The organism is Neorhizobium sp. LjRoot104, assembly GCF_964253725.1.
Lineage (GTDB): Bacteria > Pseudomonadota > Alphaproteobacteria > Rhizobiales > Rhizobiaceae > Neorhizobium.
In genome coordinates this window covers 564704-669779 of record NZ_CAXURS020000001.1, presented here as the reverse complement: position 1 = coordinate 669779, position 105076 = coordinate 564704, and the positions used below count along the sequence as shown (strand labels likewise).

Annotated in this window: 127 protein-coding genes and 1 tRNA gene (2 of these 128 cut by a window edge); 55 read left to right on the top strand and 73 right to left on the bottom strand. The window is 62.8% G+C overall.

Annotated features, from left to right (window positions below):
• The 3 genes from ACSQ8R_RS03355 to msrB all read left to right on the top strand — a co-directional run.
• On the top strand, positions 1-606 hold the 3' portion of the coding sequence (locus ACSQ8R_RS03355; RefSeq protein ID WP_436252086.1) for an SDR family NAD(P)-dependent oxidoreductase. Its footprint begins 120 nt before the window's first position; 606 of the gene's 726 nt are visible here — the last part of the coding sequence; its start codon lies off the left edge, out of view; the stop codon is at positions 604-606.
• A 130-nt stretch (positions 607-736) separates the two neighbouring features.
• Positions 737-1378: a DsbA family oxidoreductase gene (locus ACSQ8R_RS03350; RefSeq protein WP_436255362.1), complete on the top strand. Its 642-nt coding sequence runs from the start codon at positions 737-739 to the stop codon at positions 1376-1378.
• 134 nt (positions 1379-1512) lie between these two features.
• Positions 1513-1923, top strand: a complete 411-nt coding sequence (msrB, locus tag ACSQ8R_RS03345; RefSeq protein ID WP_436252085.1) for a peptide-methionine (R)-S-oxide reductase MsrB — start codon at positions 1513-1515, stop codon at positions 1921-1923.
• 36 nt (positions 1924-1959) lie between these two features.
• On the opposite strand, the gene ACSQ8R_RS03340 is transcribed toward msrB, so the two are convergent.
• The 3 genes from ACSQ8R_RS03340 to ACSQ8R_RS03330 all read right to left on the bottom strand — a co-directional run bounded on the left by ACSQ8R_RS03340 (position 1960) and on the right by ACSQ8R_RS03330 (position 3879).
• The gene (locus ACSQ8R_RS03340) at positions 1960-2346 is read right to left on the bottom strand and encodes a VOC family protein (protein ID WP_436252084.1); all 387 of its coding nucleotides are present in this window, start codon (positions 2344-2346) and stop codon (positions 1960-1962) included.
• Positions 2347-2489: 143 nt separating this feature from the next.
• Positions 2490-3362, bottom strand: a complete 873-nt coding sequence (locus tag ACSQ8R_RS03335) for an aldose 1-epimerase family protein (protein WP_436252083.1) — start codon at positions 3360-3362, stop codon at positions 2490-2492.
• Positions 3363-3471: 109 nt separating this feature from the next.
• The gene (locus tag ACSQ8R_RS03330; RefSeq protein ID WP_436255361.1) at positions 3472-3879 is read right to left on the bottom strand and encodes a (R)-mandelonitrile lyase; all 408 of its coding nucleotides are present in this window, start codon (positions 3877-3879) and stop codon (positions 3472-3474) included.
• A 401-nt stretch (positions 3880-4280) separates the two neighbouring features.
• Here ACSQ8R_RS03330 and ACSQ8R_RS03325 point away from each other — a divergent pair, with 401 nt between their 5' ends.
• Together ACSQ8R_RS03325 and ACSQ8R_RS03320 are read left to right on the top strand one after the other, a co-directional pair.
• A complete protein-coding gene (locus ACSQ8R_RS03325; RefSeq protein WP_436252082.1) occupies positions 4281-4916 on the top strand; it encodes a DUF1062 domain-containing protein in 636 nt (211 codons plus the stop codon).
• A gap of 245 nt (positions 4917-5161) precedes the next feature.
• Positions 5162-5728, top strand: coding sequence for a TetR/AcrR family transcriptional regulator (locus ACSQ8R_RS03320; protein WP_436252081.1), 567 nt, complete (start codon positions 5162-5164; stop codon positions 5726-5728).
• A 56-nt stretch (positions 5729-5784) separates the two neighbouring features.
• On the opposite strand, the gene ACSQ8R_RS03315 is transcribed toward ACSQ8R_RS03320, so the two are convergent.
• Entirely contained in the window at positions 5785-6747 is a 963-nt protein-coding gene (locus ACSQ8R_RS03315; RefSeq protein WP_436252080.1) for a DMT family transporter, read from the bottom strand.
• A 92-nt stretch (positions 6748-6839) separates the two neighbouring features.
• Between ACSQ8R_RS03315 and ACSQ8R_RS03310 the strand changes: the two genes are divergently transcribed.
• Positions 6840-7385, top strand: coding sequence for a MarR family winged helix-turn-helix transcriptional regulator (locus ACSQ8R_RS03310; RefSeq protein ID WP_436252079.1), 546 nt, complete (start codon positions 6840-6842; stop codon positions 7383-7385).
• An 11-nt stretch (positions 7386-7396) separates the two neighbouring features.
• Here ACSQ8R_RS03310 and ACSQ8R_RS03305 read toward each other — a convergent pair whose 3' ends face one another.
• Together ACSQ8R_RS03305 and bla are read right to left on the bottom strand one after the other, a co-directional pair.
• On the bottom strand, positions 7397-8299 hold the full coding sequence (locus ACSQ8R_RS03305; RefSeq protein ID WP_436252078.1) for a DMT family transporter: 903 nt from the start codon (positions 8297-8299) through the stop codon (positions 7397-7399).
• A gap of 285 nt (positions 8300-8584) precedes the next feature.
• Positions 8585-9457, bottom strand: a complete 873-nt coding sequence (gene bla / locus ACSQ8R_RS03300) for a subclass B3 metallo-beta-lactamase (protein WP_436252077.1) — start codon at positions 9455-9457, stop codon at positions 8585-8587.
• Between the two features lie 342 nt (positions 9458-9799).
• Between bla and ACSQ8R_RS03295 the strand changes: the two genes are divergently transcribed.
• Positions 9800-10432: a LysE family translocator gene (locus ACSQ8R_RS03295; protein WP_436252076.1), complete on the top strand. Its 633-nt coding sequence runs from the start codon at positions 9800-9802 to the stop codon at positions 10430-10432.
• Here ACSQ8R_RS03295 and ACSQ8R_RS03290 read toward each other — a convergent pair whose 3' ends face one another.
• Entirely contained in the window at positions 10433-10696 is a 264-nt protein-coding gene (locus tag ACSQ8R_RS03290) for a hypothetical protein (protein ID WP_436252075.1), read from the bottom strand.
• A gap of 9 nt (positions 10697-10705) precedes the next feature.
• Positions 10706-11209, bottom strand: coding sequence for an N-acetyltransferase family protein (locus tag ACSQ8R_RS03285; protein ID WP_436252074.1), 504 nt, complete (start codon positions 11207-11209; stop codon positions 10706-10708).
• Between the two features lie 120 nt (positions 11210-11329).
• Here ACSQ8R_RS03285 and ACSQ8R_RS03280 point away from each other — a divergent pair, with 120 nt between their 5' ends.
• On the top strand, positions 11330-11806 hold the full coding sequence (locus tag ACSQ8R_RS03280) for a hypothetical protein (protein WP_436252073.1): 477 nt from the start codon (positions 11330-11332) through the stop codon (positions 11804-11806).
• 18 nt (positions 11807-11824) lie between these two features.
• Here ACSQ8R_RS03280 and trhA read toward each other — a convergent pair whose 3' ends face one another.
• The 3 genes from trhA to ACSQ8R_RS03265 all read right to left on the bottom strand — a co-directional run bounded on the left by trhA (position 11825) and on the right by ACSQ8R_RS03265 (position 13334).
• On the bottom strand, positions 11825-12490 hold the full coding sequence (gene trhA, locus ACSQ8R_RS03275; RefSeq protein ID WP_436252072.1) for a PAQR family membrane homeostasis protein TrhA: 666 nt from the start codon (positions 12488-12490) through the stop codon (positions 11825-11827).
• Between the two features lie 86 nt (positions 12491-12576).
• Entirely contained in the window at positions 12577-12909 is a 333-nt protein-coding gene (locus tag ACSQ8R_RS03270) for a TraR/DksA family transcriptional regulator (protein WP_436252071.1), read from the bottom strand.
• A 14-nt stretch (positions 12910-12923) separates the two neighbouring features.
• Positions 12924-13334: a universal stress protein gene (locus ACSQ8R_RS03265; RefSeq protein WP_436252070.1), complete on the bottom strand. Its 411-nt coding sequence runs from the start codon at positions 13332-13334 to the stop codon at positions 12924-12926.
• Between the two features lie 197 nt (positions 13335-13531).
• Here ACSQ8R_RS03265 and ACSQ8R_RS03260 point away from each other — a divergent pair, with 197 nt between their 5' ends.
• Both ACSQ8R_RS03260 and ACSQ8R_RS03255 read left to right on the top strand, forming a co-directional pair.
• Complete coding sequence (locus tag ACSQ8R_RS03260; protein WP_436252069.1) at positions 13532-14395, top strand: VOC family protein; 864 nt, start codon at positions 13532-13534, stop codon at positions 14393-14395.
• Between the two features lie 143 nt (positions 14396-14538).
• Complete coding sequence (locus ACSQ8R_RS03255) at positions 14539-15645, top strand: AI-2E family transporter (RefSeq protein ID WP_436255360.1); 1107 nt, start codon at positions 14539-14541, stop codon at positions 15643-15645.
• Positions 15646-15647: 2 nt separating this feature from the next.
• On the opposite strand, the gene ACSQ8R_RS03250 is transcribed toward ACSQ8R_RS03255, so the two are convergent.
• On the bottom strand, positions 15648-16040 hold the full coding sequence (locus tag ACSQ8R_RS03250) for a DUF930 domain-containing protein (RefSeq protein WP_436252068.1): 393 nt from the start codon (positions 16038-16040) through the stop codon (positions 15648-15650).
• 116 nt (positions 16041-16156) lie between these two features.
• On the opposite strand from ACSQ8R_RS03250, the gene ACSQ8R_RS03245 reads away from it, so the two are divergent.
• The 6 genes from ACSQ8R_RS03245 to ACSQ8R_RS03220 all read left to right on the top strand — a co-directional run bounded on the left by ACSQ8R_RS03245 (position 16157) and on the right by ACSQ8R_RS03220 (position 20315).
• Positions 16157-16402 (top strand): hypothetical protein, encoded by a 246-nt coding sequence (locus tag ACSQ8R_RS03245; protein WP_436252067.1) that lies wholly within the window; start codon positions 16157-16159, stop codon positions 16400-16402.
• Complete coding sequence (locus ACSQ8R_RS03240; protein ID WP_436252066.1) at positions 16399-16524, top strand: hypothetical protein; 126 nt, start codon at positions 16399-16401, stop codon at positions 16522-16524. Before ACSQ8R_RS03245 ends, ACSQ8R_RS03240 begins: the two co-directional genes overlap by 4 nt.
• Before the next feature lie 82 nt (positions 16525-16606).
• Positions 16607-18715: a S9 family peptidase gene (locus tag ACSQ8R_RS03235; protein WP_436252065.1), complete on the top strand. Its 2109-nt coding sequence runs from the start codon at positions 16607-16609 to the stop codon at positions 18713-18715.
• A 126-nt stretch (positions 18716-18841) separates the two neighbouring features.
• Positions 18842-19357: a DUF1697 domain-containing protein gene (locus tag ACSQ8R_RS03230; RefSeq protein WP_436252064.1), complete on the top strand. Its 516-nt coding sequence runs from the start codon at positions 18842-18844 to the stop codon at positions 19355-19357.
• 7 nt (positions 19358-19364) lie between these two features.
• A complete protein-coding gene (locus ACSQ8R_RS03225) occupies positions 19365-19904 on the top strand; it encodes a hypothetical protein (RefSeq protein ID WP_436252063.1) in 540 nt (179 codons plus the stop codon).
• A gap of 135 nt (positions 19905-20039) precedes the next feature.
• On the top strand, positions 20040-20315 hold the full coding sequence (locus ACSQ8R_RS03220) for a hypothetical protein (protein ID WP_210011081.1): 276 nt from the start codon (positions 20040-20042) through the stop codon (positions 20313-20315).
• A 9-nt stretch (positions 20316-20324) separates the two neighbouring features.
• Here the strand turns inward: ACSQ8R_RS03220 and dmeF are convergent, their stop codons facing one another.
• Positions 20325-21293, bottom strand: coding sequence for a CDF family Co(II)/Ni(II) efflux transporter DmeF (gene dmeF, locus ACSQ8R_RS03215; RefSeq protein WP_436252062.1), 969 nt, complete (start codon positions 21291-21293; stop codon positions 20325-20327).
• A 20-nt stretch (positions 21294-21313) separates the two neighbouring features.
• Entirely contained in the window at positions 21314-21586 is a 273-nt protein-coding gene (gene dmeR / locus ACSQ8R_RS03210; protein ID WP_210011079.1) for a Ni(II)/Co(II)-sensing transcriptional repressor DmeR, read from the bottom strand.
• A 131-nt stretch (positions 21587-21717) separates the two neighbouring features.
• On the opposite strand from dmeR, the gene ACSQ8R_RS03205 reads away from it, so the two are divergent.
• Together ACSQ8R_RS03205 and ACSQ8R_RS03200 are read left to right on the top strand one after the other, a co-directional pair.
• Positions 21718-22272, top strand: a complete 555-nt coding sequence (locus ACSQ8R_RS03205) for a hypothetical protein (RefSeq protein WP_436252061.1) — start codon at positions 21718-21720, stop codon at positions 22270-22272.
• 406 nt (positions 22273-22678) lie between these two features.
• Complete coding sequence (locus ACSQ8R_RS03200) at positions 22679-23092, top strand: MerR family transcriptional regulator (RefSeq protein WP_436252060.1); 414 nt, start codon at positions 22679-22681, stop codon at positions 23090-23092.
• Between the two features lie 19 nt (positions 23093-23111).
• On the opposite strand, the gene ACSQ8R_RS03195 is transcribed toward ACSQ8R_RS03200, so the two are convergent.
• Both ACSQ8R_RS03195 and ACSQ8R_RS03190 read right to left on the bottom strand, forming a co-directional pair.
• Positions 23112-23474 carry an HVO_A0114 family putative DNA-binding protein gene (locus ACSQ8R_RS03195; protein ID WP_436252059.1) on the bottom strand — a complete coding sequence of 121 codons (363 nt, stop codon included), beginning with the start codon at positions 23472-23474 and terminating at the stop codon, positions 23112-23114.
• Positions 23461-23754: a toxin-antitoxin system TumE family protein gene (locus tag ACSQ8R_RS03190; RefSeq protein ID WP_046642123.1), complete on the bottom strand. Its 294-nt coding sequence runs from the start codon at positions 23752-23754 to the stop codon at positions 23461-23463. The genes ACSQ8R_RS03195 and ACSQ8R_RS03190 overlap by 14 nt, the downstream gene beginning before the upstream one ends.
• Before the next feature lie 320 nt (positions 23755-24074).
• Here ACSQ8R_RS03190 and ACSQ8R_RS03185 point away from each other — a divergent pair, with 320 nt between their 5' ends.
• Positions 24075-24575, top strand: coding sequence for an N-acetyltransferase family protein (locus ACSQ8R_RS03185; RefSeq protein ID WP_436252058.1), 501 nt, complete (start codon positions 24075-24077; stop codon positions 24573-24575).
• A 255-nt stretch (positions 24576-24830) separates the two neighbouring features.
• Here ACSQ8R_RS03185 and ACSQ8R_RS03180 read toward each other — a convergent pair whose 3' ends face one another.
• From ACSQ8R_RS03180 to ACSQ8R_RS03170, 3 genes are all read right to left on the bottom strand, one after another.
• Complete coding sequence (locus tag ACSQ8R_RS03180) at positions 24831-25745, bottom strand: c-type cytochrome (protein ID WP_436252057.1); 915 nt, start codon at positions 25743-25745, stop codon at positions 24831-24833.
• A gap of 86 nt (positions 25746-25831) precedes the next feature.
• A complete protein-coding gene (locus ACSQ8R_RS03175; protein WP_436252056.1) occupies positions 25832-26272 on the bottom strand; it encodes a c-type cytochrome in 441 nt (146 codons plus the stop codon).
• Between the two features lie 122 nt (positions 26273-26394).
• Positions 26395-27027 carry a LysE family translocator gene (locus ACSQ8R_RS03170; RefSeq protein WP_436252055.1) on the bottom strand — a complete coding sequence of 211 codons (633 nt, stop codon included), beginning with the start codon at positions 27025-27027 and terminating at the stop codon, positions 26395-26397.
• Positions 27028-27162: 135 nt separating this feature from the next.
• Between ACSQ8R_RS03170 and ACSQ8R_RS03165 the strand changes: the two genes are divergently transcribed.
• The gene (locus ACSQ8R_RS03165; protein WP_436252054.1) at positions 27163-27852 is read left to right on the top strand and encodes a helix-turn-helix transcriptional regulator; all 690 of its coding nucleotides are present in this window, start codon (positions 27163-27165) and stop codon (positions 27850-27852) included.
• Positions 27853-27953: 101 nt separating this feature from the next.
• Positions 27954-28598, top strand: coding sequence for a ThuA domain-containing protein (locus tag ACSQ8R_RS03160; RefSeq protein WP_436252053.1), 645 nt, complete (start codon positions 27954-27956; stop codon positions 28596-28598).
• A gap of 10 nt (positions 28599-28608) precedes the next feature.
• Here the strand turns inward: ACSQ8R_RS03160 and ACSQ8R_RS03155 are convergent, their stop codons facing one another.
• From ACSQ8R_RS03155 to ACSQ8R_RS03145, 3 genes are all read right to left on the bottom strand, one after another.
• Positions 28609-29451, bottom strand: coding sequence for a metallophosphoesterase (locus ACSQ8R_RS03155; RefSeq protein WP_436255359.1), 843 nt, complete (start codon positions 29449-29451; stop codon positions 28609-28611).
• Positions 29452-29510: 59 nt separating this feature from the next.
• Positions 29511-29885 (bottom strand): DUF4440 domain-containing protein, encoded by a 375-nt coding sequence (locus tag ACSQ8R_RS03150; RefSeq protein WP_436252052.1) that lies wholly within the window; start codon positions 29883-29885, stop codon positions 29511-29513.
• 90 nt (positions 29886-29975) lie between these two features.
• Entirely contained in the window at positions 29976-30578 is a 603-nt protein-coding gene (locus tag ACSQ8R_RS03145; RefSeq protein ID WP_436252051.1) for a superoxide dismutase, read from the bottom strand.
• Between the two features lie 174 nt (positions 30579-30752).
• Between ACSQ8R_RS03145 and ACSQ8R_RS03140 the strand changes: the two genes are divergently transcribed.
• The gene (locus ACSQ8R_RS03140; protein ID WP_436252050.1) at positions 30753-31067 is read left to right on the top strand and encodes a hypothetical protein; all 315 of its coding nucleotides are present in this window, start codon (positions 30753-30755) and stop codon (positions 31065-31067) included.
• 58 nt (positions 31068-31125) lie between these two features.
• Here the strand turns inward: ACSQ8R_RS03140 and ACSQ8R_RS03135 are convergent, their stop codons facing one another.
• Positions 31126-32010: a branched-chain amino acid aminotransferase gene (locus tag ACSQ8R_RS03135; protein ID WP_436252049.1), complete on the bottom strand. Its 885-nt coding sequence runs from the start codon at positions 32008-32010 to the stop codon at positions 31126-31128.
• A gap of 188 nt (positions 32011-32198) precedes the next feature.
• Here ACSQ8R_RS03135 and tam point away from each other — a divergent pair, with 188 nt between their 5' ends.
• Positions 32199-32969: a trans-aconitate 2-methyltransferase gene (tam, locus tag ACSQ8R_RS03130; RefSeq protein ID WP_436252048.1), complete on the top strand. Its 771-nt coding sequence runs from the start codon at positions 32199-32201 to the stop codon at positions 32967-32969.
• 12 nt (positions 32970-32981) lie between these two features.
• Here the strand turns inward: tam and ACSQ8R_RS03125 are convergent, their stop codons facing one another.
• Positions 32982-33128, bottom strand: a complete 147-nt coding sequence (locus tag ACSQ8R_RS03125) for a hypothetical protein (RefSeq protein WP_436252047.1) — start codon at positions 33126-33128, stop codon at positions 32982-32984.
• A gap of 261 nt (positions 33129-33389) precedes the next feature.
• Here ACSQ8R_RS03125 and ACSQ8R_RS03120 point away from each other — a divergent pair, with 261 nt between their 5' ends.
• Together ACSQ8R_RS03120 and ACSQ8R_RS03115 are read left to right on the top strand one after the other, a co-directional pair.
• Entirely contained in the window at positions 33390-34112 is a 723-nt protein-coding gene (locus tag ACSQ8R_RS03120) for a gamma-glutamylcyclotransferase (RefSeq protein WP_436252046.1), read from the top strand.
• A 175-nt stretch (positions 34113-34287) separates the two neighbouring features.
• Entirely contained in the window at positions 34288-34947 is a 660-nt protein-coding gene (locus ACSQ8R_RS03115; RefSeq protein WP_436252045.1) for a glutathione S-transferase family protein, read from the top strand.
• Between the two features lie 63 nt (positions 34948-35010).
• On the opposite strand, the gene ACSQ8R_RS03110 is transcribed toward ACSQ8R_RS03115, so the two are convergent.
• Both ACSQ8R_RS03110 and ACSQ8R_RS03105 read right to left on the bottom strand, forming a co-directional pair.
• Complete coding sequence (locus ACSQ8R_RS03110) at positions 35011-35346, bottom strand: hypothetical protein (RefSeq protein ID WP_436252044.1); 336 nt, start codon at positions 35344-35346, stop codon at positions 35011-35013.
• 110 nt (positions 35347-35456) lie between these two features.
• Positions 35457-36350, bottom strand: coding sequence for a LysR family transcriptional regulator (locus ACSQ8R_RS03105; RefSeq protein ID WP_436252043.1), 894 nt, complete (start codon positions 36348-36350; stop codon positions 35457-35459).
• A gap of 495 nt (positions 36351-36845) precedes the next feature.
• Between ACSQ8R_RS03105 and ACSQ8R_RS03100 the strand changes: the two genes are divergently transcribed.
• The 5 genes from ACSQ8R_RS03100 (at position 36846) to ACSQ8R_RS03080 (ending at position 40617) form a co-directional block, all read left to right on the top strand.
• Positions 36846-38042 (top strand): MFS transporter, encoded by a 1197-nt coding sequence (locus ACSQ8R_RS03100; RefSeq protein ID WP_436252042.1) that lies wholly within the window; start codon positions 36846-36848, stop codon positions 38040-38042.
• Between the two features lie 24 nt (positions 38043-38066).
• Positions 38067-39104: an aldo/keto reductase gene (locus ACSQ8R_RS03095; protein ID WP_436252041.1), complete on the top strand. Its 1038-nt coding sequence runs from the start codon at positions 38067-38069 to the stop codon at positions 39102-39104.
• Between the two features lie 101 nt (positions 39105-39205).
• Positions 39206-40033: an aldo/keto reductase gene (locus tag ACSQ8R_RS03090; RefSeq protein ID WP_436252040.1), complete on the top strand. Its 828-nt coding sequence runs from the start codon at positions 39206-39208 to the stop codon at positions 40031-40033.
• A 97-nt stretch (positions 40034-40130) separates the two neighbouring features.
• Positions 40131-40409, top strand: a complete 279-nt coding sequence (locus tag ACSQ8R_RS03085) for a BrnT family toxin (RefSeq protein ID WP_436252039.1) — start codon at positions 40131-40133, stop codon at positions 40407-40409.
• Entirely contained in the window at positions 40396-40617 is a 222-nt protein-coding gene (locus ACSQ8R_RS03080) for a BrnA antitoxin family protein (RefSeq protein ID WP_436252038.1), read from the top strand. The genes ACSQ8R_RS03085 and ACSQ8R_RS03080 overlap by 14 nt, the downstream gene beginning before the upstream one ends.
• 158 nt (positions 40618-40775) lie before the next feature.
• On the opposite strand, the gene corA is transcribed toward ACSQ8R_RS03080, so the two are convergent.
• The 4 genes from corA to ACSQ8R_RS03060 form a co-directional block, all read right to left on the bottom strand.
• Positions 40776-41819 carry a magnesium/cobalt transporter CorA gene (corA, locus tag ACSQ8R_RS03075; protein WP_436252037.1) on the bottom strand — a complete coding sequence of 348 codons (1044 nt, stop codon included), beginning with the start codon at positions 41817-41819 and terminating at the stop codon, positions 40776-40778.
• A 303-nt stretch (positions 41820-42122) separates the two neighbouring features.
• Complete coding sequence (locus ACSQ8R_RS03070; protein WP_436252036.1) at positions 42123-42407, bottom strand: acylphosphatase; 285 nt, start codon at positions 42405-42407, stop codon at positions 42123-42125.
• Positions 42408-42576: 169 nt separating this feature from the next.
• Entirely contained in the window at positions 42577-42966 is a 390-nt protein-coding gene (locus ACSQ8R_RS03065) for a hypothetical protein (RefSeq protein ID WP_436252035.1), read from the bottom strand.
• A 90-nt stretch (positions 42967-43056) separates the two neighbouring features.
• Positions 43057-44037, bottom strand: coding sequence for a YihY/virulence factor BrkB family protein (locus ACSQ8R_RS03060; protein ID WP_436252034.1), 981 nt, complete (start codon positions 44035-44037; stop codon positions 43057-43059).
• A gap of 118 nt (positions 44038-44155) precedes the next feature.
• Here ACSQ8R_RS03060 and ACSQ8R_RS03055 point away from each other — a divergent pair, with 118 nt between their 5' ends.
• Positions 44156-45727: a helicase HerA-like C-terminal domain-containing protein gene (locus tag ACSQ8R_RS03055; protein ID WP_436252033.1), complete on the top strand. Its 1572-nt coding sequence runs from the start codon at positions 44156-44158 to the stop codon at positions 45725-45727.
• 124 nt (positions 45728-45851) lie between these two features.
• Here the strand turns inward: ACSQ8R_RS03055 and ACSQ8R_RS03050 are convergent, their stop codons facing one another.
• Positions 45852-46154, bottom strand: coding sequence for an alkylphosphonate utilization protein (locus ACSQ8R_RS03050; protein WP_436252032.1), 303 nt, complete (start codon positions 46152-46154; stop codon positions 45852-45854).
• A 440-nt stretch (positions 46155-46594) separates the two neighbouring features.
• Here ACSQ8R_RS03050 and ACSQ8R_RS03045 point away from each other — a divergent pair, with 440 nt between their 5' ends.
• Complete coding sequence (locus ACSQ8R_RS03045; protein WP_436252031.1) at positions 46595-48115, top strand: ABC-F family ATP-binding cassette domain-containing protein; 1521 nt, start codon at positions 46595-46597, stop codon at positions 48113-48115.
• 10 nt (positions 48116-48125) lie between these two features.
• Here the strand turns inward: ACSQ8R_RS03045 and ACSQ8R_RS03040 are convergent, their stop codons facing one another.
• The 4 genes from ACSQ8R_RS03040 to ACSQ8R_RS03025 form a co-directional block, all read right to left on the bottom strand.
• Positions 48126-48656 carry a dihydrofolate reductase family protein gene (locus ACSQ8R_RS03040; protein ID WP_436252030.1) on the bottom strand — a complete coding sequence of 177 codons (531 nt, stop codon included), beginning with the start codon at positions 48654-48656 and terminating at the stop codon, positions 48126-48128.
• Between the two features lie 247 nt (positions 48657-48903).
• Entirely contained in the window at positions 48904-49716 is an 813-nt protein-coding gene (locus tag ACSQ8R_RS03035; RefSeq protein ID WP_436252029.1) for a VOC family protein, read from the bottom strand.
• Between the two features lie 59 nt (positions 49717-49775).
• Positions 49776-50249, bottom strand: coding sequence for a DUF1579 domain-containing protein (locus ACSQ8R_RS03030; protein WP_436255358.1), 474 nt, complete (start codon positions 50247-50249; stop codon positions 49776-49778).
• A 47-nt stretch (positions 50250-50296) separates the two neighbouring features.
• Complete coding sequence (locus tag ACSQ8R_RS03025; RefSeq protein WP_436252028.1) at positions 50297-51061, bottom strand: DUF899 domain-containing protein; 765 nt, start codon at positions 51059-51061, stop codon at positions 50297-50299.
• A gap of 54 nt (positions 51062-51115) precedes the next feature.
• Between ACSQ8R_RS03025 and ACSQ8R_RS03020 the strand changes: the two genes are divergently transcribed.
• Entirely contained in the window at positions 51116-51574 is a 459-nt protein-coding gene (locus ACSQ8R_RS03020; RefSeq protein WP_436252027.1) for a MarR family winged helix-turn-helix transcriptional regulator, read from the top strand.
• Positions 51575-51622: 48 nt separating this feature from the next.
• On the opposite strand, the gene ACSQ8R_RS03015 is transcribed toward ACSQ8R_RS03020, so the two are convergent.
• Complete coding sequence (locus tag ACSQ8R_RS03015; protein WP_436252026.1) at positions 51623-52045, bottom strand: organic hydroperoxide resistance protein; 423 nt, start codon at positions 52043-52045, stop codon at positions 51623-51625.
• A gap of 163 nt (positions 52046-52208) precedes the next feature.
• On the opposite strand from ACSQ8R_RS03015, the gene ACSQ8R_RS03010 reads away from it, so the two are divergent.
• On the top strand, positions 52209-52670 hold the full coding sequence (locus tag ACSQ8R_RS03010) for a MarR family winged helix-turn-helix transcriptional regulator (protein ID WP_436252025.1): 462 nt from the start codon (positions 52209-52211) through the stop codon (positions 52668-52670).
• Positions 52671-52674: 4 nt separating this feature from the next.
• Here ACSQ8R_RS03010 and ACSQ8R_RS03005 read toward each other — a convergent pair whose 3' ends face one another.
• The 4 genes from ACSQ8R_RS03005 to ACSQ8R_RS02990 all read right to left on the bottom strand — a co-directional run bounded on the left by ACSQ8R_RS03005 (position 52675) and on the right by ACSQ8R_RS02990 (position 55925).
• Entirely contained in the window at positions 52675-53568 is an 894-nt protein-coding gene (locus ACSQ8R_RS03005; protein ID WP_436252024.1) for an aminoglycoside phosphotransferase family protein, read from the bottom strand.
• A 68-nt stretch (positions 53569-53636) separates the two neighbouring features.
• Positions 53637-54338 carry a L,D-transpeptidase family protein gene (locus tag ACSQ8R_RS03000; protein WP_436252023.1) on the bottom strand — a complete coding sequence of 234 codons (702 nt, stop codon included), beginning with the start codon at positions 54336-54338 and terminating at the stop codon, positions 53637-53639.
• Positions 54339-54559: 221 nt separating this feature from the next.
• Positions 54560-55336 (bottom strand): L,D-transpeptidase, encoded by a 777-nt coding sequence (locus tag ACSQ8R_RS02995; RefSeq protein ID WP_436255357.1) that lies wholly within the window; start codon positions 55334-55336, stop codon positions 54560-54562.
• Positions 55337-55457: 121 nt separating this feature from the next.
• Positions 55458-55925, bottom strand: a complete 468-nt coding sequence (locus ACSQ8R_RS02990; RefSeq protein ID WP_436252022.1) for an Rrf2 family transcriptional regulator — start codon at positions 55923-55925, stop codon at positions 55458-55460.
• A 135-nt stretch (positions 55926-56060) separates the two neighbouring features.
• Between ACSQ8R_RS02990 and ACSQ8R_RS02985 the strand changes: the two genes are divergently transcribed.
• Positions 56061-56942, top strand: a complete 882-nt coding sequence (locus ACSQ8R_RS02985) for an NAD(P)/FAD-dependent oxidoreductase (RefSeq protein WP_436252021.1) — start codon at positions 56061-56063, stop codon at positions 56940-56942.
• A gap of 32 nt (positions 56943-56974) precedes the next feature.
• Here ACSQ8R_RS02985 and ACSQ8R_RS02980 read toward each other — a convergent pair whose 3' ends face one another.
• The 4 genes from ACSQ8R_RS02980 to ACSQ8R_RS02965 all read right to left on the bottom strand — a co-directional run bounded on the left by ACSQ8R_RS02980 (position 56975) and on the right by ACSQ8R_RS02965 (position 62513).
• Positions 56975-57928: an alpha/beta hydrolase family protein gene (locus ACSQ8R_RS02980; RefSeq protein ID WP_436255356.1), complete on the bottom strand. Its 954-nt coding sequence runs from the start codon at positions 57926-57928 to the stop codon at positions 56975-56977.
• A 110-nt stretch (positions 57929-58038) separates the two neighbouring features.
• A complete protein-coding gene (locus ACSQ8R_RS02975; RefSeq protein WP_436252020.1) occupies positions 58039-59664 on the bottom strand; it encodes a cisplatin damage response ATP-dependent DNA ligase in 1626 nt (541 codons plus the stop codon).
• Between the two features lie 268 nt (positions 59665-59932).
• Complete coding sequence (locus tag ACSQ8R_RS02970; protein ID WP_436252019.1) at positions 59933-60943, bottom strand: ligase-associated DNA damage response exonuclease; 1011 nt, start codon at positions 60941-60943, stop codon at positions 59933-59935.
• Positions 60944-60980: 37 nt separating this feature from the next.
• Positions 60981-62513 (bottom strand): MDR family MFS transporter, encoded by a 1533-nt coding sequence (locus ACSQ8R_RS02965; protein ID WP_436252018.1) that lies wholly within the window; start codon positions 62511-62513, stop codon positions 60981-60983.
• Between the two features lie 118 nt (positions 62514-62631).
• On the opposite strand from ACSQ8R_RS02965, the gene ACSQ8R_RS02960 reads away from it, so the two are divergent.
• Genes ACSQ8R_RS02960 through ACSQ8R_RS02950 form a run of 3 tightly spaced genes read left to right on the top strand, consistent with a single transcriptional unit; the run spans position 62632 to position 63812 of the window.
• Positions 62632-63183 carry a MarR family winged helix-turn-helix transcriptional regulator gene (locus tag ACSQ8R_RS02960; protein ID WP_436252017.1) on the top strand — a complete coding sequence of 184 codons (552 nt, stop codon included), beginning with the start codon at positions 62632-62634 and terminating at the stop codon, positions 63181-63183.
• Positions 63184-63239: 56 nt separating this feature from the next.
• Complete coding sequence (locus tag ACSQ8R_RS02955; RefSeq protein ID WP_436252016.1) at positions 63240-63485, top strand: type II toxin-antitoxin system ParD family antitoxin; 246 nt, start codon at positions 63240-63242, stop codon at positions 63483-63485.
• On the top strand, positions 63486-63812 hold the full coding sequence (locus tag ACSQ8R_RS02950; protein WP_436252015.1) for a type II toxin-antitoxin system RelE/ParE family toxin: 327 nt from the start codon (positions 63486-63488) through the stop codon (positions 63810-63812).
• Here the strand turns inward: ACSQ8R_RS02950 and ACSQ8R_RS02945 are convergent.
• Entirely contained in the window at positions 63809-65323 is a 1515-nt protein-coding gene (locus ACSQ8R_RS02945) for a diguanylate cyclase domain-containing protein (protein WP_436252014.1), read from the bottom strand. The two genes, ACSQ8R_RS02950 and ACSQ8R_RS02945, sit on opposite strands and share 4 nt — an antisense overlap.
• Before the next feature lie 229 nt (positions 65324-65552).
• Between ACSQ8R_RS02945 and ACSQ8R_RS02940 the strand changes: the two genes are divergently transcribed.
• Complete coding sequence (locus ACSQ8R_RS02940; RefSeq protein ID WP_436252013.1) at positions 65553-66926, top strand: TIGR03808 family TAT-translocated repetitive protein; 1374 nt, start codon at positions 65553-65555, stop codon at positions 66924-66926.
• On the opposite strand, the gene ACSQ8R_RS02935 is transcribed toward ACSQ8R_RS02940, so the two are convergent.
• Positions 66923-67201, bottom strand: coding sequence for a ribbon-helix-helix domain-containing protein (locus ACSQ8R_RS02935; RefSeq protein ID WP_436252012.1), 279 nt, complete (start codon positions 67199-67201; stop codon positions 66923-66925). The genes ACSQ8R_RS02940 and ACSQ8R_RS02935 overlap by 4 nt on opposite strands.
• Before the next feature lie 133 nt (positions 67202-67334).
• On the opposite strand from ACSQ8R_RS02935, the gene ACSQ8R_RS02930 reads away from it, so the two are divergent.
• Positions 67335-67994: a glutathione S-transferase family protein gene (locus tag ACSQ8R_RS02930; protein ID WP_436252011.1), complete on the top strand. Its 660-nt coding sequence runs from the start codon at positions 67335-67337 to the stop codon at positions 67992-67994.
• Positions 67995-67998: 4 nt separating this feature from the next.
• Here ACSQ8R_RS02930 and ACSQ8R_RS02925 read toward each other — a convergent pair whose 3' ends face one another.
• Entirely contained in the window at positions 67999-68895 is an 897-nt protein-coding gene (locus ACSQ8R_RS02925) for a LysR substrate-binding domain-containing protein (protein ID WP_436252010.1), read from the bottom strand.
• Positions 68896-68998: 103 nt separating this feature from the next.
• On the opposite strand from ACSQ8R_RS02925, the gene ACSQ8R_RS02920 reads away from it, so the two are divergent.
• The gene (locus ACSQ8R_RS02920) at positions 68999-69199 is read left to right on the top strand and encodes a hypothetical protein (protein ID WP_436252009.1); all 201 of its coding nucleotides are present in this window, start codon (positions 68999-69001) and stop codon (positions 69197-69199) included.
• A gap of 84 nt (positions 69200-69283) precedes the next feature.
• Here ACSQ8R_RS02920 and ACSQ8R_RS02915 read toward each other — a convergent pair whose 3' ends face one another.
• Together ACSQ8R_RS02915 and ACSQ8R_RS02910 are read right to left on the bottom strand one after the other, a co-directional pair.
• Positions 69284-69916 carry a glutathione S-transferase family protein gene (locus ACSQ8R_RS02915; protein WP_436252008.1) on the bottom strand — a complete coding sequence of 211 codons (633 nt, stop codon included), beginning with the start codon at positions 69914-69916 and terminating at the stop codon, positions 69284-69286.
• A 67-nt stretch (positions 69917-69983) separates the two neighbouring features.
• Positions 69984-70340 (bottom strand): DUF4406 domain-containing protein, encoded by a 357-nt coding sequence (locus tag ACSQ8R_RS02910; protein ID WP_436252007.1) that lies wholly within the window; start codon positions 70338-70340, stop codon positions 69984-69986.
• Positions 70341-70467: 127 nt separating this feature from the next.
• Here ACSQ8R_RS02910 and ACSQ8R_RS02905 point away from each other — a divergent pair, with 127 nt between their 5' ends.
• Complete coding sequence (locus ACSQ8R_RS02905) at positions 70468-71223, top strand: DeoR/GlpR family DNA-binding transcription regulator (RefSeq protein WP_436252006.1); 756 nt, start codon at positions 70468-70470, stop codon at positions 71221-71223.
• Positions 71224-71486: 263 nt separating this feature from the next.
• Here ACSQ8R_RS02905 and ACSQ8R_RS02900 read toward each other — a convergent pair whose 3' ends face one another.
• Positions 71487-72494, bottom strand: a complete 1008-nt coding sequence (locus ACSQ8R_RS02900) for an asparaginase (RefSeq protein WP_436252005.1) — start codon at positions 72492-72494, stop codon at positions 71487-71489.
• A gap of 96 nt (positions 72495-72590) precedes the next feature.
• Between ACSQ8R_RS02900 and ACSQ8R_RS02895 the strand changes: the two genes are divergently transcribed.
• A complete protein-coding gene (locus tag ACSQ8R_RS02895) occupies positions 72591-73328 on the top strand; it encodes a DUF3750 domain-containing protein (RefSeq protein ID WP_436252004.1) in 738 nt (245 codons plus the stop codon).
• 72 nt (positions 73329-73400) lie between these two features.
• Here ACSQ8R_RS02895 and ACSQ8R_RS02890 read toward each other — a convergent pair whose 3' ends face one another.
• The 6 genes from ACSQ8R_RS02890 to ACSQ8R_RS02865 form a co-directional block, all read right to left on the bottom strand.
• Positions 73401-73547: a DUF1127 domain-containing protein gene (locus ACSQ8R_RS02890; RefSeq protein ID WP_007751079.1), complete on the bottom strand. Its 147-nt coding sequence runs from the start codon at positions 73545-73547 to the stop codon at positions 73401-73403.
• 581 nt (positions 73548-74128) lie between these two features.
• Complete coding sequence (locus ACSQ8R_RS02885; RefSeq protein WP_436252003.1) at positions 74129-74410, bottom strand: helix-turn-helix domain-containing protein; 282 nt, start codon at positions 74408-74410, stop codon at positions 74129-74131.
• 13 nt (positions 74411-74423) lie between these two features.
• Complete coding sequence (locus tag ACSQ8R_RS02880) at positions 74424-74735, bottom strand: type II toxin-antitoxin system RelE/ParE family toxin (RefSeq protein ID WP_436255355.1); 312 nt, start codon at positions 74733-74735, stop codon at positions 74424-74426.
• 46 nt (positions 74736-74781) lie between these two features.
• Positions 74782-75783, bottom strand: coding sequence for an NAD(P)H-quinone oxidoreductase (locus tag ACSQ8R_RS02875; RefSeq protein WP_436252002.1), 1002 nt, complete (start codon positions 75781-75783; stop codon positions 74782-74784).
• Between the two features lie 102 nt (positions 75784-75885).
• Entirely contained in the window at positions 75886-77691 is a 1806-nt protein-coding gene (locus ACSQ8R_RS02870) for a bifunctional diguanylate cyclase/phosphodiesterase (protein WP_436252001.1), read from the bottom strand.
• Between the two features lie 173 nt (positions 77692-77864).
• Entirely contained in the window at positions 77865-78413 is a 549-nt protein-coding gene (locus tag ACSQ8R_RS02865; RefSeq protein WP_436252000.1) for an HdeD family acid-resistance protein, read from the bottom strand.
• Between the two features lie 491 nt (positions 78414-78904).
• On the opposite strand from ACSQ8R_RS02865, the gene betC reads away from it, so the two are divergent.
• Together betC and betB are read left to right on the top strand one after the other, a co-directional pair.
• Complete coding sequence (betC, locus tag ACSQ8R_RS02860; protein WP_436251999.1) at positions 78905-80428, top strand: choline-sulfatase; 1524 nt, start codon at positions 78905-78907, stop codon at positions 80426-80428.
• Position 80429: 1 nt separating this feature from the next.
• Positions 80430-81893: a betaine-aldehyde dehydrogenase gene (gene betB, locus ACSQ8R_RS02855; RefSeq protein ID WP_436251998.1), complete on the top strand. Its 1464-nt coding sequence runs from the start codon at positions 80430-80432 to the stop codon at positions 81891-81893.
• A gap of 7 nt (positions 81894-81900) precedes the next feature.
• On the opposite strand, the gene ACSQ8R_RS02850 is transcribed toward betB, so the two are convergent.
• Both ACSQ8R_RS02850 and ACSQ8R_RS02845 read right to left on the bottom strand, forming a co-directional pair.
• The gene (locus ACSQ8R_RS02850) at positions 81901-82254 is read right to left on the bottom strand and encodes a helix-turn-helix domain-containing protein (RefSeq protein ID WP_436251997.1); all 354 of its coding nucleotides are present in this window, start codon (positions 82252-82254) and stop codon (positions 81901-81903) included.
• Positions 82255-82257: 3 nt separating this feature from the next.
• Positions 82258-82455: a type II toxin-antitoxin system RelE family toxin gene (locus ACSQ8R_RS02845; protein ID WP_436251996.1), complete on the bottom strand. Its 198-nt coding sequence runs from the start codon at positions 82453-82455 to the stop codon at positions 82258-82260.
• 98 nt (positions 82456-82553) lie between these two features.
• Here ACSQ8R_RS02845 and betA point away from each other — a divergent pair, with 98 nt between their 5' ends.
• A complete protein-coding gene (betA, locus tag ACSQ8R_RS02840) occupies positions 82554-84203 on the top strand; it encodes a choline dehydrogenase (protein ID WP_436251995.1) in 1650 nt (549 codons plus the stop codon).
• A gap of 102 nt (positions 84204-84305) precedes the next feature.
• Here the strand turns inward: betA and ACSQ8R_RS02835 are convergent, their stop codons facing one another.
• From ACSQ8R_RS02835 to ACSQ8R_RS02800, 8 genes are all read right to left on the bottom strand, one after another.
• On the bottom strand, positions 84306-84776 hold the full coding sequence (locus tag ACSQ8R_RS02835) for a DUF6644 family protein (RefSeq protein WP_436251994.1): 471 nt from the start codon (positions 84774-84776) through the stop codon (positions 84306-84308).
• A 7-nt stretch (positions 84777-84783) separates the two neighbouring features.
• Positions 84784-85167, bottom strand: a complete 384-nt coding sequence (locus ACSQ8R_RS02830) for a DUF6152 family protein (protein WP_436251993.1) — start codon at positions 85165-85167, stop codon at positions 84784-84786.
• Positions 85168-85269: 102 nt separating this feature from the next.
• Positions 85270-86631, bottom strand: coding sequence for a virulence factor family protein (locus tag ACSQ8R_RS02825; protein WP_436251992.1), 1362 nt, complete (start codon positions 86629-86631; stop codon positions 85270-85272).
• Entirely contained in the window at positions 86628-87947 is a 1320-nt protein-coding gene (locus tag ACSQ8R_RS02820; RefSeq protein WP_436251991.1) for a phosphatidylglycerol lysyltransferase domain-containing protein, read from the bottom strand. The genes ACSQ8R_RS02825 and ACSQ8R_RS02820 overlap by 4 nt, the downstream gene beginning before the upstream one ends.
• 232 nt (positions 87948-88179) lie before the next feature.
• A complete protein-coding gene (locus tag ACSQ8R_RS02815; protein WP_436251990.1) occupies positions 88180-89217 on the bottom strand; it encodes a sulfate/molybdate ABC transporter ATP-binding protein in 1038 nt (345 codons plus the stop codon).
• 15 nt (positions 89218-89232) lie between these two features.
• Positions 89233-90111 carry a sulfate ABC transporter permease subunit CysW gene (gene cysW, locus ACSQ8R_RS02810; protein WP_436251989.1) on the bottom strand — a complete coding sequence of 293 codons (879 nt, stop codon included), beginning with the start codon at positions 90109-90111 and terminating at the stop codon, positions 89233-89235.
• A complete protein-coding gene (cysT, locus tag ACSQ8R_RS02805) occupies positions 90104-90961 on the bottom strand; it encodes a sulfate ABC transporter permease subunit CysT (RefSeq protein ID WP_436251988.1) in 858 nt (285 codons plus the stop codon). The genes cysW and cysT overlap by 8 nt, the downstream gene beginning before the upstream one ends.
• A gap of 14 nt (positions 90962-90975) precedes the next feature.
• Positions 90976-92022 (bottom strand): sulfate ABC transporter substrate-binding protein, encoded by a 1047-nt coding sequence (locus ACSQ8R_RS02800; RefSeq protein WP_436251987.1) that lies wholly within the window; start codon positions 92020-92022, stop codon positions 90976-90978.
• Between the two features lie 312 nt (positions 92023-92334).
• Between ACSQ8R_RS02800 and ACSQ8R_RS02795 the strand changes: the two genes are divergently transcribed.
• The gene (locus ACSQ8R_RS02795; protein ID WP_436251986.1) at positions 92335-93090 is read left to right on the top strand and encodes a carbon-nitrogen hydrolase family protein; all 756 of its coding nucleotides are present in this window, start codon (positions 92335-92337) and stop codon (positions 93088-93090) included.
• Positions 93091-93115: 25 nt separating this feature from the next.
• Here ACSQ8R_RS02795 and ACSQ8R_RS02790 read toward each other — a convergent pair whose 3' ends face one another.
• Positions 93116-93571, bottom strand: a complete 456-nt coding sequence (locus tag ACSQ8R_RS02790) for an RrF2 family transcriptional regulator (RefSeq protein ID WP_436251985.1) — start codon at positions 93569-93571, stop codon at positions 93116-93118.
• Positions 93572-93932: 361 nt separating this feature from the next.
• Here ACSQ8R_RS02790 and ACSQ8R_RS02785 point away from each other — a divergent pair, with 361 nt between their 5' ends.
• The 3 genes from ACSQ8R_RS02785 to cysN are packed head-to-tail and all read left to right on the top strand — an operon-like array spanning position 93933 to position 97187.
• A complete protein-coding gene (locus ACSQ8R_RS02785) occupies positions 93933-94703 on the top strand; it encodes a phosphoadenylyl-sulfate reductase (RefSeq protein ID WP_436251984.1) in 771 nt (256 codons plus the stop codon).
• 41 nt (positions 94704-94744) lie between these two features.
• Positions 94745-95698 (top strand): sulfate adenylyltransferase subunit CysD, encoded by a 954-nt coding sequence (gene cysD / locus ACSQ8R_RS02780; RefSeq protein ID WP_436251983.1) that lies wholly within the window; start codon positions 94745-94747, stop codon positions 95696-95698.
• 1 nt (position 95699) lies between these two features.
• Positions 95700-97187, top strand: a complete 1488-nt coding sequence (gene cysN / locus ACSQ8R_RS02775) for a sulfate adenylyltransferase subunit CysN (protein WP_436251982.1) — start codon at positions 95700-95702, stop codon at positions 97185-97187.
• A gap of 64 nt (positions 97188-97251) precedes the next feature.
• Here the strand turns inward: cysN and ACSQ8R_RS02770 are convergent, their stop codons facing one another.
• Together ACSQ8R_RS02770 and ACSQ8R_RS02765 are read right to left on the bottom strand one after the other, a co-directional pair.
• On the bottom strand, positions 97252-98277 hold the full coding sequence (locus ACSQ8R_RS02770; protein ID WP_436251981.1) for a LacI family DNA-binding transcriptional regulator: 1026 nt from the start codon (positions 98275-98277) through the stop codon (positions 97252-97254).
• A 280-nt stretch (positions 98278-98557) separates the two neighbouring features.
• A tRNA-Pro gene (locus ACSQ8R_RS02765) sits at positions 98558-98634 on the bottom strand.
• Positions 98635-98893: 259 nt separating this feature from the next.
• Between ACSQ8R_RS02765 and ACSQ8R_RS02760 the strand changes: the two genes are divergently transcribed.
• Together ACSQ8R_RS02760 and ACSQ8R_RS02755 are read left to right on the top strand one after the other, a co-directional pair.
• Positions 98894-99253 carry a hypothetical protein gene (locus tag ACSQ8R_RS02760; RefSeq protein WP_436251980.1) on the top strand — a complete coding sequence of 120 codons (360 nt, stop codon included), beginning with the start codon at positions 98894-98896 and terminating at the stop codon, positions 99251-99253.
• Positions 99254-99473: 220 nt separating this feature from the next.
• Positions 99474-100385 carry an MBL fold metallo-hydrolase gene (locus ACSQ8R_RS02755; RefSeq protein ID WP_436251979.1) on the top strand — a complete coding sequence of 304 codons (912 nt, stop codon included), beginning with the start codon at positions 99474-99476 and terminating at the stop codon, positions 100383-100385.
• On the opposite strand, the gene ACSQ8R_RS02750 is transcribed toward ACSQ8R_RS02755, so the two are convergent.
• Positions 100382-101275: a DUF1499 domain-containing protein gene (locus ACSQ8R_RS02750; protein ID WP_436251978.1), complete on the bottom strand. Its 894-nt coding sequence runs from the start codon at positions 101273-101275 to the stop codon at positions 100382-100384. The genes ACSQ8R_RS02755 and ACSQ8R_RS02750 overlap by 4 nt on opposite strands.
• A 110-nt stretch (positions 101276-101385) precedes the next feature.
• On the opposite strand from ACSQ8R_RS02750, the gene ACSQ8R_RS02745 reads away from it, so the two are divergent.
• Positions 101386-101652: a hypothetical protein gene (locus tag ACSQ8R_RS02745; RefSeq protein ID WP_436251977.1), complete on the top strand. Its 267-nt coding sequence runs from the start codon at positions 101386-101388 to the stop codon at positions 101650-101652.
• Between the two features lie 118 nt (positions 101653-101770).
• Here ACSQ8R_RS02745 and ACSQ8R_RS02740 read toward each other — a convergent pair whose 3' ends face one another.
• Both ACSQ8R_RS02740 and ACSQ8R_RS02735 read right to left on the bottom strand, forming a co-directional pair.
• Positions 101771-102130 (bottom strand): VOC family protein, encoded by a 360-nt coding sequence (locus ACSQ8R_RS02740; RefSeq protein ID WP_436251976.1) that lies wholly within the window; start codon positions 102128-102130, stop codon positions 101771-101773.
• Between the two features lie 75 nt (positions 102131-102205).
• Complete coding sequence (locus ACSQ8R_RS02735; protein WP_436251975.1) at positions 102206-102637, bottom strand: GNAT family N-acetyltransferase; 432 nt, start codon at positions 102635-102637, stop codon at positions 102206-102208.
• Between the two features lie 113 nt (positions 102638-102750).
• Here ACSQ8R_RS02735 and ACSQ8R_RS02730 point away from each other — a divergent pair, with 113 nt between their 5' ends.
• A complete protein-coding gene (locus tag ACSQ8R_RS02730) occupies positions 102751-102939 on the top strand; it encodes a hypothetical protein (protein ID WP_436251974.1) in 189 nt (62 codons plus the stop codon).
• Positions 102932-103219: a type II toxin-antitoxin system RelE/ParE family toxin gene (locus ACSQ8R_RS02725; RefSeq protein ID WP_436251973.1), complete on the top strand. Its 288-nt coding sequence runs from the start codon at positions 102932-102934 to the stop codon at positions 103217-103219. The genes ACSQ8R_RS02730 and ACSQ8R_RS02725 overlap by 8 nt, the downstream gene beginning before the upstream one ends.
• Positions 103220-103235: 16 nt before the next feature.
• Here ACSQ8R_RS02725 and ppdK read toward each other — a convergent pair whose 3' ends face one another.
• A protein-coding gene (ppdK, locus tag ACSQ8R_RS02720) for a pyruvate, phosphate dikinase (RefSeq protein WP_436251972.1) crosses the window boundary here: on the bottom strand, positions 103236-105076 show its 3' portion. The gene runs 832 nt beyond the window's last position; the window shows 1841 of its 2673 coding nt (coding positions 833-2673); its start codon lies off the right edge, out of view; its stop codon occupies positions 103236-103238.

The window sequence follows — 105076 nt, the reverse complement described above, 5'->3', positions numbered from 1 at the left end:
TTAGAAAAGCGAGTGGCCGAACTGGCCGAAGAAGGGATCGAAGCTGTCGCATTCCCTGCGGATCTGACAGATCTATCGGGGATTCCCGCGCTCATTCACTCGATTGAGGAGCGCTTCGGGACGATCGACGTTGCGATCTATTCGCCGGTACCTTCAAACGCCGGTTTCGTTTCGGCGGTCGATCTCGACAGCGCCAAGCTGCAGTCGATGACGCCGATCTTCACCTATGCGCCGGTCGAAGTGTCGCATGCGCTGCTGCCTGGCATGCTGGCCCGTGGGGATGGCGCGATTGTCCTCGTCACCGGCCTCACGGCCGTTGTCACCGTGCCCGGCGTAAGCGGCGTAGGCCCCGCGATGACGGCGGCGCGCAACTACATCCTCACGCTCAATGCCGAGGTGGCCGGTAAGGGCGTGTTCGCGGGGTCTGTGAGTATCGGCGCAATGATCGAGCGCTCGACCGGAATGCGCATTGCGACCGCCGGTGGCGCAACCCTCGATCCGAGGCTTCCGACGATCGATCCCGATGTCATTGCGGAGGAGATCCGGAACCTCGTCGTCAAACGCGACCGGGTCGAGGTGATCCTGCCCGCGCCGCCGCAGTCCTGACTGGTTCCTGGCATGGGCGTTTCTTCAGCATCGACCTGTTGAACCGGCCGTGCAGGAAGAACCTCAATTTGAAGAGCGTGCGCTCATAGTCGTGCCGGAGCTGCACGCTCAACGGACCGAAGGACAACAGATGCTGCAAATCGATCTTTACACCGAAATCACCTGTCCCTGGTGCATCATCGGACATCATCGCCTCGACAAGGTTCTGGCGGAACGTTTCTCTGAACTGGACGTGGATATCCGCCAACACCCGGTCCTTCTGCTTCCAGATGTGCCTGCAGAGGGCCTCTACATTCCCGATCTTCTCCTCAAGCGCTATGGTGTGACCGACCCGAAGGCGTCGTTCGCCCGGCCTGAAGCAGAGGCGCGGGCGTCGGGCCTTGATCTTGACCTGAGCCGCCAGCCCTGGACTTACAGGACGCAGGCAGCGCATGGGTTGATCCTCGCGGCGCAAGCACGCGGAACCCAGCATAAGCTCGCGGTCGCGATCACTGATGCCCACTTCCTGGAAGCGAAGAATATCTCGGATGCCGACGTCCTCGCGGATATTGCCGTGGCCCATGGGTTCGAACGAGAAGAAGCCAGGGCGGTAGCACTCGATCCTGAGCAACACAGACGTGTCGAGCAGGAGGCGGCCCGATCAATGGCTGCCGGGGTCAGCTCGGTTCCTCATTTCGTCTTCGGCGGGCGCATCGCCATCAACGGGGGACGCAGCGAAGACGAGATTGCATCGGCGATCCGTAAGGCCGCCAGTGTGGTCGCGTCCGGCTAACCAAAACAGTCGGCAACGACCGCTTCATCGTTCGCGACTGACCCATGCTTTATCAAATTCGTGCCTCTCCAATCGCGGACTTTTCCTTCGCCGCCTCAATGCCTATCTAAGGGGAAAACGAAAGGAACCTTGCGATGTCCGAAGTCGTCACCCCGAAAGTCCAGAAGACCGATGCGGAATGGCGCGCGCTCTTGACGCCCGAGCAGTACCGCATCCTGCGGCAGGCCGGCACCGAGCGTGCCTTTACCGGCCCTTTCTGGAACAGCCACGAAAAGGGTCTCTACAGCTGCGCCGCCTGCCACGAGCCGCTGTTCGTCTCCGACACCAAGTTCGATTCCGGCTGCGGCTGGCCGAGCTATTTCGAGGCTGTGAACCCGGAGGCAATCACCGAAATCCGCGACACCTCGCACGGGATGGTGCGCACCGAAGTCCGCTGCAGCAATTGCGGCGGCCATCTCGGCCACGTCTTTCCCGACGGCCCGCCGCCGACCGGCCTGCGCTACTGCATCAACGGCCATGCGATGGATTTCGAGGCGATGAAGTAGGCAGGGCGGAAGGCTGAGCCGTTCCGGTCCGCCGCCTCAATAATCGTCGCTGATCTCGAGCCAGTAGCCGTCCGGGTCCTGCAGGTAGACGGACCGCACGCCATCGGCACGCGTGTGGATCCTGCCCTCGTTTCTCGCCAGATCCCCGTATCTGGTGCCGGTTGCGGCGATATGGGCGATCGTGCCGTCGAGGTCGGTGACGGCGATGCAGAGATGGGTCGACATGGTGACGTAGGTCTTGCCGAAATCACCTTCGATCAGGTGGATCGACTGGTCGTCGCCGATGCCGAACCAGCGGATGTTGGGCTTGCGGGCCTTGCACTCGATTTCCGGCAGGCGAAGGACCTTCTGATAGAAGTCGGCGCTGCGGGTGAGGTCCCGGACCATGATGGACAGGTGGTTTATGCGAAGCGACGCGGCCATGCTCTCCCCCCAATCAGCTCTCGCGGGACCGCCTGACATAAGGTCTGGTCCTTGCTGTCCCGGGCGGCGATTGCGCCCGGGAATGCCGGCGGTAGTCATAGACCGAATGCGGGACGGCGGGAAGCCGGGATGGCTCCGGGGTGTCAGACCGGCAGTTCCACCGTGAAGGCGAAACGGGCCTTTTCGCCCGGCTGAAGAACCAGGCCATAGGGGCGCCTGGCAATGTCGTCCGAGCCGCCGAGTTCGGCCGCCGTGCCATACCAGGGTTCGATGCAGATGAACGGCGCGCCGGGTTTCTGCCAGAGCGCCAGGTTCGGCAGGTTCTCGAAGGAAAATTTCAGGGCGGGACCGCCCTCGGCGGCATAGGTCAGCCCCTCGCCCGCGCCTTCCGCAAAGATCATCGCATCGGCCTCGAACATCGAATGATCGAGCGTCAGTTTTCCGGCCTTGAAGGGAGAAGCGAGCTTTTCCGGCTTCACCAGCCCGCCTTCGAGCCGCGTCAGGGCCGGTTCGGCGCCGTTGTCGAGCGTGATGGTGTGGGCCGCGGTGGCAGCCGCGCCCGGGATCGGCCAGACGAAGGCCGGGTGGAAGCCAAGGCCGAAGGGCATCGGCTTCTGATCGCGGTTCTCGACTTCGGCGGCGACCGTCAGCGCGCGGCCGTTGAGCAAGTGCTCGACCGCCAGCAGGAATTCGAACGGATAGACGGCGCGCGTCGCATCCGAGGCTGCGAGCTCATAGCGGCACATGGTATCGCTCGACACGGCGAGGGTAAATTCGCTGCGGCGGGCGAAGCCGTGCTGGCCCATCTCATACGACTTGCCCTCGACGCTGATGCGGTTTTCCGGCGCCTTGCCGACCATCGGAAACAGAACCGGCGAGCGGCCGTTCCAGAAGGCGGCGTCGCCGTTCCACAGGAAGGAGCGGCCGTCGGACGCGGTCAGCGCCTGCATCTCGGAGCCGAGCGAGGAAATATCGACGGTCAGGTACGGGTTGGAAATGCGTGTCTGGCTGGGCATGGCGGTTCCTCTCGGCTGAATGATCCCAAGCTTCCGTCACAAGGATTGCCATTCGATGACCAAAGCGCGGTCCGGGTCCCCGAGGCCGACAATTTAAACCGCGCGAACCTCAGTCCTGCGCAATATCGCCCGAATATTGCTGGTCCGTCACCGGCCCCAGCCACTCGGCGGTGCTGCCGTTCAGCGCTTCCTGGATGGCGATATGGGTCATCGCGGTGGCGGCGGCGGCACCGTGCCAGTGTTTTTCGCCGGGCGGGAACCAGATCACGTCGCCGGGTCGGATGACCCGGACCGGCTCGCCCCAGACCTGGGCGAGGCCGGCGCCGGCCGTGACGATCAGCGTCTGGCCGAGCGGGTGGGTGTGCCAGTCGGTGCGGGCGCCCGGTTCGAAGGTGACGGAAAGGGCGCGGACCCGGGCCGGCTCCGGCGCCTCGACGATCGGATCGAGCCGGACGGTGCCGGTGAAATATTGTGGGGGAGCCTGCGAAGGCCGCGATCCGCTGCGCTTGATGTCCATGATTCGATCCTCGCTGAACGACTGGTCCGTCTTCATATAGGCCGCATATAGGCCGTAGTGGCCGCCACGCCCAAAAAACTTGACTTCCATCTTGGCATGATTATCCCTTTCCGTCGAAGAGCGTCGGCCTTTGAGGTTCAGTTTGCCCAAGTAATCCCCGGTCTCGACAGGTTCACCCTCCCATTCGGAAGAGCGATGGCGCTTGTCCGCGTGGGAACACTGTTCATCGGGGTGGCGGCTTGAGACCGGTTTGGCATTGATCGTGCCAGTGCGGCCTCCGTCGCCCTGCTTCCGACGCTCCCTTCCCACAGTCCGGACCTTCGCCACGCCGCGTGCGCCCCAAGAGGGCTTCTTGAGTGCCGTTTCCCGCATGAACTTCCTGACCGGAAGATCAAAACGGCATGTGCGACATCCTCCATCTCGAATGGACTGCAACCCCTAAAACTCCACCCCGGCCGATCCTTGCCTGCAGCGGCTGCAGGCTCTCGAAACCGTTCCGCTCCAGCGGCCGCATCCGCCTCAACGCCAATGGCAAGCGGCTCGATGCGTGGCTCATCTACAAATGCCTCGATTGCGACGGCACCTGGAACCGGCCGATCTTCGAGCGGCAGAACGTCCGGGCGATCGATCCTGGGGTGCTCGAAGCGATGCAGGCGAGCACCCCGGACTTCGTCTCCCGCATCGAGTTCGACGTGCAGGCGCTGAAGGCCCGGGCGAGCCGCGTCGAGGAAAGCGACGACATCGACATGCGCAGGACGGTCCTGCGCTACGATGCGGATTGGCGGCGGATCGTGATCGCGCTCGCCCTGCCCTACCCGACCGGCCTGCGGCTCGACCGGCTGCTGGCGGCGGAACTGCCGCTGTCGCGCAGCCGGCTGCAGGCGCTTTCCGACGCCGGCGAGCTTCGGATCGGGCCGGAACGGAAGGACGCGCTGAAACGTGGCATCCGCGACGGCACCCTGATCACGCTCGACCTGCGCGACGAAGCCGAGCGGCTTGCTATCGGGCGGGCGGCGATGGCGGCGGACCAGCGATAGCCGGTGGCGTCGGCCGGCTTGCCGCGCTCCTGGACCTCTTTCAGGTAGCGCCGGCATCCGGCCGCGAACCGCGCCGGGCTCCACCGCGATACCCCGCCCGCCACGAGCGCGATTTTCCCCTCCGGCGGTTTTTGTACACGTGTGACATGACGACTCCTTCCCTTCCGTTTCCGTATGGTTAGAAGTGGCTTTCCAAATCATGGCTAATATATAAACGTTTATTCGTTTATAATTTGAGAGACGAGATGGCGCGACCAAAAACCATGCCGGACAGCGACGTACTGGCGGCAGCGCTGAAGATGATGCACGAAAAAGGCCTGGAGGCGCTGACCTTCGCCTCGCTTGCGACCGCCTGCGGCCTTTCCGGCTCGACGCTGGTGCAGCGTTTCAGGAACAAGGAAGAACTTGCCCGCGCCGCCCTGCTGTTTGCCTGGGACGATCTCGATGCCAAGACCGAGGCGGCGATCGCGGCCGCGCCGAAGACGCCCCAAGGTGCCGTGGACATTCTCGCAACGCTTTCGGGAGACTATGGCAGCATCGAAGCCTATGCCGAAGGCCTGCTGATGCTGCGCGAGGATTTTCGCGATCCGCGCCTGCGTGCCCGGGGCGGCGCCTGGGGCGAGGTTATCTCCACTGCGATCACCGCCTGTTTTGCAGCGACGCCCGGCACGCCGGACGATATCGGCATGCTGATGGCCTCGCAGTGGCAGGGCTGCCTTCTCTGGTGGGGGTTCAACCCCATGGGGCCGATCGACGCGCATGTGCGCCGGAGCCTGGAAGGGTTTGTCGCAGCAGTGCTGCCGAGGCAATGAAAAAAGGCCCGGGATGCTGGGCCTTTCGTCGAACTCCTGGGCTCAGGCTCACAGGCTCAGGCAATCTTGCCGCTACGCCGCGGGCGAAGGACGGCGGCAAGCCTGCCGCTGGCGCCGACAAGAATTTCCGTCTTCAGCGACACGATTGCGACACCGGCAAGGACGATCGTGGTTGCGATGATCTCTCTGAGGCTGACCGGTTCGCCCAGCAGGACAAAACCGAGGACGATCGTCCAGGGCGGCAGGAAATAGCCGTTCATCGAACCGATCGTCGGACCTGCCTTCTTGAGGATGTTCATATAGAGAACGATCGGCAGGGCCGTGCCGAACACGCCGAGGACGAGAAGCAGCGGCAGATTTCCGAGCGCTGGTGAAAAGGCCGAAAAACCGCCGATATAGATCACCACGGCAAAGGTCGGCAGGCCGGAAAACAGCTGCTGCCCCAGCGCCAGCCGGACCGGTTGGGCACCTGGAATGCCACGCACATAAAGATTGCCGAGCGCATAGCTGACTGCGACGATGGCCACGGCGCCGACGCCGCGAAGACTGACGCTGTCTGCACCGAGCGCTGCCGGGCCGATCAGCAGGACCATGCCGCCGAACCCGGTCGCAAGCCCGAGCGCCACCTTTGGCGTCAGCCGTTCGCTCGCAAACAGCGCCTGCGCCAGAACCGCGACGACGAGCGGCGTGGCGGCCTGGATCATCGATGTCAGGCCCGCCGAAATTTCCGTCAGCGCGTAGGCCGTCAGGCTGTTCGGCACGACACCCTGCAGGAAACCGAGGACAATCCAGTCGCGTATCTCCCGGCCGCGCGGGAGAATGTTGTGGCCGGAGACGATCATCCAGACGGCGATCAGGCTGCCGCCCATCAGCCCTCTCACCGCCGTCAGGGCGAGCGGCGACAGCGCCGTGCCCGCCACCTTCAGCAGAATGAAGGCCGCTCCCCACAGGAAGGAACAGGCAAGCATCTGCACGATCAGCAGGATTTCAAATGGCTTTCTTGCGGCGATCGAAGGCATGGTCGGTTCCTCACCTATTTATCTTCACGTGAAGATATTTGCTCCTGATTTATCTTCATGTCAAGATAGTTTTGTCGAGACGGAGAATCGGAATGGCGGAAGAACGAAAGACGCAGGATCACATCGACCGGGCGCGAGGCCAGTGGGCCAAACAATTGCCGGATCTCGATACGGGGCCGATGGAGATTCTCGGCCGCATCTATCGCGTATCGCGGCTGGTGACGCCGTCGATCGAGGCGACATTCGCATCCTTCCAGCTCGACCGCGGAGAGTTCGACGTCGTGGCGACCCTATTGCGCTCCGGGCCGCCCCATCGGCTGACGCCGACGGAGCTCTACCGTTCGCTGATGATCGCCTCCGGCAGCCTCACCCACCGGCTGGGCCGGCTGGAAAAAGCCGGCCTGATCAAGCGCGTGCCTTCCGACAACGACGGCCGCAGCCTGGCGGTGCAGCTGACGGACGAAGGCGCCCGGCGGGCCGAGGCTGCGTTCCGGCAGGACATGGCGAGCGAGGCGGAAGCCATCGCGGGCTTCGATCCTGAAAAGAAAAGGCAGCTTGCCGGCCTGCTTCGGGAACTGAACCTCGCCGTCGAGGCCCATCTGTCCCGCCAGACGCCCGGCGAGCCATCGCAGGATTGACGGCCACGACATCACGCCGCCGCTAATTTTCGCCGCGCCGGCAGGGTCATGGCGATGACACCCGCGACGACACAGACGAGGCCGGCCCATGCGCTCGAATTCAGGCTTTCGCCAAGGAAAACGACGCCGATCGCCACCCCGACCGGCACGCGCAGATAGGCCTGCGCCGTCGCGCCGACCGAGCCGAGGGTCTGCATCAGCCGGAAATAGATGACGAAGGCGAGCGCGGTTGAGAAGACCGAAAGCGCGGCCAGCGCGAGGATCGACGCCAGCGAAGGCGCGAGCGTCCAGGGCTTGTCGATGATCAGGCTCGCCGGGATCAGCAGGGCTGCGCCACAGACGAGCGAGCCCGCCGCCGGCATGATCGGGTCGAGACCCTTGAAGTTCCTGCCGAAGATCGCCGCACCCGCATAACACACCGTCGCCAGCACGATCGCGAGTTGGGCAATCAACCCCTCGCCGAGGCCCGACAGCGCCTGCACGCCGATGACGAGGCAGATGCCGACAAGCCCGGCGCCGACGCCGAACAGTTTTCGCGCCGTCACCGGCTCGTGGCGGGTGATCAACGCGGTGATCAGGAAGGCGAAGATCGGCGTGGTGGAATTGAGGATCGCGGCAAGCCCGGCGTCGGTCGTCTGTTCCGCCCAGGCAATCAGCGTGAAGGGGATGGCGCTGTTCAGGCAGGCCTGGAACAGGAAACGCGCCCATGTACCCCTATCGCGCGGCAGCTTCAGGCCGCGCCAGCGGATGATGGCAAGCAGCACCGTTCCGGCAATGAGTGTGCGCAGCGCGATCAGCGTGACCGGCGGAATGGTCTCGACGCCGATCTTGATGAAGGTATAGGAGGCTCCCCAGAGCGTCGAAAGCGCCAGGAGCAGCGCGAGTTCTTTGGTGATATTCGGTGTGTTCGGCATGATCTCGCCTGGCCCGTTCGCGTTTCCGATGCGCCCGTTCTAGGTCAACGCGGCAGGGGGATGCTTCGGCGCGGATCGAAGTATTTCGATGCCGATCGGGATCGGCTGCGAAACGAGGCCAATAGCGAAGGCGAGATATGGCACTCGCGGCGGTCGGCTTGCGTGAAGCAGCCGATTGCGGACATGGGCTGGCGGGATGCAGCCGGCATTCCCTACCTCGCCCCGGAGATCCTGCTTTTCTAGCCATGGTCTGAGCGGGAAGGCCGTCCACCTTCACCCTGCTGCTTACTTGGTAATCTTCTCCGCGGCCTTCTCGACACCCATTTCGAGATCCACCTCGTCCTCGAAGGCGCGTTTCTTACCGGCTATGAACTGCCGGTAGCCCTCCGGATCGATCCAGGCATTGACGCCCTCGGTTTCTGCGCGTTTCCGTTTTCCAGCAAGGTCGTAATATTCGTTGTGCTGCGCCAGCCAGATATCGGGCTTGAGCATTTCGAGCTGGTGGTGGGTACGGCGGTAATCCTCGGTGATGCCGGGATAGGACGGGTTCCTGGCGACACGATAGCCGGGATTGAATCCCGCCCCATCCGGAAACGCCACCACGTAAGGCTTTCCATCGACGACGATGTCGGCGATCCAGGTGGTCGCGCCGCGCGTATGGCCGGGGGTGAGATAGGCCGTCAGCCGCATATCACCCATCCTGATCACGTCGCCATCACGCAGGATGCGATCGACCTTGGCGGCCGGGTAGACGAAGTCGTCAGCGTATTTGAAATCGTTCTTGTCGCCGCTCTCCATCGCCGCGACGTCCTCCCGCATCACCGCCAGCGGCGCGCCGAACTGTTCCTTGAAATAGGCAAACGCGCCGGCATGATCGATATGCGCGTGGCCGTTGATCATCAGCCTGATGTCCTCCGGCCTGAAGCCGAGCTTGTGGATGGAATCGGCAATCATCGGCCCGGAGGACGGCATGCCGGTATTCATCAGGATCAACCCCTCGGAGGTTGAGAACAGGAAGCAGCCGAGCCCCTTGGTGCCGACGAAATAGACGGGACCGACGATCCTGACGGGTTCGTCCGGCTCTTCCCATTTGAGCGCCTTCCTGGCCATCGCCAGAAACAGATTGTTGTCGTTGGCGAGCTGCTCCTGGGTCGGCATGGCCTGCGCCTCAGATCCGGTCTGGGACGGGGATTGAGTCTGGGATTGCGTGGAAAGGACCAGAAGGGATGCTGCTGTAATTGAAAGAAGCTTTACCGGGGTCATGGCATGCATGGCCGCCTCCTCAACAGGGCAAAAGCCGACACCGACCCGTGTTCATCCTCAGGACCTGCCCTTTGGTTCTTGAATTCCACGGGCGGCGGGATACTACTCCTGCTTTTGGCAAAAGACCACAACAACCGTTACTGCCGCCGCTCTCAGAGTTAACGAATTCGAGCTATTCACCGCTTGCAGGCGGATGAAAGCTCCTGCATTGATGGTTGCCCATTGACGGAGCCGCGCATGCCCTCGACCGAGCTGTTTATCGCCTTTCTCGCCACCACGGTGGTGTTTGCCTATATTCCCGGCCCGGCCATGCTCTATGCCGCGGCCCAGACGCTGGCGCGCGGGCGATGGTCGGGGTTGATGGCATCGCTCGGCATCCATATCGGCGGGTATGCGCATGTGTTTGCCGCCGCGGCGGGGCTTTCGGTGCTCTTCCACGCGGTGCCGATGCTCTACCTGGCGGTGAAGCTGGCGGGGGCGGCCTATCTCGTCTGGCTCGGCATCTCGCTCTTCCGCGCCAGGGCGGCGGGCGATGTCGAGCTTCCGGAGATCGCCCAGAAATCCGGCCGGCGGGCGTTTTTCGAAAGCATCACGGTGGAAGTACTGAACCCGAAGACGGCGATCTTCTTCCTCGCCTTCCTGCCGCAGTTCATCGACGCGTCCGCGGCCTTCCCCATCTGGCTGCAGTTCGTCATCCTCGGGACGATCGTCAACCTGATGTTCTCGTCGGCCGATATCGTCTGCGTGCTGCTGGCCGGCGCGGTGATCACCCGGCTGAAGCGCTCCAGCGGGGCGCAAAGGCTGATGCAGCGGGCGGGCGGCGCATTGCTGGTCGGGCTCGGCGCGCACCTGGCGCTGCAGCGGAGCTAGTCAGTCCATTTCCGACCGGCCGCTCTTGGCGCGTTCTTCCGACAGCTTCCGGTATTTGGCTTCGAAATAGGCGAGGACTTCTTCAGCCGGCTTAACACGACCTGCCTCGGCATCGGCAAGACCGCGAGCAAGCGCGGCGTCCAGCGCCGCCAAACGCTTCGCTCTCCCTTCCGGTGACCCTGCGCGGTCGAGCCAGGCTTCGAGCGGATCGTCATCATCGATGGGCTGATCCTCCGATGCCAAAACCACCATAGGCAGCAACACCGCGCCACCTCACCCCGTAACCTTCAGCTCCATGCAGGTCAGGTCCAGCCAGCGGCCGAACTTGGTGCCGACTTCGGAAAACGTGCCGGCTGTGCGGAAACCGAGTTTTTCGTGGAGGCCGATCGAGGCTGAATTTCCCGCCTCGATGCAGGCGACCATGACGTGGATGCCGTTCGAGGCAGCGCGGGTGATCAGTTCCTGCATCAGCAGCCGGCCAATGCCGCCGCCGCGGAAATCGCGATGGACGTAGACGGAGTGCTCGACCGTGTGGCGGAAACCGTCGAAGGCGCGCCAGTCGCCATAGGAGGCATATCCCGCGACTGCGCCGCCGACATCCGCCACCAGAACCGGAAAGCCGCGCGCCTTGCGGGCTGAAAACCATTCCTTGCGGTTCTGGAGATCGACCAAGACCTCGTTCCAGATCGCCGTCGTGTTGGCGACCGCGTCGTTGTAGATCTCCATGATGACAGGGAGATCGGTTTCGGCGGCGTCGCGGACAAGGGGTTCGGTCATGTCGTATCGTCCATCATGATGCTATTTCGTCTACTATAGCAGACGCCAGGCCGGCGAGTCCAGATTGTTGGCATGCGTCTCTTCTGATAGCCTCGCGGGGGCGAATGCGGGAGGGGCGGAATGCGGTATTTGCTGATGGTCATGGCATGGCTGATCGCCGTGCCCGCAATGTCCGCCGCCGAATGGCGGAGCTACAGCAATGCCCGATTCGGTTATCGCGTCGAGGTGCCGCCCGGCTTCAAGATGGGACGGGCGCCGGACAATGACGACGGGCGGACATTCACCGGTGCCAATGGCGACCGTATCCTCGTCTTCGGCACCAACCTTATCGACACCGCCTTCGAAGGCGAAGCCTCGAACCGCATCGTCCAGGCGATGGACGACGGCTGGCAGATTTCCTATTCGCGAGTCGAGGTGGATTGGACGAGCTATTCGGGGGCCAAGGGGAATCGTGTTCTATATGTGCGCGGCGTGCAGCTCTGCAACGAGGCGGCGGCCTTCGTGATGCTCGAATACCGCAGCCGAGACCTCAAGGCCTATGACGCGATCGTCAAGCGCATGGTCGCCAGCCTGAAACCGGTCGGCTGCGCCAGGTAGCCCCCTGGCAGGCAAGGGTCAAGAACCGCCGGAGAGGCTGAAGCAGGTCATCACCGCGCCGTAGTGGACGGCGGCGGCGGCGACCACGAAACCGTGCCAGATGGCGTTCTGGAAACGCAGCCGCTCCCAGACGTGGAAGATCACGCCGAGCGAATAGATCAGTCCGCCGATGACGATCAGCCAGATGGTGACGGCGGGCAGGTATTGCGAGATGGATCCGGCCACCATCACGCCGCTCCAGCCCATGGCGAGATAGAGCAGGATCGTCAGCTTGTCGTAACGACCGGGAAACAGGCATTTCAGCGTGATGCCGAAGATGGCGGTCGCCCAGATCGCCAGGAGCATGGCGAAGATCCAAGGGTCGTGCGCCCCGCGCTGCAGGAAGGGCGTATAGGTCGCCGCTATCAGGATGAAGATCGCCGAGTGATCGAGCCGCCGCAGCACCCATTTGGTGCGCGAGTGCGGCCAGATATTGTAGGTGAACGAGATCGACAGGCAGATGATCAGGCCGAGGCCGTAGATCCAGGCGGCGGCAATCTCGCCGTGGCTCGACCAGACGGTGGCGTAGAAGATCAGCGCGGTGGCGCCGACCAGCGCGAACACGATACCGATGCCGTGGATGATGCCATCCGCGACGATCTCGTGAAAATCGTATTTCCGCCCGAAGTTGAAGAACTCGCTCATCCGACCTTTCCATCTCCCTCACCCCAAGAATGAGCATGACAAGGACGGAAGGCAAGAGCGGGAGGATTCACATTCCGTTTCCCGCTTTAAACTTCGCCAGATACTTCGCTGGCGCAGGTCTGGCAAAGCGGCGTGTGGGGCACGACATCCAGGCGTTTCTCGGCGATCGGCTGGCCGCAGCGGGTGCAGATGCCGAACGTGCCCGCAGCGATGCGGCCCAGTGCCGCATCGATCGCCGCAAGCTCCCGCTCGCCGGTTTCGCCGAGCTCCTCCAGCACCTCGTCATTGTTGCGTTCGACGGCGCGGTCGTCGTCGTCCGGATTGCGGGGCGTGACGAAATCCTGTTCGATGCGGTTCAGGCGGTTTTCCAGCTCCGCCTTCCTCGCCCTCAGAATGCCGTCATATCTTGCGGTATCCATGGATCCGTTCCTTTTCAGCGGTCGATGAGGACCGAACAGGTGGCGTGGCGCACGACGCGGTCGGCGGTGGCGCCGATCAGATAGTTCGACAGGTCGGGAATATGCGAGGCGACGATGATGAGATCGGCGCCCTGCTCTTCCGAGGCTGCCAGGATTTCGCGGGCCGGGGAGCCCTGGCGGATCTCGATATCGGCCTCGATGCCGGCCTTCCGGCGAAGTTCGACGAGCTGCCGTTCGGCATCCTGACGGGCTGCGACGATCAGATCGACGGTCAGGTCGGAGACGAGATAAGCGGGCATGTCCTCGACCACGTTGACGATCAGGACCGTGCCGTCCCTGTCGAGCAGGTTCGATGCGGTGAGCAGGATGCGCTCGCCCTTTTCCAGGGCGGAGACATCCACCGCGACGATGATCTTCTTGTACATGCGATCTCCTTCATGCGTTTTGTTTATTGTAGCTCCGCATGTGCCGAACCGCCTTGACCAAGGTCAAGCGGCTTTCGATCGTCTACAATTTAGAGACAATCAATCGCCATTCTGCACTCTATCGTGAACGACGGGCATGGACCATATAGATGGCAACAGGGCGTTTCGAACGCCCACGCCAGATGAGGATTTTCGATATGTCCGATGTCACGTTACCCTTCGCCCTGAGCCGCCCGGCCTATGTCCGCGGTGCGCATCTGGTCGTCACTGACCTGCCGCTGGTGTCCGGCTTCTACCAGAACATCATCGGCCTCAAGGTTCTCGAAAAGAGCCCGAGCGGCGAAGTGCTGGGCGTCAACGGCCAGCCGCTGCTGACGCTGACGACCGGCCACAACGTTACCCGCGCGCCGCGCAATGCCGCCGGCCTGTTCCACACCGCCTTCCTGGTCCCCGACCGGCAGGAACTCGCCCATTGGCTTGCGCATGCGGCTCACAACAACATCAGGCTGGACGGCGCGTCCGACCACCTCGTCAGCGAGGCGATCTATCTCTCCGACCCCGAGGGCAACGGCATCGAGATCTATCGCGACCGCACGCCGCAGGAGTGGAGCTACCAGCCGGACGGCACGGTCGCCATGGCGACCGAACGCCTGAACCTGCAGGAACTCTACAACAGCGCGCCGAAGACGGCTTTCGACGGAATGGCGGACGGCACCGCCGTCGGCCACATCCACCTGCAGGTGGGCGACATCCCGCAGGCCGACGCCTTCTATCGTGACGTGCTCGGCCTGAAGATCATGGCGCGATATCCGGGCGCCAGCTTCTTTGCGACCGGCGACTACCACCACCATATCGCCGCCAATATCTGGAACAGCCGCGGCGCGCAGGCGCGCCAGGGCAACATGACGGGGCTCTCGGACTACACGGTCCGGTTCAACGAGAAGGCGGCGCTCGACAGGGCGCTGGCAGCGCTCGAGACCCAGGAGATTGCCACGACCAAAACCGCAGAAGGCTGGTCGCTGAAAGACCCGTGGGGCATAGGCCTGACGCTCGCCGCCTAAGCACCGCCCTGCCCGTTTTTGCGCGAAAGCGGCGCTCCGGAACCGGAGCGCCGCTTTCGCGTTGAGAGCGATCACGGGGACCTCTGGACATGACGATCATGAGTGCGCACGGCAACGGCAAGCTGAAGAAACACCTGACGGACATGTCGGCGCAACGCAAGGACGCGATCCTTCGCCCGGAAGATATCGAGGCGGCGGAGAACCTGCCGCTCGGGCGCGAGGCGCTCGACGTGGCCATGGCATGGGCGGTGATCGGCATTTTCGCGATCGTATTCTTCTCGCTCGTCCACTACATGTCGCTGATCCTGATCCCCGTCACGCTCGCCATCGTCGTCGGCCTGATCCTCGGTCTCGTCGCAGATCGCCTCGGCAAGGCCGGCGTGCCCCGTTTCGGCATTGCCTTCATCCTCTCGACGCTGGTCTTCGCGGTCATGTTCCTGATCATCAATTCGCTTGCCGAACCGGTCGCGACGCTGATCCAGGAAGGCCCGAGCTTCATCGAGCGGACCATCAACCGCATCAAGCCGTTCCTCGAAAGCCAGCATTGGCTGAACGTGTCCCCCGCGACATTCGAAACCGGGCCGATGTCGATGCAGTCGCTGATCGAGAATTCCGGCAACATTCTCGGCATCGTCACCGCCAACCTGACCCCGGCGATCATCCAGGGAATGATCTTCTTTGCGGCGCTGCTGCTCTTCCTCTATGGCCGGGTGCGGCTGCGGCGCACCATCATCCTCGCCTTTCCGACACGCCGGCAGCGGCTGATGGCGATCCGGGTGCTCAATTCGATCGACCAGGTGCTCGGTTATTATTTCGCGACCGCCAGCCTCCTGTATCTGGGGCTTGGCGTGGTGATGACGCTGATTGCCTATTTCGGCGGGCTTTCCATGCCGGTCCTGTGGGGGCTGTTCGCCTTCGTCTCAAGCTTCATCCCGTTCCTCGGCATCACGCTGATGACCGTTTCGGTGGCGATCGCCGGCATCCTCACCCACGACGCTCTGTTTCTCGGCCTGATCCCGGCAATTGTCTTCTTCACCGTTCATCTTGCCATGGAGAACCTGATCTTCCCGGCGATCATGGGCCGGCAATGGGAGATCAACCCCTTCATCGTCTTCATCGCCATCCTGTTCTGGACCTGGATGTGGGGCGCGGTCGGGGCGATGCTCGCCCTGCCGCTTTCCCTCATCATGATGACGGTGTTGAACGAACTTTTCCCCGACCGAAAGACCGTGCCGCACCTGCCGGGATGACCTCATTCGTAGAGGTAATACTTTTCCCACTCCTCGCGCGGGATCTTCGAGCCGATCTTGTAGTCGAAGGACATCACTTTCAGGCCCTCGTCGCCGGTCTCGCATTTGTATCTGAGCCGGTACCAGTCGCCGGCGCTGCGGAAAACCGCGCCCGGTGCGCGGATGGCATTTCCGGCCTCGATCGGATCGCCGAACGTGTAGGCAATCACCTTGTCGGGTTTGAACTCGCCCTTGTTATCCTGCTTGATGCGATCCATCGCCTCGATATCGCAGCGCTGTTCGCGCCGTTCGTCCGGGGCGAGTGCATCGAGCTGCCGGACGATGCGGGCATCGAGTGCATGCGCCGGCAGGGCCGAAAGAAGGGCCAGTGCAGCTAGTGACCAGGTTTTCATCATGTCATTTCCTATCCAATATGACTCGGACGGGCGGAAACTATGAGATGGTCACGCGATTGACCACCTACCAGAACGGGAAATAGGATGATGTGATCGGGTGGGAGTATTGGGGCTGGATGACGGACGGTGCGCTCTCGGATGCAAAGAAAGAGCAGATCAAGCTGCGGGCGACGTTTCTCAACAATATCGGGATCGGCGTCATCCTGATCGGCGTGTTCACGCCGATCGTTCGTGCGATGTACGAGCCAGCTGCCGTATCGAGGGATCTCGTTTCCATCGGCGGAACCATGGCGGTTTGCTTTTTATTCGGGGGAGCATTACATTTTGCGGGGAGTTGGATCTTACGAGGACTCAGCAAGTGACACGTGAGCAACTAATCCTGCTTCTGATGCCGGCGATTGGTTTGGCCTTCGTCGTTGCTTTCGTCTTCTGGCAGAGCTGGCGTGACGGCGTGCTTCCCAATCAGAAGCCCAGGAAGAAGTAAACTCCTCGTTCCTTCCCCGCTTGCCTCGCGCCCGGACGCCCCCTATCTCTGGCACTCCTCTTTTCCAATCCGGAGTGCTTCCTTGGCCACCTCCCGCCCATCGCCTTTCGCCAACCTTCCCGCCGCGCCCGTTGCGGCCAGGAAGCCGGTTTCCGATACCCGCCACGGCATTACCCGCACCGACGACTATGCCTGGTTCCGGGCTGACAACTGGCAGGCGATGTTCAAGGATCCGACGATCCTCGATCCGGAGATCCGCAAGCATCTCGAGGCCGAGAACGCCTATATGGAAGCGGCGATGGGCGATACGGCCAAGCTCCAGAAGGTGCTGTTTGCCGAAATGCGCGGCCGCATCAAGGAGGACGACAGTTCCGTGCCGATGAAGGACGGACCGTTCGCCTACGGCACGCTGTTCGTGACCGGCGGCGAGCAGCCGCATTATTTCCGCACCCCGCGCGACGGTGGCGAAAAGCACCTCCTGCTCGACGGGGACAAGGAAGCTGTCGGCAAGGACTATTTCCGCCTTTCCGGCATCGACCATGCGACCGACCATTCCCGCGGCATCTGGGGTTACGACGACAAGGGCTCGGAATATTTCACCCTGCGCATCCGCGACCTCGCGACGGGAGAAGATCTTGCCGACGTGATCGAGAATACCGGCGGCGGCGGGGTTTGGGCGCCCGACGGCCGGAGCTTCTTCTACACGCTGCAGGACGAGAACCATCGGCCCTCGAAAGTCTTCCACCACATCGTCGGCCAGCCGCAATCGGAAGACCGGCTGGTCTATGAGGAAGAGGATCCGGGCTTCTTCATGGGCGTCGGCGGTTCGCTGCTCGACGACTTCATCTATATCGACATTCACGACCACGAGACGTCGGAATACCGGCTGCTGTCGACCAGGGATCTCACCGCAGAGCCGGCGCTGGTCGCGGAACGCGAGGAAGGCATCGAATATTCGATGACGGAGGGCGGCGACGTCTTCTACATCCTCACCAATGACGGCGACGCGAAAGACTTCAAGATCATGCAGACGCCGGTTACGGCGCCGGGCAAAGCGAACTGGACCGAGGTCGTGCCCCACGAGCCTGGCCGGCTGATCATCAGCCACATGGCGTTCGCCCGCTATCTGCTCTGGCTGCAGCGCAAGGACGGATTGCCGCAGATCATCATCCGCGACCGGCAGACCGGCGAGGAACACGCGATCGCCTTTGCCGAAGAGGCCTATTCGCTCGGCCTGCAGGGTGCCGCCGAATATGACAGCGACGTCATCCGCTTTTCCTATTCCTCGATGACGACGCCGAGCCAGCTCTACGACTACGACATGAAGACCCGCGAGCGGGTTCTCCTGAAAACCCAGGAAGTGCCCTCCGGCCATAATCCCGACGACTACGTCACCCGCCGGGTGATGGCGCCGGCGCATGACGGCGAGCTGGTGCCGGTCTCGCTGCTCTACCGGAAGGATACGCCGCTCGACGGTTCGGCGCCCTGCCTGCTTTATGGCTATGGCGCTTATGGCATCACCATCCCGGCCGGGTTCTCGACCAACAACCTGTCGCTCGCCGATCGCGGCTTCGTTTATGCCATCGCCCATATCCGCGGCGGCAAGGACAAGGGTTTCGCCTGGTACGAAAACGGCAAGATGGAGATGAAGCAGAACACATTCAAAGACTTCATCGCCGCTGCTGACTATCTGAATCAGGAGAAGTTCACGTCCTACGCGAACATCATCGCCGAGGGCGGTTCGGCCGGCGGCATGCTGATGGGCGGCATCGCCAACATGGCGCCGGAAAAGTTCGCCGGGATCATCGCCGCCGTGCCCTTCGTCGATGTGTTGAACACCATGCTGGACGACACGCTGCCGCTCACCCCGCCGGAATGGCCGGAATGGGGCAACCCGATCGACAGCCTCGAAGAATACCAGTGGATCGCCGCCTACAGCCCTTACGACAATATCCAGGCGAAACCCTATCCGCCGATCCTCGCGATCTCCGGCCTCACCGATCCGCGCGTCACCTATTGGGAGCCGACCAAGTGGGTTGCGAAGCTCCGGGAGATGTCTCCCGAGGGCGGTCCCTACCTGCTCAAGACGAATATGGCGGCGGGCCATGGCGGCAAGTCGGGACGCTTCCAGCGGCTGGAGGAGATTGCCTTCGAATATGCGTTTGCGATCAAGGTGGCGGGGAAGATGTAAGGCGGCATGCGGAGAGGGCGTACCGTGCAGGCCCCCCTCTGGCCTGCGATGCCCTTCAATTCATGCCCGGAATGCACGTCCGGTGGAACCGGAGCATAAAATAGTGTGGCCTTTGGGAGGTGAGACATGACCGTTTACGTTGCCCTGCTCCGCGCGGTGAACGTCAGCGGCACCGCACTCCAGATGGCCGAACTGAAGTCGATCTGCGAAACCCTCGGCTTCTCGGACGTCAGGACCTATATCCAGAGCGGCAATGTGCTGTTCCGGTCAGACGAAGCGGAGGCGAAGGTCGCCGAGAAACTCGACGAGGCGCTGGGCCAAAAACTGGGCCGGAAGCCGGGCGTGATGGTGCGCTCGACCGGAGAGCTGGAGGCGATCGTCGAAAACGTCCCCTTCCCTGATGCCAAGCCGAATTTCCTGCTCGTGTATTTCCTGGCCGAGAAGCCCGCCAGGGATGCACTCGACACGATGGTGGCCCCGGATGGCGAGGAGGCCGTCGTCGCGGGACGCGAGATCTATGTCCATTATCCGATCGGCTCGGGAAAATCGAAGCTGAAGCTCGCGGCGCTGAAACCCGGCACGTCGCGCAACCTCAATACCGTGCGCAAGCTCGCCGAAATCGCCCGCGCCATGGAAGGCTGAGCGACCGATGGCGGGCATCATCATTCCGATCGTCTGCTACGCCGTGATCATCTACGTTTTAGGCGTGGCGGGCTGGTCCGTCTGGCGGCGGCGCAAGAGCAGGCAGCCCGCTTGGCCGCCCTACCCCCTGATCAATGCGAGCGAGGAGGAAATGGACCGGCGGCGGGCGGAGGTGCGCGACAGGCTCTCGCATAAGGCGCTCGGGGCCGAGCGGATGCGCCTCGTGTGGCAAAAGCTGCAGGAGGCCGGGATCGGCGAAGGGCTGATCCACGAATTCCACCGCGATTTCTGCGGCCACGGCCTGATCCGCACCGAGACCGGCGTCATCCTCTGCGACATCCAGGATGGCTTTCACCCGGGACCGGCCATTGCCACCTGGGCAAGCGAAGAAGAGTTCGCCGCATTCTTCTCCCGCCAGAGCGACTTTACCCTCAGCGGTTGGGACCCCGCCGAACCGGTCTTTTACACCCAAGACAGCTGGTACCGGCAGAACCAGCGGCTGACGCAGGCGATATTCGACCGTTTTCTCCGCGACCGGAACGGATAAGGAACGCACGAAACAGCCGTCCGCCGTCATATTTTTGTCAAGCCCCTGCCGTCAAACCGCAACATCGGCCGCAAGCCTCGCGTAAGCTTCGTGCGTTAACCATTTGTTAACCATTTTGAACGCGGGCGTTTCGCCATGAAGATCGATAGCGGCCTCAACGGCTATTATTATCCCAACCGGGCACAAGAGATGGACCGGAAAGTCGAGGAAGCGCCTCAGCGTGAAACTGTGGCATCCCAGCGGTCCCCCAATGCCTTGACGGGAAGCAGCACGCTTCTGTCGTCTTCGCTTGCCAATGCGCTCTGGGTCATGGAAATCGACGATGCAGGCTCTGCAAACGTCGACATGCAGGTCCGGTCCGCCCCGCAGGACTGGGTCGAAAACCGTTATCAGGAATTCGCCGAGTTCTAAGGCTTCCGGCTACCCCATCCTGGCGGGCGTGACTTCCACCGTGACATGCGACAGATCCCGGATGCCCCGGAGCTTATCCTTGTAGAAGGACGGCGCCTGGGGTTTTGGCGTGACCAGCGCGACGATCGCCGCATGGTGCCCCGGACCGACCTGCCAGACATGCAGGTCCGAAATCCTGTCCTCCTCCGTCTCGACGCTGCGGCGGATTTTGGCCGCCAGTTCCTCGTCATCCGGCTGCGCATCCAGCAAGACCGTCGCGGTCACGCGGATCAGCCCCCAGGACCAGCGGGCGATCACCAGGCCGCCGACCACGCCCATGACCGGATCCAGCCAGGCCCAGCCATAGGACCGGCCGAGAATGAGGGCGACGATCGCCAGGACCGAGGTCAGCGCGTCGGCCAGGACATGCAGGTAGGCGGCCCGCAGATTGTGGTCCTTGGCGGCAGCCCCGTGCGCGTGGGCCCCGTGATGGCCGTGATGATGACCACCGTCATGGGAATGGCCGCCGGCATGGGAATGATGATGATCCTCCCGGAGCAGCCAGGCGCTGAGCAGGTTGACGGCAAGCCCGACCGCGGCGACGAGGATCGCCTGGTCGAAATCGATCGCCACCGGGTTGGCGAGGCGGACAAGGCTCTCCCAGGCGATCAGCAGCGCTATCAATGCCAGCACGATGGCGCTGGCGAAACCGGCCAGATCGCCGAGCTTGCCGGTGCCGAACGTGTAACGCGGATTGCGGGCCTGGCGGCGGGCATAGAGATAGGCGAGCGCCGCGATCAGCATGGCGCCCGCATGGGTGGACATGTGCCAGCCGTCGGCGGTCAGTGCCATCGAACCGAAGAGCGAGCCGGCAATGATCTCCGCCACCATCATCGTCGCGGTCAGCGCGATCACCAGCCAGACCTTGCGCTCGTTGCGCTCGTGGTCGGCGCCCAGAAACACGTGCTCGTGCTTCAGCGCTTCGATGGGATCGGCCATGCTCTTCTCCTTCGTCTCGATCAGCGGATATAGGTGCGGAGCGCATCGGCAAGTTCATCGACCGCCTGCGCCCTCTGTTTCTCGTCATCCGCATGCAGCACGTGCTCGCGCAGATGATCCTCCATGACTTCACCGGTGAGCCCGGACAGTGCGCCACGGATCGAGGCGAGCAATTGCAGCACCTCGCCGCAGGGTGCCTCGGCCTCTAGCGCCCGCTCGACCGCCTCCATCTGCCCCTTCAGCCGGCGAACCCGCGCCAGGAGCTTTGCCTTTTCCCGAATGGTATGCGCCACCAGCGTCTCCAGGTAATATAGGGGGGTACCCTATATTGGTATTACCGACGATCCGACGCAAGTCAAATCCGAAAGCCCCATGCAGGTTTCGGGACCTAAGCCGCTAGTGGTCTCACACGGGGAGAGTCGCGATGACGACAATTGGAAGCACCAATCCTTATTATGCATCTCTTTACGGCATCCTTGGCAAGAACGGCGGCGACAAGAACGCATCGGGGGGCAATGCCAATGACTACGCGGCGCCGCGGCAGTCCGTCCCGGGCGGCATGACCGGCAGCGATACGGTGTTCGGCGCAAAGCTGGCGGACAGCCTCTGGTCCATGGAAAGCCAGGGCGTCGAGGTCGATCAGGGCGCCGGTGACACCTGGCTTGGCGAGGCGCCATCGACCAGATACGAGGACGAGTTCATGGATCTCGCCAAGAAGACCTTGGCCGAGCGTATCCGCGAACAGTATCTCAAGGACAAGGATCTTACCGAGGACGATCTCAAGGCCATGTCGGCAGAAGACCGCGAGGCGATCGAGGCGGATATCCGCAAGGCGATCCTCGAAGCCATGGGCGTCAACGGCCAGAAGCAGGAAGCCGCGATGGACATGGGCGGCAACCCCGCGGCACTGGCACAGGGCGACGCGCAGAAACGGCCATTGCAGGACGGCACCAAGGACGATCCGCTGTTCTCCCTGTAAAGGTCCTGCGAGTTCAGGAAGCCATCGGGCGGCTGCGGCCCTGTCAATCAGGACCGCGGCCGTTTGCATCAGGGCGATGGCCGACATTTTCGTCGGTGATCATCGCGGACAATTCCTCGTTCCCATGCGGTTCGGGCTCCCATTGCGGCCGTGACCGCTGCAACATCTCCATCGCCAGGATCAGCCACATGCCGGCCACCGTGGCGACCAACGCCCAGAATAATCGAAGGATATCCCGTAAAACTCCGTCGCACCTGGCGTGGCAATGGCTGCAGCATCCGTTCATGGCGTCACCTCTTCGTTTGCTCCGGCCCGCTTGTCGTTCGTCCGGCCCGACTTGTCTTCCTGCCGGTGACCGACTAGATAATTCCTCCAGTAACTAGAGCTTCAAGAGGAATTTTCAGCCATGCTGTCGATCGGCGATCTTTCGAAACGTACCGGCGTCAAGGTGCCGACCATCCGCTATTACGAGCAGATGGGCCTGATCGAAGCGGCCGAACGGTCTGAGGGCAACCAGCGGCGTTACGAGAGGCACGATCTCGAGCGGCTCGCCTTCGTCCGCCATGCCCGCGACCTCGGCCTCGACATCCCGGCAATCCGCGAACTGATCGCGCTCAGCCAGCATCCCGACCTACCTTGCGCCAATGCCGACAAGATAGCCGCCGACCATCTGATCGCCGTGCGTGAAAAGATCGAAAAGCTGAAAAAGCTGGAACACGAACTCGAACGGATCATCTCACACTGCGACGGCCATTCGATCGAGGATTGTTATGTGATCCGGGCGCTTTCGGACCACGGGCTGTGCGAGGGGGAGCATTGAGGGTGCCGGCCCGGTGGCTTCAGGCTGCGGCTTCGATGTCGAATTCGAAGTGGATGCGATCATAGGGAAATACGATCCCACCGCCCTCGGCCTTATCGATCACACCACTGACAAGCAACATGTCCACGTCGCCGTAAACACCTTTGAAATCCCGGCCCACCCGGCGGGCAACCTCGCGAATGCTCAAAGGCCCCTGCCCGGTCATCGCTTGCACAATTTCTAGACGTTTGGGCGCCAGAACACGATGAAGCATTTCCCAGGACGGGAAGGACAATACGCTTGTTGCAGACCGATGTTCACCGGCCTCTACCGCCTTAACGGCCTCTGAAACCGACCTCATGGACTGTTCGAGAGTCTCGATCTTCACTCTAAGCATTGTCATGCAGCCATCCTCTCACATCAGCGGTGAAATCGGCCAAAAGCTGGTCGATATCTTTGAAAAAATATGCCGTTTCCAATGCGCCGAAATGCCTGTGATCGCCTTTGCCGGCCTCGTTGTCATATCGCAACACGCACTCGCCTCCGGCCACCAGCGCCATGCTGTATTTGAACTTGTGAGCGCTTCCGCGTAGCGAAGCCGGCACCCGCCAGACCACGATTTCCACGAACACGCCTTCACGCAGATAGCTACGCGTCTTCTGAACCAGTGTCGCTTTGGCCATCGGCGGCCCCGTGATGCCTGATGTAATATACCCCATCACGAGCAATCGGCAAGATGGAAGGCGGTTGGCGGCCCCGGTTCGGGCATGGCGGAGGCGATCATTGCAGCCGCCACCGTTTCGCGGATGGTGCTTGACAAGGTTCGGGATCGGGAGCATCTAGGCGTCATGATCAACACGCGCACGACCACCGCCTGCTCGTATTTTTGGGCCTTCCTTTAAAGGGCGGCTCGACAGATCACCATGTCAACAAGCCGCCGTCAGGCGGCTTTGTTGTTTCAAACGGCACCTGACGGCAAGAATACCGAAAGAGGATGCCGGAAATGACCCCACAGACCATCGAGGATACCGATATCACCCTGCCCCGTCCGCCGGTCGTGACGATCCGCAACGCGAAATCGCGCGACCTGCCGGAGCTCAACGAGATGATCGCGCTGCTCGCCGCGCATCACAACGACCCCGCAGGCATCACCCCTGAAAAACTCGAGCGCGACCTGTTCGGCGCGATGCCGTGGATCAGCGCTCTGGTTGCCGATACCGGTTCGGACCTGATCGGCTACGCCATTCTCGTGCCGCTCTACCGGGCGCAGGAAGGCACGCGCGGCATGGACCTGCATCATCTCTTCGTGCGCGACGGGCATCGCGGCCACGGAATCGGCCAGCATCTGGTGTCCCGCGCCCGCGAAATCGCCAGAAGTGCTGGCTGCGACTATCTTTCGGTCAGCGCCGCCACCGGCAATTTCGCCGCCCACCGCTTCTACGAACACATGGATTTCAAGCCGCGCCCGGTCACCGGCATGCGCTACATGCAGGCGCTGGCGTAATATCTGCGGTCGAGGCCTATCCGGCGGCCTTGGCCAGGATTTTGAGATAGATATCTCGCGCCATACAACATCCCCTCACTTGCGGTTTCTAACACTTAGCCAAAGCTAAGATGTTGAAATCGCTTTCTCTCCGCAAGGGGAGAGATAAAGATGCCGCACTGCCACGAGTCTACCTCTCCCTTGGCGGGAGAGGTTGCAAAATCAGCATCTTAGCGTCAGCTAAGTGCTAGATTTTGTTGGTGAGGGGGAAAGCTTCTACCGCGCCGGCACCGCCTTCAGATAGGCCGCAATCGCCTCCAGATCACTTTTCGGCAGATGCGCGAGGTTCTGCTGCACCTCGACCATGGAGCCGCCGGCGGTGTCGAAATCCGGGGTGAAGCCGGTTTCGAGGTAGCCGGCAATGTCGCTCTCGCTCCAGGAGCCGATATCCTTCGATCCCGGCGTGATGTTGGGAATGGTCCCCTTGCCTTCCGGGTTCGGGCCGCCGGCAAGCCAGCGGTCCGGGAGGAAGCCGCCCGTCGCGTCACGCGGCGTGTGGCATTCGCCGCAATGGCCCGGTCCCTCGACCAGGAACTGGCCGCGCTTGACCTTGTCGTCGGCGGATGCGAGCTGCACCCGCGGCTGGTCACTGAAATAGAGGAACTTCCAGCCGCCGACCGCCAGCCGGATATTGTAGGGGAACGGCAGTTGGTGTGGCGGCGCGACGTTGGGGCTCGGCGGCAGGGTCTTCAGGTAACCGAAGAGATCGTTGACGTCCCTGGTCGAGAGCCGCGCATAGGAACCGTAGGGGAAGGACGGAAAAAGGTGTTCGCCGTTCGGCCCGACACCTCGGGTGGTCGCATTGCCGAACTCGGCCAAAGTCCAGTTGCCGATGCCGGCATTGGGGTCAGGCGAGATGTTGGGAATATGAAAAGTGCCGAACGGGCTCGGCAGCGCCCTGCCCCCGGAGAGAACCTTGAGTGCATCGCCGGTCGCACCGGTCGCGGCATGACAGCTTGCGCAGCCGCCGGCCCAGAAAAGCTGCTCTCCCTTGGCCAGATCCGGCGCGCCGAGATCGGCCCAATGCGAATCCGGATAAGGATCGGGATTGGCCAGCGCCCACGCCGTGGCAGCGCCGGCGGCGACCACCACGACGCCCGCCACCAGGATCTTGGACCATATCGAGGTCATCGTCTTTCTCCTCCAGCGTCACTCCGCAATGCAAGGACGGCCGCAGAAAGCTGCGGCCGTCCTCTATACCGGGACAGGGGCCGCGATCACTTCAGGCGAAAGTTCTGATGGCAGGTATTGCAGGTACCGCCGAGCGTCTGCAGGGCCTTGCCGACAGCGGCCTGGTCTGCCGGCATGGAAGCCAGAAGGGCCTCCGCATCGGAACCGAGCTTCTGTGCGTTGCCCCGGAATTCGGCGTTCTTTTCCCAGATGGCCGGCGCCGCCTTGGTCTTATCGCCGGTCTCGGAGCCTGCCGGGAACTGATCCGGGAAGGCCTTGATATTGGTGCTGATCGTGGTCAACGCCGTGCGGACGGCAGCCTGGTCATAGGGCTTTTCGCCCTTGGCGATGCCACCCAAGGCGCCAGCTGCGCCGCCGATACCCTTCATCAGGGCCTGGCGCTTGGCGATCGGGGTTTCCTGCGCGGTCACGGCCGTAAAGCCAAGACAGAGTACGGCAGCGGCAGCGGCAATCAGTTTAAACTTCATCCATTCCTCTCCTCATCGAGCCGGTCATGCCGGCGCAGTTTTGCGCGCGCATGATTGCCGGCTTATGCGTTTGAAAAAAGTAACGTTTCTGTCATGACTCCGCGAGCATGCCGCCTGCCCCCTCACGCCATCACCCCCTCCCAAAGCGTCAGCGTCGAAACCGCAAGCAGAAGGAAGCCCGCGATCCGCCCGACCCAGATCGTTGTGCCGCCGTTGCCGACCAGGAATTTTCGCGCGTGGCCGGCGGCTACGGCGAGACCGCCATAGATCGCCAGTTGGGTCGCGGCCGTCATCACCGCCATGATCGCCGCCTGCGGGGCGAGCGGCCCGAAATCCGGGCGCAGGAACTGCGGATAGACGGCGAGCATGAAGAGATAGGCCTTGGGATTGATGAGGCAGGTCACCGCGCCGCGCCGGAACGCTTCCCGGTTCGACCGCGTGTCCGCCGGGCCGACGTGATCGACGGTGATCGAACTGCGGATCAGGCTTACCCCGATCCAGGCCATGTAGAGCGCCCCTGCGATCAGCAGCGGCCGGAACAGAACCGGCATCAGGCTGGCGAGCAGCCCGACGCCGACCGCGCCGTAGAGGGAATGCACCAGCCCGCCGGCGATGATGCCGGCGGTGGCCGCAAGCCCTGCCGCGCGTCCGCGGGTCAGCGAATTGGCCAGCACAAAGATCATGTCCATGCCCGGCACCACGATGATGCCGAACAGGAGCGTGAAGAAGAGCCAGAGGTTTTCGGTATAGGTCATGTCAGTTTCCTGAGCCTCGCATAACCGGCTTCGGATGCCGAAGCCTTGTTTTTCAAATGGATATGCGGTCCTATACGGCAGCCCAACTGACAGCGTATTGTCAGTAGCAATGGTTTGGGACGAAGGAAAAACGGCATGCGCAAGGCCTCGCGGCTGTTCGAGATCATCCAGATCCTCCGGCTTGCCAGGAAGCCGGTGACGGCGGCGGAGATCGCCGTGCAGCTGGAAGTGACCGTGCGCTCCATCTACCGGGATATCGCGGCGCTGCAGGCGATGCGGGTGCCGATCGAAGGCGGGCGCGGCATCGGTTATATCCTGCGCCCCGGATTCACGCTGCCGCCGCTGATGCTGTCGATCGAGGAGACGGAGGCGATCGTGCTGGCCTTAGCGCTCTTGGAGCGCACCGGCGACACGGAACTGCGGCAGACGGCCAAGCAGGTGAACCGCAAGATCGCCGCCGTGGTGCCGGCGCCGCTTGCCGGCACGTTTTCCGCCAATGCGCTGCATGCCTGGGGCTCGGTCGCCCCCGTGCCGGATGCGCTCGACCTTGCCATGGTGCGCAGGGCTATCCGCGACGAGCAGAAACTGGCGCTCGACTACCGCGACGAACATGCCCGGGCCACGGAACGGACGATCCGGCCGGTGGCGCTGGTCTATTATTCGCAGACGGCCAATATCGTCGCCTGGTGCGAGCTTCGGCAGGCGATCCGCAATTTTCGCGCCGACCGGGTGGAGCATTGCGAGCTGGCCGACGGCTTCTTCCGCGGCGAAGGCGAGACGCTGCGGCAGCTCTGGGTTCAGGGCTGGAGCAATCCGCCGATGTGACCGGCATGCCGGGCTGACGAAGCCCGCGCCTGACAGGCCGCGGCTTTGCCCCTATGGTGCGCGCGCATCCTCGGGAATCAGCAGGGCATGGGAGTGGGTGAATGCGCAAGGCAATCATCGTCTGGGGCGGATCGAAAATCCATGAGCCGGAGGAATGCGCCGGCATTACCGGCGACATTCTTCGCGAGGACGGGTTTTCGGTCGAGATTACCGCCGATCTCGGCATATTCGGCTCAGGGAACATAGCCGCTGCCGATCTGCTGGTGCCGATCATTACCGGCGAAAAGCTGGAAAAGGCACATGCCCAGGCGCTGGTCGCCGCCGTGCGCGGCGGGCTGGGGCTCGGCGGCCATCACGGGGCGCTTGCGACCTCCTTCAAGGAAAGCGCCGCCTTCCGTTATCTGTCCGGCGTCACCTGGGTGGCGCATCCCGGCAATATCATCGACTTCCGCGTCAACGTCACCCGCCCCGACGATCCGCTGATGCGGGACATTGCGGATTTCGACTACAGGTCGGAACAGTATTACCTGCATTACGACCCGTCGGTGGAAATCCTAGCGACGACGACCTTTACCGGCGAATATGACGAGGCGGTGCGCGACGTGGTGATGCCCGTCGTCTTCAAGCGCCATTTTGGCGAGGGACGGATCTTCTATTCGGCACTCGGCCATGTGGCGGCCGAGTTCGAACATCCGCATATGCGCAGCATCCTGCGGCGCGGGCTCACCTGGGCGGCGCGTGGCTGACGCCCTTTACCTAGAGAGCGAGCGTGCGGCTTTCTTCGCGGCCGTGGCCGGTGATCTCGATTCGGTCGGCAAAAATTTCCACCACCGCGAAGGTGTTTTCCGTCTCGGTGTCGACCATGCCCTTGAAGTTGACATACCAGGTGTTCCCGGTGCGGCCGAGATTGCCGACGTGGTTGTGGCCGTTCAGATAGGCGATCACGTTGCCCGCCTGCTCGAACAGGCCAACCACCCTATCGGCATTCCAGAGATTGTGGTCGTTTTCCGGGTAGAGCGGATAGTGGCCCATGACGACGACCTTCTCGCCGGCGGCGCGGGCGCGCTCGAGCACGCCATCCAGCCAGGCGAACTGCTCGTCGCCGATGCCGCCGTTCCATTCCTTGGCGTTGATCGCGCCTTCGGCCAGCAATGTTTCCAGCCGCTGCCGCGCCAGAATGTGGCGCGCGTGGCCTTCCGGGGTGGAAAACAGGCTGATCTCGTTGCCGTCGATCACCACGAAGCGGAAACCGCCACGGGAAAAATCGTGCCAGGCGGCCGGCATGCCGAGCCGCGCATGGACATCGGCCAGATACCCCGGCGCAACCAGGAAATCGTGGTTGCCCGGTATCAGGACGCTCTCGTGGCGCAGGCCGTCATAGACGGCAAGCACCGGACCGTAGTGTTCCCAGCCGCGATCGATGAGATCGCCGAGCGTCACCACGAAGGCAAGATCCTCCCCGTTCAGCACGCCGATCGCCCGGCTCAGCTTGTCGAGACTGTTGGCATAATAGCGGTCCATCTCCAGCCATGGCGGCAGGTCGGCATATTGCGGATCGGCGATCACGCCAAAGCGGAGGAGAGGTTTTTCGTGGGGCATTTCGCCGAGGTAGTCGGTGGTTGTGACAGGCGTGTGACGAAGGATGCTACCCCTCTTCCTCACGCAATCACCGTTCCCTGATGAAAGACGATCTTCCAGCCGGTCGGGGTGCGTCTCCAGAAGGTAGACCGCCGGCTGCGGCGATCCGGCTCTTCCAGGATATACGACAGATGGTAGAGGTCGTCGGCGAGGCGGCTGATCGAGAAATCCCGGCAGGGCCAGCCATGCGGTTCCGGTTGGCGGCGGTAGCGTTCCAAGAGATTATCGATCACGAAGCCGCGCTCGTAGACCCGGCCGCTGGCGCCGATCTCCCAGAAGTCCTCCTCCGTCATGGCTTCCAGCGCCTCGCGGCTGGCGATCGATTCGCGGTAGTCGAAAATCGGCTCGCGCGCTGCTAGTTCGACAAGGATGGTGTCTAGCGGCTGTCTGCTCATTCCCCAACTCCAGTGATGGACCGAACAAAAAACACCCGGCGCCTTGCGACACCGGGTGTTCTCGAAAAGATCGCCTATCAAGCCGTTCGATTACTTCGTGGCGGCTTCGTAGCGTTCGAGCACGTAGTCCCAGTTGATCAGGCTGTCGACGAAGGCTTCGAGGTATTTCGGGCGGGAGTTGCGGTAGTCGATGTAATAGGAATGTTCCCAGACATCGACGCCGAGGATCGGGTCGGCACCGTGGACCAGCGGGTTTTCGCCGTTGGGGGTCTTGGAGATGACGAGCTTGCCGTCCTTGACGGAGAGCCAGGCCCAGCCGGAACCGAACTGGGTCGTGCCGGCAGCGATGAAATCGGCCTTGAACTTGTCGTAGCCGCCGAGGTCCGAGGTGATTGCAGCTTCGAGCTTGCCCGGCAGCTTGTTGCCGCCGCCGCCCTTCTTCATCCACTTCCAGAAATGGACGTGGTTATAGTGCTGGGCAGCGTTGTTGAAGAGACCCTGGTTGGTGCCGAAGGACTTCTTGACGACGTCTTCGACCGACAGATCGGCCAGGCCAGCCTCGGCAGCGAGCTTGTTGCCGTTGTCGACGTAAGCCTTGTGGTGCTTGTCGTGGTGGAATTCGAGCGTCTCTTTCGACATGAAGGGCGAAAGGGCTTCGTAATCGTAGGGGAGTTCGGGAAGTTCGAAAGCCATTGGTCTACTCCTTGTTCGGCACACACCGTAGGTAAAGCGTCGTGCGGGAACATAGGAGCGCGGGGGCCAAGAGGCAACGGTAACTTTGCCAAAAATCAAGCCAATCGCGTCAAGAACCTGCTGAAATTTCAAGATACAGGAAACGGGCCAGACCACCGATTCGGAGCCCGTTCGATGAAGACCACTTCTGCTCTTGCCGCAGCCGTCATTGCATCCAGCGCCACCGTCGCGCACGCCTCCTCGGACGACGCCTGGTCCAGTTTCCAGGCCGAAGTCGCCAAGGCTTGCGTCACCGCCGCCAGGGGGCTGATCGAGGACGGCAAGGCGCTGGTCGATCCGTTCGGCAGCCAGAGCTACGGGCTCGCCGTCGTCTCCGGCAGGGCGGCCGGCGCCAAGGTGACGATCAGCACGATCTGCGCCTTCGACAAGAAGACCCGCAAGGCGGAGATCGGCGGCGAGATTTCCGCCGACAAGCTGACGGTGAAATAACCCGCCGGATCTGGCAGCGCTGGTGCGCGACCAGACGGCGGATTTGGAACGCAGAGGTTCAGGCCTCGTCGCCCGGCGAGCGCGCCCAGTCCATGTAGAGTTCGAGCGCCTTGCGGGCGACCGGGCCTTCCTGGAGCTGGCGTTCCTCGAAACGGTTGACCGGCACGATCTTGGAATAGTTGCCGGAGGTGAAGATCTCGTCGGCGTCCATGAAGTTCTCGACGGTCAGCGTCGTCTCGCGCACGTCGAAACCGCCGCGGCGCAGAAGGCCGATGACGCGCGAGCGGGTGATGCCGGCGAGGAAGGTGCCGTTGGCGATCGGGGTCATGATCACCCCGTCCTTGACCATGAAGATGTTCGAGGAGGCGGTCTCGGCGACATTGCCGTTCATGTCGCGGGCCAGCGCATTGTCGAAGCCGCGGTTGCGGGCTTCCATGATCATGCGGCCGCTATTGGGATAAAGGCTGCCGGTCTTGGCGCCGGTCACCGCCACTTCCGGGTTCGGGCGGCGGTAAGGCGAGACGGTGAGCGACGAGGGTTTGGCGGTCTGCATCGGAGCCTCGAACAGGCAGAGCGCGAAACGGGTCGATTCCGGGTCGGCGGTGACGACGCTGTAGGGCATGCCGTGTTCCGACCAGTACATCGGCTTGATGTAGATCGCCGTCTTGCCGTCGAACTTCTTGACGCCTTCCCAGGCGAGCGCCTCGATCTCTTCCGCCTGCATCACCGGCTTCATGCCCATGTTCGTCGCGGAACGGTTGACGCGCTGGCAATGGAGGTCGATGTCCGGCGCGATGCCGTCGAACCAGCGGGCGCCGTCGAACACGGTGGAGCCGAGCCACATGGCATGCGAGGTCGGGCCGATCAGCTTCGGATTGCCCTCGAGCCATTCGCCATCCACGAAGGTCCAGGTGGTGGTGCGAGGGGCTGTGTTGACGGGCATGGCGATCTCCTTGGTCATGCGAAAGGGCGGGACGCTTCAAAATTGCGGGGTGAGTGAAGTCCGGCCCCGCCGCCGAGGTCAAGCGATAATATCAAATGGATCATCACAAAAATTGATATCCTTGACCATGGAGACCGGCATGCCGGAGTGCCATGTTGCATGGAAACGAACACCCGAGGAAGACGCGCATGGCATGGTCGGCGGAGCAATACGTGAAATTCGAGGACGAGCGGACACGCCCGGCGCGCGATCTTCTGGCGCAGGTGCCGCTTGCCTCGGTGACCAGCGCCTACGACCTTGGCTGCGGCCCGGGCAATTCCACCGAACTGATCGCCGAGCGTTTCGGGGCAGGCACCGTCATCGGATTGGACAGCGACGACAACATGCTGACGGCGGCGGCCAAGCGCCTGCCCGGCACGACTTTCCTGAAGGCGGATCTCAACAGCTGGGTGCCGGAAGAGCCGGCCGACCTGCTTTATGCCAATGCGGTCTTCCAGTGGGTGCCGGACCATATTTCCGTTCTCGCCCGGCTGATGGACCACCTGAGGCCCGGCGGCGTGCTGGCGGTGCAGATGCCGGACAACCTCGCGGAGCCGAGCCATACGCTGATGGGACAGACCGGGGCGGACGGCCCGTGGAAGGCTGCCTTCGAAGGCGGCCGGGTACGCCGCCCGGCCCTGCCGCCGCCGGCCGACTATTTCAACCGGCTGATGCCGAAATCCGCCCGCGTCGATGTCTGGCACACCGTCTATTACCACCCGCTCGCCGATGCGCCCGCGATCGTCGAATGGGTCCAGGCGACCGGGCTGCGGCCCTATCTCGATGCGGCGGGCCCTGAACATCGGCAAGCCTTCAAGGCGGACTATACCGCCCGCATCGCCAAAGCCTACCCGCCGATGGCCGACGGGCGGGTGCTGTTACGCTTCCCGCGGTTTTTCATCATCGCGGTGAAGGCCTGACGAAATCGACTGTCAAGGCGTACCCGGCGGCGGGGCCAGCGGGTTTTGCGGCTGAGGCTGCGTGACCTCCATGCGGCCGACGCCGGAATCGTTCATCCAGATGATGCTCAGAACACAACCGACCAGGATCAACAGCACCGCGATAAAAAGCCAACGCATCAGTTCAGTAACTCCACTCGTCAGTCATCGAGAAAATTTCCGGACGGAAACATTCCGTGATCCTTGGAGCAAAACATCTGGGCGTCGGTGCGGCAACGCAGCAAATCGGCGATTCCGGGACAGCAAAACGGAGAACCGGGCCGCCGAAATAGCCGGAAAACAGGCAGAACCGGGCCGGGAAACAGGTTGACTCGGCTCCGGTGCGCTTGCACTCTTCAGCCTTGCCATTTTCCTCGTCCTGCCGAAAAGCCGTTCGAAGCCATGCCGAAACCATCCACATTGTCGCTCACCCAGGATCTCGTCGATCTCTGCTTTCGTGAGGAGGCCGATCCCGGCCCGCCGGCCACATGGGAGCCGCTGACCGACGACGACTACGTACAGATCGCCGATCGGCTGTTTGCGGAAACCGGCGGGGAACCGCTGTGGATCTTCGCCTATGGCTCGCTGATCTGGAAACCGGGCTTCGATTCAATCGCCTGCCAGCGGGCGGCCGCCTATGGCTGGCATCGCTCCTTTTCGCTCCGGATCGAGCGCGGCCGGGGTTCGCCGGCACAGCCGGGGCTGATGATGATGCTGTCGCGCGGCGGCCGCTGCGACGGGGTGATCTATCAGGTTGCCGACGACGACAAGCGCGTCCAGATCGAAAAAGCCCTGCGCCGCGAGATCAGCCACCGCGACAGCCTGACCTCGTTCCGCTGGCTGCCGGTCCGTACCCCGGCCGGAGAGACCGTGCGGGCGCTGACCTTCTGGGTGGGCGGTACCAGCAAGCGTATCATCCGGCCGTTATTGCCGCTCGACGAGGTGGCAAGAGTTTTGGCGCGCGCCTGCGGGCATCGGGGATCGTGCGCCGAATATCTCTACAATACCGTCGTGCATCTGGCGGAATTCGGCATCCACGACCGCAATCTCTGGCGGCTGCAGGAGATGGTGGCGGAGGAAATCCGGGCGCTGCATGTGCGGCAGAAGCTTGCGGTCGGGGCCTGAGGCGGAGGTGCGGCCCTGGCATAAGTAAGAGGCGCTGTGCCGTGCCAGCCCCTCTGCCCTGCAGGGCGCCACGGAGAATAGAAGACCGCCTCGACGCAAAACCGATTGCAAAAAGCAATCAGGTAAGTTACCCAGTAAACCAGTTTCATTTCGCAATCGGTTATGGGAGGCCGTCATGCGTCCGATTCTGTATTCGCATCCATTCTCGTCCTACTGCCAGAAGGTGCTGACCGCGCTCTACGAGAACGGCACCGACTTCGACACGCGCATGCTCGGGCCGGAGGATCCTTCGGCCTACCAGGATCTCTGCAGCATGTGGCCGGTGAAGCGCTTTCCGATCCTGGTCGATGGGGAGAAACGGGTTTTCGAGGCGTCGATCGTCATCGAATATCTGGGCGTGCATTATCCCGGACCGGTGAAGCTGATCCCAGACGATGCCGATGCGGCGCTCGATGTACGGATGATGGACCGTTTCTTCGACAATTACATTTCCACCCCGCAGCAGAAGGTGGTGTTCAACGCCATCCGGCCGGAGGAGCACCGCGACCCGTACGGCGTGCAGGAAGCGCGCGGCATGCTGGATGCCGCCTACGGCTGGCTCGACGAGCGCATGGCGAACCGGCAATGGGCCGCCGGCACGGCGTTCAGCCTTGCGGACTGCGCCGCGGCGCCCGCCCTCTTTTATGCGGACTGGACGCACCCGATCGGCGATCAGTTCGGCCATCTGCGCGCCTATCGCAGCCGGCTGCTCGCGCGGCCGTCTTTTGCGCGTGCGGTGGACGAGGCTCGGCCCTATCGCTCGTTCTTCCCGCTCGGAGCGCCGGACAGGGACTAGGGCAGGTCAGGGATTAGGGCAGGTCGGGGACTAAGGAAGGTCGGGGGACGTCGCGACCGGCCTTTAGAACATGCTGTCATTGGCGATCGGCAGCCCACTCATGGCGGCATAGACCCGCCACACCTCGTGGCGCAGGACCGCGCTCGGGCGGACGCCGCCGCTGCCGTAGTTCTTGTACTTGTCGCGATAGGCCTCCATGAACACCGTCACCGCCTCGATGACATCGGCATGCAGTTCGGCCCTGCGGCGCAACTCGTCCCTCTCGGAGTGGAGGATTTCAAAGCTCTGAACAAGCAGCCGCAGGTCTTCCATCGACATGGCGACATGCGAGCGATCGGCCGGGCCGACAGTCACCTCCGACCGGATACGGGCGATGATTTCACTCAACTGTTCATTCATGGGATTAGATTCTCCTAATCCTTCGGATGTGGGTGGCAAAATCGACCAAAGCAAGGCTAAACTGTGGCCGGAAAGACACGTTTGCCGATCAACGTGATCGGGATAGTCGCCTAAAGTCGTGCCGCGAGGAAATCGATGTAGGTGCGGATGCGCAGGGCGAGGTGCTCGTGCCCGGCATAGACGGCATGGATTTCCTCGATGTCCTCCGGGTTGAAATCCTCCAGAACCGGTACCAGCCGGCCGGCTTCGATATCCGGCTCCACATGGAAACGCCCGACCCGGCCGATGCCGAGGTGATCCCGGCAGAACTGCCGGATGATCGAGCCGTTGCTCGCCTTCAGGCTTCCGGAAACCGGCAGCAGCTCCCGGCTGCCGGTTTCCGGATCACGAAAAGGCCAGCCTTCGACCGCTCGCCGGAAATTGAAATTGATACAGTTGTGATCGATGAGCTCGGCCGGCGTCCTCGGGACGCCGTGACGCGCCAGATAACCCGGCGATGCGATCACCACCTGGCGGCTCTCGCCGAGCTTTCGCGCCATCAGCGAGGAGTTGCGCATCGGCCCATGGCGGATGGCGATATCGACCCGCTCGCGGATGAGATCGACGATGTCGTCGGTGAGGGTGATATCGAGCTGCACATCCGGGAAAAGCCGCTGGAACTCGGACGTGAGCGGCAGGACATAACGCTCGCCGAAACCGACCGAAGCATTGATCGACAGCGGCCCGCGCGGTAGCGTCCGCCCGCCGCCGGAGACCATCTCTTCCGTATCGGCGATCTCGGCCAGGATTCGCTGGGCGCGGGCGAGATAGGTCTCGCCCTCCGGCGTCAGCTGCAGCATGCGGGTGGAGCGGACCACGAGGCGGGCGCCGAGCCGGCCCTCGAGGCGAGTGACCAGCTTGCTCACCGCCGAGGGCGAGAGTTTGAGCTTGCGGCCGGCGGCCGAGAAGCTCTTAAGCTCGGCGGCCAGGGCAAAGACTTCCATTTCTCCGGCGCGGTTGTCCATTCGGGTCTCGCTTTCGAATTCCGATCATCAATGTCGTTCTCGGGGCACCCTCGGCCTGCCGGCCATCTCCCCCACGACCAGTGCTTAGCACATGGCGCGAGGCGGTACGGCGGTCTTAACCCTTCCCCTTGTGGGGGTCCGGAGGACGGGACGGGGCAAGCGACCCGTCCCCGGCTGGTGGCCGGCAGGCGGGAGGGGTTTTGATACTGAACGAAGTCCCCTCCCCAACCCCTCCCCACAAGTCCCCTCCCCAACCCCTCCCCACAAGGGGGCGGGGCTCCACGCAGCCACTGGCCCTTTTGCGATTTCCTTGCCCCCACCCGTGGGGGAGATGGCCGGCAAGCCAGAGGGGGTGTCCCGAGTACGGCCTCCAATACCTGTGACTTCAGTTCACAAATGATTATCCGCTTATGCGGCTACACAGGCAAGTCCTCCGCGCCGATATTGCGGTGCGTCAAATGCAATCCCTTCCTCCCAAGGATCAGGAACACAACAATGCCTCTCGCTCTCTACGCCCTGACCGCCGGTGCCTTCGGCATCGGGGTTACCGAATTCGTCATCATGGGCCTGCTGATCGATGTCAGCGCCGATCTCGGCGTGTCGATCTCGGCAGCCGGCCTGCTGATTTCCGGCTACGCGCTCGGCGTCGTGGTCGGGGCTCCCATTCTGGGCGCGATCGCCGGCAAATGGTCGCGGAAAACCCTGCTGATGAGCCTGATGGTGGTGTTCACCATCGGCAATCTCGCCTGTGCCCTGGCGCCCGATTACTGGACGCTGATGGCAGCCCGGGTGCTGACCGCATTCGCGCATGCCTCGTTCTTCGGCGTCGGCTCGGTGGTCGCCACCAGCCTCGTCGCCCCGAATAAAAAGGCTTCCGCCATTGCCGTGATGTTTACCGGCCTCACCGTCGCCAATATTCTCGGTGTGCCCTTCGGTACCTGGCTCGGTCAGGCCTATGGCTGGCGCTCGACCTTTTTTGCCGTCACCCTGATCGGCATCGCCGCTCTCGCCGTGATCGCGCTCTTCGTTCCGAAGGACAAGGCCGCGGACAATCAGGAGGAAAATGCGCAGGGCGCGCTTGCCGTGCTCGGCCGCCGCCCGGTGCTTCTCGGCCTGCTGATCACCGTCTTGAGCTGGGTCGGCGTGTTTGCGGGCTTCACCTATATCGCGCCGATCCTGACCGAGATCACCGGTTTTTCCGAAGCCGCCGTGTCGCCGATCCTGCTCGTCTTCGGCGGCGGGTTGGTGATCGGCAACCTCGCCGGCGGCTGGCTGGCAGACCGGCATCTGGTGCCGACCATCATCGCCAGCCTGGTCGCGCTCTCGGTCGTGCTTTTGGGCCTGACCGCCGCGATCCACCAGCCGGTGCTTGCCGTCATCGCCATCGGCCTGTTCGGCGCCGCAGCCTTCGCCACCGTCTCGCCGCTGCAGATGTGGGTGCTGCAGAAGGCGGAAGGTGCCGGCCAGGGCCTTGCCTCGTCGTTCAACATCGCCGCCTTCAATCTCGGCAATGCGATCGGCGCCTGGCTTGGCGGCGTGGTCATCGACCATGGCCCGGGTCTCGGTTCGGTCACCCTGATCGCCGGCCTGGTGCCGCTTGCCGCACTTGCCGTCGCCCTCTTCGCCATCCGGCTGGACCGGCGCGAGACCGCCGTCAACGGCACGCCCGCCCTCTCCTGCCCGGCCGAATAATTTCCGCATCCAAGGAGTACGAGCATGGAATATCGCAATCTCGGACAATCCGGCCTCAAGGTGCCGGTGCTCAGCTTCGGAGCCGGCACGTTCGGCGGCTCCGGCCCGCTGTTCAGCCATTGGGGCACGACCGATGTCGAGGAGGCCCGCCGCCTCGTCGACATCTGCCTCGAAGCCGGCGTCAACCTGTTCGACACGGCCGACGTCTATTCGGCCGGCGCTTCGGAAGAGGTGCTGGGCCAGGCGATCAAGGGCCGGCGCAACGACGTGCTGATCTCCACCAAGGCCAGCCTGCCGACCGGCGACGGTCCGAACGACTGGGGCTCCTCCCGCTCGCGGCTGATCGGCTCCGTCGAGGCGGCGCTGAAGCGGCTCGGCACCGACCATATCGACATCTTCCAGCTGCATGCCTTCGATGCCTCCACGCCGGTCGAAGAGGTGGTCTCGACGCTCGACCAGCTCGTGAAGGACGGCAAGCTGCGCTATATCGGCGTTTCCAACTTCTCCGGCTGGCAGATCATGAAGTCGCTGGCGGCCGCCGACAGGAACGGCTGGACCCGTTATGTGGCGAACCAGGTCTATTATTCGCTGATCGGCCGCGATTACGAATGGGACCTGATGCCGCTCGGGAAGGACCAGGGGCTTGGCGCGCTGGTCTGGAGCCCGCTCGGCTGGGGGCGCCTCACCGGCAAGATCAGCCGCGGCAAGCCGCTTCCGGAAGGCAGCCGCCTGCATGAGACGGCGGATTTTGGGCCGCCCGTCGAGGAGGAACTGCTCTACCGGGTGGTCGATGCGCTGCAGATCCTGGCGGAAGAGACCGGCAAGACCGTGCCGCAGGTGGCGATCAACTGGCTCACCAGCCGGCCGACGGTTTCCTCGGTGATCATAGGCGCCCGCAACGAGGAGCAGCTTCGCCAGAATCTCGGGGCCGTCGGCTGGTCGCTGACCAGGGAGCAGATCGGCACGCTCGATGCGGCAAGTGCCGTGACAGCGCCCTACCCACACTTCCCATACCGGCGCCAGGAAGGCTTCGCCCGCCTCAATCCGCCCATCGCCGGCTGACACCCCGAAAACTCGGGTAGTTGATCCGTGACAGAATCGGTCCATGTAGTAGGGGCCTCATTCCGCCCGGCCGTTCGCCGGGCTTCCTTCAGGAGTTCAATATGTTCACAGTCAGCGCCAATGGCGCCAACATCCCTGCCCTCGGTTTCGGCACCTTCCGCATGCCCGACGAGGACGTCGCCCGCGTGCTGCCGGAAGCCCTCAAGCTCGGCTTCCGCCATGTCGATACCGCGCAGATCTACAAGAACGAGGCGGCCGTCGGCGACGTGCTCTCCAAGTCCGGCATTCCGCGCGCCGACATTTTCCTCACCACCAAGGTCTGGGTCGACCGCGTCGGCCATGACGCCTTCATCGCCTCGGTCGACGAGAGCCTGACGAAGCTGAAGACCGACTATGTCGACCTGCTTCTCCTCCACTGGCCGCAGAGCGAAATGCCGCTCGCCGACCGCATGGGCGCGCTGAACGCACTCAAAAAGGCCGGCAAGGTCAGGAATATCGGCGTTTCCAACTTCTCGACCGCGCTGATCGCCGAAGCGGTGAAACTTTCGGATGCCCCGCTTGCCACCAACCAGGTGGAGTACCATCCCTATCTCGACCAGACGAAGGTTCTTGGCGAGGTGCGCAAGCACGGCATGTCGCTGACCGCCTATTACCTGATGGCGAACGGCGCGGTGCCGGGTGACACGGTACTGAAGGACATCGGTTCCAGGCACGGCAAGACGGCCGCCCAGGTGACGCTGCGCTGGGCGATCCAGCAGAAGGACGTCATCGCACTCTCCAAGACCGCGACCGTTGCCCGCCTGCCGGAAAACTTCGACGTGTTCGATTTCGCATTGTCGGAAGAAGAGATGCAGGCGATCCACAAGCTCGCCAAGCCGACCGGCCGCATCGTCAATCCGGGGCATCTCGCACCGGAATGGGATGTTTGACCTTTATCGACAAAGCCGACAGGATGCGCCGGGATCTCCGGCGCATTTTTCGTTTTAGAAGCCGATTGGAAAGCCTCTATTTTTGTAGTAACAATAAATGGCTGTCATATTCGATCCGGCAAAACGCATTCTCACCCTTGAGCAACGAGGCCTCGATTTTGCCGATGCGGGCAAAGTCTTCGACGGTCCTCATCTGTCGATCGAGGATGACCGGATCGACTATGGAGAAACGCGCTATTTCACCGTCGGCTTTCTGGACGAACGCATGGTCGTTCTCGTCTGGACGCCGCGGGGAGACGACCAGCGCATCATCAGCATGAGGAAAGCCAATGACCGAGAGCAAAAAGCCTATGGCCCGAGACTTGCCGGACATTGAGGATGATGCGCCGGACCTGAGCGAAAGCCCGTGGGCGGAAAAACTCGCAGAAGCGCCGGTCGTCCGCGGCCGTCCCAAAAGCGAGCGAACCAAGGTTTCGACTACGATCAGGCTGGACGCGGATGTTCTGGAGCGATTCAGGAAAGACGGCCCGGGCTGGCAGTCCCGTATCAACGACGCCTTGCGGGAGTGGCTGACGAAGCACTGACAGGTGCAGGCTGCCCCTCACCCTAGCCCTCTCCCCGTGGAACGGGGAGAGGGGACGTGCCTCGTGAGACGCCCGATGGGGAGCAACACGGTGCGGCGCATGTCCTTCTCCCCGCAAGCGGGGAGAAGGTCCCGGCAGGGGGATGAGGGGCACCTTCCCTACAGCCAGCCCTTCCGCTTGAAATACATATACGGCAGGGCCATCGAGACGATCATCATGGCGATCGCCATGTGGTAGCCGTAGGTCCATTGCAGTTCCGGCTGGTAGGCGAAGTTCATGCCGTAGATCGAGGCGACCAGGGTCGGCGGCAGGAAGACGACCGAGGCGACCGAGAAGATCTTGATGATCTGGTTCTGTTCGAGATTGATCAGCCCGAGCGTCGCATCCAGCAGGAAATTGATCTTGCCGGACAGGAAGGCCGAGTGATCGCCGAGCGAGGTGGCGTCCCGCTGCAGCAGTTTCAGGCGCTGGCGCAGTTCCTTCGAAAGCTTGCGATCGACGCCGTCGAGCGCCGCGTAATAGGCGACGACGCGGGAGACGCTGACCAGGCTTTCGCGCACCACGGTGATGAACTCACCCTTCTGGCCGACCTCGCGGATGAGGTCCTGCAGGTCGCGGGTCTTCTTGTTGGCCTTGGCGGCCTTGGTCGAAAAGACTTCCTGGGAAATCTGGTCGATCTCGGTGCCGAGCCGTTCGAGCGTATCGGCCATGCGGTCGATGATCGCCTCGATCAGGCCGGTCATGATCAGCTCGCCGTAACCGCAATGCAGTCCCGTGCCGTTCGGCTTGCGGGCGCGGGCCATGAAGGCGTCGAAGGGACGCGGTTCGGCATAACGGACGGTCACAAGAACCTGGCCCTTGACGATGAAGGTGACGGGAACCTTGCGCGGCGTGCCGGCATCGGGCCGGGTCAGCACCGTCATGGTCATGAACTCGGCGCCATCCTCCTGGTAGAGGCGGGCGGAGAGTTCGATATCCTCCATCTCGTCCATGGTCGGCACGGTGATGCCGAGGCGTTCGCCGACGATGCGCTCCTCGTCGGGCGTGGGGCTGACGAGGTCGTACCAGACGACTGCAGGGGTGGCGGGGGCGGAGGTGACCGGTGCCGACGGATCGGAAGCGACCGGCGCTGCGGCAACGGCCGGCACATCGGAAGCGACGGAAACAAGGCGATCAAGATCGTAGGCATGGATGCGCAGCATGACGGCTCCTTTTTCGGACCATCGGTCCCTTCGGAGCGCGCATCCTTATCGATAAGGACTAGAGCCCCGGAGAAACGGGTCGGTATGATGACGTCGAACTTCGACTGTCGGGGTTCATCTCAATTGTCCTTTGAAAGAGTGGCGCCCGGTCGGGCGTCACTTCGCTTTGGAAATGTGCCTTAAAGGATGAAAAGTCAATGGCTTTTCTGTCGCAGCCGCCGCGGAAAAAAAACGCTGCCGCTTCGGGCCGGACAACCGCGGAAGATCGCCACCGGGAACCGCGAAACCGAGCGACCGGCCGGGTCATCTCGTGATCCGGAAACCGACCGGCTTTTCCGTGAGCTTCGCCGGCTGTCGCTCGGCGCCGGAGACCGACGCACCGGGCGGACCGTGCCGGAAACGCTCGAGCATTTGCGATATGCCGGCGGGTGATCCGGTTATCAAAGCAACCACCGAACCATCCGGCTCATTGCGGACCCAGCCCGTCAAACCCAGCTGTTCCGCCTCCCCGCAGGTCCAGGCACGGAAACCGACGCCCTGTACCCTTCCCGTTATCCGCACCATGGCGGCCTCTTCTCTATCGGGCATTGCGACCTCCCATCCTGGGCAACTCCATTGACATGGAGAGTGCTGATCGGAGGACAAGCCCGCAAGGGCAGACGACGCCGATTGGTGCCTTGCCGGTCTCATTGCCTTGGACTCGACAAAAAGCCGCCGGCCGCGCGGCCGGCGGCTTAGATCTTTCGAAGAGTGCCGATCACACGAACTGCGACAGGCCCGGCACCGAAGCGATGACCGTGTCGACGACCTCATCGCCGGCGTGTTCGCGGGCGACCGCCATGGTTTCCTTGGAAAGGCCGGTGATTTCGCCCATGCCGAGACCCTGGGACATCAGCTGCTGGCCGAGCGCCATGACGCCGCCGCCGAAGCTTGCCATCAGGCCGCCGAGCAGACCGCCGCCGCCGGCACCTTCGCCGTTGAACTTGGCGACCAGTTCGGAAGCCCCCGGGATCGCCTCGATCATCCTGGCAACCGCGCCGTCATCGGCCTCGCGCTGCAGGAAACCGAGCATCATGCCGATCGCCTTTTCGGCGACGTCAGGGGCAATGCCGACATTTTCGGCAACGCGGGAAACCAGTTCGTTCATCAATCTCTCCTGAAGGTTTTGACGTTCACGTCAAGGTAATACACACAGTCTTCGCCGAAGCCAACAGGGAGCGTCATGCATCTCAAGGCTTCATGCTTCGCCGGAACTCTCGCCCACCGTATCGGCCATGTAGGCGCCGCGAGCGCCCAAGGGCACGGGTGCGCCGGTGGTCGAATCGCGAGCCGTCTGGTGCTCGAGTTCCGCGTTGATCTCGGCACCGACGATGACGATGATGACCGATATCCATGTCCAGACCATGAACCCGATCAGTGCGCCGAGCGTGCCGTAGGTGGCGTTGTAATCGGCAATATTCCCCAGATAGAAGGAAACCGCAATCGAGGCGGCGAGCCAGGCGACGGTCGAGAATGCCGCACCCCAGGTGAGCCATCTCAGTTTGGCCGGTTCGCGGCTCGGACCGAAACGATAGAGCATCATGATGCCGCCCGCGACGAACAGCATCATCACCGGCCAGCGCACCAGCCGGATGATGATCTCCGTCCATCGGTCGAGCCAGAGATAACGCAGCACCGCCGGCACGACGCCCATGGCGAACAGGATGACGATCGCCAGAAGCAGCGCACCGAGGGTGAACAGCAGCGAGACGAAGTTGAGGCGGATGATGCTGCGCTTTTCCTCTTCGGCATAGGCGACGTTCATCGCCTCGAACAGCGCCTTCATGCCGTTATTGGCGCTCCACAGCGCCAGCGCCAGGCCGCCGACCAGGGCGATCGACAGCGTCGTATTGCGCTCCGTGGTCAGCGCCCGCAACTGGTCGAGAAAGATGTTCAGCGCATCCGCCGGCATGACCGAGCTCAGGAATGCGATGCGATCGACGATCGCCGCTGGGTCCGAGACGAAGCCGTAGATCGATACCAGCACGCTTGCGGCCGGAAACAGCGCCAGCAGGAGGTAGTAGGTGACGCCTGCGGCGATCAGCGTGATGCGGTCCTGGGTGACGCCTGCATAGACCCGCCAGAAGACGTCCTTCAAGCCGGGGGCCGGGATTTCCTCGGGAGAGCCGGCCTCGCGTCCCCTGTTGCTTTCCGATGCGCGAGCCGTTTCGACGCTCATCTATCCAACCAGCCTTCCCCTAGCGAACGAGCTTCAGGCCGCCTGGTTGCCGTTGCCCGGCGCCTCCGCACATCCTATAAGCAATGGCAGAGAACGCGGTCAGGGAGCGCATAGTTGCATGGACGATACGGGAAAGCTCTTCATCGGCGGCAGCCGCAAGCCGGACGATTCGCTCAACAAGGCTGAATACCTGGAACTGAAGTTCGGCAACCGCCACGGTCTCGTCACCGGCGCCACCGGCACCGGCAAGACGGTGACGCTGCAGGTGCTCGCCGAGGGTTTTTCCAAGGCCGGCGTGCCGGTCTTCGCCGCCGACATCAAGGGGGATCTCTCCGGCATCGCCATGAAGGGAGAGTCAAAGGATTTCCTCCTGAAGCGCGCCGAGCAGATCGGTTTCCAGGATTATGATTTCGAACAGTTCCCGGTGATCTTCTGGGATCTGTTCGGCGAAAAGGGCCACCGGGTGCGCACCACCATCGCCGAGATGGGGCCGCTGCTCTTGTCGCGCCTGATGGATGCGTCGGAGCCGCAGGAAGGCGTCATCAACATCGCCTTCAAGATCGCCGACAAGGCGAACCTGCCGCTGCTCGACCTCAAGGATTTCGCCTCGCTGCTGAACTACATGGCGGAGAATGCCAGCGAGCTTTCCAGCCAGTTCGGGCTGATCTCGAAGGCGTCCGTCGCCTCGATCCAGCGCGGGCTGCTGGTGCTGGAACAGCAGGGAGCCGAGCATTTCTTCGGCGAACCGGCGCTGAAGATCACCGACATCATGCGCACCAACCCCAATAACGGCTACGGGCAGATCTCGGTGCTTGCCGCCGACAAGCTGATGATGAACCCGCGTCTCTACGCCACCTTCCTTCTGTGGCTGCTCTCGGAACTGTTCGAGGAACTGCCGGAAGTGGGCGATCCGGCCCAGCCGAAACTGGTGTTCTTCTTCGACGAGGCGCATCTCTTGTTCAACGACGCGCCGAAAGTGCTGACCGAGCGCGTCGAACAGGTGGTGCGGCTGATCCGCTCCAAGGGCGTCGGCGTCTATTTCGTCACCCAGAACCCGCTCGACGTGCCGGAAACCGTGCTCGCCCAGCTCGGCAACCGGGTGCAGCATGCGCTGCGCGCCTATACGCCGCGCGAGCAGAAAGCGGTGAAGACCGCCGCCGACACGTTCCGCCCCAATCCGGATTTCGACTGCGCCACGGCGATCACCAATCTCGGCACCGGTGAGGCGCTGGTCTCGACGCTTGAGGGCAAGGGCGCGCCTTCCATCGTGGAACGCACGCTGGTGCGCCCGCCGTCCGGCCGCATCGGCCCGCTCAACGACCAGGAACGCCAGACGATCATGGACCGCAGCCCGGTGCTCGGCCTCTATGACGACGACCTCGACCGCGAATCCGCCTTCGAAATCCTCGCCGCCCGCGCCAGGCAGGCCGCAGATGCAGCCGCTGCGAAGAAGGCGCAGGACGAATTGCAGGCCGCCCCGCCGGCCGGCTCCGGCGAGACCAGCGGCTGGACCCTGCCGGGTTTCGGCGGCAAGGACGACGACGACGATCGCAGCCGCCCCCAGCCGCGCCGCTCCGGCTACCAGCGCGAGACGATCATCGAAGCGGCGATGAAGAGCGTGACGCGGACGGTTGCGACCCAGGTTGGCCGGGCGATCGTGCGGGGGATATTGGGGAGTTTGAAGCGGTAGGGTTTGGGGACTGGATTGTAGGGCGGCGGGATTTTTTGAGGTGTTGTGCCCCGTGCTACCCCCTCTGCCCGGAAGGGCAGAGGGGGTGCTGCGGCAACCACCGAGCGCCCTCAAATCAAACCCATCACCTTTTCCGCACAAACTCCGTCCTGAGCACCAGGCCCTTGATGGCCTCATGCCGGCAGTCGATTTCTTCCGGGTTATCGGTCAGTCTGATCGACTTGATGACCGTGCCCTGCTTCAGCGTCTGCCCTGCGCCCTTGACCTTGAGGTCCTTGATGAGGGTGACGGAATCGCCGTCCTTCAGGACGTTGCCGGATGCATCGAGCACCTCGACGGCACCCGCAGTGGCGGCGGCCATTTCCGAGGCCGGGCGCCATTCGCCCGTCACTTCGTCATAAACGTATTCATCGTCATCGCCTGCCATCGGCGTCTCTCCTGAAATCAACAATCGCCGGTCCGGCGGTTGCCGCTTATAACAGCCGGACCGCCCCGAGCAAGCATGCGGCACCATGGCGGAGCAGGCATCGTCCGGTTGCATTCGCCTGGACGCGGTGGTATCTCGCTCATGTGCTTTTCAAGAGAAAGGAGGGTCACGTGCACAATTTCTATTTCCGGTATTACCGGACACGTGGTCCCGTCGACGCCCTGCAAATACGTTTGCAGGGCTGACCAGAGGCCTTTCTCTCAAAGCATCCCCTTCCTGGTCTGCCCTTCGTGGCCCGCAGCGCCGAGTTTTCACTCGTGCCTGCTCGCGATTTTCACATGCTGCAAGCCGCTACGCATCGGCAAAGCCGAGCGATACATCGATCATGGCCCGAGCGCCATCGATGCCCTGCGCCTGCGAGCCAAGACCAGAGAACGACAATGAGCCTCATCAGCCTGCGCAATCTTGGAATTATCCTCTCCAGCCCGCTGTTTTCCGGGCTTAGCCTCACCGTCAATGCCGGCGACCGGATCGGCATCGTCGCCGCCAACGGACGCGGCAAATCCACGCTGCTGAAATGCATCACCGGCACCCTCGATGCCTCGGAGGGCGAGATCACCAGAAGCCGCGGGCTGACGGTCGGCACGGTGGAGCAGAACGTGCCCCCTGCCCTGATGCAGGCAACCTTCCGCGACGCCGTGCTGCAGGCACTGCCGGCGGACCAAATCGAGAGCGAAAGCTGGCGCGCCGACGTGGCGCTCGAAGGCATGGACGTGCCGGAGGAGCTGCGCGAACGGCCGCTTGTTGCTCTCAGCGGCGGCTGGCAGAGACTGGCGCTGATCGCGCGGGCCTCTGTGACGGAACCCGACGTGCTCCTGCTCGACGAGCCGACCAACCATCTCGATCTTGCCAAGATCGCGCTTCTGGAAGACTGGCTGAACGCCCTGCCCCGCGACATGCCGGTGATCCTGTCGAGCCACGACCGCGCCTTTCTCGACGCCGTCACCAATCGCACGCTTTTCCTGCGGCCGGAGAATTCCCAAACCTTCGCGCTCCCCTACAGCAGGGCGCGGATGGCGCTCGACGAGGCGGATGCGGCGGATGCGAAGCGTTACGAGCGGGATATGAAGACGGCCGACCAGTTGCGCCGACAGGCTGCCAGGCTCAAGAATATCGGCATCAATTCCGGCAGCGACCTGCTGGTGGTCAAGACGAAGCAGCTGAAGGAGCGGGCAGAAAAGCTGGAGGACGCGGCGAAGCCCGCGCATCTGGAGCGCTCGGCCGGCGCGATCCGGCTCGCCAGTCGCGGCACGCATGCCAAGGTTCTGGTGACGCTGGAGGATGCGGCGGTGACGACGCCGGATGGCACGCTTCTGTTCAGGACCGGCAGGCAGTTCATCTGCCAGGGCGACCGGATCGTGCTGCTCGGCCGCAACGGCACCGGCAAGACAAGGCTGGTGGCGATGCTGCGCCAGGCGATTTCCGATCCTTCCGCAACGGTCGCCGGCATCAGGGCGACGCCGACGCTGATCCTCGGCTACGGCGACCAGTCGCTCGCCGATCTCGACGACCGGCAGACGCCGCACGGCACGATCATCCACCGCTTCGACATCGGCGACCAGAAGGCCCGCTCGCTGCTCGCCGGCATCGGCATCACGGTGGAAATGCAGGCAAGGCCGGTCGGAGAACTTTCGGGCGGGCAGAAGGCGCGGCTCGGCCTGCTGGTGCTGCGGCTGCGGGAGCCGAATTTCTACCTGCTCGATGAGCCGACCAACCATCTCGACATCGACGGGCAGGAAGCGCTCGAGAGCGAGTTGATGGCGCATCAGGCAAGCTGCCTTCTCACCTCCCACGACCGCAGCTTCGTGCGGGCCGTCGGCACCCGCTTCTGGTTGGTCGAGAGAAAGAAGCTCATCGAAGTGGATGGCCCGGAGGAGTTTTTCGCGGCAAGCCGTAGCTGACGCGAAGCGATCAGGCGGGGACGTAGGTCAACCTGATGACGTCCTCGCCGACACGATCGGTGGAAACCAGCCGGAGCGGCGGCCGCGGGCCGGCGAAGAATGGTCTGCCGCGACCAAGCACGACGGGGTGGAAGTAGAGCCGATACTCATCGATGAGACCAAGGCCGGTCAGGCTTTGGGCCAAGTCCGGCCCGGACACTGAGATTTCCCCGGCAAGCCGAGCCTTCAGGTCACGGACCACCGCCCCGACGTCATCCCCGACAAGGGTGGCATTGGGGCCGGCCGACTTCAACGAGCGTGACACGACCCATTTCGGTTGACGCCGCCATGCAGCCGCGAACTCGCGGTGTTCGGCGCTCCATTCGGGATGGTCTTCGTCCCAATAGCGCATGATCTCGTACATGCGGCGACCGTAGACGCTGCCCGTCAGATCGCGCACATGCTCTATCCAGTGACGGAAGAGCGCCGGACCCGGCGCAAATTCCTGGTGGTCGACGTAGCCGTCGAGGGACTGGTTCATTCCAAAGATGAGCTTCGCCATGTTTGCAAAATCTCCGTCGCAGGTATTCGCAACAGATTGAGGCGGCCGTGACCGGACGCAGGTTCCGCGCGGGTGCCAAAGCGCCAGGCTCTATCCATTCGCGTTGAGGACGCGGTCGCGGGTGACGTCGGTTTTGGCGGCCGTGCAAGCAGGAAGGCCCTCACCCCTGGTGGCGTACCTTGCGTTTTTTCAACGCCTCGCATGCACTTCGGGATGAGGGCTCATGCCCGCCAGACAGACCGCGCCGCTACTTCTTTGCGGAGGTCAGGGCGAAGAAGGCTCCTTGCGGGTCCATGCCCTGAACGATCCAGCTGCCCCCGGGGACTTCCATCGGCCCCATCAGGATCTGGCCGCCGCCGGCCTTGACGCGCTCGACTGCGCCGTCGATGGCATCGACGATGAAATAGTAGCACCAGCAGGGCATCGGCACCTGTTCCGGTCTGGTCATCATGCCGCCGATCTGGCGACCGTTATGGGAGAAGATGTGGTAAGTGCCCATCGGCCCCATGTCGAAATCGTGGTCGAGCTTCCAGCCGAACATCTTGCCGTAGAAGTCCATGGCTTCCCGGCCGTTGCCGGCGTAAAGCTCGCGCCAGCCGACATTGCCGACCGCATCCGGGGCGAGTTCCGGCGGCGCATTCTCCATCGGCAGGGGCGTCATGATGCAGATGACGGCGCCGTGCGGATCGGCGACGACGGCAAACCGGCCGATGCCGGGAATATCCTCCGGCTCGCGCTGGACGCGGCCGCCATTGGCGACATAGTCCCTGGCCATCTGATCGACGTCATCGACCGAGACATAACCCGTCCAGTTCGGCGGGATCTTGCCTTCGAGTTCCGGCGGGAAATTCATCATGCCGCCGATGCCGGGGCAATTATCGCCCTCGCCCATCTCGAACAGGAAATAGGGCGGCATGTCGGGCATGCTCATTTCCTTGACCTTCCAGCCGACCACCGACGAATAGAATTTTCCGCCGGCATCGGTATCGGGCGTCATCAGCTCGACCCAGATAAATTTGCCATGGGTCGCCGATCTGGCCCCGGTAGCGGTCTGCAACATGGTCGTCTCCTCTCCGGATTACTGCGTCGACCGACGCATTGATTGAGGGCCCGCAGCGCTCAGCGCTTGCGGGCGTAATGCGCTTCCATGAACTGCTGCCAGCTGCCGTCCGGCTGCCTGGCGCTGGAATTGAAGGTGCGGTGATCGTCATCCGTGAAGATGATCTGCTCGCGGTAGTCGCCGGTCTTGCCGGGATTGGCGAAATCCGGGCCGCTCGTGTAGAGATTGAGCGTCGACCCGTCGTCCGACACCTCACCCTCGTAGACCCAGAGATGGTTCATCATCGTGCCGAGCCAGGTGCCGACATATTTGCCCCTGGCCGGATCGTAGCCGAGCGTGAGGATGGTGGTTGCGGGCCCGCCGCCCCCCGGCATGTCGCCGCTGCCTTCGGCAACGAACCAGATGCCGTTCAGCGAACGGCAGACCTCAACCCATTTTTCGTCGTGGCCCATGCTGGTGGACGTCACCTCCCAGAGGCCGACCATTCGTTCCAGAAAGCCATGTTCGGCCTGGGGCCTGGGCATTTCCATCATGCTCATCTTTTCCTCCTCCTCTTTTCGAAGCTCCAGAATGAGCCCGTTCAATGGCAGCAGGATGAACCCGTCTCTTGCGGTTTCTGTTCGTATTCGTCGTGGCGCTTGACGAAGTTCATCGTCGAATCCTCGTTGCGACCAAGCGGTGCCCGATCAAGGATCATCAGCGTGCCGATCAGCTCTTCGCCGCCTCGGGCGTAGCTGGAGTAGGTATGAAAGACCTCGCCCGCCTCGTTCCTGTAGAAGGCGGAAAGACCCGGCAGTTCGTCATGCGCCTCGGATGGCGGCACTTCGCGGAAGTTATAATACACCGTCTCCCCGGCAAGGTCTTCCTTGGAAAAGGAAACGTGATAGTCGAAGTTGAAATCGCTGCCGAAGGACGAGACCCAGGGGAATTTCCAGCCCATGCGCTTCCTGTAGGCCTCGATCTTGTCGAGCGGCGCGCGGGCGACGGCGATGAAGGTGACGTCGTGGTGGTTGAGATGCGGCAGCGCACCGTCGATATGGTCCGACAGGAACGAACAGCCGGGGCAGCCGGCATCCCAATCCGGACCGAGCATGAAGTGGTAGACGATCAACTGGCTGCGGCCATCGAAAAGGTCGGCGAGCGACTTTCTGCCCTTCGGAGTGTCGAACGCATAGTCCTTGTCGACCTTGACCCAGGGCATGGCCAGGCGCTCGGCGCGCACCTTGTCGCGCAGACGGGTTTCCTCCTTTTCCAGAGCCAGCAGCCTGCGCCGGGCTTCCAGCCACTCCTCGCGGGATACGACAGGGTTCCGGGACGGTTTTCCGGGGGACAGGGTGACATCCATGGCAGGCCTCCTCACATGCTTGACAGAATAGCTTGATATCAACATAATATTTCCATGCTGTCAAACACCCCGACTGTCGATGTGATTCCCTTCTCGACCACGCTGCTCGTGCGCGACACGTGCCTGTGCCTGCATGTGCAGCGGGCGGCGCGGGCGCTGGCCCGACGTTTCGACAATGCGATGAAGCCGATCGGGCTCACCAACGGGCAGTTCTCGCTGATGATGTCGCTGAACCGGCCGCAGCCGGCGCCGATGGGCCAGGTCGCCAGCCTGCTCGCGATGGACCGCACGACCCTGACGGCGGCGCTCAAAGTGCTCGAACGGCGCGGCCTGGTCGAAACCAGCACCGACCCGAAGGATCGGCGCGGCCGGCTGCTGCGGCTGACGAACGACGGCATGGCCATGCTGTCGGCCGCACTGCCGATCTGGACACGAGTGCATGCGGAGATCGACGCGGAGCTTGGCGAAGGCGAACCGGGCCGCCTGCGGGCAACGTTGGCCCGGATCAAATAAGAAAAGCCGGCGCAAAGGCCGGCCTTCCGTCTCGAAGTTTCGGAACGATCAGGCGACCTTGACCGGCACTTCGGTCGAGGTGCGCATCGCATGGCTATAGGGGCAGACGATGTGGGCCTTGGCGGCAAGGTCTTCCGCGACCGACTTTTCGAGACCCGGGATATCGACCAGAAGCGAGACCTCGATGCCGAAGCCACCGCCGTCTTCGCGCGGACCGATGCCGACAGTCGCCGTCACCTTGGCGTCGTCCGGGATCTTGACCTTCTCCTTGCCGGCGACGAATTTCAGCGCGCCGAGGAAGCACGCGGAATAACCGGTGGCGAAAAGCTGTTCCGGGTTGGTGCCGGTGGCGCCGTCGCCGCCGAGTTCCTTCGGAACGGTCAGCGTGACGTCGAGAACGCCGTCTTCTGAGGCGCCATGGCCGGCGCGGCCGCCGGTGGCGGAAGCCTTGGTGGTGTAGAGAATGGGCATGGGTCTAACTCCCTTGGTCTTTGATGATGGTCCTGGGTTAAAAATCTTGTCCGCAATTCAATTGCGCACAATCTAATTACGCGCATTGCATTTTCTCGTCAAGCCTGCGAAAATGCGCTCGCCGAAAAAGATAGAGCACAAGCACGTGAAAACAGGACCGGCCATGCAGAAAAAACCGCGCGACCCGGACAATTTCGAGATCGAACTCGATGCGCAGCTGTGCTTTGCGATCTATGGCGCGGCGCATGCCTTCACGCGCACCTATAAGCCGTTGCTCGAACCTCTCGGCCTCACCTACCCGCAATATCTCGTGATGATCGCGCTGTGGGAGGAGGACGACCAGCCGGTGAAGGGGATCGGCGATCGGCTGGGCCTCGATTCCGGCACGCTCTCCCCGCTCCTCAAGCGGCTGGAACAATCCGGCCTGGTTGCCCGCAAGCGCGACCGCGACGACGAGCGGCAGGTGAGAATTTCGCTGACGGCAAAAGGCGACGACCTTCGGCACCAGGCAGCCAACGTCGCCCAGGCGATCGGCAAGGCCGTCGGCTGCAGTTTCGAGGAGGCCGTGGCGCTGCGCGACGAACTGATCGCGCTGAAGCAGAGACTGATGAAGGCGGGAGAGTGAGGGACTAGGGGACGCCGGCAATCGGCAAGTGGTCCGCGACGATCCGGTCAAGCCAGCCCCGATGCTGTTCCTTGACGAGCGGATTGGTGCCGGGCGCGCCGGCAACCGTGATCAGCGCCTTCCACAGGCCCCAGCCGCGCGCCCTTTCCCAGGTTTGCGGATCGAGCCCGACCCGATCGCGGAAAGCGCGGGCCGCCGGTTCGTCGAACAGGGTCCAGGCGATGACCAGGTCGCAGGCCGGATCACCGGTGGCAGAACTGCCGAAATCGATCACCGCGGCAAGCCGTCCGTTGCGAACGAGCAGATTGCCCTCGGCAACATCGCCATGCACCCAAACGGGCCTGTTCTTCCAGGTCGAGGCGAGCGCCCGTTCCCAGATTTCGGTGATCAGCGGCACGTCGATTTCGCCTGAAAGGGCTGTGATGGAGCGGCGGGTTTCGGCGTCATACACGGCCAGCGAACCGCCACGGTGGAAACTGTGCTGGCCTGCCGGCGGGCCGTCGGAGGCGTCGATCGCCCAGAGCGCCAGGAGGAAGTCCGCGAGGTCCTCTGCAAAGACGGTCAGGTCGGTGATTGTCCGGAGGCTGGATCGCTCGCCTTCGATCCAGGCATAGACAGACCACGGCCAAGGATAACCTTGGCCCGGCTTTCCGAGCCCGAGGGGGACAGGAATGGGAAGCGGCAACCCGAGACCAAGCTCCGGCAGGAAACGATGTTCCTTCTCGACCTGCGCGACATAACGTTCGGCGCTCGGCAGGCGGACCGACATGGTGTCGCCGAGATGGAAGGTGCGGTTGCACCAGCCGCTGGTCGCGACCGGCCGCACCGGGAGAGTCGCCCAATCGGGAAACTGGGCGGCGATCAGGTTTTTCACGAGAGCGGTGTCGATCTCGACCATGCGTCAATCCCTTTCGGCGCGACAACTAGGTTGCGCCGGGGATCACTAGCAAGGGTCCGTGACAGAAACTACTGCCACACCACGATGCGCGCCTTTTCCGGCACGCGGTCGTAGAGGTCAATGATATCCTGGTTCATCAGGCGCACGCAGCCCGACGATACGGCCTTGCCGATCGAATTCCATTCCGGCGATCCGTGCAGGCGGTAGAGGGTATCCTTGCCGTTCTGGAAGATGTAGAGCGCGCGGGCGCCGAGGGGGTTGAGAAGACCGGGCGGCATGCCGCCATTCTTGGCCGAATATTTGGTGAGTTCCGGCTGGCGGGCGACCATCTCGTCCGGGGGCGTCCATTTCGGCCATCTCTGCCGCCACTGGATGACGCCCTCGCCCTGCCAGGCAAAACCCTCGCGGCCGATGCCGACGCCGTAGCGCATGGCGGTGCCGCCCGGCTCGACGAGGTAGAGGAAGCGCGAGGCCGTGTCGACCACCACCGTGCCGGGGCGTTCACCGGTCGGATCGACGACCTGCTGGCGATAATAGCGCGGGTTGATCTGGCGGTAGGGGATCGCCGGAATGACGAAGCCGCCGTCGACCATGGAGCCGTACATGAGATCCAGTTCCGACGACGGGCCTTCGACAGGCTCCGGGCGGAACGCAACCGTCGTCGCCAGCGGGCGCGGCACGGACGAGGCGCAGCCTGCAAGCGTGGAGGCGGCACCCGCGCCGAGGAGAGACAGAAAACTCCGGCGGGAAAAGGAAGGGGTCAGGATCATCTGAGGCAGGACCGCTCAATAGAAACGCAAGGGAACAGCAAAATCGATCTTTAACGGCAGGGCGGTCGAAAGGTTCCGACTCGCTCCTTCGACTGGAAGATAGGTCTGCGGTCCTTAATCAACCATTCACGACATCGACACGGCGGGTCAAACCCTTGAGATGACGAACGAAAAAGAGCGGCAAAGCCGCTCTCTCCGTCGATTGGCGGGTGTTTTCGCGGTCAGATGACCACGATCGGCGTGCCCGAAGGCACGCGGTCGAAGAGGTCGATGACATCCTGGTTCAGCATGCGGACGCAGCCGGACGAGGTCTGCTTGCCGACGGACTGCCAGTCCGGCGTGCCGTGCACCCGGTAGAGCGTGTCCTGGCCATCCTTGAAGATATAGAGCGCGCGGGCGCCGAGCGGATTGTTGAGGCCCGGATTGGCACCGCCCTCCGCGGCCGAAAACTTGCGCAGATCCGGCTGGCGGGCGACCATCTCGTCCGGCGGCGTCCAGCGCGGCCATTCGGCCTTGCGCTGGATCACGCCGCGGCCCTGCCACGAAAAACCGGCCTTGCCGAGGCCGACGCCGTAACGGATCGCCTTGCCGTCCGGCTGCACGAGATAGAGGAACCGTTCCCTGGTATCGACGACGATCGTGCCCGGCGCTTCATTGGTGCGGTAATCGACGTCCTGGCGCAGGTATCGGGCATCGATGCGCGAATAGGGAATGGCCGGAAGCGTGTGGCCGTCGTCGCGGATCACGCCGTACATGGCCCGGTGGACCGGATTGGAGACCGGCAGCCCATAGGTCTGGTGGAAGGTCGATGGGTAGAGCTGGCGCTTGTGGGGGATGGCACCCGGCATCGGCGGCGGCTGATTGGTCGGCGGATCGGCATAGGGCGCGACGTTGAAGACCGGCGCCGTCTGCTGCACGAAGACGTCCGGGTTCATGCGGCTGGTATCGGTGACCAGCGGGATCTGACAGCCACCAAGTGCCGCCGACGCGGCGAGCATGACGGAAAGACCAAGAGGTCGGCGGAAAGGTGGAAAAGAGAATGGCATGGGAACCCGCTTCCGGCAGATGACGTCCAGCCGACAATGGCAGAGGCGGCTGGCGCGAAGCTGGTGAAGCCGTTTACGAGTGCCAGCCCGTCCCGGCAAGGCCTGCCAATGCCGGAGTGCGCGCCATGCGGGCATCGAAGTCGCGGGCGATATCTGCCAGCGTCACCTTGCCGAAGCGGCTGAGAAGCAGCTTTTCAGCCGCTTCGAAAGCTTCGGAAAGGGCCGCATTGACCGCCTGCTCCACCAGGCATGCCGGCTGGTCGCTGGCGGGGCCGACCGCAAACACCGCAGGCTCGCCGACCGCTTCGTAAATGTCGAGCAATGTCATTTCCGCCAAAGGGCGACCCAGCGTCCAGCCGCCGCCATGGCCCTTTTCCGAGCGCACATAGCCCTTTTCCCGCAGCCCCGCCAGTGTCCGGCGGACCACGACCGGATTGGTGTTGAGCATCGCAGCAATGGTTTCCGACGTGGCCGCGCCTTCGTGGCGATCCATATGGATCAACACATGCAGCATGCGGGACAGGCGGCTGTCGTGTCTCATCGAGACGATCCTTTCGCGGCAATCGACACCATCCCTAACACGCGGATCTATTCGCAACAACATAAGTTACAAACCCATTGACCTCGCGACGTCATGTAACTTATGTTGTTGCGAAATTTATAAAGAGGATTTTGCATGGATTACGAAGCGATCGTCATCGGCGGCAGCTATGCCGGCCTCTCCGCCGCCCTACAGCTCGCCCGCGCCCGGCGGCACATCCTGGTGATCGATGAGGGCCTGCGCCGCAACCGGTTTGCCGAGACTTCTCACGGGTTCCTCACCCGCGATGGGGAGCGGCCGGAGATCATCGCCAGCGAGGCCCGCTCCCAGCTGATGGCCTATCCGACTGTCGAGTGGCTCGACGCAAGGGCCGAGGATGCCCGTAAAAGCGAAGGCGGCTTCTCGGTGACGGCAGGCGGCAAGGAGCTCGCGGCGAAGCGGCTGGTGCTCGCCATGGGCGTCAGGGATCATCTGCCCGAGATCCCCGGCCTGATCGAGCGGTGGGGCCAAAGCGTCTTTCATTGCCCCTATTGCCACGGTTACGAATTGAACCGCGGACAGGTAGGCGTGATCGGCGTCTCCGTCATGTCGATGCATCACGCGCTGATGCTGCCCGACTGGGGACCGACCACCTTGCTGCTCAACGATGCGTTCCGGCCTGACGAGGAACAAGCCGGCCAGCTCGCGGCGCGCGAGGTCACCATCGAGAAAACTCCGATCTTGTCGATCGGCGGCCACGCCGAGATCCTACTGCAGGACCGCCGGGCCTTGAATTTTTCCGGGCTTTTCGTCCTGTCCCGGACGGAATTGGCAAGCCCCATTGCCGAACAGCTCGGCTGCGCCCTGGAGGACGGGCCGGTGGGCAAATTCATCCGCACCGACATCACCCAGCAGACCAGCATTCCCGGCGTTTTTGCCTGCGGCGATGCAGCGCGCGCGGCGGGCTCGGTTGCAATTTCCGTCGGTGACGGCGCCATGGCGGGCGCGGGGACGCACCGGTCGCTGATGTTCGGGTAGTCCCGGCGATGCCTGGCGCCAAAAGCCCGGCCTTACCCCGTGACCTGGTTGAAGAAGCGGATGCTTTCGACGACCGCGCCTGGCACGACGCCGTTGTGGTTGCCGGGCAGGAGCTTGGCCTCGATCTGGGCGCCGGCTGATTTCGCCCGGTCCATCAGCAAACGGTGATCGGCGTCGAATGGCCGTTCCTCAGTGCCGCGCAGCAGCAGCGTCGGGCATTTGAGGCTGTGGCCGAAGCAGACCGAAGAGCGCATGATGAATTCCTTCTGGTCGCTCTCGTCGAAACGGACCTCACGCTCGAAGCGGCCGAAATAACGCCAGGAATTGACCCCGGCCGAGATCGGCGCCGAGGCGCGGAACTTTCGCGTCATCGAGGCGAGCAGCGAAAGCGTGCCGCCGTTCGAATGGCCGGCGAGGAAAAAGCGGTCCTTGTCGATCCCCGGTAGTTCCTCCAGATAGGCGGCTGCCGCCAGCGCGTCGGAAGTCTCGTCGTAGAAGCCCGAATAATTGCCGGCCTGGCCGTTTTCGCCCCTGAACGAGGGCAGCATGACGACATAACCGGCTTCCCAATAGGCCTTCATCAGCTCCCAGTGACCGTCACCGGTGGCGTTGCCGCCGTGCAGGAAAAGAACCGCGGGTTTCAGCTTTGCGGACGGTTCATAATGAGAGATCCAGGCGATCAGTTCGATCGAGCCGTCCGGGCCGCCGCGATACATCACCTTCTTCGCTCCCGCCGGCGCGCCAAGCGGTGGAGACTGTTCCGGCGACGGGCCTTTTCTCAACAGATTGGTATGGAACCGCTTGCGGGCTTCGCCATAGTCTTCCTTCTCGAGCGGCGGAACCTCAGGAACCGGAAATCCCGCGCTGGCGACGGTCGGCAGCATGGCTGCGACCGAGAGGCCGGCGGCCCCTGCCAGAAGCGTGCGGCGCGTGACGCCCTCGTGTCTCAATGGGAATTTCGAAGCAATGATGCGGTCTGATGCCATGTCTTCTGATGTCATGTCTGCGGAATCCATTCTTGCGTTGCGCGCCCATCTGATTTCAGCACTCGTGAATGGCCCTGTCCATTCAACCATTCGGGAACGGCACCCGGCTTTCAGCCAGCCTTGGCCTCCACCATCGCCGTCAGGGTCGACAGTCGGTCCGCATCGCGCGGCAGCTTGTCCTGGCGCAGGCGCGCAATCCGTGGAAAGCGCATGGCGACGCCCGACTTGTGGCGGGTCGAGCGGTTGATGCCCTCGAAGGCGACTTCCAGCACGAAACCGAAATCCCGCTCGGCACGCACGGCCCGGACGGGCCCGAAACGGTCGATCGTGTTGTCGCGCACGAACTTGTCGAGCACTTCGAGTTCCGCATCGGTAAAGCCGAAATAGGCTTTTCCGACCGGCACCAGTTCCTCGCCGTCCGGCGTTTCGGCCCAGACGCCGAAGGTGAAGTCGGAATAATAGCTCGACCGCTTGCCGTGGCCGCGCTGGGCATAAAGCATCACCGCGTCGATATTGTAGGGGTCGCGTTTCCACTTGAACCACGGCCCCTTGAGCCGGCCGGCCTGGTAGAAACTGTCCTTGCGCTTGATCATCACCCCTTCGATGACCGGATCGGGCGGGGCGATGCGGATGCGGTCGAGCTCGTCCCAGGTGGCGAAGGGCACCAGTTCGGAGAGGTCGAAACGATCATGCGGCGCCCGCTCGATGACATCGCCGAGACGGCGGCGGCGCTCGAAAAAGGTCTCGGCGCGGATATCAGAATCGCTTTCGAACAACAGATCGTAGGCACGCACGAAGGCCGGATAGTCTTCGAGCATCCTGCCCGTCACCGTCTTGCGGTTCAGGCGCTGCTGCAGGTCCGAAAAGGTGCGCGTCGGATTGTTGGAACGGGCGGTGCCGCCGACCAGAAGTTCGCCGTCGATGACGCCCTCGAAATTGATCGACCCGACCACATCCGGAAAAGCGGCGGTGATGTCGTCGCCGGAGCGCGAATAGAGTTTCTTCGTGCCGCCATAACTCGACATCTGCACGCGGATTCCGTCCCATTTCCACTCGGCGGCGTAATCGGCGGGGTCCAGCTTTTCGAGATCGCCCGTCTCCACCGGATTGGCCAGCATGACCGAGTGGAAGATCGCCGGCGTTGCGAGAACCGGCTTGTCCGCCCTGCCCTCCAGCCAGGCGAAAAGCGGTTCGTAGGGCGGGGTCAGCCCGTGCCAGAGCGTCTCGATCTCGGTGACGTCCTTTCCGCTCATGTCCGACAGCGCCTGCTTGGCGAGGCGGGCGGAAACGCCGATCCGCAAAGCGCCGGTCACGAGTTTCAGGAAGGCGAAGCGGCTCGACGTATCGAGCTTGTCGAGCAGGTCCCGGACGGCGGAGCGCACTTCGGTGCGGCCGAGCGAGTTCATGCGGGTGACCACCTCGCCGAGCCGCGGCTGATGCTCGTCATCGATCACATCCTTGCGGGTGCCGTCCCAGACCAGCGAGATGGTTTCGGCGAGATCGCCGACATAGTCGTAGGAATACTGGAACAGGACACCGTCCATGCGCTCCAGGACGAGCTCGCGCAGCATGGCGGGTTTGACGCTCTTCAGATCGAGCCCGCCCGCAAGGGCCGCAAGGCCGTAACCGCGGTCGGGATCGGGCGTGTCGCGAAAATAGTCGGCAAGAAGTTTAAGCTTGCCGTTGCGGGACGGGGTGAGGACGAGGCGGTCGAGGAGGGTGGCGAAGGCTTTCATGGGGTGCCCTCTTCAAGAAAGACCCCTTCTGGCCTGCCGGCCATCTCCCCCACAAGGGGGGAGAAAACTCGTGGCAATGTCTCGCCCCTATCTCGGCAGCAACGCGTGGCAGCGAAGCCCCTCCCCCTTGTGGGGAGGGGTTGGGGAGGGGTTTTGTCTTTGAAGAATGGCAATGGCCATGCCGCGAGCCGATCTCCCCCCTTGAGGGGGAGATGGCCGGCAGGCCAGAGGGGGGTACCGGTGGTTCGACGGTTAAGAGCCATCCTCATCAATCCCCCTCGTCCTCATAACCCACCAGATGCAGCGGCCGGGCGGGGATGTTCTTCAGCTCGCACCAGCGCACCAGTGCCTCTTCGCGGCCGTGGGTGACCCAGACTTCCGATGGTCCGATCTCCGCGATGGTGGACAGCAGTTCCGGCCAGTCGCAATGGTCGGAGATGACCAGCGGCAGTTCGACACCGCCCTGTTTGGCGCGCTGGCGCACCATCATCCAGCCCGACGCAAAGGCGATCAGCGGTTCGTTGAAGCGGCGCGCCCAGCGATCCTGGAAAGCCGAGGGCGGGCCGACGATGACGGCGCCCTTGAAGGCGTCCGGGCTGCTCTTCTCGATGGTCGCGGGTCTTATATCGCCGAGGTCGATGCCCTGGCCGACGTAATAATCACAGAGTTTCGCCAATGCGCCGTGGATATAGATCGGCTCCTGATATCCGCAATCGCGGATCAGCCGGATGACCCGCTGGGCCTTGCCGAGCGCATAGGCGCCGATCAGGTGGCTGCGCTCGGGAAACTGTTTCAGCGAGGTCAGCAGCTTGTCGATCTCCGCCTTCGGGTCCGGGTGGTGGAAGACCGGAAGGCCGAAGGTCGCCTCGGTGATGAAGACGTCGCAGGCGACGGGGTCGAAGGGCGCGCAGGTGGGATCGACGCCGCGTTTGTAGTCGCCCGAGACGACGATCCGCAGTCCATCCTTCTCGATGGCGATCTGCGCGGAACCGAGCACGTGGCCGGCGGGGTGGAAGCTCACCCGCACGCCGTCGATATCGATCTCCTCTCCGAAGGCGGCGGCCTGCTCCTCACCGCAAAAGTCGTCGCCGTAGCGCAGCCGCATGATGTCGAGCGTCTGGCGTGTCGCCAGAACCTTCGCATGGCCGGCGCGGGCATGATCGGAATGGCCATGGGTGATGAGCGCCCGCTCGACGGGACGCACCGGATCGACATGGAAGCGGCCGATGGGGCAGAACAGCCCGGCCGGGGTGGGATGAAGCAGCGCCTCTGGTCTCATGCCCTTGAAGATAGGGCGCAAACGGCGCTGCGCCAGATCACTCCGACGCGGCGGCGGGCTTGTTTTCGGCCCCGAGCGCAGATGGCAGGCGGACAGGCTTCAGCATCAAGGCGGCGATGAGACCGATCGTGGCGATGGCGCTGCCGGCCATGAACACCGGCGTGAAGGCCTCGGTGTAGAGCGTATGGACGGCGATCCGCGACGGCTCGGGCAAAGCGAGCATCATCAGCGGCGTCAGCGAGCCGATATCCTCGACGCCCGGAATGCTGGTGCCGACGCCGCGGATGCCGGCGGCGACGATGGCGCCATAGACCGAGATGGCAATCGAGGCGCCGGCCATGCGCATCAGCGTCACGGCGCCAGTCGCCGCGCCGACATCCTCGCGGGGGGCGGAATTCTGCACGCCGATGATCGGGGCCTGCTGGCCGAAGCCGATCGCCAGGCCCTGCATCAGCATGAAGCCGAGGATGACGTAGATCGGAGTTCCGACCGGCAGCTGCGAGAAGATGGCGAGGGCGACGATATTCAGCGACAGACCGAGCAGCGTGAACGGCTTGTAGCGGCCGGTGATCGAGATCAGCCGGCCGGTCGACAGCGAGCCGATGACGATGCCGAGCGTCGTGGCGACAAAGCAGAAACTCGCGGTCGTGGGCGACAGGCCGGTGGTCGTCTGCAGGAAAAGCGCAAAATAGTTGGCCATGCCGATCGCCACCGCGCCGGTGCAGAAGGAGACGATCAGGAACAACGAAAAGGTCGAATCGCGGAAGAGTTTCAGCGGCACGATCGGCTCGGGCACCTTCCCTTCGACAACGGCCCAGAGGATGGCACAAAGGGTACCGACCGCAACGACAGCCAGGGATTGCCAGGCGACCAGCGAACCGAACAGCGTGACGCTGTCGGCCCAGACGACGATGCTCGCAACGGTTCCCGCCAGAAGGACGGCGCCGAGATAATCGATCTTCGGCTTGCGGATCGGGCGGCGATAGGGAAGCAGAAGCGAAATGCCGGTTACGGCGACAATGCCGACCGGCAGATTGATCAGGAAGATGGACCGCCAGCCGAAGAGTTCGCTCATCGTGCCGCCGAGCAGCGGGCCGAGGCTGCCGGAGGCCATGATCACCAGGCTCGAATAGCTCTGGTATTTCGCCCGTTCGCGTGGCTCGAACAGGTCGGCATTAATCGAGAAGATCGATACCATGATGCCGCCGCCGCCAAAGCCCTGCAGCACGCGCGAGGCGATCAGCGAATCCATCGACCAGGCAAGCCCGCAGGTGAGCGAACCGACGGTGAAGATGACGATCGCCGCCAGCATCACGTATTTGCGGCCGAACAGGTCGCCAAGCTTGCCGTAGATCGGCATCGAGGTGCTGCTGGCGAGAAGATAGGCGGAGCCGACCCAGCCGAAACGCTCCAGTTCGCCGAACTCGCCGATGATCGTCGGCAGCGCCGTCGAGACGATCTGGTTGTCCAGCGTCGCCATGAACAGCGCCGTCAGCAAAAAGCAGAAGATCACCAACCGCTGGCGGTGGCTGGCGACAAGCGGCACCTGGGCCGGGCGGGTCATATCCATGAGATCAATCCACAGTGTCGGAAATTTATGTGCCTTCCGCATATAATTGTCAACGGCACTTTGATGCGCGACGCAAAGAACGATTGGAAAGCCCTTTACGCTTTGATATGTTCGTCCCATGACGACAAAGAGCCTTCTGAAAGAGAAAACCTCTGCCGCTTCACCTTCCCCGGAGGATGTCGTCCGCGTGAGCGAAATGCTCGGGCGGATGCGGATCCTGATCGGCCGGCGGATCATCGGCCGCACGGCGATCGCCAATATCGCGCCGGGCCTGGAAATTTCGCATCTCGACGTGCTGGACGTGATGCGCCGCATCGAGGGCGAGGTGACCGTCGGCGCGATCGCCGAGGCGATGCGGATCGACCCTTCGCGCGGCAGCCGGCTGGTCGCCGACCTCGTCACGCGCGGCATCCTGCGCCGCGACGCTTCGCAGGCGGACGGCCGCCGCTCGCTGGTGGTAAGAACCGAATTCGGCGACAGCCTGCTGGCCGAGATCCGCGCAGTCAAACGCACCCTGCTGGCACGTGTCCTCGAGGGCTGGCCGGAAGACGAGCTTCACGCATTCTCGATGCTGTTCGAAAAATTCGTCTCGAGCTACGAAGAGGTCTTCGTGACGGCGGAAAGGTCGGCGGAGGGGGAGCTTTCCGAAGCGCCTCAGCCGATGCCATAGATTGCGCATAAATTGTTACTCCCGTATAATTTCGGATAGAAACTGGAGGCGCGCGCATGAATGTTTCGATCGGTCCACGCTGGGAAAAATTCATCGAGGAAGTCGTGCAGGACGGGCGCTATGGCTCTGCGAGCGACGTGGTGCGCGAAGGCCTCCGGCTGATACAGGAACGCGAAGCCGAGACTGCAGCGCTCAAGGAAAAGCTGCGGAAGTCGATCGAGGCCGGCGGAGACGTCAGCGACGAAGAACTCGATGTTTTTCTGGAAGCAGAGTTCGAGAAGCTTGAGAAAGAAGGTTATTGAGTGCCGCGCATTCAATATCTTGATAGCGCGCAGACCGATTTCGGGGAAATCGCCCGTTACATTTCAAAGGAAAGCGGCAGCGTCGTTATTGCTCGGCAATTCGTGAAAGCCTTGCGTCAGAAGTGCCGCGATCTGGCGACTTTGCCTGGCGCTATGGGGCGAGACCGCTCGGAACTTGGTCCGGACCTGAGAAGCACCGCCTACCGCGGCTATATCATCTATTTTCGATACTTCAACGACCGCTTCCAAGTCGTCAATATCCTCGAAGGCCACCGAAATGCGGGGCGACATTTCGGCGTGGATATCACCCCGGACGACGAGGATTAAATCCCCTCGCCTCCTGAAACGCGCAGGCGGTCGCGGCCCTGGTCCTTGGCTTCGTACATGGCGCGGTCGGCGCGGGCGAGCAGTTCCTCCGGCGTATCGCCGTCCTGCGGAAAGAAGGCGACGCCCATGCTGCATGTGGCGATGACGCTCTTGTCGTCGATGACGATGGGTTTCGAGATCGCGGTCCGCAATTCCTGAAGCCGGCGTACCAGACCGAGCTCGTCCTGACCGACATTGCTAAAGACGATCGCGAACTCGTCACCGCCAAGGCGAACCAGAAGGTCGGTCACACGGACGCAGTTGACCATGCGCCACGACAGCGTTTTCAACACCTCGTCACCGGCCGCGTGCCCCAGCGTATCGTTGATCTGCTTGAAGTTGTCGAGATCGAGATAGGCGACGGTGACCTTGCGTTTCTCGCGGCGGGCATCATGCAGCGCGCGGCTGAACTGCGCCCAGAACAGCGTCCGGTTCGGAAGGCTGGTCAAGGGATCGTGGTGCGCCATGTGCTGGATACGCTCTTCCGCACGGGCGCGCTCGAGGGCGATGCCGGCAATGTCGGTTGCCATCGCAGTCAGCTCGAGTTCGAGCTCGGTCGGTTCGCGCGGCGAATCGGAATAGAGAGCGAACGTGCCGAGCACCAGCCCGTCGGCGCTCAAGATCGGCGTCGACCAACAGGAGCGAAAACCGAACCTCAGCGCCAGCTCGCGATAATTCTCCCAGAGCGGATCGACCAGGACGTCCTTGACGAAGACAGGTTCGCGCCGCCAGGCGGCCGTGCCGCAGGAGCCGACCTTCGGGCCGATCTCGATGCCATCGATGAGGTTTACATAGGCTGGCGGAAGGCGGGTCGCCGCGCCATGGCGCAGACGGTCCGTACCCTCTTCGAGAAGCAGGACCGAGGCCGTGACGTCGTCCAGCTCATCCTCCACCGTTTTGACAAGCGCATCCAGAACCGCCGACAAAGGCTGGCCCCGGGCGATCATCTCGATAAGACGCGCGTGGCCATGCCGGCGGTCGTCCTGGCGTTTGCGCTCGGTAATGTCGCGCGAAATCCCGACCAGGCCGACGATCTGACCGTGGACATCGCGTAGCGGCATTTTCGAGGTGGTGAGCCAGAGCATGCGGCCATCGCCGAGCTTGACGCGTTCCTCGCGGCCGTCGATCGCCACGCCGGTCTGCATGATCTCCTGTTCGACGAGAAACAGTTCGCGCGCGGTCTCATGATCGAGAATATCGAAATCCGTCTTGCCGATCAGGTCGTTGCCTTTATGCAGCTTGCTGCTACGTCCGGCTGCGGCATTGGCAAAGACGAAGCGGCCGCGGCGGTCCTTTACGTAAATGAAGTCCGGGAGCTGATCGAGAAGGGTGCGGGTTTCGAGTTCGCGCGTGACCAGCGCGATGTCGAGGTCTACCTCGCTGTCGGCGGAAACACGCAGGAGGCGGCTGCAGAGTTCGTCCATCGGATCGACAAAAACCAAGGGCATGCTATGCGACATGGGTCCCGCCATCCGAGTGCCTCCTTTTTATTTTCGATAGAAAATACGCGGGAACTCGCGCCAAGTTGCCGTCCAGCATGGCGCAGAATTCCTTATCGTTGCTTAAGATCATTGTGAAATTGCCATGATTGAAGCTTCGAAAGAAGTCTTTTTTACTCAATCATCCGGAGCCTTCGAGCATAGTAACAATATAAAGGGTCGGCATGGAAAATGCTTTATTGACGCAGAGGAGCAGCGCTGGATGATTTCGAGACGCACGGCATTGACGATGATTGCGGGTGCGGCGGCTGCCGGGGTCGTGCCTCGGCCTGGCTTCTCCGCCCCCAAGGGCTTTTCAACGATCGACCTGCGCGGTTCGATCGATGCCGGTGCACACGGCGTCATAGCGGACGGCGGTGACAAGCAGGCCCGCAAGCTCGCGGAGATCATCGCCACGGCAGCCCGCCAGAACATGCCGGTCTTCCTGCCGCCTGGAAACTACCACGTCTCCAATCTCGACCTGCCCGAAGGCACCCGCATCACCGGCGTGCCGGGGGCCTCGCGGCTCGTCTATTCCGGCGACGGGCGGATGCTGGCAGCCGACGGGGTACGCCGCATCGAGCTTTCCAACATCGTCATCGACGGGGCGAACCGCCGGCTCGACGACCGGAGCCCGGCGCTCGTCCATATGCGCGGCATCGGTGAGGTCGTCATCGACAATTGCGAGGTCGTTGGCGCAGGCAGGACGGCCGTGCAGCTTGAACGTTCGGGCGGGCGCATCGAGCGGAGCCGCATTTCCGGCGCTGCCGAATATGGCCTCTATGCCGTTGAAAGCACGGGCCTTTCAGTCACAGGCAATACCGTCTTCGACTGCGGCAATGGCGGCATCCTGATCCATCGCTGGACCAAGGGCGCCGACGGTACGATCGTTTCCGGCAACCGCATCCTGCGGATCGGGGCCGCCAATGGCGGCACCGGCCAGTACGGCAATGCGATCAACCTGTTCCGCGCCGACAACGTGATGGTGACCGGGAACCAGATCTCGCAATCGGCTTTTTCGGCGATCCGCGCCAACAGCGCCTCAAACGCCCAGATCGCCAACAATACCTGCCTCGCGTCGGGCGAGACGGCGATCTATGCGGAATTCGCCTTCGAGGGTGCGATGGTCTCGAACAATATCGTCGATGGTGCCGCGAACGGCATCTCAGTCGTCAATTTCAACGAGGGCGGCCGGCTGGCGACGGTTGCCAACAACATCGTCCGCAACCTCAAACCGACCGGACCCTATGTGCTCGACGAAGCGATCTTCGGCGTCGGCATCAGCGTCGAGGCGGATACGGCGGTGACCGGCAATGTCATCGAGAATGTGCCGCTCTGGGGCATGGCGCTCGGTTTCGGACCGTATCTGCGCAACGTGCTCGCCAGCAACAACATCGTGCGGCAGGCGAAGATCGGCTGCGCGGTGACGGTGGTGGAAGGCGCCGGCAGCGCGGTGATTTCGGGTAACCTGTTCGAGGCGGTAAAGGACGGGGCGCTTATCGGGCACCGGTGGAAGACGCCGTCCACGGCAGAGCTCGGCCGCGGCGATAGCCGGGCATTCGCGCATCTGACGATCGAGAACAACCGGATCGTTTAGTCTTTCGCCGTCAGCTTGTCGAAACGGGCGTTTAGGCGTTCCCGGACTTCTTCGCCCGAAAGCGCCTGTTCAGGATTAGCCTTGAGTTCGTCGTAAGCCGGAGCCACCTCCTCCACCAGCCACTTCTCGATGGCCGCATCGCGGGCGAGCAGCGTGCGCAGGCCATCGCGGATGACTTCGCTTTCGGTGGCATATTCGCCGCAGGCGACCTTGGCCTTGACCATCTGTGCCATTTCGAGCGGCATGGTGATGCTGAGCGACTGGGTGGTGCGCATGATGGGCTCCTTGTCCTAGAGATCGGACACGATTAAATCCCATCGAAAACTTTCATCATCGTCCAACGCGGATTGGTCTTCCGTTTTGTGCGCGCTGCCACTAGCTTGCGCTCGCATTTCTGGAGGGACTTTAATGCTTAAGATCTATGGGGTTTACCGCTCGCGCGCCACGCGGCCACTCTGGCTCATCGAGGAGCTGGGTGTTCCTTTCGAACTTGTTCCGGTCATTCAGGCCTACCGCCTCAAGGAGCCGATGGCGTCAGGCGCGCCGGTCAATACGCTGTCGCCGGAATTCCTGGCGATCAACCCGATGGGTTCCATCCCGTCGATGGACGACGACGGCTTCGTGCTGCACGAATCGCTTGCCATCACGCTTTATCTCGCCCGCAAATACGGCGGCGATATCGGCCCGAAGGACATCGCCGAAGAAGCGCTGATGGTGCAGTGGTCGCTGTTCGGCGCGACCAGCATCGAAACCCCGGCTCTGAAGATCTCCTCGACGATCGCCGGCGGCAAGCAGGATAGCGAGGAAGGCAAGACGGATATCGAGGTTTCCGCCCGCCTGCTGAAGCGGCCGTTCGACGCGCTCGAAAAGCACCTTTCCGGGAACAGCCACATGGTCGGGGGCCGGTTTACGGTGGCGGACATCAACGTCGCGGAAGTCGTGCGTTACGCCCAGGGCTACGCGCCGCTGTTCGACAGCCGCCCGGCCCTGAAGGCCTGGATCGAGGCCGCCCAGGCGCGCCCCGGCTTCAAGGCGATGTGGGACAAGCGGACCGCCGAACCGGCGTAACGCCTTAAGCTCGGCTTTCCGGGAGCGGCGGCAGCTCCGTCTTCAGCCAGTCCCGGAAAGCCCTCACCTTCGCCGGCAGCCGTGCGCCGGCGCGGGTGACGAGATAGTGCCCCATGCCAGTATGCGCCCGGATCGAAAACGGCTCGACCAGCCGCCCCTGCTCCAGTGCGTAGGTGGCGAGCGTATGCCAGGCGAGCATCACCCCCTGCCCGGCAATCGTCGCGTCGAGGCAGAGCGAGGCGTCGTTGAACACGTGGCGGGTCGCCATGCCGGCGCCGGACAGGCCAGCCTCATTCAGCCAGATCTCCCAGGAGAACATCGAGGGGCCGTCGATGATCGCCGGCAGCTTCAGGATGTCCTTCGGCTCCTTCAGTTTTTCTGCAAGCGCCGGGGAGCAGACCGGAAACACCGTCTGCTCGATCAGCAGTTCCGCATCGACGCCCGGCCATATGCCCGGCCCGACCCGGATGCCGAGATCGATATCGTCGACGCCGAGATCGGCAAGTCTGGTCGTCGCATCCATGCGCAGGCGGATTTCCGGATGCAGGCTTGAGAACCGATCAAGCCGGTGGACGAGGAACCGTGCCGCAAACACCGGCGCGACGGAGATGGTCAGCAGCGCATCGTCCCGGCGCCTGCCGATCGCCACCGCTTGCGAAAGCGCGTGAAAACCTTCGGTCAATCGCGCCAGCATCGGCCGCGCCGCATCGACCGGCATCATGCCCTTCGGCAGGCGCTGAAAGACCGGCTGGCCAAGCTGGGCTTCGGCCTTGATGACCTGCTGGCTGACGGCGCCGACCGAGACGCCGAGTTCGTCGGCAGCCGCCTGAAGGGAGCCTAGTCGCCCGACCGCCTCCAGCGCCCGCAAGCCGTTGAGATGCACCAGGTTGAGATTGCTCATATAGATTTTCTATAGCCCGCCTCTCAACAACTCAATTGAAAAAGGCGGCAACAGAGCGGATACTGCCGCTGCAAATGATAACAAATTTGCGAGGTGACCGGTCATGGGACCGCTGAAGATTTTCTTGAACCTGAAAGCCTGGTTGGAAACGACCGAAACACTGGCGGACATCGAGGCGAACGACCCGTTCCGTCATCCCGACGTCCGCTCGATGGACCTGCGGCAGCTCGCCGACCTACCCTTCCCGCGCTTGGCTCACGCGGATACGAATTGCAACGCAGCGCCTCTCGCGAAATGTGCCTGACGCCCCCATGATCCGCTTCTCGAAAGAGCGGATCGGGCGGCTGACGTGAATGCATGTTTCGGGCGAAAAAGCCCGCCGCCGGCTTCAGGCGGCAGTCGCGGCGGCCTGTTCGGCCAGAGCCCGCTGGACGGCCGGACGCTGTTTCATCCGCTCGTAATGCGCGTTGACCTTCGGGAAATCGGCGCGGTCGAGCTTCATGTTGGCGAGCCAATCGGTCATCAGGTAGAGATAGGCGTCGGCGACCGAATAGGTTTCGCCGAGCACGTATGGACCTTCCAGCAAGGAGTCCTCGATCACCTGAAAACAGCCGTGAAAGACCTTTGGCGCCTTGGCGACCATGTCGTCGAAGGAGGACTGGTTGTCCGCCCAGCGATAACCGCGGCGCCAATGGGCATAAGCGACATGCACTGTCGATGAAATATAGGCGTTGAAGGCCTGCATCCTGCCGAACAGGAACGGGTCGTCGAGCGGCGCGAGCTTCGCCTCGGGCGCGGCCTGGGCGATGAAGGCAAGGATCGCGACGGACTCGGTGATGACCCCCCTGTCCGTTGCAAGCGCCGGGACGCGGCCCTTCGGATTGATCTTCAGATAGGCTTCCGACTGCTGTTCCTTGTCGGCGAATTTCACCCACCTGATCTCGTAGGGCAGACCGGATTCGGCAAGCGCGATATGGCTGGCCAGCGAACAGGCATTGGGCGAAAAGAACAGCGTATACATGAAAATCCTCCTTTTGACCGCGTCGTTCTAGCACGGTTTTTTCAGGCTCAAAGCCTCAAACCGCCGGTCAGTTCACGCCGGGCACGTCTTCCAGCCGATGCCAGACCGGAATGCCGCGCTCGTTGGCGATCCGGACATCGTTGTCGGCGCCCTTGGAGGCACCCGGCAGGCGCAGCACGCCTTCGCAAAGCTCAAGCAGGCGGCCGGCGACCGGGTGAAAGATCTCTTCATAGAGATCGTCACCGACATGCTTTCCGCCGGCGGCATGCCAGACCGGCAGCGCCACCCATTCGCCGATCATCGGCACGTGGCCGGCCTTGAACAGCGCATGCGACGGCGCCTCCAGCCGTTTCAGGTTCTCGGCCATCTTCTGCGGGTCGTCGCCGGTGCCCGAACGATAGGGGCCTGCGATCAAGATCAACATCTTCGTTTCTCCAAACTTGTCCGCATTCATCGCGGAATTGCACGAATTTACCTGAAATGCTTTACATAGCTGGCAAAATCAGGCATATTTGCGCTTATTCATGCAATTTCGTGCAGAGTCAAGAACCATGCTGACCAGCCAACGCAAGAACCTCCTCCTCGACATGCTGCGCCGGGAGGGGCAGGTCGTCGCCAAAAAGGCGGCGGAAGAATTCTCGTTGTCGGAGGACACGATCCGGCGGGATCTTCGGGAGATGGCGTCCGAGGGCCTGCTCAGGCGCGTGCATGGCGGGGCGATGCCGGTCGCGCCGGACCTGCCGGATTTTTCCGCCCGGCGGGCGGTGTCATCGGATGTGAAGCAGCGGCTCGGCGCCAAGGCGGCCGGGATGGTGCGCGAGGGCCAGACGATCTTTCTCGACGGCGGCACCTCGACCGCCGAGATCGCCCGCGCCCTGCCCCGCGATTTCGCATTCACCATCGTCACCCACAGCCCGACGATCGCGGCGGAACTCGAGCACCATCCGACGGCGGAGGTGATCCTGATCGGCGGCAGGCTCTACAAACATTCGATGGTGGCGACGGGGGCGGCGGCGATGGCGCAGATTTCGCTGATGCGGCCTGACATCTTCTTCCTAGGCATCACCGCCGCCCATCCGGTGCGCGGGCTCTCGACCGGCGATTTCGAGGAGGCGGCGATCAAGCGGCATATCGCGGCATGTTCGGCCGAGACGATCACGCTAGTGACAGCGGAGAAGCTGGATGCGGTTTCACCGCACGTGATCATGCCGGTTTCGGCGTTGTCGGGCATGATCGTGCAGGAGGGGATCGAGGAGGAGCGGCTGGCGTCTTACAGGGGGATGGGGATTCGTGTGATCGAGGGGTAGATCGGGCGCTTGAAACCAGACACTGCTAGGCGCAAATAACGCCTCTTCACCGCCGTATGTGCAGGGGCCCACCCTCCCCGCCGTCATCCTCGGGCTTGACCCGAGGATCCACCGCCGCGTCTGCGGCGAAGGGACTCTTTTCACGCGAAGGACTTCGCGTGGATGGATCCTCGGGTCAAGCCCGAGGATGACGGAGTGTGGGGAAATGGTCGCGCCAATCTCGTCCGGCGCATCGCATCCCGATTGAAGCGATCTGACCGATCTCACGCAAACAGCGCGTCGGTCACCCTCACATCGCCCACATGGATGCCGTTCCAGTTCTTCATCGGCTTGTTGGCCATTTCCATCAATCGGGTGTGCACCTCGCCGCCCTTTTCGAAATAGCGGGCGATCAGGGCGAAGATCATCGCTTCGGCGGCGCGGGTGGTGCCGTCCTCGCATTTCACCGCCATGGCAATCCCCTGGTCCGGGAGGGCGGCGATGAAGACGCCTTCGGCGCCGGTCTTGGCAAAAATCTTGCCGGGCGCGACTTCCATCAGCCTGGTGCAGGCGCGGTTGGTGCCGGCGACATAAAAGGGCTCGGCCATGCAGGCCTCGATCAGCCGGCGCGAGGCCTTGGCGCGTTCGGCGGACAAGCTGTTGCCGGTCGCCATTTTGGCGAAGCCGTGGGCGAGGCCCGTCAGCGGTACCGCATAGGTCGGGATCGAGCAGCCGTCGGTGCCGCAATTCTGGTGACCGATGATGGCTCCGGTGAGCGTCTCCATCGTGCCGCGGATTTCCGCCTGCAGCGGATGGTCGTAACCGACATAACCCTTCACATCCATGCCGGCGTGGACGCAGGTGCAGACGAAGCCGGAATGCTTGCCGGAGCAGTTGTTGTGAAGCGCGGTCGGCGCCTCGATGGTGCGGGCCTGGTGGATCAGCACCGCCTGTTCCGAAGACCAATGGGCGCCGCATTCGAGCGCGCTGTCGTCGCGGCCGGCCTTGCCCAGCATCGAGGCGGCCATCGCCACATGCGCGTCCTCGCCAGAATGGGAGGCGCAGGCAAAGGCGAGTTCCTTGTTGCCGAAGCCATAGGCATCCGCCGCACCGCTTTCGACGAGCGGCAGCGCCTGCATGGCCTTGCTGGCGGACCGGGGGAAAACATGCGCGTCCGCGTCGCCGAACGAGAACAGCACCTTGCCGTCGCCATCCACCACGGCACCGAGCCCGCGGTGACGGCTTTCGACCAGATTGCCTCTAGTAACTTCGACGGTAACGGGGTTTTGCATGGTCTGTCCTGAAATTGCCGGTTTCAATGGCGCCTATCGTCTGGCGCATATCACAGGCTCTTAAACGAGTCCGGCGGGATTTTCATGGGGGACCGTATGAAATCGGTTAAGCGGTTGTTTCTGGCCATCTTCATTGTCTACCTGGTTCCGACCTTCGCGTCCGCCGGTCTCTGGGCGATGAAGGAGCGTCCGTCGGGCTGGCGCGAGGCCCGCTGGTCGTCGGCGGGCATCCTACCGAAGCCAGAAACGAGTAACGAAGCGGCGATCTACGTCTTCTCGGCAATGACCGGAGGCCTGAAAGGTGCCGTCGCGAGCCATGCTTGGATTGTCTTCAAGGAAAAAGGCGCGAAAACCTATACGCGCTTCGACAAGGTGGGATGGGGTTCGCCGATTCGCCGCAACGGCTATTCGCCTGACGCCTACTGGTATTCCAACACGCCGCAGATCGTCACCTCCGTCACCGGTTCGAAGGCGGAACTGCTGATCCCCAAGGTCGAAGGCGCGATCGCCGCCTATCCTTATGCCGAGCCGGGCGGCTATACGATCTGGCCGGGGCCGAACTCCAACACCTTCGTCGCCCATGTGCTGCGGACCGTGCCGGAACTCGGCGCCGTGCTGCCGCCGCACGCGGTCGGGCGCGATTATCTGCCGGACGGCGAGTTCATCCATGTGGACGACGATTGGCGCGATGTGCATGTGACCCTGCGCGGCCTCATCGGCCTGTCGGCCGGCCTGCGCAGCGGGTTCGAGGTGCACTTCCTGGGCCTGGTCGCAGGCATCGATATCGCCAATCCCGGCATCAAGGTTCCGGCGCTCGGACGGATCGGGATTTAGGATGGCAGCTATGCGTAAAATGCAAAACGCCCGCGGATGCGGGCGTTCGACATAAAAAATGTCAGATGGCGATCAGAAGCCGACGGCCTGACGCGCTACCCGGCGGATGTCGCCCTGGGCGATGCCGAGATCGTTGAGTTCGCGCGGTGTCATACGGCCCAGTTCGGCAACCGTCTGACGGTACTTGCGCCAATTGTTGAGAGTGCGTGCGACGTTCATGATGGTTCCCCTTTCCTGGGATTTTCGAAGCCCAGCTGCCAGTCCTTGGCGCTTTCGTTTGCTTCGATGAGACTTATATAAGCGCATCAAACGTGCACTGAAAGCGCCCACTCAGCAGGCCACCTATGCGACGGACGCATGGGTCTTTGTCCTATTAGAAATAATGAAAAATGAAGAGGCCATAAAATGGAAAAGGGCCGCTCGAGGCGACCCTTCCATGAGTTTGGTCCGGTTGAACGAACCCGGGGCGCTTCGCAGCGGCCCGAAGGAAGATGAAGTTCAGGCCGAGGGTTGCCCCGTCAAGACCGCCACCTTTCCATTGCCCGTTACACAGACCGAAATCTCACTAGACATTGGATCACCTTCCTTTCACTACGTTGACGATGATTAAAAGGTAGGGGGCAAAGCGCTGTTCTGCAAGCCACGTTATATAAACGATCGCGTATTTAATTGAGTTGCGAAGGCGACCTTCCGCCCCTAGAATTCGCCAGCTTCGATCGAGCCGGATTCGCCTCTCAGCCCAATTTCACCACGATCTTGCCGATATGGCTGCTGGTTTCCATCCATCGGGGGATCGAAGATCAGGCGGCGTCCGCGATATCCAGCCGGACGGAAAGCCCAACCTTTCCAGCCAGTTCAACCAGCGCATCCAGGCTGAAATTTGCAATTCTGCCTCTCAGCAGATCGTTCAGCCGCGGCTGGGTAATGCCAAGGCGAGTGGCCGCCTCGGTCTGGGTGACTTTCCATTCCCGGACCTTCTGCTCGATCGCAATCAGCAGGGTCGAACGCATCGACATGTTCGCCGCCTCTGCCGGGGTATTTTCCAGCGCGTCCCAGACATTTGCAAAGCTCTCGCGTTCCATGGGTTCCATCCGATCAGATCTGCCGCAGACGTGCGGTGGCAATATCCAGATCCCGCTTTGCCGTCTGCTGTGTTTTCTTCTGAAATGCATGCAGGACGTAGACGGCATCCTCTATTTTGGTCACGTAGATGATGCGAAATGCGCCCGCCTCGTCACGGATGCGGATTTCCCGCACACCCGCTCCGATCGCAGTCATCGGCTTCCAGTCGTTCGGCTCCAGGCCGAGCTGAATTTTGTGCAACTGAACGCCCGCCTCTTTCCGGGCGGGCTCCGGAAAGTCCCGCAGGCGATCCAACGCGTCTCCGAGAAATTCCAGCCGCTTCATATCGACCAACGATTTATATCAAAACCAGTATAGCCAGACAACAGGACTAGGCAAGCGTCACCACGATCTTGCCGATATGGGTGCTGGTTTCCATCAGCTTGTGGGCCTCGACGACCTGTTCGAACGGCAGGACGGAGTGGATGACCGGGGCGACGGTTTCATCCTCCAGGAGCGGCCAGACCTGGCTTAAAAGATCGTCACGGATGGCGCGTTTTTCGTCTGCGGTGCGCGGGCGCATGGTTGAGCCCGTCACCGTCAGGCGCTTGACCATGATTGGCGAGAGGTTGACCTTTTCAGCCATGTTGCCACCGAGGAAGGCGATGATCGACAGGCAGCCGTCCTTGGCGAGAACGGAGAGGTTCTTTTCGAGATAGGCGGCGCCGATCATGTCGAGCACGACATCCACGCCCCGACCGCCGGTTTCCGCCTTGATGACCTCGGCGAAATCCTCGGTCCTGTAGTCGATGCCCCTCGCAGCGCCGAGCTTTTCGCAGGCCTCGCATTTTTCCCTGGAGCCGGCCGTGGCATAGATCGTCGCGCCGAAAGCCTTGGCGAGCTGGATGGCGGTGGTGCCGATGCCGCTGGTGCCGCCGTGGATCAGCACGCTTTCACCTTCCGTCAGGCCCGCCATCTGGAAGAGATTGGCCCAGACGGTGAAGAAGGTTTCCGGAATGGCCGCAGCCTTCACCGCATCGTAACCCTTCGGCCACGGCAGCGCCTGACCGGCCGGCACCGCGCAATATTCCGCATAACCGCCGCCGTTTGCCAGCGCGCAGACCTTGTCGCCGAGCTTGAACTCATCGACGCCCTCGCCGAGCGCCACCACTTCGCCTGATATCTCCAGGCCGAGGATGGGGCTTGCGTCCTTCGGCGGCGGATAGGCGCCCTTGCGCTGCTGCACGTCCGGGCGGTTGATGCCGGCCGCCTCCACCTTGACCAGGATCTCGCCCGGCCGCGCCGCCGGCAGCGGGCCGCTCGCAATGGTCATCACCTCCGGCTCTCCGAAGGACGGCAGATCGACGAAACGCATTTCGGTGGGAAGCGGCATGGAAGGACTCCTCTCAGAACCGGCCATCGACTTCAGGCCGGCGTCGCGCACTGACTTAGGACAGTCCTTTGCCGATAGGAAGGCGGCGTTCCGCCGCCTAGGTCATTTTGTCTCGCCGAAACTCGCGAAAACCAGACCGCCCTCGCTTTCCTTGGCTTCCGCCTTGACGGCGGCGATCTCCGAACCGATGCGGCCGACATCGTCGAGCAAAAGGCCCTGGGACAGTTCGAGCACGCCGATCGAGCAGCGCAGCAGCGGGAAATCCCGCTCGGCGCCGGAGCGGTCGTGGCCGCGGATCTTGCCGGCGGCGCGCTCTTCGGGGGAATAGAGTTCGACGACGTCGTCATGGAAATCGGAGAGCAGGCGCTCAAGGATCTCGTTCAGCTCGTCGCGGGTCCAGTCGCGCACGCCGATGAAGAAGTCGTCGCCGCCGACATGGCCGAGGAAATCGCCGTCGGAGAAAAAATATCGCTTTACCAGGGCGGCGAACAGCGAGATCGCATGGTCCCCCATCTGGAAGCCGTAATGGTCGTTGAACGGCTTGAAGTTGTCGAAATCGCAATAACAGAAGAAGCGGGCCTCCTCGTCGTCGCGGCCGGTTTCCTGCATGAAATCGCGAATGGCGCGGTTGCCCGGCAGGCCGGTCAGCGGGTTCTGGTCCTGCGCGATCTTCAACTGCTTTTCGTTGATGACCTTGATCAGCGAGGCGGCCGAGACGACACCCGCATACCGCATGTTTTCGGTGAGGATGACGCAGGCGCTGTTTTCCATATTCGCAAACAGGGTCATCAGTTCTTCGGCTTCCGCATCCAGCCCGACGATCGGGGCGCGATCGACGAAATGCGAGATCGAGCGCTCGTAGACCTTGTTCTTCAAAAGATCGCGGCCAAAGGGCTGATAGATATATTCCTTGAGGTGGTATTCGTTGATGACGCCGCGCGGCTCGCCATTGGCGTTCAGAACCGGGAAGAAGGCCTGCCGCGGATTGCGGCGGAACAGGTCGAAGACGCTGTCGATGCTCTGGTTCTCGTAGACCGCCGGCAGGTGTTCGATCTGCTTGCGGATGAGGATTTCGTCGAGCGACTGGCTGGAGCGACGGATACGGCCAATATCGGCAAGATAGGGGAAGGACGGTTGCAGCTCGGAGATGAATGTCGTCGGCCGGGCAATGAACCAGCCCTGGACGAGATCGACGCCGTATTCGCGGCAGGCGAGGAATTCCGCTTCCGTCTCGATGCCCTCGGCGATGACGCGGATGCCGAGCACGTGAGCCATGCCGACGATGTTCTTGACCAGGTGGCGCTTGCGCGGGTTCTCGTCCATGCCGGCGACGAAATGGCGGTCGATCTTCAGGTAGTCGACCGGATAGTCGCAGAGCAGTTTCATCTCGCCATGGCCGACGCCGAAATCGTCGATCGCCAGCTTGAAGCCCTCCTTGCGCATCTGGGTGACCAGATCGGCGAATTCCGGCACGCTGGTATTGTCGAAACGCTCAGAGAATTCGAAGCAGACCGAAGACGGTGCGATATTCGCCTTGCGCAGGTGCTGCACGACCTTTTCGAGGAAATGGTGGCCGTGGCGGATCAGCCGGACGTCGAGATTGAGGAACAGCGTCTGGGACGAAAAATCAGGCAGGCTGGCGAATTTCGCCAGGGCCCGGGTTGCCATCATCTGTTCGAGCGCCAGAAGCTGGCCGGTCTCCTGGGCCTGATCAAGCAGTTCGAGCGGCGAAGAGAACCCGATCCGTTCCTGGCCGCGCAGCAGCGATTCATAACCGAAGACGGAACCGGTGCCGACCTCGACGATCGGCTGGAAGGCATTTTCAAGAACCAATTTTGCCAGGGTGACAAGCTGATCGCTCGCATACCGGCGGAAAACGCCCGGTTCCAAGATGGCCGCAGACGACATTACTCACTACTCCACTGCGCAATGGCCTAAAACACGTCTCAACACGAATGTCAGGTTCCCAGCAATTGGTCAAAAATACCTTTCTCGAACGTGACAGCTGGATGAAATTTTCATGACGATAAAAGGTATTTTTATACAAGATTTTAGAGACTTAGCGGCAACCTTTGCGTGCTTCACGGCTTGGCCGCAAGCGCGACCGCGATCAGGGCCCAGCCCTGCATCGTCAGGTCGATCGCGAGGAACAGGCCGAGGATCCAGAGGCTGTTCACCGGCCAGCCGAGCGCGATGACGAGGCCCGCCAGCGCAGTTATGACGCCGCCGAAAATCACCCAGCCAGATCCGCGCATCGGCCGCATCCTGAACCCGACCCATGTGCGGAAACCGCCGGCGACAATCAGCGCCACGGCCATGAAGAAGGTGACGATGACGGCGGTCAGCGCCGGATTCCAGAAGGCGAGCAGGCCGGCGAGCGTATAGAGGATCCCGCTTGCCGCCCAGAACAGGATATGGTCCCAGCCCTTCACCTGGAAGGCGTGGAGGAGATAGGCGATGCCGCCGACCAGCATCATCATGCCGATGTAGAAGACCGAGGCAACGGTCGCCACGAAGAGATTGGCGAGCGCGATAAAACCGAAGACCAGCAGCAGAATGCCGAGGGCGAGAAACCAGCCCCACTTGTCACGGACCGTCAAAACCGACGGTGCATCCAGACCGAACGTCATGGCCAAGCCCCTTTTTCCAAAACCTCACCCGAACATAACGGATAGGATGTGGAGCGGGCTTGATCCGGGTCAATGGCGCGCTTTTGGGACAGGAAGGTTCGCAATCGCTTCTTGATTGCCAAGACGATCAAAAATAACTCAAATCACTGAAGGAATCTAAGGCGAAATCGAGATGGTGACAGCCGAGCAACGACGTGCGACGCCCTTTCTCCGTGAAAACGGTGCCATGGCAGGCGATGGGTGGCGCATCAGCAGTGGTGCACCTGGTTGGATCCTCGGGTCAAGCCCGAGGATGACGGCGGAGAGGGAGGTGTGACGGATGAGAGGAGAGACCTCCCGGCAGCCGGCAACTCATCTGCTGCGCCAACCGATCCCACGCGCTCCGTCATCCTCGGGCTTGACCCGAGGATCCATCCGCCTGGCCTCCGGGCATTGCCTGCCGCGCGCGGAAGCGCCGGCTCCCCGCGTCCATCCCGACATTTGAGGACAGCATGACCAAGCCCAACATCCTCATCGTCATGGTCGACCAGCTGAACGGAACGCTGTTTCCGGATGGGCCGGCTTCGTTCCTGCATGCGCCGAACCTCGAGGCGCTTGCGGCCCGCAGCGCCCGGTTCGCCAACAACTACACGTCCTCGCCGCTCTGCGCGCCGGCGCGCGCCTCGTTCATGGCGGGGCAACTGCCGAGCCGGACGCGGGTCTATGACAATGCCGCCGAATATGTCTCGTCGATCCCGACCTTCGCGCACCATCTGCGCCGCGCCGGTTATTACACGGCGCTTTCAGGGAAGATGCATTTCGTCGGGCCGGACCAGATGCACGGGTTCGAGGAACGGCTGACGACCGATATCTATCCCGCCGATTTCGGCTGGACGCCGGATTATCGCAAGCCGGGCGAGCGGATCGACTGGTGGTACCACAATCTCGGTTCGGTGACCGGCGCGGGTGTGGCCGAGATCACCAACCAGATGGAATATGACGACGAGGTCGCCTTCCTCGCCAACCAGAAGCTCTATCAGCTCGCCCGCGAACGGGACGATGCCGAGCGGCGGCCGTGGGCGCTGACGGTCTCCTTCACCCATCCGCACGACCCCTACGTGGCGCGGAAAAAATTCTGGGATCTCTACGAGGATTGCGAGTACCTGCTGCCGGAAGTCGGGGTGATCCCGCTCGAGGACCAGGACCCGCATTCGAAGCGGATCATCTTTTCCTGCGACTACCAGAATTTCGAGGTGACGGAAGAGAACGTCCGCCGCTCGCGAAGAGCCTATTTCGCCAACATTTCCTATATCGACGAAAAGGTCGGCGAGCTGATCGACACGCTGACGCGGACACGGATGCTGGACGACACGATCATCCTGTTCTGCTCCGACCACGGCGACATGCTCGGCGAGCGGGGGCTGTGGTTCAAGATGAACTTCTTCGAGGGTTCGGCCCGCGTACCGCTGATGATCGCTGGCCCCGGCGTTCCCGCCGGTCTGCATCTGGCGCCGGTTTCCAACCTCGACGTGACACCGACACTGTGTGACCTCGCCGGCATTTCGATGGACGAGATCAAGCCCTGGACGGATGGCGAGAGCCTGAAGCCGATGATGGACGGCGCTCCGCGCACCAGCCCGGTGCTGATGGAATATGCCGCCGAAGGCTCCTATGCGCCGCTCGTCGCGATCCGCGAGGGCAAGTGGAAATATATCCATTGCCTGCTCGATCCGGACCAGCTTTTCGACCTGGAAAGCGATCCGCTGGAATTGAACAACCTCGCAGAAGACCCGGCTTTCGAAGATGTCGTCTCCCTCTTCCGCCGCAAGCGGGAGGAGCGGTGGGACATGGGCGCCTTCGACGCCGCCGTGCGTGAAAGCCAGGCCCGGCGCTGGGTGGTCTACGAGGCACTGCGCAACGGCGCCTATTATCCCTGGGACCACCAGCCCTTGCAGAAAGCATCCGAGCGCTACATGCGCAACCACATGAACCTCGACAATCTCGAGGAGTCCAAACGCTACCCGCGCGGAGAATGAGATGAAAGCCCAGCCAATCGCCAGCCATTTCATCGACGGCGAATATGTCGAGGATGCCGACGGCACCGTCATCGAAAGCCTCTACCCGGCGACCGGCGAGGTGATCGCCCGGCTGCATGCGGCAACGCCTGCAATCGTCGAGAAGGCGATCGCCGCCGCGAAACGCGCCCAGCCGGCCTGGGCCGCGATGAGCCCGACCGCGCGCGGCCGCATCCTCAAACGCGCCGCCGACATCATGCGGGAGCGCAACCGCGAGCTTTCCGAGCTGGAGACGCTCGATACCGGCAAGCCGATCCAGGAAACCATCGTCGCCGACCCGACATCGGGGGCCGACAGCTTCGAATTCTTCGGGGGTATCGCAGCGGCAGGGTTGAACGGAAGCCATATCCCGTTGGGGCAGGACTTTGCCTATACGAAACGGGTGCCGCTCGGCGTCTGTGTCGGCATCGGCGCCTGGAACTATCCGCAGCAGATCGCCTGCTGGAAGGGTGCCCCGGCGCTGATCTGCGGCAATGCCATGGTGTTCAAGCCATCCGAAAACACACCGCTCGGGGCGCTGAAGATCGCCGAGATCCTGATCGAAGCGGGATTGCCGAAGGGGCTTTACAACGTCATCCAGGGCGACCGGACGACCGGGCCGCTCCTGGTCAACCATCCGGATGTCGCCAAGGTGTCGCTGACCGGCTCGGTGCCGACCGGCCGCAAGGTGGCGGCAGCGGCGGCCGGCAGCTTGAAGCACGTGACGATGGAACTCGGCGGCAAATCGCCACTGATCGTCTTCGACGATGCCGACATCGACTCGGCGGTCGGCGGGGCGATGCTCGGCAATTTCTATTCGACCGGCCAGGTCTGCTCCAACGGCACCCGCGTCTTCGTGGCTCGCGGCATCAAGGAAACGTTCCTGTCGCGCCTCAAGGCGCGCACCGAAAACATGGTGATCGGCGATCCGATGGACGAGGCGACGCAGCTCGGCCCGATGGTTTCGTTCGACCAGCGGCAGAAGGTGCTGTCCTATATCGACAAGGGCAAGGCCGAGGGTGCCACGCTGGTCACCGGCGGCGGCATTCCGAACCACGTGACCGGCGAAGGTTATTACGTGCAGCCGACGGTTTTTGCCGACGTCACGGACGAGATGACGATCGCCCGCGAGGAGATTTTCGGGCCTGTCATGTGCGTGCTCGATTTCGATAACGAAGCCGAGGTGATCGCCCGCGCCAACGGCACGGAATTCGGCCTGTCGGGCGGCGTGTTCACCTCGGACCTGACGCGCGGCCATCGCGTTGTCGATCAGCTTGAGGCAGGCACGCTGTGGATCAATACCTACAATCTCTGCCCGGTGGAAATTCCCTTCGGCGGCTCGAAACAATCCGGTTTCGGGCGGGAGAATTCTGTCGCGGCGCTGGAGCATTATTCCGAGCTGAAGACGGTCTATGTGGGCATGGGCAAGGTCGAGGCGCCGTATTGAAATGGCTTCAGTCGACAACCAGATCGTCGAGATCGACGCTGAGAGCAGCGGCTATACGCTTCAGAACATCGATGGAACCGTTCTTCTTGCCGGCCTCGATCTCGGAAAGATAGGGTTGAGAAATGCCGGCCGCCTTGGCGAGCTCCGAAACGGTCATCTTTCTGTAGCTACGGAAGGTGCGGATACGGCTATCGGTTTCGAGCAGCTCGTAGACAAGCTCGGCCGGCCAGGTTTCTTCGCCGGCCGCGACCCGTGCCATGATCTCTTTGGCAGCGATGATGTCCATCATGTCCTCGAACTCTTCCTCCGGCACCAGGACGAAAGGTTTGCCGTCGATAACCGTCCTGTTGAAAACACCCATGAATTACTCCTTGTAGATACCGCCCCTGGGACCAACATCGATGACCAGGACGAGGTTCGCCTGTTCATCAATGATGATCCGGTCGTCCCCGACGCGGATACGGACGAGCGGACTGCCGACCAGCTTCTTGAGATCGACCTTTTCACCTCGGGCAAACGCGTCGACCTTCGCCTTGATCGCGGCCTGACGTTTGGGCTGCATCCGGCTCAGGCTTTTCAATGCGACCTTAGAATAATCCACCGGCTTCATCGCATCAATATAGCTAATAGCTATAATTAACGCAATCAGGGATTGAGGCCATGCAGGCAGATTACGTCATCATCGGTTCCGGCTCGGCGGGTTCCGCCATGGCCTATCGCCTGTCGGAGGACGGCAAGAACTCGGTGATCGTCATCGAGGCGGGGGGATCGGATTTCGGGCCATTCATCCAGATGCCGGCGGCTCTCGCGTGGCCGATGAGCATGAAGCGCTACAACTGGGGTTATCTCTCCGAACCCGAGCCGAACCTCAACAATCGCCGCATCACCGCGCCGCGCGGAAAAGTCATCGGTGGCTCGTCGTCGATCAACGGGCTCGTCTATGTCCGGGGACATGCCGAGGATTACAACCGCTGGGAGGAGCTCGGCGCGACCGGCTGGGCCTATGCGGACGTGCTGCCCTATTTCAAGCGCATGGAACATTCCCACGGCGGCGAGGAAGGCTGGCGGGGCACCGACGGGCCGCTGCATGTCAAGCGCGGGCCGGTGACCAATCCGCTGTTCCATGCCTTCATCCAGGCGGGCTCCCAGGCCGGTTTCGAAATGACCGAGGATTATAACGGCTCGAAGCAGGAAGGTTTCGGGCTGATGGAGCAGACCATCCACAACGGCCGCCGCTGGTCCGCCGCCAATGCCTATCTGCGGCCGGCGCTGAAGCGCAAGAATGTCGAATTGATCTATGGGCTGGCCCAGAAGATCGTCATCGAGAACGGCCGCGCCACCGGTGTCGAGGTTTTTCGCCGCGGCGTCAGCGAGACGATCAAGGCCAACCGCGAGGTGATCGTCTCGGCCTCCTCCTTCAACTCGCCGAAGCTGCTGATGCTATCGGGCATCGGCCCGGCGGATCACCTGAAGGAGATGGGCATCGAGGTGAAGGCCGACCGGCCGGGGGTGGGGGCCAACCTGCAGGACCATATGGAATTCTATTTCCAGCAGGTCTCGACCAAGCCGGTATCGCTCTATTCCTGGCTGCCCTGGTTCTGGCAAGGGGTGGTTGGAGCGCAATGGCTGCTGTCGAAGGGCGGCCTTGGCGCCTCCAACCAGTTCGAGGCCTGCGCCTTCCTGCGCTCGAGCGCGGGGCTCAGCCAACCGGATATCCAGTATCATTTCCTGCCGGTGGCGATTTCCTATGATGGCAAGGCGGCGGCGAAAAGTCACGGTTTCCAGGTGCATGTCGGCTACAACCTGTCGAAATCGCGCGGCAGCGTGACGCTGCGCTCGGCCGATCCGAAGGCCGATCCGGTGATACGCTTCAACTACATGAGCCACCCTGAAGACTGGGAGAAGTTCCGCCACTGCGTACGGCTGACCCGGGAGATCTTTTCCCAGAAGGCGTTCGATGAGTATCGCGGGCCGGAAATCCAGCCGGGCGAACAGGTCGAGACGGACGACCAGATCGACGCCTTCCTGCGCGAACACCTGGAGAGCGCCTATCACCCCTGCGGCACTTGTCGCATGGGCCGCGCCGATGACCCCATGGCCGTTGTCGATCCGGAATGCCGGGTGATCGGGGTAGACGGCCTGCGCGTCGCGGACTCGTCGATCTTCCCGCACGTGACCTACGGCAATCTCAACGGCCCTTCGATCATGACCGGGGAAAAGGCGGCGGACCATATTCTCGGCAAGACGCCCCTGCCGCGCAGCAACCAGGAGCCCTGGGTCAATCCGCGGGCGATGGTGAGTGACCGGTGATCAGTAATAGTCGTCTTCGCGCTGATGGCGGACGGCGGCGATGGTGACAGTCTCGCCGTCCTCCATGCAGTGTGCTTGAGGTGGTGGAATTAATCAAGACGCCTACAAGAACCCGATCCATCTGCCGGCAATCACAGCGCTGATCCAGATCCCGATCGAGAACGCCGCCGAGATCCGAAGTGCTGCCGTGGGCACATCGCCGGCGAGCACCGTCCGCCACCCGGAACTGAAATGAACCGCGGCAACGTTCAGGAGACCCAGGGCAACCAGGCCGAGCTTGGCGAGGAAAGCCGGGTTGCGGGCATATTCCAGCGGCCGGACCGAGAAGAGGCAGAGCCCGGTGATGACGGCAACCAGGACACCTGCGCCGGCCAGGCGCGACAGGTAGGGCGCGATCGCGGCAAGCGGAACGACCGGGGCGACGCCCAGCAGCCGGAGATCGAGCGCCAGGATGGCGCCGAACAGCATGCCGATGCCGAGGATGTGGGCGGCGTTGACCAGGAGATAGAGCGTCGAAGACGTGATCAGCGCCCGCGCCAACGGCGTTTCGGCAAGCGGAGCGAGAACTTCCATGCCCGCCTCAGTTGGTCTTGATGCGTTCCGGATAGATGTCGAAGGTCTTGCCGGAAACGACGATCCTGACCGCCTTCAGCCGTTTTTCGCTGCGGTCTTCGGAGCGGTTGCCGGTGGCGATGATCTGGTCGCCGACCTTGGCCTGCCCTTCGACGAAGCCGGAGCGCTGGGTCTGGTTGGGATTGCCGAGTTCGACGCGCCAGACGCCGTCTTCGGCCCTCACCTCCAGCATCGGATGCGGCGGCGCGAAAGAAATCGACTGGATCGTACCCTTGAGGTCTATCTGGTCGGCTTCCGCCCAGGACCAGCCGTGATGGGCGGCGGCGGTGCCGGCGAGCAATGCGGCAATCGCGGTGCCGGCCAGAATGCGGGTGATCGAAAGGCGGGGCATGACGGCTCTCCTCTGTTCCGGATCATGTGCCGGAAGATGTGGGAGCCTGCGCCGATGACCAGAGGTTTCACCGTTTCTTGAACGTCGAAGCGCTGTCGATGGTCAGTTGGTCGCCATCAGTGCCACGGCCCGGTCGACGATCAGGCGGTTGAGGGCGCGGTAGTCGCCGTCGAAATGGTGGCCGCCTTCGCGGGCAAGGACCTGGGCACCGCGGATGTCCTGGACTGCCGGGCAGGCGCTGCCCTCTTCCGCGAGGCCATAGATGCACTGGATCTTGGACGGTTCTATCTCGCGCAGGTCATCAACAGGATCGCCGTATTTGCCGAGCCCGGTAAAACCAAGCCAGCCGCTCACGTCGATCTCGAAATCCGCCTGATGCGACAGTGCCAGAAGCGAGACGAGCGAGATCGCCTGCTTGTCGGCCTCCGGCAGAAGCCGGTAGGTGGCCGGCAGGACGTTGGCGCCGAAGGAATATCCGATCAGCAGAACGTTGTCGACGTTCCAGCGTTTGCGGTAGGACCCGATGATATGGGAAAGGTCGGCGGCGGTCTGTTCCGGGGTTCGCTCGCTCCAGAAATAGCGCAATGCATCGACGCCGACGACCGGGATGCCCTCTTCCTTCAGATAGGCGCCGAGCTGCTGGTCGATATCGCGCCAGCCGCCGTCGCCGGAATAGATGATCGCCATGGTGTTGTGCTTTGGCGTCGCATGGATTGGCACGATCGGCAGATTGAGCGGCGAAGCAGAATGGGCGAGCCGCCGGACGATGGCCGATGTGTTCTCCAGCAGGGCCACATCCGCGCCCTCAGCCGTTTCACGGTACTCGATCGCGGGATGGGTGTTTTTCAGATCTTCCGCGTGGGCACGGCCCGCCGCGTCGGCCGCGGGGCTGAAGACGATCCGGACGGGATTGGGGAGGTCGCCTTCCGTCAGGCCGTAGACCGCGCCGCCGGGGGCGGGCGTCTTCGGCGCCGGGGTACAGAGGATGGTCGACAGCGGGACGGTGGTCCGCGGATCGATGGCAAGCGTCTCGGCGATCGTCGAATCCGGCGTCTGGGCGGCGATGGCCAGCGCCAGCGTACCGCCGTCGCCGATGCCTGCCACGACCGGCGGGTGATAGGTGGCGATACCGGCCGAGCGGTGCAGCTGGCGCGTCACGTCTTCGATATCGGCAACCAGATAGAGGCAGTCGTCCCGCTCTTCCTCGAGCGCCGCGTAATAGTCGCGCACATCCACGCCGACCACCAGGGCGCCGTCCCTGATCAGCGCCTCGGACGTCCGCTCCTCGCGGTCCGACCACCCCTCGCCGCCCGAAAGCAGAAGGACTACTCCGGTCGCCTTTCCTTCGGGAAAGGAAATCCGGTCGATCGGCAGGCTCTTGGCCTTCAGGGCCGGATCGGAGACGATATTGACGATGGCGGCGACGAACGTGATGCCTGCAAAAATGATCGGCAGAACCTTCATCTGCGAAGGATGCCCTTCAGGCCGCCGCCGATCAACATGGTAATGTCGAACATCGAAATGACCGGCATGCCACGGCCCGAGACGACGAGATAACGCGGCTGCCATTCCGGATCGAATTTATCCTTGAACGAACGCACGCCTCGGAAATTGTAGAAACGCTCGCCGTTCCGGTAGATACGCTCGCCCACGTGGTTCCAGAGCGGCGCCTTGTTGTGGGTCGAAAGGCCGGCAAGCGGGGCCATGCCGAGATTGAGGGTGCGAAAGCCTGCAGCCTGCAAATGCTCCATGATCCGCACGAAGAGCAGGTCCATCATGCCGCGATGGGTATCGGGAATATGCCGCATCAGGTCGATGAAGGCGTCGCCATGGGACGATGCCGACAGGATGTTGGCGAAGGCGACGATGCGGCCTTCAAGGCGGATGATGGCAACCGGGCCGGCCGCGACATAATGCGGCTGGAAGGTGCCGAGCGAAAAGCCCTTTTCGGCGGCGTTCTGGGCATCGAGCCAGGTACTGGAAACGGAGAGCAATTCGTCGAGGACGGCCGGCACATCATCCTGCATCAGCATCGAGAATTGCAGGCCGTCGCGCTCGGCGCGGTTGATGGATCGGCGCAGCTTCAGCCAGGCGCCGCCCTTGAGATCGAACTTCGTCAGATCGACGACCGCCTGCTCGCCGAGCTTGTAGGGTTTCAGTCCGGCTTCGACGGTGAGCGGCAGGAAATCCGGGGAGACCTGATAGAAAACGGCACGGCACCCCGCCTTGCGGGCCTGTTCCAGGAAATTCAGCGTCAGGCCGGACCAGGCCTTGCGGTCGCCGACCGGATCGAACAGGGCAACCCAGGAACGACCCTGCTGCGCGTACATGATGAAAGCCTTGCCGCAGTCGGAGAAGAGGACCTTCTTGTCGCCGAGGCGCACGAGGCCGGCGCTCGCATTCGGCTGCGTCGCGAGAATTTCGACGGCACGGTTCATTTCGTCGCTCGCCGGCGGCTTGCGACAGCGTCGCGGTCGCCGCAGCCGGTTGGTGGCGAGCGTGCCGATCAGCAGCGTCAGCGCCAGACCGGTCGGGGCGTGAATATCGCTGTTCGACAGAAGCAGGCTCCAGCCGAGCCTCGCCAGGCTTTCCTCCAGGAAAAGATTGACGCCAAGCGAAACCACGAACAGGAAAAGACCAAAGATCAGGAGCACGCTCGTATCGGGGGTAAGGCGGTCGATCAGTACCCTTCCCATCGAAACGGCAGTTTGAGCAGAATGCTTTGCCGGCGAGCCGGAGACCGGCTCGGAGGTATCGTCGAGGTGGGCAAAGTCTGCCATAGGTTACCCGTCACAGAAAGAACGTTACACCAGCGTTCGTCAGGGCCTGCGCCCGTGAGGTTCATACTCGTTCATTGCCAATCAAAAATTGACGCATATCAATTTTGAAAAACTTTCCGTGATTAGGGTAAAAACATCACGCAGCACAAGGGCGTTCACAGCGATTTCGCGGTTTTGACGCAGCCGGCTGCATATGCCCCCGGCCTGCGTCAACTTCAGGCTGCACAAACGCCTATTTGCGGAAAACCTTCCAGCGTGTCGGCCGAAAACGAGCCTCGCTGCCGAGCTCGATCGGGGCATACAAAGGCACCTCGACCTCGACGTGATAAGGCGCGTGGCCGTCATTGGCGATGTCGATCTCGGCGATGCGGGTGCCGGCGAGGCGGCGGCAGGCGGTGACCTTGCCGAACAGCGCATCCGGCGCGTCGATCAATGTCACGTCCTCCGGCCGGAAGAACAGTTCGCCTGCCCCGTCGCCCGCCTCCGCAATGCCGATCGGCTTGCCCTGGAAAAGCATGGTGCCGTCTTTCACCTCGACCGGGAGCTGAGAGGACTCGCCGATGAAGGAGAAGACGAAGGGGGAGCCCGGCCGGTCATAGACGTCGTCGGCCGATCCGACCTGCTCGATCTTGCCCTGGCTCATGACCACGACGCGGTCGGCAAGCTCCAGCGCCTCTTCCTGGTCATGGGTGACGAAAACGGTGGTGTGGCCGGTGCGGTCGTGGAATTCCCGCAGCCAGCGTCGCAGTTCCTTTCGGACTTTGGCATCCAGAGCGCCGAACGGTTCGTCGAGCAAAAGGATGCGCGGCTCGATCGCCATGGCGCGCGCAAGTGCGACGCGCTGGCGCTGGCCGCCGGAAAGCTGGTTCGGATACCGTTTCTCAAGGCCGCCAAGCTGGACCATCTCCAGGAGCTCGGAGACACGGCGGCGGATTTCCGCCTTGGGCGGGCGGCTGCCGGCCGGCCGGACCTTGAGGCCGAAGCCGATATTCTCGGCGACCGTCATATGCCGGAACAACGCATAATGCTGGAAGACGAAACCGACATTGCGCTCCTGCACCGAATGGTGCGAGGCATCCTGATCGCCGAAGAAGATCTTGCCCGAGGTCGGGAAATCGAGGCCGGCGATCAGGCGCAGCAGCGTCGTCTTGCCGGAGCCCGACGGACCGAGCAGCGCGATCAGTTCGCCGGAGGCGATCTTCAGCGACACGTCGTTCAGCGCCGGGAAACGTTCGAATTCCTTGCGGATATTGTTGATGGTGACTTCCATCTAGCCTCAGACCTTTCAATGCCTGCCGCCGGCGGCGCCGGCTCCGAACCGAAGTTCGAGAAGGGTTTTCAATGCAAGTGTGACAAGCGCCAGCAAGGCCAGCAGCGAGGCCACCGCGAAGGCCGCGACGAAGTTATACTCATTATAGAGTATCTCCACATGCAGCGGCATGGTGTTGGTGAGCCCGCGGATATGGCCGGAAACCACCGAAACGGCGCCGAACTCGCCCATGGCGCGGGCGTTGCAGAGGAGCACGCCGTAAAGCAGCCCCCATTTGATGTTCGGCAGCGTCACGTACCAGAAGGTCTGCCAGCCGGATGCGCCGAGCGACAGGGCCGCCTCCTCGTCGCCGGTGCCCTGGTCCTCCATCAGCGGGATCAGCTCGCGCGCGACGAAGGGAAAGGTGACGAAGACGGTGGCGAGCACGATGCCCGGCACGGCAAACAGGATGGTGATCCCCTGGCTTTTCAGCAAGGGACCGAGCAGGCTGCTTGAGCCGAACAGGAGCACGTAGACCAGGCCGGAAATGACCGGCGAGATCGAGAACGGCAGGTCGATCAGGGTGATCAGGAAGGACTTGCCCTTGAACTCGAACTTGGCGATCGCCCAGGCGGCGCAGAGCCCGAAGACGAGGTTGAGCGGCACGGAGATCGCTGCCACCAGAAGCGTCAGGCGGATCGCCGCCGCCGCGTCGGGCTCGATCAGCGCCTCGTAATATGCCTGGCCGCCCTTGCGGAAGGCCTCGACGAAGACGGAAACCAGCGGAAGCAGCAGGAAGAAGGCGAGGAAAACCAGCGCCAGCCCGATCAGCAGGATCTTTGCGAGCGGCCGCTCATCGGCAGGGTTGCGGAATGACGGCGGTTTGCCGGGCGCGGAGCGGGAGACTTCAGACATTGCCGTATCTCCTTCGGTTCCAGGCCTGGATGAGGTTGATGACGAAAAGCATCACGAAGGAGATGAGCAGCATGATGGTGGCGATAGCCGTCGCGCCCGCATAGTTGAACTCTTCCAGCCGGATGACGATCAAGAGCGGCGCGATCTCCGAGACGTAAGGGATGTTGCCGGCAATGAAGATGACGGAGCCGTATTCACCGACGCCTCTGGCAAAGGCGAGCGCAAAACCGGTGAGGATCGCCGGTGTCAGCCCAGGCAAGATCACCTTCGAGATCGTCTGGAAACGGTTGGCGCCGAGGGTGGCTGCGGCTTCCTCCACCTCGCGGTCCAGCTCCTCCATGACCGGCTGCACGGTGCGCACCACGAAGGGAAGGCCGATGAAGACCAGCGCGACGACGATGCCGAGCGGGGTGAACGCGATGCGGAACGGCATGAACAGCGAACCGACCCAGCCGTTCGGGGCATAAAGCGCTGCGAGCGCGATGCCGGCGACCGCCGTCGGCAGGGCGAAGGGCAGATCGACGATCGCATCGATCAGCCGGCGGCCGGGAAAATTGTAGCGGGTCAGCACCCAGGCGACGACGGTGCCAAAGACGACATTGACCAGCGCGGCCAGGAAGGCCGTGCCGAAGGATATATAAAGTGCGTCCAGCGTGCGCCGGTCGGTCAGAACAGCGAAAAAACCGCTCCAGCCAAGCCCGGCGGTACGCCAGAGCAGGCCGGCAACGGGGATCAGGATAATCAGCGACAGGTAGGCGAGCGAAAAGCCGAGCGTCAACCCGAAACCCGGGATGATGCTCGGCTGCTTCAGTCGCCACTTTGCCGGTGAGACAGTGGCGTTATGGATCATCGAATATTCCGACCTTACTTACCGGGCTTGTAGATCTGGTCGAAAATGCCGCCGTCACCGAAATGTTCGGGCTGCGCCTTCTTCCAGCCGCCGAAGATGGGATCGTCGATGGTGACGAGCTTGATATTCGGCAGCGCCTTCAAGAGTTCCGGCTTTACCACATCCGGCTTCGAAGGACGATAGAAGTGCTTCGCCGCAATGTTCTGGCCTTCATCGGAATAGAGATATTGCAGGTAGGCCTCAGCCTGCTTGCGGGTCCCCTTGGCATCGACTGTCGCATCGACCACCGCGACCGGCGGCTCGGCGAGGATGGAAATCGGCGGAACGACGATTTCGAAAGCGTCCTTGCCAAATTCCGCGCCGGCGAGATAAGCCTCGTTTTCCCAGGCGAGCAGCACGTCGCCGATCTGGCGCTGCGCAAAGGTGACGGTCGAGCCGCGGGCGCCGGTGTCGAGGACCGGAGCGCGCTTGTAGAGCTCGCCGACATAAGCCTTGATCTTGGCCTGATCGCCCTTGTATTCCTCGTTCGCCCAGGCCCAGGCGGCAAGGTAGTTCCAGCGGGCGCCGCCCGAGGTCTTCGGGTTCGGCGTGACGATCGACACGTCGCCCTTGACCAGGTCGCCCCAGTTCTTGATCCCCTTCGGATTGCCCTTGCGGACGAGGAAGACGATCGTCGATGTATAGGGAGATGCATGGTTTGGCAGGCGGTCGCGCCAGCCGGGCTTGATCTTGCCGGACTTCTCGATCGCGTTGATGTCGCTTTCGAGCGCCAGCGTCACCACATCGGCCTCCAGTCCGTCGATCACGGAACGGGCCTGCGCACCTGAGCCGCCATGCGACTGGCGGACCGTCACATCCTCGCCACCCTGGGCCTTCCAGTATTTCGCGAAGGCGGCGTTGAAATCCTTGTAGAGCTCGCGGGTCGGATCGTAGGAGACGTTGAGCAACTGGGTATCGGCAAAAGCCGGCGCGACGATCCCGACCGTCAGGGACAGACCAAGTGCGACGGCGCCCAAATGCGTGCCCAGTCGCCGGCCCAATCCCGGGGCAAAATTGAACATAAGGTTCCCTCCTGTGGTTCTGCCGAAACTCTATCGGTTGAGTCGTCTTAGTCAACCGAGGCGGATCAGAAGGCAAAACTGTTTCCCTTTGACCGGTCGAGGCGACAAAGAAAGCATTAACCCTCGCCGGATGGGCAGAATGGCCGCGTCGGCAAACCGCCGGTTCGCAAAATCACAATCCGGCCGCATTCGGGATTTTTGGCGACCTTTATGGATTTTTTGAAGAGCCGGACGCGGCTTCGAAGATATCGCCTGACATCCAGCGCGAATCCGGATCAGTTCCCCGCAATATCCAGAACTCAGAGATCGCCGATGAAGACCATTCGGATCGCCGCAGCCCAACCAAACGAATATCGGGAGGATGCCGATGCGGCTTTGGCCTGTATCGCCGAGGTCGCCGCACAGGCAGAGTACGAAGGCGCTCGCCTGCTGTGCTTCCCGGAAGGCTTCCTGCAGGGATATCTGACTGACGAGATATCCGCGCGCCGGGTTGCGCTCGACCTTTCGTCGCCCGAATTCGACGCCGTCCTGCGCCGGATTCCGAAAACGGAGATGACAATCGTCATCGGCATGATCGAGACCGAAGGCGGGCGGTTGTTCAATACGGCCCTTGTAATCGATCGTGGCGCCGTTATTGGGCGCTATCGCAAGATCCATCTGCTCGACGGGGAAAAGGCCTTCGACCCGGGAACCGATACGCCGATTTTTGAGATCGACGGCCTGCGGTTCGGGATCAACATTTGCTACGACACGAACTTTCCCGAGGCAGCGCGACGCGTATCCGAGCTTGGAGCTTCGCTCCTCGTCTGTGCTGCAAACAACATGATGCCGCGGGACAAAGCCGAGATTTTCAAGGAGCTGCACAATGCCGTGCGGGGCGATCGCTGCCGCGAAACCGGCCTGTGGCTGGTGTCGTCGGATATTACCGGCGAGCGCGACGGGCGCATCGCGTGGGGACCGACAGCTGTTCTCAATCCGGAAGGGGACGTTGTGGCGCAACTCCCGCTGGACCAGCCCGGATTGCTGATCTTCGACATTTCGCTCTCCGTCCCGGACGCGGGACATTAAGCGTTCGCCAAGCCGGAAGCAGCCCTCAGGCCGTCAGCAACTCGCGAACGGGAGCCTTGGTATCCCCGGCGCCTTCGACGGCATCGGCGATCGTGGTGTTGAACAGCACGTCGCGGGTCGCGTCGGCGACGCGGGCGAAGACGTGGCGGATTTCGCACTGGTGCTCGCCGTCGCAATCCTCGCATTTGCGGTAGGCGGTCTGCGACAGGCACGGCAGCGGCGCGATGGGGCCATCGACGAGGCGCAGGACCTCTCCGAAGGTGATCGCATCGGCGGGCTTGAGGAGAAGATAGCCACCCTGCTTGCCGCGTCGGGAAACGACGATGCCGGAGCGTTTCAGGTCGAGCAGGATCTGTTCCAGGAATTTCTTCGGAATGCTCTGCTGGAGGGCAATCTCGGAAATCAGCATGGGCGCCTCGGGATCGGCCTGTGCCAGGGCGGCCAGGGCCCGAAGGGCGTATTTCGCTTTCTGGGATATCATCACGCAACCATCGACAATAGCGCCGCCGCAAGGCAAATCGTCCTCACGGCGCCGCTCACTTCAGCTTCGTTCGGGGCATCCACGGGGTCGCCGGAAGGGCGCTCAGGGGCTGCATGTCCGCCAGGGGAAACAGCGCCCCGGAGACATGCTCCCGCAATATCTCAAATCATGAGAAAATACAAACCAATGCAGGGGTTTCCGGGGATTAAACCGGTCACTTTTGGTTAAGGCGGCAGGTTTTCTGTGTGAGCACCGCTTTGGAGAGATATTTGCTCCGCATCACCATGGGAAGAAACGGGTTTTCCTGTCCTTGCGCGCGGGAAATCGGAATAATCAAGCAATCGCTCACGGAAGAAGACCCATGACACTGCACGATGCCGCCGGCCGGGACCGCTTGGAACTGGCCGCCTCCCTCGACGCAAAGCTCGAAAGCCTCGATCTTGCCGGCCGTCTGGCGCTTGCCGCCGAACTCGGCCACGCCGTGTTCACCACCTCGCTCGGTATCGAGGACCAGGTGATCACGGCGGCGATCGGCACGCACCGCCTGCCGGTCGAAGTCTCGACGCTCGAAACCGGGCGGCTTTTCCAGGAAACCGTCGACCTGATCGGCGAGACCGAGGAACGCTACGGCATCGAGATCCGGCGCTTCCGCCCGGAGCAGGGTGACGTGGACGAATACACGGCGAAATACGGACTGAACGGCTTCTACGACAGCGTCGAGGCCCGTCACGCCTGCTGTCATGTGCGCAAGCTGAAGCCCCTCGCCAAGGCGCTGGCTGGCGCCGACGTATGGGTCACCGGCCTTCGCCGCGGCCAGTCGGGCAATCGTGCCACGACGCCGTTTGCCGAATACGATGCCGAGCGCAACCTCCTAAAGATCAACCCGCTCGCCGACTGGGACATCGAGACGATCAACGCCCATGTGGCGTCGGAAGCGATCCCGGTCAACCCGCTGCACAAGCGCGGCTACCCGTCGATCGGCTGCGAGCCCTGTACCCGCGCCATCAAGCCCGGCGAGCCCGAGCGCGCCGGCCGCTGGTGGTGGGAAAACGACGAGAAGCGTGAATGCGGCCTGCATGTGCCGGAAAACGTCGCTCAGCCCGTCGCGGAGCTCACGCCCCACGCGAATTGAAGCCTTTTGTGTTTGTTTCTTAAGACTACCCGGAGACCGAAATGCCCTTGTCAGTACAGGAAACGGAAGTGAAGAACCCGCCCGTTTCCAGACCGCCGCTCGATCCGCATTTGAAGGCCCTCGAAAACGAAGCGATCCATATCTTTCGCGAAGTGGCGGCGGAATTCGAAAATCCGGTGATGCTCTATTCGATCGGCAAGGACTCCTCCGTCCTGCTGCATCTCGCCCGCAAGGCCTTTTATCCCGGCCGCGTCCCCTTCCCGCTCCTGCACGTGGACACGACGTGGAAGTTCAAGGAGATGATCGCGTTCCGCGACGAGATCGCCGAGAAATACGATCTCGACCTCGTGGTCCACACCAATCCGCGCGGCGCCGAGGAAGGGATCACCCCGTTCAGCCATGGCTCGGCGCTCTACACCGACATCATGAAGACCGAGGCGTTGCGCCAGGCACTCGACGCCGGCGGCTACGATGCGGCCTTCGGCGGCGCTCGGCGTGACGAGGAGGCCTCGCGTGCCAAGGAACGCATCTATTCGTTCCGCACCCCGGACCACAAATGGGACCCGCGCAACCAGCGCCCGGAACTCTGGAACGTCTATAACGGCATGATCCGCAAGGGCGAAAGCGTGCGCGCCTTCCCGCTCTCCAACTGGACCGAGGTCGATATCTGGCGCTATATCCAGGCGGAGGACATCCCGCTCGTGCCGCTGTATTACGCCGCCGAACGCCCCTATGTGGAGCGCGACGGAATGATGATCCTCGCCGAGGATCCGCGGCTCGAGCTGCTGCCGGGCGAAACCGTAAAGCGGGGCATGATCCGGTTCCGCACGCTCGGCTGCTTCCCGCTGACCGGCGCCCTCCACTCGACGGCATCCAACCTCGAAGAAGTGATCGCCGAGCTTGAAATCGCCACGGTTTCCGAACGCCAGGGCCGCGCCATCGACCGCGACCAGTCCGGCTCGATGGAAAAGAAGAAGCGCGAAGGATATTTCTGAGATGACCGCAACAGCAACCTCGCCCTCCGCGACCATCCTCCCCTTCGCAGAGCCCCTGAAGGCCGTGCGCGACACCCGCCCGCTGCGCCTCATCACCTGCGGTTCGGTCGACGACGGCAAGTCGACGCTGATCGGCCGCCTGCTCTGGGACACCAAGGCGGTCAAGGAAGATCAGGCCGCGACGCTCGCCCGTGACTCTGGCAGCCAGAACGACCTCGGCCTGCCGGACTTCGCCCTGCTGCTCGACGGCCTGCAGGCCGAGCGAGAACAGGGCATCACGATCGACGTCGCCTATCGCTATTTCTCGACCGACCGGCGTTCGTTCATCGTCGCCGATACGCCCGGCCATGAACAGTATACCCGCAACATGGCGACCGGTGCCTCGACCGCCGATCTCGCCATCCTGCTGGCCGACGCCCGCGCCGGCCTTCTGGAGCAGACCCGCCGGCATGCGACGATCGCCGCCCTTATGGGCATCCGGCAGTTCGTGCTCGCGGTCAACAAGATCGACCTCGTCCACTACGACAAGGCTGTCTTCGACCGGATCTCCCACGATTTCCGCGAATTCGCCCTGTCGCTCGGCGTGCGCCAGATCACCGCCATCCCGATGTCGGCGCTGAAGGGTGAAAACGTCGTTTATCCGGCCGACACCTCGATGCCCTGGTATGACGGCCCGACGCTGGTCGAAGCGCTGGAGCTGGCGACCGTGCGCTCCACCCAGGCCGGCGGCTTCCGTCTGCCGGTGCAGCGCGTCGTCCGTCCGGGCGAGAGTTTTCGCGGCTACCAGGGAACTGTTGCCGGCGGCTCGGTGAAGCCGGGTGACTCGGTGGTCGTCCTGCCCTCCGGCACCGTCGCCAACGTCAAGCAGATCGTCACCTTCGACCTGGTGCGCAACGCGGCTGTCGCCGGCGATGCCATCACGCTGGTCCTCGACCGGCAGGTGGATATCGCGCGCGGCGACGTGATCGTCTCGCTCGACGGCCAGCCGATGACCGGCCACCATTTCGACGCCCAGCTCGTCTCGCTGCAGCCGGGCGGCATCGAACCCGGCAAACGCTACTGGCTGAAGAGCGGTTCGCGCCGCCAGCGCGTCGCGGTCGAACCGATCAGCCAGCTCGAGCTTGCGACCGGCAAATGGCAGCCGCATGCCTCGACGCTGGCGATGAACGCGATCGGCAAGGTGCGCCTCTCCTTCGAGGAACTGGCGGTCTTCGACGCCTACGACCAGAACCGCTCGACCGGCGCCTTCATCCTGATCGATCCGGATACGCTGAACACGGTTGCCGGCGGCATGATCACCGCCAAGCGCGGCGAAGTCGGCGGCATTCACCGTGAAGACCAGCGCGTCGTGCTGTCGCTGCCGGCCGATCTCGCCGAGCAGCTGATGGCAAGCGAACTCTTCGCCAACCGCCGCGACGAGACCGAGGTCAAGCGGATGACCGCCAAGCAGGCGGCGGAGCTGTTCTCCAACGCCGGCGGCGACATCTGATCTTTGCGATCGGCGGGAAATGGAAAGGGGTCGAAAGGCCCCTTTTTTGTTGCCAGGTCCGCGGTCAGGCAAGCGCCCGCGTCGAACCGCGCTGGATGAGGTTGAACGGCAGCTGGATGACGCGGCTGGGCAGGCATTGGCCGTTGACGGCCCGGATTATGAGATCGGCGGCGCGATAACCCATGTCGAACCGCGGCACTCGGATCGTCGTCAACCCCGGTTCGGCGCAGAGCGCGAACTCCAGGTCGTTATAGCCGCAGATCCCGAAATCATCGGGCACCCGCAGGCCGGCCCTGTGGGCCTCGAACAGCGCGCCGAGCGCAAGATCGTCGTTCTGGCAGAATACCGCATCGACATCGGGAGCCGTTGCCAGCAGCCGCTTGAAGAGGTCGCAGCCAAGCTGCATGCTCGTTTGCCTGTGCTCGGTCATGACGAGGCCCGGATCGTAGAGCCCCGCCTCCTGCATCGCCAGCGCATAGCCATCATGCCGTCTCTGCGCGCGGAGATCGCGGCTGCCGCCGATCAGGCCGATGCGGCTATATCCGCAGGCGAGCAGATGGCGCGTCGCAGTCTCCGCCGCCTCGCGATGATTGATGCCGACCGCGAAACCCGAGGGCAGCAGGTTGAGATCGACGATCTGAACCACCGGGCACGGCGCAAGCGCAAGCAGATCGCTGACCCGCTGGTCCTGCAATCCGGTCAACAGGATGCCGGCCGGATGCTGCGACAGGAAAAGCTTGACCCGTCGGTATTCCTCATCGGGATCGTGGTTGGTATTGGCATACTGGATGCGAAAATCCGTATCGCGCACCCGTTCCTCGATGCCGCTCATGATGCCGAGATAGGCATGATTGGTCAACGCCGGCGCCAGAACCCCGATCATGCCGTTGTGTCGGCTTGCAAGCGCCCGGGCGGCGAGATCGGGCACATATCCCATCTGCTCCACCTGGCAGAGTATCCTCTGCCGAAGTGGCTCGGATACCTTTTCCGGTTCTCGCAGGGCTCGGGAAACGGTGATCGAACTGATCCCGAGAATGTTGGCGACATCAAGCAGGGTCACCCGTTCCGATCTGGCACGTCTAGGCGGCATGCGTTCTGCGGCCCTCTCTCCTGCCGGACGGAGGCCGCCGCCCGAAGCGGCTCCCAATCCGGGAGGTTTTCGACAAGTTACACGTTCCCGCTGTGATGATGCCGCAACGGCATGTCGGGACCTAATACAATCTCACCCCGCCGAAGTGAGGGTTGTGGATAAGGCGGCCCGGAACGGCGGCTTCGATCTATTCGGCCGCGCAGTGGGCCTGATGGAACTACAGTTTTGCGGGGAAAGCTTTCGGGAGAGCGAAATCTCTTGGGAAACCAGAGAGATCAGCTGGTCGGAGTGGAGTGATTCGAACACTCGACCCCCACGTCCCGAACGTGGTGCGCTACCAGACTGCGCTACACTCCGTGACCAGCGGCGCCTCTATAGACCAGCATTTTTCATTGCACAAGCGCCGCTCATGAAAAATATGCGACAGCGGCGTGATCGCCGATGGCCCCGTTGCGGAAAGCCGGAAAATCAGGGCGTTGCAAAAAAGCGGCGCAGGAGAAATTTGATGTCGATGGCCTCTCATCGTCTCGCGAAGCCTGACAGAAATCTGTTACGTGCAGTCTTGAAAACCTTGCCTCCCAGGCACAACAGAAGACATGAAGGATTTTTCAGGATCATGAGCCGCCGCGTCATCGCATCGACCGCCCTTTTCGCGCTCGCCCTTTCGGCCTGCACCACCGTCAGCGTTGCCAGCAATCCGATCGAGAGCCGCTGGGTGGGTCGCTCGGCCGGCGAGTTCTTCGCGAAATTCAGCCCGCCGATCAGCGACACCGACGACGGCTCGACGACCATCTATAACTGGCGCGGCGGCTACAACCGGATCAAGCAGCAGGGCAGCAACCGCTCCGTGAGCGTCAGCTGCACGGCCAAGATCACCGTCTCCTCGAGCTACGTGATCCGCGATATCACCATCGTCTCCGATCGCCCGGGCGCCAACGGCCCGAGCTACTGCACGGAACTGCTGACCGCCAGCTGAGCCGGGCAAGCCCCCACGGGCGGGCTCCACATCATGGAAGCCGCCGGCCGCCGCCCGAAAGGGTGACAGCCGGCGGCAATTTTTGAATGCACCGCAGCGAAAGCGATGCTAGATCTCACGGGCGCTTTGTATAGCGTATCGATGCGATGGACCGTCCGGCGTAGAACCGGCGATGCCGCGGTGGCCGTCATCGGGATCGCATCAGGCGCGGAGAGCCGGCATGGCAGAAGACATTACCTTCGACATGGAATTTTCCCCTTCCTATGGCGTGCCGGTCAGCGTGGCCGAAGGCGTGCAGCGGCTGACCGTCAACAACCCCTCGCCCTTCACCTTTCACGGCACCAATAGCTATATCGTCGGCGGGTCGTCGGTCGCGGTGATCGACCCCGGCCCGGAGGACGAGGTGCATTTCGAGGCGCTGATGGCGGCGCTGAAGGGACGCGAGGTCACCCATATCTTCGTCAGCCACACGCATCGCGACCATTCCCCGCTCGCCCGGCGGCTGAGCGAAGAAACCGGGGCGCTCACCGTCGCCGAAGGACCGCACCGGGCCTCGCGACCGCTGCATGCGGGCGAGGTCAACCCGTTCGCCGAAAGCGCCGACACCGGTTTCGTACCCGACATCGCGGTTGCCGACGGCCAGGTGATCGAGGGGGACGGATGGGCGCTGGCGGCCGTGCACACACCCGGCCATACCGCCAACCATTCCGCCTTCGGGCTGGAAGGAACCGGCGTCCTTTTTTCCGCCGATCACGTGATGGCCTGGGCAACCACGATCGTGGCGCCGCCGGATGGTTCAATGGCCGACTTCATGGCTTCGATCGAAAAACTGCTGCCGCGCGAGGACCGGATCTTCCTGCCCGGTCATGGCGGCCCGGTGAGGGAGCCGGGTTCGTTCCTGCGGGGGCTTCGCACCCATCGGCGGATGCGCGAACGCGCCGTGCTGGAGCGCATCAAGGCCGGCGACCGGCTGATCCCAGACATGGTCAAGGTGATCTATGCCAGCACCGATCCGCGCCTGCATGGGGCGGCGGCCCTTTCCGTGCTCGCGCATCTCGAAGACCTGGTCGAAAAAGGCCGCGTGCTGACCGAAGGCCCGCCATCGCTTGCGGGCGTGTACTGGGCGGCCTAGTTCCCGGCGATCCCGAGAAGTTCGATATCGAGCCGGTCGAGGAAATCCTCGGCGATGGCTTCGCTCATCCCAAGGTCATGCGGCCCGTAACGCGAGGCGACGCGGATATCGACGGAGGTCGTCTCGGCATCTTCGCGCAGCCGGATCACCAGGTCGAAACGCAGGCCGAGAACCAGGGTGCGGGCCTCCCCCTGCAGCAGGACATCGCCGGCATTGACGAAAACCGGCGCGAGGGAGGGTTCCGGGCGCGGCAGCGGGATCGGCGCCACGTCCGGCACCGGCGCCTGTTCGTCCTGCGGCGCGGGCCGCTGCGAGATATCCGGCGCGATCAGCTCGACGCCTTCCTTTTTCGTGATTGCGATCCGGGCTGAGAGCACCGCCTTCTGCACACCCTGATAGACGCGGTCGAGGGCGCCTTCGTAACGCCTGCCGGTGAGGCCGGGATAGGCGGCGAACTGCACCCGACGATCGGCAGGGGTGATCACCGTCGAGCGCGGCAGCCATTTCTGGTTGGCCTTCGGCTCGACAACCCAGGGCGGGGGGTCGGCAATATCGGTGGAAATGTCGTGTAGCGGCGGCAGGGTGTAATAATAGAAGGCGCCGGTCGCCATCACCGCAAGCGGGACAGCGGCATAGATCAGCCCTTTCGTCGCCGCGACGCCGCCGCTTGCGCCGACCTGCCAGAGCCGCATCAGGCCGATCAGCGACAGGGGCACGGAAACGGCGGCAATCGCCGCCGAGAGAAACAGCAGGGCGAGGAAATCCGGCGTCGCCAGGGGACCGAAACGATGCGCCAGCGTGGCGATGACGAACAGCGCCAGGGCCGACAAGGCCAGCCTGCGGGCCGTATAGGCCGAGTGGGAAACGGGCCGGACAAAACGGACGGGCATCGGATCGGCAAAGGCTCCATGGCAACAGCGCTTGCTCCTGTGTAAAACAGCTTCGCCCGGAATGGAATCCCATGGTTGCAGCCCGGCTGAATGAAAAGGAGTTCATGCCCATGCGCCCTCACAGCCTTCTCCTCATCGTCCCGCTTTGCGCCCTGCTGGCCGGCTGCCAGACCATGACGCCGGAGGAACGCCGTGCGGCGGACGAAACTACCTGCGCCAGCTACGGCTTCAAGCGGGGTACGGATGCCATGGCGCGCTGCATGCTCGACATCGAACTCGACCGCCGGGCCGAAGGCCGCTCGATGCAATCCCGTGCCGACGCGATGATGTGGCGGCCGATGGTGGTGGAGCGCCGGGTGATCGTCGAGCGGCGCTGAGCCGCCGGCACAAGAGCGGCGCCATAACGGCGTACTCCATCAAAACCCGCATACCACCGGCCGGGGCTCCTCGATCAGCCCCAGCGATATCCGGCTTCGAAAGCGAATGCCTGTTCTATCACCGGCGGTATTGCAGCTCGATCTTCACGCCTTCCGGGCCGTAGACGAAAATCTGGCCGATGTCGGTACCGGGAATGGCGTCGTGTTCGAAGCGGTAACCGGTCGCTTCGATGTTCCTGACGGCGATATCGCGATCGTAAAACGAGAACGCCGCGTGGTCGTAGATGCCGACCGGAGGATCGTCTTTCCGCTCGGTGATCAGCAGGTGAATGCAGGAATGGCCATCGATATAGAGCCAGTGGCCCGGGAAAGGGAATGGCGGCCGAAACCCTTCCTTTGCCCCCAGCACCTTTTCGAGAAATGCCATCATCGGCCCCGCATCGCGGGTACGGATCGTCACGTGATCCAAACGCGGCATATGCCCCTCCCCTTTGTCGCACCTCTATACCGAGCATAACACAGCATCTGGGAGGCATGGGGGAAAGATCGGGAGCTAAAAATTCTTCATGTCGTAGTGGGGAATACCGACGTCGAAATACTCCTCGCCATAGGCCTTGAAGCCGAAGCGTTCATACATGGAGATCTTGTCGCTCTGGGCGGCCAGATGGAAGCGGTTCTCCCTCGCGTCCTTGTGCGCCTCCATGGCGGCGCGGATCATGGCGCTGGCCACACCCTTGCCGCGCCAGGGCCTGGTGACCGCGACCCGGCCGATCTTGACGCAGTCCTCAGCATAGATAACCCGCAGCGTGCCGCAGACCTCGCCGGAGACGACGGCGACGAAGTGGAAGGCGGTCAGGTCGTCGGCATCGAACTCCATGTCGGCCGGGACGTTCTGCTCGACGATGAAGACCTCCCGGCGAAGGCGGAAACCTTCGTTGCAGAGCGTGCTGAAGACGGGGACGGCGAGGACTGTAACTTGGCTCATGACGGTCTCCGGTTGGCATTTCCGAACGGCGAATTCGTTTGCTCCTGACGGCCGGCATCACATAGACTGCCAATCAGCTTTCAAAAGCGGGTTCGATCTGCCATGATCTTTCCATGAGCGAAACGCAAAAGCCAATCTCGATTGAAGATGCTATTTCGCCGGCGCCGACGGAGGCAGCCGACGACCTGCACGCGTGGCAGGTCAGAAAACTGGCCGAGCGAAAGAAGTCGGCTGATGAAGGACGATTTGCTTCCGCGGAGACCGTGAAGGCGGTGATCCGCAAATTCGTCCCCAATGGATGAACTCGTCTGGCTGGACGAGGCACTGCAAGATCTCGATGAGATTGGCTCCTATATCGCACTCGACAACCCAAAGGCTGCTGAAAACGTGGTTCGTCGCATCGTGGAAGCTGTTTCCATGCTGGCATGGCATCCGAAAGTCGGGCGGCTGACATCGGATGGGGATACCCGGCGTCTCACCATTGCCGGCACTCCCTATATCGCCTTTTATCGTCTGCGCGAACGGGCCGAGATATTGGCAATTTTTCATACATCCCGAAAATGGCCCGACCATTTGAAATAGGCAACAGCTCCGGCGCTCATCCCTTCCTCCTCTCGATCGCCGCCTGCGCCGCCGCAAGGCGGGCGATCGGCACGCGGAAGGGCGAGCAGGAGACGTAGTCGAGATCGGCGTGTTCGCAGAAGCGGATCGAGGTCGGGTCGCCGCCGTGTTCGCCGCAGATGCCGAGCTTCAGGTCATTGCGGGTGCGGCGGCCGCGTTCCGCCGCCATCTGGATCAGTTCGCCGACACCGTCGAAATCGAGCGAAATGAACGGGTCGTGCTCGATGATGCCCTTCTTCTGGTAGGTCGGGATGAAGGCCGCCGCATCGTCGCGCGACATGCCGAAGGTCGTCTGGGTCAGGTCGTTGGTGCCGAAGGAGAAGAACTCGGCCGTCTCGGCGATCACATGGGCGCGGATCGCGGCCCGCGGCAGCTCGATCATCGTGCCGGCGAGATAGGCGATCGGGACGCCGGTTTCCTTGGCGACATCCTCGGCGACGCGGTCGATGACGCCCTTCACATAGTCGAGTTCCTTGCGCAGGCTGACGAGCGGAACCATGATTTCCAGCTCGACCGGCTCGCCGGTGAGCTTTCCGGCCTCCACCGCCGCCTCGAAGATGGCGCGCGCCTGCATTTCGGCAATCTCCGGATAGGAGATCGCCAGCCGGCAGCCGCGATGGCCGAGCATCGGGTTGAACTCGTGGATAGCGTCGATGCGGCGGGCGAGGAAGGCCGGCGGCATCGCCATCGCCTTGGCGACCTCGGCGATCTCGCCTTCCGTCTTCGGCAGGAATTCGTGCAGCGGCGGGTCGAGCAGGCGGATGGTCACCGGCAGGCCGTGCATGATCGAAAACAGCTCGATGAAATCCGAACGCTGCATCGGCAGGAGCTTTCCGAGCGCCTCGCGGCGGCCCTTCTCGTCCTCGGCGAGGATCATCTCGCGCATCACGTGGATGCGGTCGCCTTCGAAGAACATGTGCTCGGTGCGGCAAAGCCCGATGCCTTCGGCCCCGAAGGAGCGGGCGGCACGGGCATCCTGCGGGGTGTCGGCATTGGTGCGCACCGTCATGCGGCGGGTCTTGTCGGCCCAGGCCATCAGCTTGCCGAAATCGCCCGACAGCGCGGGCTGGATCATCGGGACGGCGCCCTTCAGCACCTGGCCGGACGAGCCGTCGATGGTGACCGTGTCGCCGCGCTTCAGCGTCACGCCGCCGCTTCCGATCAGGAGTTCGTTGCGCATGTCGACGCGCATCGAGCCGGCGCCGACGACGCAGGGGATGCCCATGCCGCGGGCGACGACCGCCGCATGGCTGGTCATGCCGCCGCGGGTGGTGAGGATGCCTTCGGCGGCGTGCATGCCATGGATGTCCTCGGGGCTGGTCTCGATGCGCACCAGGATGACCTTGCGGCCCTCGTGCTCCGCCTCGACCGCCTCCTCGGCGGTGAAGACGATCTCGCCGGTCGCGGCCCCCGGTGACGCCGGCAGGCCGGAGCCGACCACGTGGCGCTCGACACGCGGATCGATGGTCGGGTGCAGGAGCTGGTCGAGCGACGGCGGCTCGATTCGGCAGACCGCCGCCTCCTCGGTGATGACGCCCTCCTCCACCATATCGACGGCGATCTTCATCGCCGCGCGAGTGGTACGCTTGCCGGATCGGGTCTGCAGCATCCACAGCTTGCCGCGCTCGACGGTGAATTCGAGGTCCTGCATTTCGCGGTAATGGGCCTCCAGCCGGTCACAGATCGCCTTGAACTCGGCGAATGTTTCCGGCATCAGCTTTTCCATCGACGGCTTTTCGGAGCCGGAGGCGAGACGCCCTTCCTCGGTGATCGATTGCGGCGTACGGATGCCGGCGACGACATCCTCGCCTTGCGCAT

Bases quoted from the DNA above. Each gene is read 5' to 3' on its own strand.
- ACSQ8R_RS03350 (WP_436255362.1), top strand. From the start codon at position 737: ATGCTGCAAATCGATCTTTACACCGAAATCACCTGTCCCTGGTGCATC.
- msrB (WP_436252085.1), top strand. From the start codon at position 1,513: ATGTCCGAAGTCGTCACCCCGAAAGTCCAGAAGACCGATGCGGAATGG.
- ACSQ8R_RS03340 (WP_436252084.1), bottom strand. From the start codon at position 2,346: ATGGCCGCGTCGCTTCGCATAAACCACCTGTCCATCATGGTCCGGGAC.
- ACSQ8R_RS03335 (WP_436252083.1), bottom strand. From the start codon at position 3,362: ATGCCCAGCCAGACACGCATTTCCAACCCGTACCTGACCGTCGATATT.
- ACSQ8R_RS03330 (WP_436255361.1), bottom strand. From the start codon at position 3,879: ATGGACATCAAGCGCAGCGGATCGCGGCCTTCGCAGGCTCCCCCACAA.
- ACSQ8R_RS03325 (WP_436252082.1), top strand. From the start codon at position 4,281: ATGTGCGACATCCTCCATCTCGAATGGACTGCAACCCCTAAAACTCCA.
- ACSQ8R_RS03320 (WP_436252081.1), top strand. From the start codon at position 5,162: ATGGCGCGACCAAAAACCATGCCGGACAGCGACGTACTGGCGGCAGCG.
- ACSQ8R_RS03315 (WP_436252080.1), bottom strand. From the start codon at position 6,747: ATGCCTTCGATCGCCGCAAGAAAGCCATTTGAAATCCTGCTGATCGTG.
- ACSQ8R_RS03310 (WP_436252079.1), top strand. From the start codon at position 6,840: ATGGCGGAAGAACGAAAGACGCAGGATCACATCGACCGGGCGCGAGGC.
- ACSQ8R_RS03305 (WP_436252078.1), bottom strand. From the start codon at position 8,299: ATGCCGAACACACCGAATATCACCAAAGAACTCGCGCTGCTCCTGGCG.
- bla (WP_436252077.1), bottom strand. From the start codon at position 9,457: ATGCCGACCCAGGAGCAGCTCGCCAACGACAACAATCTGTTTCTGGCG.
- ACSQ8R_RS03295 (WP_436252076.1), top strand. From the start codon at position 9,800: ATGCCCTCGACCGAGCTGTTTATCGCCTTTCTCGCCACCACGGTGGTG.
- ACSQ8R_RS03285 (WP_436252074.1), bottom strand. From the start codon at position 11,209: ATGACCGAACCCCTTGTCCGCGACGCCGCCGAAACCGATCTCCCTGTC.
- ACSQ8R_RS03280 (WP_436252073.1), top strand. From the start codon at position 11,330: ATGCGGTATTTGCTGATGGTCATGGCATGGCTGATCGCCGTGCCCGCA.
- trhA (WP_436252072.1), bottom strand. From the start codon at position 12,490: ATGAGCGAGTTCTTCAACTTCGGGCGGAAATACGATTTTCACGAGATC.
- ACSQ8R_RS03270 (WP_436252071.1), bottom strand. From the start codon at position 12,909: ATGGATACCGCAAGATATGACGGCATTCTGAGGGCGAGGAAGGCGGAG.
- ACSQ8R_RS03265 (WP_436252070.1), bottom strand. From the start codon at position 13,334: ATGTACAAGAAGATCATCGTCGCGGTGGATGTCTCCGCCCTGGAAAAG.
- ACSQ8R_RS03260 (WP_436252069.1), top strand. From the start codon at position 13,532: ATGTCCGATGTCACGTTACCCTTCGCCCTGAGCCGCCCGGCCTATGTC.
- ACSQ8R_RS03255 (WP_436255360.1), top strand. From the start codon at position 14,539: ATGTCGGCGCAACGCAAGGACGCGATCCTTCGCCCGGAAGATATCGAG.
- ACSQ8R_RS03250 (WP_436252068.1), bottom strand. From the start codon at position 16,040: ATGATGAAAACCTGGTCACTAGCTGCACTGGCCCTTCTTTCGGCCCTG.
- ACSQ8R_RS03245 (WP_436252067.1), top strand. From the start codon at position 16,157: ATGACGGACGGTGCGCTCTCGGATGCAAAGAAAGAGCAGATCAAGCTG.
- ACSQ8R_RS03230 (WP_436252064.1), top strand. From the start codon at position 18,842: ATGACCGTTTACGTTGCCCTGCTCCGCGCGGTGAACGTCAGCGGCACC.
- ACSQ8R_RS03225 (WP_436252063.1), top strand. From the start codon at position 19,365: ATGGCGGGCATCATCATTCCGATCGTCTGCTACGCCGTGATCATCTAC.
- ACSQ8R_RS03220 (WP_210011081.1), top strand. From the start codon at position 20,040: ATGAAGATCGATAGCGGCCTCAACGGCTATTATTATCCCAACCGGGCA.
- dmeF (WP_436252062.1), bottom strand. From the start codon at position 21,293: ATGGCCGATCCCATCGAAGCGCTGAAGCACGAGCACGTGTTTCTGGGC.
- ACSQ8R_RS03205 (WP_436252061.1), top strand. From the start codon at position 21,718: ATGACGACAATTGGAAGCACCAATCCTTATTATGCATCTCTTTACGGC.
- ACSQ8R_RS03200 (WP_436252060.1), top strand. From the start codon at position 22,679: ATGCTGTCGATCGGCGATCTTTCGAAACGTACCGGCGTCAAGGTGCCG.
- ACSQ8R_RS03195 (WP_436252059.1), bottom strand. From the start codon at position 23,474: ATGACAATGCTTAGAGTGAAGATCGAGACTCTCGAACAGTCCATGAGG.
- ACSQ8R_RS03190 (WP_046642123.1), bottom strand. From the start codon at position 23,754: ATGGCCAAAGCGACACTGGTTCAGAAGACGCGTAGCTATCTGCGTGAA.
- ACSQ8R_RS03185 (WP_436252058.1), top strand. From the start codon at position 24,075: ATGACCCCACAGACCATCGAGGATACCGATATCACCCTGCCCCGTCCG.
- ACSQ8R_RS03180 (WP_436252057.1), bottom strand. From the start codon at position 25,745: ATGACCTCGATATGGTCCAAGATCCTGGTGGCGGGCGTCGTGGTGGTC.
- ACSQ8R_RS03175 (WP_436252056.1), bottom strand. From the start codon at position 26,272: ATGAAGTTTAAACTGATTGCCGCTGCCGCTGCCGTACTCTGTCTTGGC.
- ACSQ8R_RS03170 (WP_436252055.1), bottom strand. From the start codon at position 27,027: ATGACCTATACCGAAAACCTCTGGCTCTTCTTCACGCTCCTGTTCGGC.
- ACSQ8R_RS03165 (WP_436252054.1), top strand. From the start codon at position 27,163: ATGCGCAAGGCCTCGCGGCTGTTCGAGATCATCCAGATCCTCCGGCTT.
- ACSQ8R_RS03160 (WP_436252053.1), top strand. From the start codon at position 27,954: ATGCGCAAGGCAATCATCGTCTGGGGCGGATCGAAAATCCATGAGCCG.
- ACSQ8R_RS03155 (WP_436255359.1), bottom strand. From the start codon at position 29,451: ATGCCCCACGAAAAACCTCTCCTCCGCTTTGGCGTGATCGCCGATCCG.
- ACSQ8R_RS03150 (WP_436252052.1), bottom strand. From the start codon at position 29,885: ATGAGCAGACAGCCGCTAGACACCATCCTTGTCGAACTAGCAGCGCGC.
- ACSQ8R_RS03145 (WP_436252051.1), bottom strand. From the start codon at position 30,578: ATGGCTTTCGAACTTCCCGAACTCCCCTACGATTACGAAGCCCTTTCG.
- ACSQ8R_RS03140 (WP_436252050.1), top strand. From the start codon at position 30,753: ATGAAGACCACTTCTGCTCTTGCCGCAGCCGTCATTGCATCCAGCGCC.
- ACSQ8R_RS03135 (WP_436252049.1), bottom strand. From the start codon at position 32,010: ATGCCCGTCAACACAGCCCCTCGCACCACCACCTGGACCTTCGTGGAT.
- tam (WP_436252048.1), top strand. From the start codon at position 32,199: ATGGCATGGTCGGCGGAGCAATACGTGAAATTCGAGGACGAGCGGACA.
- ACSQ8R_RS03125 (WP_436252047.1), bottom strand. From the start codon at position 33,128: ATGCGTTGGCTTTTTATCGCGGTGCTGTTGATCCTGGTCGGTTGTGTT.
- ACSQ8R_RS03120 (WP_436252046.1), top strand. From the start codon at position 33,390: ATGCCGAAACCATCCACATTGTCGCTCACCCAGGATCTCGTCGATCTC.
- ACSQ8R_RS03115 (WP_436252045.1), top strand. From the start codon at position 34,288: ATGCGTCCGATTCTGTATTCGCATCCATTCTCGTCCTACTGCCAGAAG.
- ACSQ8R_RS03110 (WP_436252044.1), bottom strand. From the start codon at position 35,346: ATGAATGAACAGTTGAGTGAAATCATCGCCCGTATCCGGTCGGAGGTG.
- ACSQ8R_RS03105 (WP_436252043.1), bottom strand. From the start codon at position 36,350: ATGGACAACCGCGCCGGAGAAATGGAAGTCTTTGCCCTGGCCGCCGAG.
- ACSQ8R_RS03100 (WP_436252042.1), top strand. From the start codon at position 36,846: ATGCCTCTCGCTCTCTACGCCCTGACCGCCGGTGCCTTCGGCATCGGG.
- ACSQ8R_RS03095 (WP_436252041.1), top strand. From the start codon at position 38,067: ATGGAATATCGCAATCTCGGACAATCCGGCCTCAAGGTGCCGGTGCTC.
- ACSQ8R_RS03090 (WP_436252040.1), top strand. From the start codon at position 39,206: ATGTTCACAGTCAGCGCCAATGGCGCCAACATCCCTGCCCTCGGTTTC.
- ACSQ8R_RS03085 (WP_436252039.1), top strand. From the start codon at position 40,131: ATGGCTGTCATATTCGATCCGGCAAAACGCATTCTCACCCTTGAGCAA.
- corA (WP_436252037.1), bottom strand. From the start codon at position 41,819: ATGCTGCGCATCCATGCCTACGATCTTGATCGCCTTGTTTCCGTCGCT.
- ACSQ8R_RS03070 (WP_436252036.1), bottom strand. From the start codon at position 42,407: ATGCCCGATAGAGAAGAGGCCGCCATGGTGCGGATAACGGGAAGGGTA.
- ACSQ8R_RS03065 (WP_436252035.1), bottom strand. From the start codon at position 42,966: ATGAACGAACTGGTTTCCCGCGTTGCCGAAAATGTCGGCATTGCCCCT.
- ACSQ8R_RS03060 (WP_436252034.1), bottom strand. From the start codon at position 44,037: ATGAGCGTCGAAACGGCTCGCGCATCGGAAAGCAACAGGGGACGCGAG.
- ACSQ8R_RS03055 (WP_436252033.1), top strand. From the start codon at position 44,156: ATGGACGATACGGGAAAGCTCTTCATCGGCGGCAGCCGCAAGCCGGAC.
- ACSQ8R_RS03050 (WP_436252032.1), bottom strand. From the start codon at position 46,154: ATGGCAGGCGATGACGATGAATACGTTTATGACGAAGTGACGGGCGAA.
- ACSQ8R_RS03045 (WP_436252031.1), top strand. From the start codon at position 46,595: ATGAGCCTCATCAGCCTGCGCAATCTTGGAATTATCCTCTCCAGCCCG.
- ACSQ8R_RS03040 (WP_436252030.1), bottom strand. From the start codon at position 48,656: ATGGCGAAGCTCATCTTTGGAATGAACCAGTCCCTCGACGGCTACGTC.
- ACSQ8R_RS03035 (WP_436252029.1), bottom strand. From the start codon at position 49,716: ATGTTGCAGACCGCTACCGGGGCCAGATCGGCGACCCATGGCAAATTT.
- ACSQ8R_RS03030 (WP_436255358.1), bottom strand. From the start codon at position 50,249: ATGATGGAAATGCCCAGGCCCCAGGCCGAACATGGCTTTCTGGAACGA.
- ACSQ8R_RS03025 (WP_436252028.1), bottom strand. From the start codon at position 51,061: ATGGATGTCACCCTGTCCCCCGGAAAACCGTCCCGGAACCCTGTCGTA.
- ACSQ8R_RS03020 (WP_436252027.1), top strand. From the start codon at position 51,116: ATGCTGTCAAACACCCCGACTGTCGATGTGATTCCCTTCTCGACCACG.
- ACSQ8R_RS03015 (WP_436252026.1), bottom strand. From the start codon at position 52,045: ATGCCCATTCTCTACACCACCAAGGCTTCCGCCACCGGCGGCCGCGCC.
- ACSQ8R_RS03010 (WP_436252025.1), top strand. From the start codon at position 52,209: ATGCAGAAAAAACCGCGCGACCCGGACAATTTCGAGATCGAACTCGAT.
- ACSQ8R_RS03005 (WP_436252024.1), bottom strand. From the start codon at position 53,568: ATGGTCGAGATCGACACCGCTCTCGTGAAAAACCTGATCGCCGCCCAG.
- ACSQ8R_RS03000 (WP_436252023.1), bottom strand. From the start codon at position 54,338: ATGATCCTGACCCCTTCCTTTTCCCGCCGGAGTTTTCTGTCTCTCCTC.
- ACSQ8R_RS02995 (WP_436255357.1), bottom strand. From the start codon at position 55,336: ATGCTCGCCGCGTCGGCGGCACTTGGTGGCTGTCAGATCCCGCTGGTC.
- ACSQ8R_RS02990 (WP_436252022.1), bottom strand. From the start codon at position 55,925: ATGAGACACGACAGCCGCCTGTCCCGCATGCTGCATGTGTTGATCCAT.
- ACSQ8R_RS02985 (WP_436252021.1), top strand. From the start codon at position 56,061: ATGGATTACGAAGCGATCGTCATCGGCGGCAGCTATGCCGGCCTCTCC.
- ACSQ8R_RS02980 (WP_436255356.1), bottom strand. From the start codon at position 57,928: ATGGCATCAGACCGCATCATTGCTTCGAAATTCCCATTGAGACACGAG.
- ACSQ8R_RS02975 (WP_436252020.1), bottom strand. From the start codon at position 59,664: ATGAAAGCCTTCGCCACCCTCCTCGACCGCCTCGTCCTCACCCCGTCC.
- ACSQ8R_RS02970 (WP_436252019.1), bottom strand. From the start codon at position 60,943: ATGAGACCAGAGGCGCTGCTTCATCCCACCCCGGCCGGGCTGTTCTGC.
- ACSQ8R_RS02965 (WP_436252018.1), bottom strand. From the start codon at position 62,513: ATGGATATGACCCGCCCGGCCCAGGTGCCGCTTGTCGCCAGCCACCGC.
- ACSQ8R_RS02960 (WP_436252017.1), top strand. From the start codon at position 62,632: ATGACGACAAAGAGCCTTCTGAAAGAGAAAACCTCTGCCGCTTCACCT.
- ACSQ8R_RS02955 (WP_436252016.1), top strand. From the start codon at position 63,240: ATGAATGTTTCGATCGGTCCACGCTGGGAAAAATTCATCGAGGAAGTC.
- ACSQ8R_RS02945 (WP_436252014.1), bottom strand. From the start codon at position 65,323: ATGGCGGGACCCATGTCGCATAGCATGCCCTTGGTTTTTGTCGATCCG.
- ACSQ8R_RS02940 (WP_436252013.1), top strand. From the start codon at position 65,553: ATGATTTCGAGACGCACGGCATTGACGATGATTGCGGGTGCGGCGGCT.
- ACSQ8R_RS02935 (WP_436252012.1), bottom strand. From the start codon at position 67,201: ATGCGCACCACCCAGTCGCTCAGCATCACCATGCCGCTCGAAATGGCA.
- ACSQ8R_RS02930 (WP_436252011.1), top strand. From the start codon at position 67,335: ATGCTTAAGATCTATGGGGTTTACCGCTCGCGCGCCACGCGGCCACTC.
- ACSQ8R_RS02925 (WP_436252010.1), bottom strand. From the start codon at position 68,895: ATGAGCAATCTCAACCTGGTGCATCTCAACGGCTTGCGGGCGCTGGAG.
- ACSQ8R_RS02920 (WP_436252009.1), top strand. From the start codon at position 68,999: ATGGGACCGCTGAAGATTTTCTTGAACCTGAAAGCCTGGTTGGAAACG.
- ACSQ8R_RS02915 (WP_436252008.1), bottom strand. From the start codon at position 69,916: ATGTATACGCTGTTCTTTTCGCCCAATGCCTGTTCGCTGGCCAGCCAT.
- ACSQ8R_RS02910 (WP_436252007.1), bottom strand. From the start codon at position 70,340: ATGTTGATCTTGATCGCAGGCCCCTATCGTTCGGGCACCGGCGACGAC.
- ACSQ8R_RS02905 (WP_436252006.1), top strand. From the start codon at position 70,468: ATGCTGACCAGCCAACGCAAGAACCTCCTCCTCGACATGCTGCGCCGG.
- ACSQ8R_RS02900 (WP_436252005.1), bottom strand. From the start codon at position 72,494: ATGCAAAACCCCGTTACCGTCGAAGTTACTAGAGGCAATCTGGTCGAA.
- ACSQ8R_RS02895 (WP_436252004.1), top strand. From the start codon at position 72,591: ATGAAATCGGTTAAGCGGTTGTTTCTGGCCATCTTCATTGTCTACCTG.
- ACSQ8R_RS02890 (WP_007751079.1), bottom strand. From the start codon at position 73,547: ATGAACGTCGCACGCACTCTCAACAATTGGCGCAAGTACCGTCAGACG.
- ACSQ8R_RS02885 (WP_436252003.1), bottom strand. From the start codon at position 74,410: ATGGAACGCGAGAGCTTTGCAAATGTCTGGGACGCGCTGGAAAATACC.
- ACSQ8R_RS02880 (WP_436255355.1), bottom strand. From the start codon at position 74,735: ATGAAGCGGCTGGAATTTCTCGGAGACGCGTTGGATCGCCTGCGGGAC.
- ACSQ8R_RS02875 (WP_436252002.1), bottom strand. From the start codon at position 75,783: ATGCCGCTTCCCACCGAAATGCGTTTCGTCGATCTGCCGTCCTTCGGA.
- ACSQ8R_RS02870 (WP_436252001.1), bottom strand. From the start codon at position 77,691: ATGTCGTCTGCGGCCATCTTGGAACCGGGCGTTTTCCGCCGGTATGCG.
- ACSQ8R_RS02865 (WP_436252000.1), bottom strand. From the start codon at position 78,413: ATGACGTTCGGTCTGGATGCACCGTCGGTTTTGACGGTCCGTGACAAG.
- betC (WP_436251999.1), top strand. From the start codon at position 78,905: ATGACCAAGCCCAACATCCTCATCGTCATGGTCGACCAGCTGAACGGA.
- betB (WP_436251998.1), top strand. From the start codon at position 80,430: ATGAAAGCCCAGCCAATCGCCAGCCATTTCATCGACGGCGAATATGTC.
- ACSQ8R_RS02850 (WP_436251997.1), bottom strand. From the start codon at position 82,254: ATGGGTGTTTTCAACAGGACGGTTATCGACGGCAAACCTTTCGTCCTG.
- ACSQ8R_RS02845 (WP_436251996.1), bottom strand. From the start codon at position 82,455: ATGCAGCCCAAACGTCAGGCCGCGATCAAGGCGAAGGTCGACGCGTTT.
- betA (WP_436251995.1), top strand. From the start codon at position 82,554: ATGCAGGCAGATTACGTCATCATCGGTTCCGGCTCGGCGGGTTCCGCC.
- ACSQ8R_RS02835 (WP_436251994.1), bottom strand. From the start codon at position 84,776: ATGGAAGTTCTCGCTCCGCTTGCCGAAACGCCGTTGGCGCGGGCGCTG.
- ACSQ8R_RS02830 (WP_436251993.1), bottom strand. From the start codon at position 85,167: ATGCCCCGCCTTTCGATCACCCGCATTCTGGCCGGCACCGCGATTGCC.
- ACSQ8R_RS02825 (WP_436251992.1), bottom strand. From the start codon at position 86,631: ATGAAGGTTCTGCCGATCATTTTTGCAGGCATCACGTTCGTCGCCGCC.
- ACSQ8R_RS02820 (WP_436251991.1), bottom strand. From the start codon at position 87,947: ATGGCAGACTTTGCCCACCTCGACGATACCTCCGAGCCGGTCTCCGGC.
- ACSQ8R_RS02815 (WP_436251990.1), bottom strand. From the start codon at position 89,217: ATGGAAGTCACCATCAACAATATCCGCAAGGAATTCGAACGTTTCCCG.
- cysW (WP_436251989.1), bottom strand. From the start codon at position 90,111: ATGTCTGAAGTCTCCCGCTCCGCGCCCGGCAAACCGCCGTCATTCCGC.
- cysT (WP_436251988.1), bottom strand. From the start codon at position 90,961: ATGATCCATAACGCCACTGTCTCACCGGCAAAGTGGCGACTGAAGCAG.
- ACSQ8R_RS02800 (WP_436251987.1), bottom strand. From the start codon at position 92,022: ATGTTCAATTTTGCCCCGGGATTGGGCCGGCGACTGGGCACGCATTTG.
- ACSQ8R_RS02795 (WP_436251986.1), top strand. From the start codon at position 92,335: ATGAAGACCATTCGGATCGCCGCAGCCCAACCAAACGAATATCGGGAG.
- ACSQ8R_RS02790 (WP_436251985.1), bottom strand. From the start codon at position 93,571: ATGATATCCCAGAAAGCGAAATACGCCCTTCGGGCCCTGGCCGCCCTG.
- ACSQ8R_RS02785 (WP_436251984.1), top strand. From the start codon at position 93,933: ATGACACTGCACGATGCCGCCGGCCGGGACCGCTTGGAACTGGCCGCC.
- cysD (WP_436251983.1), top strand. From the start codon at position 94,745: ATGCCCTTGTCAGTACAGGAAACGGAAGTGAAGAACCCGCCCGTTTCC.
- cysN (WP_436251982.1), top strand. From the start codon at position 95,700: ATGACCGCAACAGCAACCTCGCCCTCCGCGACCATCCTCCCCTTCGCA.
- ACSQ8R_RS02770 (WP_436251981.1), bottom strand. From the start codon at position 98,277: ATGCCGCCTAGACGTGCCAGATCGGAACGGGTGACCCTGCTTGATGTC.
- ACSQ8R_RS02760 (WP_436251980.1), top strand. From the start codon at position 98,894: ATGAGCCGCCGCGTCATCGCATCGACCGCCCTTTTCGCGCTCGCCCTT.
- ACSQ8R_RS02755 (WP_436251979.1), top strand. From the start codon at position 99,474: ATGGCAGAAGACATTACCTTCGACATGGAATTTTCCCCTTCCTATGGC.
- ACSQ8R_RS02750 (WP_436251978.1), bottom strand. From the start codon at position 101,275: ATGCCCGTCCGTTTTGTCCGGCCCGTTTCCCACTCGGCCTATACGGCC.
- ACSQ8R_RS02745 (WP_436251977.1), top strand. From the start codon at position 101,386: ATGCGCCCTCACAGCCTTCTCCTCATCGTCCCGCTTTGCGCCCTGCTG.
- ACSQ8R_RS02740 (WP_436251976.1), bottom strand. From the start codon at position 102,130: ATGCCGCGTTTGGATCACGTGACGATCCGTACCCGCGATGCGGGGCCG.
- ACSQ8R_RS02735 (WP_436251975.1), bottom strand. From the start codon at position 102,637: ATGAGCCAAGTTACAGTCCTCGCCGTCCCCGTCTTCAGCACGCTCTGC.
- ACSQ8R_RS02730 (WP_436251974.1), top strand. From the start codon at position 102,751: ATGAGCGAAACGCAAAAGCCAATCTCGATTGAAGATGCTATTTCGCCG.
- ACSQ8R_RS02725 (WP_436251973.1), top strand. From the start codon at position 102,932: ATGGATGAACTCGTCTGGCTGGACGAGGCACTGCAAGATCTCGATGAG.